The sequence below is a fragment of the Arthrobacter sp. Soil_N43 genome, assembly GCF_057655195.1.
The window spans coordinates 57,114-146,646 of sequence record NZ_JBDGML010000092.1 but is presented as its reverse complement, the minus strand read 5'-3'; the positions used below and the strand labels follow the sequence as shown (position 1 = coordinate 146,646).

General features: G+C 65.7%; 82 protein-coding genes and 1 tRNA gene (1 of these 83 running past the window's edge). 24 read left to right on the top strand and 59 right to left on the bottom strand.

From position 1 onward, the window contains the following. Positions 1-384: 384 nt before the first annotated feature. The 3 genes from AC3A3W_RS11615 to AC3A3W_RS11605 form a co-directional block, all read right to left on the bottom strand. Positions 385-705: a hypothetical protein gene (locus AC3A3W_RS11615; protein WP_487442901.1), complete on the bottom strand. Its 321-nt coding sequence runs from the start codon at positions 703-705 to the stop codon at positions 385-387. Between the two features lie 105 nt (positions 706-810). Then, positions 811-2,694 carry a gamma-glutamyltransferase family protein gene (locus AC3A3W_RS11610; protein ID WP_487442899.1) on the bottom strand — a complete coding sequence of 628 codons (1,884 nt, stop codon included), beginning with the start codon at positions 2,692-2,694 and terminating at the stop codon, positions 811-813. Between the two features lie 132 nt (positions 2,695-2,826). After that, positions 2,827-5,445: a Tex family protein gene (locus tag AC3A3W_RS11605; RefSeq protein WP_487442897.1), complete on the bottom strand. Its 2,619-nt coding sequence runs from the start codon at positions 5,443-5,445 to the stop codon at positions 2,827-2,829. Between the two features lie 171 nt (positions 5,446-5,616). Between AC3A3W_RS11605 and AC3A3W_RS11600 the strand changes: the two genes are divergently transcribed. After that, complete coding sequence (locus AC3A3W_RS11600) at positions 5,617-5,913, top strand: hypothetical protein (protein WP_487442895.1); 297 nt, start codon at positions 5,617-5,619, stop codon at positions 5,911-5,913. Here the strand turns inward: AC3A3W_RS11600 and AC3A3W_RS11595 are convergent. The 11 genes from AC3A3W_RS11595 to AC3A3W_RS11545 all read right to left on the bottom strand — a co-directional run bounded on the left by AC3A3W_RS11595 (position 5,910) and on the right by AC3A3W_RS11545 (position 17,683). Beyond that, positions 5,910-6,746, bottom strand: a complete 837-nt coding sequence (locus AC3A3W_RS11595; RefSeq protein ID WP_487442893.1) for a triose-phosphate isomerase family protein — start codon at positions 6,744-6,746, stop codon at positions 5,910-5,912. The two genes, AC3A3W_RS11600 and AC3A3W_RS11595, sit on opposite strands and share 4 nt — an antisense overlap. Positions 6,747-6,850: 104 nt before the next feature. Beyond that, positions 6,851-8,206 (bottom strand): MFS transporter, encoded by a 1,356-nt coding sequence (locus AC3A3W_RS11590; protein WP_214972689.1) that lies wholly within the window; start codon positions 8,204-8,206, stop codon positions 6,851-6,853. A gap of 261 nt (positions 8,207-8,467) precedes the next feature. Next, positions 8,468-9,235, bottom strand: coding sequence for an SDR family NAD(P)-dependent oxidoreductase (locus AC3A3W_RS11585; RefSeq protein WP_487442891.1), 768 nt, complete (start codon positions 9,233-9,235; stop codon positions 8,468-8,470). A gap of 122 nt (positions 9,236-9,357) precedes the next feature. Next, the gene (locus AC3A3W_RS11580; RefSeq protein ID WP_487442890.1) at positions 9,358-10,326 is read right to left on the bottom strand and encodes a 3-hydroxyacyl-CoA dehydrogenase family protein; all 969 of its coding nucleotides are present in this window, start codon (positions 10,324-10,326) and stop codon (positions 9,358-9,360) included. A gap of 3 nt (positions 10,327-10,329) precedes the next feature. Continuing rightward, complete coding sequence (locus AC3A3W_RS11575; RefSeq protein WP_487442888.1) at positions 10,330-10,812, bottom strand: ribose-5-phosphate isomerase; 483 nt, start codon at positions 10,810-10,812, stop codon at positions 10,330-10,332. After that, a complete protein-coding gene (dhaL, locus tag AC3A3W_RS11570) occupies positions 10,805-12,583 on the bottom strand; it encodes a dihydroxyacetone kinase subunit DhaL (protein WP_487442886.1) in 1,779 nt (592 codons plus the stop codon). Before dhaL ends, AC3A3W_RS11575 begins: the two co-directional genes overlap by 8 nt. A 153-nt stretch (positions 12,584-12,736) precedes the next feature. Next, positions 12,737-13,741, bottom strand: coding sequence for a sugar phosphate isomerase/epimerase family protein (locus tag AC3A3W_RS11565; protein WP_487442884.1), 1,005 nt, complete (start codon positions 13,739-13,741; stop codon positions 12,737-12,739). Positions 13,742-13,967: 226 nt separating this feature from the next. Then, positions 13,968-14,702: a GntR family transcriptional regulator gene (locus AC3A3W_RS11560; protein ID WP_487442883.1), complete on the bottom strand. Its 735-nt coding sequence runs from the start codon at positions 14,700-14,702 to the stop codon at positions 13,968-13,970. Between the two features lie 140 nt (positions 14,703-14,842). Next, entirely contained in the window at positions 14,843-15,916 is a 1,074-nt protein-coding gene (locus AC3A3W_RS11555) for an alkene reductase (protein ID WP_487442882.1), read from the bottom strand. A 174-nt stretch (positions 15,917-16,090) separates the two neighbouring features. After that, positions 16,091-16,840, bottom strand: coding sequence for a PKD domain-containing protein (locus AC3A3W_RS11550; protein WP_487442880.1), 750 nt, complete (start codon positions 16,838-16,840; stop codon positions 16,091-16,093). Positions 16,841-17,014: 174 nt separating this feature from the next. Continuing rightward, entirely contained in the window at positions 17,015-17,683 is a 669-nt protein-coding gene (locus AC3A3W_RS11545) for a DUF6318 family protein (RefSeq protein WP_487442878.1), read from the bottom strand. Positions 17,684-17,935: 252 nt separating this feature from the next. Between AC3A3W_RS11545 and AC3A3W_RS11540 the strand changes: the two genes are divergently transcribed. Further along, positions 17,936-18,370 carry a pyridoxamine 5'-phosphate oxidase family protein gene (locus AC3A3W_RS11540; RefSeq protein ID WP_487442877.1) on the top strand — a complete coding sequence of 145 codons (435 nt, stop codon included), beginning with the start codon at positions 17,936-17,938 and terminating at the stop codon, positions 18,368-18,370. A 43-nt stretch (positions 18,371-18,413) separates the two neighbouring features. After that, positions 18,414-18,839, top strand: coding sequence for a very short patch repair endonuclease (locus AC3A3W_RS11535; RefSeq protein ID WP_487442875.1), 426 nt, complete (start codon positions 18,414-18,416; stop codon positions 18,837-18,839). A gap of 18 nt (positions 18,840-18,857) precedes the next feature. Here the strand turns inward: AC3A3W_RS11535 and AC3A3W_RS11530 are convergent, their stop codons facing one another. Beyond that, positions 18,858-19,613, bottom strand: a complete 756-nt coding sequence (locus tag AC3A3W_RS11530) for a response regulator transcription factor (RefSeq protein ID WP_487442873.1) — start codon at positions 19,611-19,613, stop codon at positions 18,858-18,860. Positions 19,614-19,713: 100 nt separating this feature from the next. Between AC3A3W_RS11530 and AC3A3W_RS11525 the strand changes: the two genes are divergently transcribed. Further along, entirely contained in the window at positions 19,714-21,375 is a 1,662-nt protein-coding gene (locus tag AC3A3W_RS11525; protein WP_487442872.1) for a sensor histidine kinase, read from the top strand. A gap of 61 nt (positions 21,376-21,436) precedes the next feature. On the opposite strand, the gene AC3A3W_RS11520 is transcribed toward AC3A3W_RS11525, so the two are convergent. Beyond that, positions 21,437-22,030 carry a TetR/AcrR family transcriptional regulator gene (locus AC3A3W_RS11520; protein WP_487442918.1) on the bottom strand — a complete coding sequence of 198 codons (594 nt, stop codon included), beginning with the start codon at positions 22,028-22,030 and terminating at the stop codon, positions 21,437-21,439. Positions 22,031-22,411: 381 nt separating this feature from the next. Between AC3A3W_RS11520 and AC3A3W_RS11515 the strand changes: the two genes are divergently transcribed. Beyond that, positions 22,412-22,714: a hypothetical protein gene (locus AC3A3W_RS11515; RefSeq protein ID WP_487442871.1), complete on the top strand. Its 303-nt coding sequence runs from the start codon at positions 22,412-22,414 to the stop codon at positions 22,712-22,714. Positions 22,715-22,721: 7 nt separating this feature from the next. On the opposite strand, the gene AC3A3W_RS11510 is transcribed toward AC3A3W_RS11515, so the two are convergent. The 11 genes from AC3A3W_RS11510 to AC3A3W_RS11460 all read right to left on the bottom strand — a co-directional run bounded on the left by AC3A3W_RS11510 (position 22,722) and on the right by AC3A3W_RS11460 (position 37,038). Beyond that, positions 22,722-23,918 (bottom strand): 5-methylcytosine restriction system specificity protein McrC, encoded by a 1,197-nt coding sequence (locus AC3A3W_RS11510; protein WP_487442916.1) that lies wholly within the window; start codon positions 23,916-23,918, stop codon positions 22,722-22,724. A gap of 115 nt (positions 23,919-24,033) precedes the next feature. Further along, a complete protein-coding gene (locus AC3A3W_RS11505) occupies positions 24,034-26,265 on the bottom strand; it encodes an McrB family protein (RefSeq protein WP_487442869.1) in 2,232 nt (743 codons plus the stop codon). Positions 26,266-26,319: 54 nt separating this feature from the next. After that, complete coding sequence (locus AC3A3W_RS11500; RefSeq protein ID WP_487442868.1) at positions 26,320-26,562, bottom strand: hypothetical protein; 243 nt, start codon at positions 26,560-26,562, stop codon at positions 26,320-26,322. 37 nt (positions 26,563-26,599) lie between these two features. Continuing rightward, the gene (locus tag AC3A3W_RS11495; protein WP_487442866.1) at positions 26,600-27,025 is read right to left on the bottom strand and encodes an acyl-CoA thioesterase; all 426 of its coding nucleotides are present in this window, start codon (positions 27,023-27,025) and stop codon (positions 26,600-26,602) included. A 56-nt stretch (positions 27,026-27,081) separates the two neighbouring features. Beyond that, complete coding sequence (locus AC3A3W_RS11490; RefSeq protein WP_487442865.1) at positions 27,082-29,154, bottom strand: ABC transporter ATP-binding protein; 2,073 nt, start codon at positions 29,152-29,154, stop codon at positions 27,082-27,084. Next, on the bottom strand, positions 29,151-30,884 hold the full coding sequence (locus AC3A3W_RS11485; protein WP_487442864.1) for an ABC transporter ATP-binding protein: 1,734 nt from the start codon (positions 30,882-30,884) through the stop codon (positions 29,151-29,153). Before AC3A3W_RS11485 ends, AC3A3W_RS11490 begins: the two co-directional genes overlap by 4 nt. 228 nt (positions 30,885-31,112) lie before the next feature. Next, complete coding sequence (locus tag AC3A3W_RS11480) at positions 31,113-32,735, bottom strand: MDR family MFS transporter (RefSeq protein WP_487442914.1); 1,623 nt, start codon at positions 32,733-32,735, stop codon at positions 31,113-31,115. Positions 32,736-32,778: 43 nt separating this feature from the next. Continuing rightward, positions 32,779-33,258, bottom strand: coding sequence for a MarR family winged helix-turn-helix transcriptional regulator (locus AC3A3W_RS11475; protein ID WP_487442863.1), 480 nt, complete (start codon positions 33,256-33,258; stop codon positions 32,779-32,781). A 221-nt stretch (positions 33,259-33,479) separates the two neighbouring features. Beyond that, positions 33,480-35,186: a thiamine pyrophosphate-binding protein gene (locus AC3A3W_RS11470; RefSeq protein WP_487442861.1), complete on the bottom strand. Its 1,707-nt coding sequence runs from the start codon at positions 35,184-35,186 to the stop codon at positions 33,480-33,482. Continuing rightward, positions 35,183-36,298 carry an agmatinase gene (speB, locus tag AC3A3W_RS11465; protein WP_487442860.1) on the bottom strand — a complete coding sequence of 372 codons (1,116 nt, stop codon included), beginning with the start codon at positions 36,296-36,298 and terminating at the stop codon, positions 35,183-35,185. Before speB ends, AC3A3W_RS11470 begins: the two co-directional genes overlap by 4 nt. A 164-nt stretch (positions 36,299-36,462) precedes the next feature. Further along, the gene (locus AC3A3W_RS11460; protein WP_205653371.1) at positions 36,463-37,038 is read right to left on the bottom strand and encodes a helix-turn-helix domain-containing protein; all 576 of its coding nucleotides are present in this window, start codon (positions 37,036-37,038) and stop codon (positions 36,463-36,465) included. Between the two features lie 276 nt (positions 37,039-37,314). On the opposite strand from AC3A3W_RS11460, the gene AC3A3W_RS11455 reads away from it, so the two are divergent. Continuing rightward, the gene (locus AC3A3W_RS11455; RefSeq protein ID WP_487442858.1) at positions 37,315-38,838 is read left to right on the top strand and encodes a sodium:solute symporter family protein; all 1,524 of its coding nucleotides are present in this window, start codon (positions 37,315-37,317) and stop codon (positions 38,836-38,838) included. Between the two features lie 139 nt (positions 38,839-38,977). On the opposite strand, the gene AC3A3W_RS11450 is transcribed toward AC3A3W_RS11455, so the two are convergent. Beyond that, complete coding sequence (locus tag AC3A3W_RS11450; protein ID WP_487442856.1) at positions 38,978-39,208, bottom strand: hypothetical protein; 231 nt, start codon at positions 39,206-39,208, stop codon at positions 38,978-38,980. Positions 39,209-39,455: 247 nt separating this feature from the next. Here AC3A3W_RS11450 and AC3A3W_RS11445 point away from each other — a divergent pair, with 247 nt between their 5' ends. Further along, entirely contained in the window at positions 39,456-40,583 is a 1,128-nt protein-coding gene (locus AC3A3W_RS11445) for a VIT1/CCC1 transporter family protein (RefSeq protein WP_487442855.1), read from the top strand. Next, a complete protein-coding gene (locus tag AC3A3W_RS11440) occupies positions 40,583-41,554 on the top strand; it encodes a matrixin family metalloprotease (RefSeq protein WP_487442853.1) in 972 nt (323 codons plus the stop codon). Before AC3A3W_RS11445 ends, AC3A3W_RS11440 begins: the two co-directional genes overlap by 1 nt. Here the strand turns inward: AC3A3W_RS11440 and AC3A3W_RS11435 are convergent. The 4 genes from AC3A3W_RS11435 to AC3A3W_RS11420 all read right to left on the bottom strand — a co-directional run bounded on the left by AC3A3W_RS11435 (position 41,551) and on the right by AC3A3W_RS11420 (position 45,958). Then, the gene (locus AC3A3W_RS11435; protein WP_487442851.1) at positions 41,551-42,684 is read right to left on the bottom strand and encodes an LOG family protein; all 1,134 of its coding nucleotides are present in this window, start codon (positions 42,682-42,684) and stop codon (positions 41,551-41,553) included. The genes AC3A3W_RS11440 and AC3A3W_RS11435 overlap by 4 nt on opposite strands. Positions 42,685-42,867: 183 nt before the next feature. Then, positions 42,868-43,644, bottom strand: a complete 777-nt coding sequence (locus tag AC3A3W_RS11430; protein ID WP_487442849.1) for an SDR family NAD(P)-dependent oxidoreductase — start codon at positions 43,642-43,644, stop codon at positions 42,868-42,870. Between the two features lie 33 nt (positions 43,645-43,677). Then, a complete protein-coding gene (locus tag AC3A3W_RS11425; protein WP_487442847.1) occupies positions 43,678-45,045 on the bottom strand; it encodes an MFS transporter in 1,368 nt (455 codons plus the stop codon). Positions 45,046-45,250: 205 nt separating this feature from the next. Further along, positions 45,251-45,958, bottom strand: a complete 708-nt coding sequence (locus AC3A3W_RS11420; RefSeq protein WP_487442846.1) for a FadR/GntR family transcriptional regulator — start codon at positions 45,956-45,958, stop codon at positions 45,251-45,253. A 129-nt stretch (positions 45,959-46,087) separates the two neighbouring features. On the opposite strand from AC3A3W_RS11420, the gene AC3A3W_RS11415 reads away from it, so the two are divergent. Beyond that, on the top strand, positions 46,088-46,879 hold the full coding sequence (locus AC3A3W_RS11415; protein WP_487442844.1) for a gamma-glutamyl-gamma-aminobutyrate hydrolase family protein: 792 nt from the start codon (positions 46,088-46,090) through the stop codon (positions 46,877-46,879). A gap of 49 nt (positions 46,880-46,928) precedes the next feature. Here AC3A3W_RS11415 and AC3A3W_RS11410 read toward each other — a convergent pair whose 3' ends face one another. Genes AC3A3W_RS11410 through AC3A3W_RS11395 form a run of 4 tightly spaced genes read right to left on the bottom strand, consistent with a single transcriptional unit; the run spans position 46,929 to position 51,058 of the window. Then, positions 46,929-47,963: a Gfo/Idh/MocA family oxidoreductase gene (locus tag AC3A3W_RS11410; RefSeq protein ID WP_487442843.1), complete on the bottom strand. Its 1,035-nt coding sequence runs from the start codon at positions 47,961-47,963 to the stop codon at positions 46,929-46,931. Positions 47,964-48,018: 55 nt separating this feature from the next. Then, positions 48,019-48,942 (bottom strand): ATP-binding cassette domain-containing protein, encoded by a 924-nt coding sequence (locus tag AC3A3W_RS11405; RefSeq protein WP_487442841.1) that lies wholly within the window; start codon positions 48,940-48,942, stop codon positions 48,019-48,021. A gap of 12 nt (positions 48,943-48,954) precedes the next feature. Next, positions 48,955-50,007, bottom strand: coding sequence for an ABC transporter permease (locus AC3A3W_RS11400; RefSeq protein WP_205653382.1), 1,053 nt, complete (start codon positions 50,005-50,007; stop codon positions 48,955-48,957). Positions 50,008-50,062: 55 nt separating this feature from the next. After that, positions 50,063-51,058, bottom strand: a complete 996-nt coding sequence (locus tag AC3A3W_RS11395; protein WP_205653383.1) for a substrate-binding domain-containing protein — start codon at positions 51,056-51,058, stop codon at positions 50,063-50,065. 316 nt (positions 51,059-51,374) lie between these two features. Between AC3A3W_RS11395 and AC3A3W_RS11390 the strand changes: the two genes are divergently transcribed. Next, the gene (locus AC3A3W_RS11390; RefSeq protein ID WP_309991217.1) at positions 51,375-52,115 is read left to right on the top strand and encodes a GntR family transcriptional regulator; all 741 of its coding nucleotides are present in this window, start codon (positions 51,375-51,377) and stop codon (positions 52,113-52,115) included. 82 nt (positions 52,116-52,197) lie between these two features. Beyond that, positions 52,198-53,100: a 5-deoxy-glucuronate isomerase gene (gene iolB / locus AC3A3W_RS11385; RefSeq protein ID WP_487442838.1), complete on the top strand. Its 903-nt coding sequence runs from the start codon at positions 52,198-52,200 to the stop codon at positions 53,098-53,100. A 198-nt stretch (positions 53,101-53,298) separates the two neighbouring features. Here iolB and AC3A3W_RS11380 read toward each other — a convergent pair whose 3' ends face one another. After that, positions 53,299-54,513, bottom strand: a complete 1,215-nt coding sequence (locus AC3A3W_RS11380; protein ID WP_487442837.1) for an MFS transporter — start codon at positions 54,511-54,513, stop codon at positions 53,299-53,301. 150 nt (positions 54,514-54,663) lie between these two features. On the opposite strand from AC3A3W_RS11380, the gene AC3A3W_RS11375 reads away from it, so the two are divergent. Then, positions 54,664-55,113, top strand: a complete 450-nt coding sequence (locus AC3A3W_RS11375) for a MarR family winged helix-turn-helix transcriptional regulator (protein ID WP_487442835.1) — start codon at positions 54,664-54,666, stop codon at positions 55,111-55,113. A 108-nt stretch (positions 55,114-55,221) separates the two neighbouring features. Here the strand turns inward: AC3A3W_RS11375 and AC3A3W_RS11370 are convergent, their stop codons facing one another. The 16 genes from AC3A3W_RS11370 to AC3A3W_RS11295 form a co-directional block, all read right to left on the bottom strand. Then, positions 55,222-56,661 (bottom strand): sugar porter family MFS transporter, encoded by a 1,440-nt coding sequence (locus AC3A3W_RS11370; RefSeq protein ID WP_487442834.1) that lies wholly within the window; start codon positions 56,659-56,661, stop codon positions 55,222-55,224. Further along, positions 56,658-57,533 carry a sugar phosphate isomerase/epimerase family protein gene (locus AC3A3W_RS11365; RefSeq protein ID WP_487442832.1) on the bottom strand — a complete coding sequence of 292 codons (876 nt, stop codon included), beginning with the start codon at positions 57,531-57,533 and terminating at the stop codon, positions 56,658-56,660. The genes AC3A3W_RS11370 and AC3A3W_RS11365 overlap by 4 nt, the downstream gene beginning before the upstream one ends. A gap of 88 nt (positions 57,534-57,621) precedes the next feature. Beyond that, positions 57,622-58,635: a Gfo/Idh/MocA family protein gene (locus tag AC3A3W_RS11360; protein ID WP_487442830.1), complete on the bottom strand. Its 1,014-nt coding sequence runs from the start codon at positions 58,633-58,635 to the stop codon at positions 57,622-57,624. A gap of 36 nt (positions 58,636-58,671) precedes the next feature. Beyond that, positions 58,672-59,583: a sugar phosphate isomerase/epimerase family protein gene (locus AC3A3W_RS11355; RefSeq protein WP_487442828.1), complete on the bottom strand. Its 912-nt coding sequence runs from the start codon at positions 59,581-59,583 to the stop codon at positions 58,672-58,674. Between the two features lie 28 nt (positions 59,584-59,611). After that, the gene (locus tag AC3A3W_RS11350) at positions 59,612-61,123 is read right to left on the bottom strand and encodes a CoA-acylating methylmalonate-semialdehyde dehydrogenase (RefSeq protein ID WP_487442826.1); all 1,512 of its coding nucleotides are present in this window, start codon (positions 61,121-61,123) and stop codon (positions 59,612-59,614) included. Between the two features lie 44 nt (positions 61,124-61,167). Further along, on the bottom strand, positions 61,168-63,096 hold the full coding sequence (iolD, locus tag AC3A3W_RS11345; protein ID WP_487442912.1) for a 3D-(3,5/4)-trihydroxycyclohexane-1,2-dione acylhydrolase (decyclizing): 1,929 nt from the start codon (positions 63,094-63,096) through the stop codon (positions 61,168-61,170). Between the two features lie 45 nt (positions 63,097-63,141). Continuing rightward, on the bottom strand, positions 63,142-64,077 hold the full coding sequence (locus AC3A3W_RS11340; RefSeq protein ID WP_487442824.1) for a Cgl0159 family (beta/alpha)8-fold protein: 936 nt from the start codon (positions 64,075-64,077) through the stop codon (positions 63,142-63,144). Then, positions 64,074-65,099: a 5-dehydro-2-deoxygluconokinase gene (iolC, locus tag AC3A3W_RS11335; RefSeq protein ID WP_487442822.1), complete on the bottom strand. Its 1,026-nt coding sequence runs from the start codon at positions 65,097-65,099 to the stop codon at positions 64,074-64,076. Before iolC ends, AC3A3W_RS11340 begins: the two co-directional genes overlap by 4 nt. A 230-nt stretch (positions 65,100-65,329) precedes the next feature. Further along, positions 65,330-65,734 carry a tautomerase family protein gene (locus tag AC3A3W_RS11330; protein WP_487442820.1) on the bottom strand — a complete coding sequence of 135 codons (405 nt, stop codon included), beginning with the start codon at positions 65,732-65,734 and terminating at the stop codon, positions 65,330-65,332. A 167-nt stretch (positions 65,735-65,901) separates the two neighbouring features. Next, positions 65,902-66,375: an SRPBCC family protein gene (locus AC3A3W_RS11325; RefSeq protein WP_487442818.1), complete on the bottom strand. Its 474-nt coding sequence runs from the start codon at positions 66,373-66,375 to the stop codon at positions 65,902-65,904. Continuing rightward, positions 66,372-66,695 carry an ArsR/SmtB family transcription factor gene (locus AC3A3W_RS11320; RefSeq protein WP_487442911.1) on the bottom strand — a complete coding sequence of 108 codons (324 nt, stop codon included), beginning with the start codon at positions 66,693-66,695 and terminating at the stop codon, positions 66,372-66,374. Before AC3A3W_RS11320 ends, AC3A3W_RS11325 begins: the two co-directional genes overlap by 4 nt. A 286-nt stretch (positions 66,696-66,981) precedes the next feature. Further along, positions 66,982-67,884, bottom strand: coding sequence for a succinate--CoA ligase subunit alpha (sucD, locus tag AC3A3W_RS11315; protein ID WP_205653398.1), 903 nt, complete (start codon positions 67,882-67,884; stop codon positions 66,982-66,984). A gap of 30 nt (positions 67,885-67,914) precedes the next feature. Then, on the bottom strand, positions 67,915-69,084 hold the full coding sequence (gene sucC, locus AC3A3W_RS11310) for an ADP-forming succinate--CoA ligase subunit beta (RefSeq protein WP_205653399.1): 1,170 nt from the start codon (positions 69,082-69,084) through the stop codon (positions 67,915-67,917). Between the two features lie 223 nt (positions 69,085-69,307). After that, entirely contained in the window at positions 69,308-70,015 is a 708-nt protein-coding gene (locus tag AC3A3W_RS11305) for a hypothetical protein (RefSeq protein WP_487442816.1), read from the bottom strand. A 2-nt stretch (positions 70,016-70,017) separates the two neighbouring features. Further along, positions 70,018-72,570 (bottom strand): DNA helicase PcrA, encoded by a 2,553-nt coding sequence (gene pcrA, locus AC3A3W_RS11300; RefSeq protein ID WP_487442814.1) that lies wholly within the window; start codon positions 72,568-72,570, stop codon positions 70,018-70,020. 63 nt (positions 72,571-72,633) lie between these two features. Next, positions 72,634-73,482 carry an inositol monophosphatase family protein gene (locus AC3A3W_RS11295; RefSeq protein ID WP_487442812.1) on the bottom strand — a complete coding sequence of 283 codons (849 nt, stop codon included), beginning with the start codon at positions 73,480-73,482 and terminating at the stop codon, positions 72,634-72,636. Between the two features lie 67 nt (positions 73,483-73,549). On the opposite strand from AC3A3W_RS11295, the gene AC3A3W_RS11290 reads away from it, so the two are divergent. Continuing rightward, a complete protein-coding gene (locus AC3A3W_RS11290; protein ID WP_487442810.1) occupies positions 73,550-74,206 on the top strand; it encodes a hypothetical protein in 657 nt (218 codons plus the stop codon). 43 nt (positions 74,207-74,249) lie between these two features. On the opposite strand, the gene AC3A3W_RS11285 is transcribed toward AC3A3W_RS11290, so the two are convergent. After that, entirely contained in the window at positions 74,250-75,020 is a 771-nt protein-coding gene (locus tag AC3A3W_RS11285; protein WP_487442808.1) for a DUF998 domain-containing protein, read from the bottom strand. 86 nt (positions 75,021-75,106) lie between these two features. On the opposite strand from AC3A3W_RS11285, the gene AC3A3W_RS11280 reads away from it, so the two are divergent. The 4 genes from AC3A3W_RS11280 (at position 75,107) to AC3A3W_RS11265 (ending at position 79,053) form a co-directional block, all read left to right on the top strand. Further along, positions 75,107-75,179, top strand: a tRNA-Arg gene (locus AC3A3W_RS11280). A 1-nt stretch (position 75,180) separates the two neighbouring features. Next, positions 75,181-75,717, top strand: coding sequence for a DUF6314 family protein (locus AC3A3W_RS11275; RefSeq protein ID WP_487442806.1), 537 nt, complete (start codon positions 75,181-75,183; stop codon positions 75,715-75,717). Continuing rightward, the gene (locus AC3A3W_RS11270; protein ID WP_205653404.1) at positions 75,714-76,136 is read left to right on the top strand and encodes an NUDIX hydrolase; all 423 of its coding nucleotides are present in this window, start codon (positions 75,714-75,716) and stop codon (positions 76,134-76,136) included. The genes AC3A3W_RS11275 and AC3A3W_RS11270 overlap by 4 nt, the downstream gene beginning before the upstream one ends. 136 nt (positions 76,137-76,272) lie before the next feature. Continuing rightward, complete coding sequence (locus AC3A3W_RS11265; protein WP_487442804.1) at positions 76,273-79,053, top strand: discoidin domain-containing protein; 2,781 nt, start codon at positions 76,273-76,275, stop codon at positions 79,051-79,053. Positions 79,054-79,200: 147 nt separating this feature from the next. On the opposite strand, the gene AC3A3W_RS11260 is transcribed toward AC3A3W_RS11265, so the two are convergent. Further along, positions 79,201-79,449 (bottom strand): hypothetical protein, encoded by a 249-nt coding sequence (locus tag AC3A3W_RS11260; protein ID WP_487442909.1) that lies wholly within the window; start codon positions 79,447-79,449, stop codon positions 79,201-79,203. On the opposite strand from AC3A3W_RS11260, the gene AC3A3W_RS11255 reads away from it, so the two are divergent. Further along, complete coding sequence (locus tag AC3A3W_RS11255; protein WP_487442920.1) at positions 79,351-79,578, top strand: hypothetical protein; 228 nt, start codon at positions 79,351-79,353, stop codon at positions 79,576-79,578. The genes AC3A3W_RS11260 and AC3A3W_RS11255 overlap by 99 nt on opposite strands. Here AC3A3W_RS11255 and AC3A3W_RS11250 read toward each other — a convergent pair. From AC3A3W_RS11250 to AC3A3W_RS11240, 3 genes are all read right to left on the bottom strand, one after another. Next, complete coding sequence (locus AC3A3W_RS11250) at positions 79,572-79,775, bottom strand: hypothetical protein (RefSeq protein WP_487442802.1); 204 nt, start codon at positions 79,773-79,775, stop codon at positions 79,572-79,574. The genes AC3A3W_RS11255 and AC3A3W_RS11250 overlap by 7 nt on opposite strands. Positions 79,776-79,922: 147 nt before the next feature. Next, positions 79,923-81,836 carry an ABC transporter ATP-binding protein gene (locus AC3A3W_RS11245; RefSeq protein WP_487442801.1) on the bottom strand — a complete coding sequence of 638 codons (1,914 nt, stop codon included), beginning with the start codon at positions 81,834-81,836 and terminating at the stop codon, positions 79,923-79,925. Then, a complete protein-coding gene (locus AC3A3W_RS11240) occupies positions 81,833-83,497 on the bottom strand; it encodes an ABC-F family ATP-binding cassette domain-containing protein (protein ID WP_487442799.1) in 1,665 nt (554 codons plus the stop codon). The genes AC3A3W_RS11245 and AC3A3W_RS11240 overlap by 4 nt, the downstream gene beginning before the upstream one ends. Before the next feature lie 194 nt (positions 83,498-83,691). Between AC3A3W_RS11240 and AC3A3W_RS11235 the strand changes: the two genes are divergently transcribed. From AC3A3W_RS11235 to AC3A3W_RS11210, 6 genes are all read left to right on the top strand, one after another. Next, positions 83,692-84,453, top strand: coding sequence for a hypothetical protein (locus tag AC3A3W_RS11235; protein ID WP_487442797.1), 762 nt, complete (start codon positions 83,692-83,694; stop codon positions 84,451-84,453). Next, positions 84,450-85,190, top strand: coding sequence for a hypothetical protein (locus AC3A3W_RS11230; RefSeq protein WP_487442795.1), 741 nt, complete (start codon positions 84,450-84,452; stop codon positions 85,188-85,190). Before AC3A3W_RS11235 ends, AC3A3W_RS11230 begins: the two co-directional genes overlap by 4 nt. Before the next feature lie 38 nt (positions 85,191-85,228). Beyond that, positions 85,229-85,978 (top strand): hypothetical protein, encoded by a 750-nt coding sequence (locus tag AC3A3W_RS11225; RefSeq protein ID WP_487442793.1) that lies wholly within the window; start codon positions 85,229-85,231, stop codon positions 85,976-85,978. 267 nt (positions 85,979-86,245) lie between these two features. Continuing rightward, the gene (locus AC3A3W_RS11220) at positions 86,246-87,064 is read left to right on the top strand and encodes an amino acid ABC transporter substrate-binding protein (protein ID WP_487442791.1); all 819 of its coding nucleotides are present in this window, start codon (positions 86,246-86,248) and stop codon (positions 87,062-87,064) included. Next, positions 87,065-87,730 carry an amino acid ABC transporter permease gene (locus tag AC3A3W_RS11215; RefSeq protein ID WP_205653412.1) on the top strand — a complete coding sequence of 222 codons (666 nt, stop codon included), beginning with the start codon at positions 87,065-87,067 and terminating at the stop codon, positions 87,728-87,730. It abuts the gene before it with no gap. Further along, positions 87,717-88,553: an amino acid ABC transporter ATP-binding protein gene (locus AC3A3W_RS11210; RefSeq protein WP_487442789.1), complete on the top strand. Its 837-nt coding sequence runs from the start codon at positions 87,717-87,719 to the stop codon at positions 88,551-88,553. The genes AC3A3W_RS11215 and AC3A3W_RS11210 overlap by 14 nt, the downstream gene beginning before the upstream one ends. Positions 88,554-88,614: 61 nt before the next feature. Here the strand turns inward: AC3A3W_RS11210 and AC3A3W_RS11205 are convergent, their stop codons facing one another. Beyond that, positions 88,615-89,533, bottom strand: the 3' portion of a protein-coding gene (locus AC3A3W_RS11205; RefSeq protein ID WP_487442787.1) for an alpha-mannosidase. Its footprint extends 2,108 nt past the window's final position; the window shows 919 of its 3,027 coding nt (coding positions 2,109-3,027); its start codon lies beyond the right edge, outside the window — the gene reads right to left on this strand; it ends in the stop codon at positions 88,615-88,617.

The window sequence follows — 89,533 nt, the reverse complement described above, 5'->3', positions numbered from 1 at the left end:
ACAATGGACCATCCACATGCGATCCGGCATCCCCTGGTTCATCCCGCCACCCCACATCGACCCCCACCAAAAACCCCGCCGCAACCACCACCACCGCACATAAACACGCGGAAATAAGGGCGATCACCAACGTGGCGTCCTTTAGGCCTGAGCCCTGGGCCGCGGAAATGACTCACAGCAAACTGGAGGACCCAGTGGTAGTGATGGCCCGGTGCGCCCCATGCAGTACAACCCCGATGGAATCTGGATGGACCGGACAGCCGCAGATTCGGACGGCCAGACACAAGGCGTGATGGGAAGCAGGGCTGCACCGATAGAAACAACAGGGCGCCCGGACCCTCAAAGGAGTCCGGGCGCCCTGCTGTCCCGTATGGGCACTACATGCTAGGCATCCTGCCAGCCGCTGCCTTCCACGAACGTGGCAACCAGCGTACCGATCCCAGACTGGAGCGAGTTTGACGGGTCCTCATACAGTGAGGCTTGGGTGGCCCGGCTATGGATGATGAGCTGCTCAGCTTCGAGCTTGGCTTCCGGGACTGTGGCACCGACGATGCCGGTCCGCGCCTGAAGCTCGGGCGTGTGCACGATTTCAGCGTCCGTCTCCGAGAGCGGGATGGTGTTCCCCGTCCGGATTTCGTCGTGCGGGAACTCGAATTCGGCGTTGTCGGGGCCAGCGGGAACCGTGTACTCCAGGAAGTAAGTCATGGTCCCAGCCTTGCAGAAAGCCCGGATGGCCGAAAGTCCGACGTGCCTGAAGCGACGAAAGAACCGCACCCTCTGGAGGCCAGCGGGCATGCCACCCTTCAGGTGTCACCGCCCGGCTGCGTAACCCTGCGCACCACGCGGATTGGCGGCAGCCTGCAGGACGCCGGTGGCCGGGTCGCGCACGACGGCGGACAGACGTCCCAGCGTCCAGTCACCGGCGCGGGTGATGCGGTGCCCTCTTCGCTCGAGCCCATCAATGACATCGTTACCCAGCCGATCCTCGACGACGGCCCCGCCGGGTTCCCAGGTGCGGGGCCAGAACGAGCCCGGCATGGACGTCGTATGGAAGGCCGGCGCATCGATGGCCTGCTGTGGCGAGTACCCGCCGACGATGGTCCGCAGCAGATACAAGAGCTGCCACTGGTCCTGCTGGTCCCCGCCTGGCGAGCCAAGCGCCACGACTGCGGTGCCGTCGCGCAGCACGAGGGTCGGAGTCAGCGTGGTTCGGGGCCGCTTGCCGGGAGTGAGCGTGGAAGGGGTTCCCGGCTCGAGCCACGTCATCTGCAGCCGGGAACCCAGGCAAAAGCCCAGTTCCGGGATTGTTGGCGACGACTGCAGCCATCCCCCTGACGGCGTTGCAGAGACCATGTTCCCCCAGCGGTCCACGACGTCGATGTGGCAGGTGTCGCCGCGGGTCTCCCCTGTCGGTCCCACGGTCGGCTCCCCCACCCCGGCGGCGGCATAGCAGCTGGCACCGCTGGCGGTACCGCCGGAGTCACCCGAACCGCCGTCGTCACCCGTGTGTGCGGGCGCAACGTACTCCGTACGCAGGACTGGGATATACGGTTCCCGGCCCGGGACCCGGCCCGGACGGAACTCGTGGGAAGCCTGCTCGGCGATCAGCTGGCGGCGCTCAGCCGCGTAGTCTGCGGACAGCAGGTAGTCCAGCGGCACATCGGCGTCACCGTAGTACGCCTCGCGGTCGGCGAGCGCGAGCTTCAGCGCTTCGAGGATCGTGTGGGCGCCGAGTTCAGTGGACGGATCGAGGTGTTCGTCATCGAAGCCCTCCAGGATGGCGAGGGTCTGCAGCAGCGCCGGTCCCTGTCCCCAAGGTCCGGTCTTGGCAATCCTGTGTCCCCGAAATTCAAGAGTGGAGGCCTCTTCATAGCTCGCCCGGAACCCTGCCATATCGGCCATGGTCAGCACGCCGCGGTGGTCCGTCCCGGACGAGTGCCGGTGTGGCGTCTGCACGGCCTTGGCCACGGCCCGGGCAACGAAGCCCTCGCTCCATTCACGGCGGGCGGCGTCAATCCGCGACTCGCGGGTGTGGGCGGCGGCCGCACCCACAGCCTCGCCGATGCCTGCGCCGGCCTGAACCAGTCTCTGCAAGGTGCGGGCATGGGCGGGATTCCGGACCAGCTCGCCCTCCTCGGGAATCCGTCCGCCTGGCATCCACAGGTCGGCTGACGTTGGCCAATGGTCACGGAACAGCTCAGAAACCGCCGAGATGGTGGAGCCGACCCGCCCCAGAACAGGGTGCCCGTCCCGCGCATACCCGATCGCGAAGTCCAGCACCTCCGCGAGTTCCCAGGTTCCATGATCCCGGAGAAGCAAAAGCCAGGCGTCGACGGCGCCCGGCACCGCGGCGGCGAGCGCACCGGAGCCCGGCACGAGCTCCAGCCCCTCGCTCCGGTAGTGCTGCACGGTCGCTCCGGCAGGCGCCGGGCCCTGCCCCATGAGCACGACCGGCCTGCCCGGTTCCTCGGCCGTGCAGAACAAGCCGGTCATGTCGCCGCCGGGACCGTTGAGGTGGGGTTCCACCACGTGGAGCACGAACGCGGCCGCGGTCGCCGCGTCGAAGGCGTTGCCGCCCCGCTCGAGCACAGATTGTGCTGTTGCCGTGGCGAGCCAGTGTGTCGACGCAGCCATTCCGAACGTGCCTTGCAGGGTGGGGCGGGTGGTGAAGGGGTCCGGCGGCGTGAAACTCATGCCGTTACTCTAGGCACCAGGTTCGATGGTGTCCGGGACAACGCGCCTGCGACACGGACCGTACTCTAATCCCAGACAGTGCCCGCACCGGTGCAGCGGGCGGGCACGTGCTCGGTTTCCTTGCCGGTTTGCCTACTTAGCGAGGCCCGCTTTCCGCAGCGCTTCCGCCATGGCAGTGTTCGCCGGAGCGGGCGCAGGCTTCTGGGCCGCAGGCTTCTGGGGCGCGGGCTTCTCCCTGCGGCCGCCACCCGCAGTACCGCCGCCCGCGGAACGTCCGCCCGCAGAACCGCCCCCGCCCGCCGAACCGCCGCCACGCCCAGGACGGCCACCACCGGCGGCCTGGCGCCCGCCGGCCGGTGCCGGTTCGTCATCGAGCCGCAGGGTCAGCGAGATCCTCTTCCGTTCCGCATCGGCCTCGAGCACCTTCACGCGCACCACCTGCCCCGACTTCACCACTTCCCGCGGGTCGGAAACGAAGCGGTTGGCCAGCGCCGACACGTGCACCAGCCCGTCCTGATGCACTCCAACGTCAACGAACGCGCCGAACGCTGCCACGTTGGTGACCGTCCCCTCGAGCACCATCCCGGGCCTCAGGTCTGAAATCTTCTCGATCCCCTCGGAGAACGTGGCCGCCTTGAACGCTGGGCGGGGGTCGCGGCCTGGCTTCTCGAGCTCGGCGATGATGTCCCGCACCGTCGGCAGACCGAACGTGCCGTCCACAAAGTCCTGCGGGTTCAGGGCGCTGGCCCCGGAAAGTCCGCCGGATGGCAGCCCTCCCTGGGAGTCCACGCCGGCCTTGCCCCCGCCGGCCTTGCCTGCGGCGGCACCCGAGGCGGCGGCACCCGAGACGGCACCCGAAGCCGCACCCGCGGCGGCCATGATCTTCCGGGCCACGGGATACGACTCCGGGTGGACGCTGGACGCATCCAAGGGCTCCGCTCCCCCGGTGATCCGCAGGAACCCGGCGCACTGCTCGAACGCCTTCGCACCCAGCCGCGGCACCTTCTTCAACTCGCTGCGTTTGGCGAACGGACCGTGCTCGTTGCGGTAGGCCACGATGTTCTCGCTCAGCAGCGGGCCGACGCCGGCCACCCGGCTCAGCAACGCGGGCGACGCCGTGTTCACGTCCACGCCCACCGCATTCACACAGTCCTCCACCACGGCATCCAGGCTGCGGTCCAGCTTGGCGGCCGTGACGTCGTGCTGGTACTGCCCAACACCAATCGACTTCGGATCGATCTTCACCAGTTCGGCCAGCGGATCCTGCAGGCGCCGCGCAATCGACACCGCCCCGCGGAGGGACACGTCCATGCCGGGCAGTTCAGCCGCGGCCAGCGCCGACGCCGAATACACGGACGCGCCGGCCTCGGACACCACCAGCTTCTGCGGCGCTGCCGCTGCTCCAGCTGGCGCTCCCCCACCTGCCGTGGCGGACAGCTGCTTGATCAGTTCGGCAGCCAGTTTGTCCGTCTCGCGCGACGCCGTGCCGTTGCCAATCGCCACTAGTTCGACGGCGTGCCGGCGCGCCAGCCGGCCGAGCGTCGCCAACGCTTCGTCCCACTTGCGGGCCGGTGCATGCGGATACACCGTGTCCGTGGCCACCACTTTTCCGGTGCCATCCACCACGGCCACCTTCACGCCCGTCCTCAGCCCGGGATCCAGGCCAAGAGTGGCGCGGTTTCCGGCCGGCGCGGCGAGCAGCACGTCGCGCAGGTTGGCGGCGAACACGCGGACGGCCTCATCTTCGGCTGCCGCGAACATCCGCCCGCGCAGATCAGCCGTCAGTCTTGCGATCACGCGGGAGCGCCAGGCCACCTGCGCAGTCTGGAGGAGCCACGCATCCGCCGGGCGGCCGCGGTCCGCAACCCCGAGGAACCTGGCCACCGCGGACTCGTAACGGGCACGCGCGGCGGCGAGGGCGTCGTCGTCGGCCGGGTCCGCCTCGGCGAGGTCGAGCTCCAGCACGCCGTCTTTTTCGCCGCGCAGCAACGCGAGGACGCGGTGCGACGGCATTCCGCTGGGGGCCTGCGAGAACTCGAAGTAGTCCGCGAACTTCTGGCCCTCAGTCTCTTTGCCCTTCTTGACGCGCGACACCATCCGGCCCTGCGTCCAGAGGCGCTCGCGCAGCGTTTCTGCGAGATCCGGATCCTGCGCCACGCGTTCCACGAGGATGGAGCGTGCGCCGGCGAGCGCCGCGGCAGCATCATCAATGGCGTGTTCGGTGTTCAGGTACTTCGCCGCCTCGCGCTCCGGGTCCAGTTCGGGACGTTTGAGCAGCGCGTCGGCGAGCGGCTCCAGCCCGGCCTCCCGGGCGATCTGCGCTTTGGTGCGGCGCTTGGACTTGAAGGGCAGGTAGATGTCCTCAAGCCTTGATTTGGTGTCCGCCCCGACGACGGCGGCCTCGAGTTCCGGAGTCAGCTTGCCTTGCGCGGCAATCGCCTCAAGAACCGCACGACGGCGGTCCTCGAGTTCGCGGAGGTAGCGCAGGCGCTCGTCGAGATCGCGGAGCTGGGTATCGTCGAGCGTTCCCGTGGCTTCCTTGCGGTAGCGGGCGATGAAGGGAACGGTGGAACCCCCGTCGAGCAGGTCCACGGCTGCTTTCACCTGCCAGGCCTTGACGCCGAGCTCGGCAGCGATCTGCGCGGCAATGCGCTGGGCAAGATCGCCCGTGCCGTCGTTCTCAGGGGTTCGTACCGGGCTCCGATTCTGGGCTGGCGAGGGCGTGGAAGGGGCTTGCGGGATTTGGGTCACCACAACATTTTGCCCTACACAGCCTGGTCCGGCACGGAACGGACGAAAGCACCGCGCAGGCAAACACCCGAACCGGGCCGGCGCCAGCGCAGCAACCCGGTCTACCCAGGTGTGGGCTTAAGTGGTGTAGTGACTGTAGGCAGCAGAAATCCTCCAGGTAGGCGGTGCACCATGCAGGAATTGCTCATCATTCTCCAGGATGGCTTCCATGACGACGACGTCGCCATCACTGTCAACGGCAAGGAAGCCCGGTATGACCGCGAGGTCACCACGAGGGAGTTGCTCGGAATGGCTGAGGAAGTGTCTGTGGAGCTGCCCGCGAAAGGCGCAACCGTGGGCGTGGAGGTGATCAGCCGTAACCTCATGGCGGAGAAGAAGCTGCACGGGCGGCCAAAGAGCCTGTTGGTGTCCATCGAGGACGGCCAACTTGTCCTGAGCGAAGGGACTGGGCGGGAGGCGTTCCTCTAGCCCTGTTCGTTCCGTGCCACGCTGTGGGCGCCGGTCTGCGCCAGGGCTTCATCCAGCACTTTGCCGAAGTTGGCTGCCTCGTGGGCGAACCGTCCGAGGAAGAGCCCGGACACGCCGTCGAGCGTCGGCAGCAGTCCCGGCTTGGCGGAGCCGCCGTAGATGATCGGCAGGCCGGCCAGACCGTGCACGCCGAGCCGCCCGCGAAGGTGCTTCACGGCGTCAGAGACGTAGCCGGCGCCGGCAGGTTCGGCGGCGCCGATGGCCCATACCGGTTCGTACGCGATAACCAGCCGGGAGGCGAGCTCCCAGTCTCCGCCGGTCGCAGCCTTGATCTGACCGTAAACGAACGACGCCGCGGCCTCGGCGGAGGACCCGGACTCCGTCCCGGAAGCCGGCCCCGCGGTCTCCTCGCCGACACACAGCAAAGGGGTGACGCCGGCGTCGTCGGCTGCCTTGACCTTGAGCGCGATCATGGCGTCATCCTCGCCGAAGTGCCGGCGCCGTTCGGCATGGCCGATCTCCACGAGGCGTACGCCGAGCTCCGAAAGCAGTGACGGCGACACCTCGCCGGTCCACGGACCGTCCGCCCAGCCGCAGTCCTGGGCGCCGAGAAGGATCGGCGAGCCGGCCAGGATCTCGGCGGCAGCAGGCAGCATGGGGAAGGACGGAATGACGAACGGGACCACCCGGCCGGCATCGAGTGCCGGACGGGCGTCCACTTCGCGGCGCAGTTCGCCCAGCCAGCGCAGGCTGTCCCGGTAGCCCAGGTACATCTTGGTGCTGACGCCGACGAAAATGGTGCCTGCGGTGCTGGTGGGGACGGGCTGCGTCATGTGGTTTCCTGCCGTTTCGTTCGTGTACTGACATTCTCGGGTTGGCGCAGGCGCCCGATCGCTGTGACTCTCGATCGGGCACCTGCGTCAGCCGCCTGTCTTGCCTACTTTTCCAGCAGTTCGTCAGCCTTGTTCGTGAACTTCCGGGTACCAAACATCATCGCTGCTGCGAGGAACGGCAGCACGCCGAGCGCGTAGACACCCATGGTTCCAGTGTCCGATGCGGTGACCTGGTTGACCGTGGTCCGAAGAATCGGGGCCACGAAGCCGCCCAGGTTACCCAGCGAGTTGATGAGTCCGATGCCGGCAGCCGCGGCGGTTCCAGTGAGGAACGCCGTCGGGTAGGACCACGCAATGGGACCGATCGAGAGGAAGCTGCAGACCGCCAGCGAAATGAAGACGATGCCCAGCGCCGGGACGTGGTTGGCGCCGGCCCAGGCGGAGCCGAAGATGCACAGGCCGGTGGAGATGAACAGCCCGGTGCCCCAGACACGGCGGCGGACAACCGTGTTTGCCGCTTTCCCGATGAAGTAGCAGGCGAAGATGCCGAAGAACCACGGGATGGCCGCCATGAGGCCCACGGCGAGGCCCACCTTCTGGCCGGTCAGCTGGGCCACCTGCTGCGGGAGGTAGAACGTCACGCCGTAGACCGCGATCTGGAGGCAGAAGTAGATGACCGTGAAGTACCAGACCTTGCCGTTCTTCATGGCCGCGAGCACGCCACGGGGGCCCGTTTCTTCCTTGACGGTGTCCTCGAGGGCCATGACGTCCTGTAGTGCCTTCTTTTCGTCCTTGTCCAAGAACTTGGCATCCTGCGGGCTGTTGATGAGGAAGAAGTAGGCGGCAATACCGGCGAGCACGGCCAGCATGCCCTCGACGAAGAACATGACCTGCCAGCCCTGGACGCCAGGGACCTGGTCGCCGATGTTGATCAGCCAGCCGGACAGCGGCGCGCCCATCATCTGGGAGAACGGCTGTGCCAAGTAGAAGATGGCGAACATCTTGACACGGACCTTGTTCGGGAACCAGGCGGCGAGGAACATGATGACGCCCGGGAAGAGCCCGGCTTCGGTGACACCCAGCAGGAACCGCAGGATGATGAATGACGTTTCGCCCTGGACGAAGGCGAAGCAGGCCGAGACGATGCCCCAGGTAATGGCGATGCGTGCCAGCCAGACCTTGGCGCCGAACTTGGTCAGCAGGAGGTTGGACGGAATCTCGAACAGGGCGTAGCCGATGAAGAAGATGCCGGCGCCAAGGGCATACGCGCCGGCGGTGATGCCCTTGTCTACCTCGAGGGCTGCCTCGGCGAAGCCCACGTTGGTGCGGTCCAGGAAGGCCACGACGTAGAGGATGACGAGCATCGGCATGAGCCGGAAGGACGCCTTGGAGATGGCCGATTTGAGAACCGGCGAGTCGAGCAACTCCTTGGTGGTGGACGTCGTAGTTGTGACAGTCATTCAAACTCCTCGTTGAGTAAGTCAGTGAGCAAATCAGAAGGGCAAAACGATGAGGCCGATTCGGCGGGAATCAGCCAGATAAATCAGTGAAGCGTCTAAATCAGCGGAGCGCCGCCCTCAGAGGAGCGTCGCCTCAGAGCGAGAACGCAATGAGCAGTACGCCGACCAGGCTGGCGAGGACGCCGACGGCAAGGTAGATCTTCCGTTCCCTGGTCCACGAGCTGAATCCGCGATGGCTGTTCTGGGCCATGGTGGTCCTTCCTAATGCATGTAGAGTCCGCCATCCACATTCAGCGTCTGGCCGGAGATGTATCCGGCGTCCTCGCTGATGAGGAAGGCGATGGCTGCTGCGATGTCGCGGGTGGAGCCGACGCGGTTGACCACGAGGTCCTTGGTGAGTTCGTCCTTCCGTTCCTGGCTCAGGGTGCCGCCCATGATGTCGGTGTCGATGGGGCCCGGAGAGATGGCGTTGACCGTGATGTCGTACTCCCCCAATTCCCGGGCGGTGGAGCGGGTCAGGCCGATCACGCCGGCCTTTGCCACGGAGTACGGGGTCTTGGAGAACGTTCCGCCGCCGCGCTGGGCGGAGACGGAGGAGATGTTAACGATGCGTCCGATCCGGTTCTTCACCATGGACTCGGCAACGCGGCGCGTGGCGTAGTGGACGCCGTTGAGGTTGATGTTGAGCACGCGGTCCCACTCGGCGGCGTCGAGCTCCAGGTAGGGGACGGGCGAGCTGACGCCGGCCACGTTGGCGAGCGCGACGATCTGGGGAAGCTCCGCCTCGATCGAGTCGATCGCGCTGCGGACGGACGCTTCGTCGCCGACGTTGGCGCCGACGCCGTGCGCCTTCACACCGTAGTGTTCCGCGATTTCCTTGGCCGTGGCCCGGCACAGGGCGTCATCGAGGTCGATGACGCCGATGTTCCAGCCCAGCTCGGCGAGGTAGTTGGCGGTTGCCCGGCCGATCCCGCGCTCGGAAACGGCTCCGGTGACAATGACTGTGCGTTCTGACGGAAAAATGCTCATGAATGGGCTCCGAGGTTGTGGCGAAGGAAAAAGTGGGCAGGCAGCAGTCACTGCCCGGCGTAAACCGGGCAGTGACTGAGGCTTCTGACGGTCCGGGTCAGGAGGCCCGGACTGGTGGATTGTTAGTTGATCGGCGCCGGGCCGAGGTCCTCGATGAGTTTCTGCATGGCCACGTAGGCCTTGTTCCGGTAGGCGATCAGTTCCGGGGTGCGTTCGGCCGGGACGTTCAGGAAGCCCGCGCCGGTCTTGGTTCCCAGCTTCCCGGCTTCCACGAGGTCCGTGAGGATCTTCGGCGTGGCAAAGCGCTCCGGGAAGTCCGTCTGCAGGGACTTGTAGCAGAAGTTGTAGACGTCCAGGCCGGCCATGTCGGCGATGGCGAACGGTCCGAAGAACGGCAGCCGGAAGCCGAAGGTGGTGCGGACCAGGGTGTCCACGTCCTCCGCAGTCGCGATGCCCTGCTCTACCAGCTGTGCGGCTTCGTGGAAGAGAGCATACTGCAGGCGGTTCAGCACGAACCCGGTGACATCCTTGACCACGGCGGTCTGCTTGTTGGCACCGTGCACCAGGTCGCGCACTGCACCAACGGTTTCGGCCGACGTTCCGGCGTGAGGGATGATCTCCACGCCCGGGATGAACGGCGACGGGTTGGAGAAGTGCACGCCCAGGAAACGCTCCGGGTTGGCCACCGGCTGCGACAGGTCCGCAATGGAAATGGTGGAGGTGTTGGAACCGATGATGGCGTCCGGACGGGCGGCAGCGCTGATGCGGGCCAGGGTCTCGTGCTTGATGGCGATGAGTTCAGGAACCGCCTCTTCGATGAAGTCGGCGTCCGCCACGGCTTCCTCGATGTCCTTCGCAGCCCACAGGTTCTGCTTGAGGATTTCGGTGGAGCCTGCCGGGAACAGGCCGTCCGCTACAAACTGGTCGGATTCGGTCAGAAGACGCTCGTAGTTCTTCTGCGCCACCTCCGCGGAGACGTCGGCCAGGGCGACGCGTGCGCCGCCCAGCGCCAGGACCTGGGCGATGCCGCCGCCCATGTAGCCGGACCCGACGACGGCAAACTTGCGGGAGTTGGTTGGTGTCTCTGTCATGGTTCAGTCAGCCTTCGTGTAGTCGGGTTCGTAGGAGCAGATGGCGTCCACCTTGGCCGCCGAGGACGAGTTCTCGTCGAAGCGGTGGCTCAGCCATTCGCCGACGAGCTTCTTGGCGAGTTCCAGTCCGATCACGCGCTGGCCCATGGTGAGGACCTGGGCGTTGTTGCTCAGGACCGAACGTTCCACCGAGTAGCTGTCATGCGCAGTGACGGCACGAATGCCGGGAACCTTATTGGCAGCAATGGCCACACCGAGGCCCGTGCCGCAGATCAGCAGCGCACGGTCCGCATCGCCCTCTGCCACCTTGCGGGCAGCGGCGACGGCGAGGTGCGGATACGCCGTGGAGTCATTGGCGGCCACGCCGATGTCCACTACAGAGGCCACACGGTCGTCGGCCTCAAGCAGTGCCTTCAGTGCTTCCTTGTATTCAACGCCGGCCTCATCGTTGCCGATGACAATGCGCCAGCCTGTTGTCTCAGTCATTTGTTGCTCCATTTCCGGCCGCTGCGGCCGTGTGGGATGAGGCCAGATCAGACGTGGCCAGTTCGGATTGGATGTAGCGGGCGATCCGTTCGGTGATCAGCCCGAAGGAGACTGCACCGGGATCGGCATGGCCGAGGCTCTTTTCAGCCAGCGGGCGGGCCCGTCCCTTCAGGGGCCGCAGGTCCGCGGTCTGCCGGGCTGCTTCCGTGGCCGCGGCAGCTGCTGCGGCGAGGGCACCGCTGAGGGTGGCGCCGCCGTCGTGCTCTTTGCGGAACGCAGCCTGGAACGGCAGAAGCGCATCCACCATGGTCTTGTCCCCCGGTTCAGCCTTGCCGAGCGCAGTGATCGCACTGCTGAAGGCGTCCACCGCCGCGGCGGCGTCCTCGGCACGGTAGGAGTCGCGGTTACCCAGTGCGATTCCCGCCGCGATGACTGCAGATCCCCAGAGGGCCCCGGAAGTTCCGCCGGCGCGCTCGCTCCAGGCCTCACCGGCGGCGGTGAGCACCCGTTCAACCGAGGCTCCGGCGGCGGCGTTCTGCTCGCCGGCTTCGGCAGCGGCGTCCACGCCGCGGCGCATGCCGATGCCGTGGTCGCCGTCGCCGGCGATGGCATCCAGGTTGCCGAGTTCTTCTTCGTGTTCGACGACGACGTCCCGCACCTGCGCGAGGACGGCGGCCGCCAGCCTGCCCAGGTCAGCGGACGCGGCGGTGGCCATCTCAGTCTCTTCAGCCACAGCGTCCTCGGCTCCGGCGAGTTCGCGGCGGGGGCGCGGGGCGAGATTGCCCTTGCGGAACGCCGGGGTGTCGGCGGGCGCTGCCCAGTATCGCTCGATTTCGTCGTCCAGCCACAGCAGGGTCAGCGAAAGCCCCGACATGTCCAAGCTCGTGACCAGCTCGCCGCATTCGGGTTCGATGACGGTCAGCCCGGCCTTGTCGAGGAGTTTTTCGACCTTGCCGAACAGCAGGAACAGTTCGTCGTACTTCACGGTGCCGAGTCCGTTGACGATGGCCACCACGCGGTCACCGGCTTCGTCGGGCTTGTCCTCGAGGAGCCTGGAGACGAGCAGTTCGGCCAGCTCGGAAGCGGTGGGCATGGGGTGTTCGGAAATTCCGGGTTCCCCGTGGATTCCGAGACCCAGGGACATCTGGCCTTCGGGCACCTGGAAGAGCGGCTCGCTGGCACCGGGCAGTGTGCAGCCGCCGAAGGCCACGCCGAGGGAGCGCGTGCGGTGGTTGGTCTTAATGGCGAGCCGTTCCACCTCGTCCAGGTTCAGGCCTGCCTCAGCGGCGGCACCCGCGACCTTGAAGACGGTTAGGTCACCGGCGATGCCGCGGCGCTTCTCAATCTGGTCCAGCGGAGCGCTGGCAATGTCATCGGTTACCAGCACGGTACGGGTCTCGATACCTTCAGCGTTGAGGCGCAGCTGGGCCTGGCCGAAGTGCAGGACGTCGCCGGCGTAGTTGCCGTAGCTGAGGAGCACGCCGCCGCCGGCGTTGGCGGCTTTGGCCACGCGGTAGACCTGCCCGGCGGCGGGCGAAGCGAACATGTTGCCGCAGGCTGAGGCTGCTGCCAGGCCGGGTCCGACGAGTCCGGCGAAGGCCGGGTAGTGCCCGGAGCCGCCGCCGATCACGAGGGCCACCTGGCCGGGGGTCATCTCGGTGGAGCGGACAACGCCGCCGTCCACGCGGGTCACGTAGCCGCGGTTGGCAGCTACAAAGCCGTCCAGCGCCTCATCCGCGAAATCAGCGGGATTGTCGAAGATCTGGGTCATGGTTCCTCATTGAATCCGAGTTGGGTTGAGCATTTGTCGTGGGTACCGGCCGGCTTCTGTTCCGGAAGGCCCCGGGAGGGCGGCCGCCGGAACAAAGCCCGGCCGCCGCCGTCGGAAGTTCAGTTTCGCTGAGAACCCGAACCCCCGGAACGGTCACGAAGATACGGGTTCGACGGCCGCCGGTCGCTGCCGTCCCTGTGCCACGAGGCTCTTGCCGAGTGCGTAGCCGTCCTTCTTGGGCAGGACATGGCGGCGCAGGTATTCCTGGTTCCGGGCCGTGACGGACAGGCCGTCGCCGCCGTAGTGCTCCGTGCAGATGATGCCCTGGTAGCCGCTCGCGATGGCCACCTTGAATGCCTCGCGGTAGTTGATGAGGCCGCTTTCCATGGGGGCGGGCATGGCCACGTAGCTGTCGCGGGCCACATCCTCGTCACGGATGTAGTTCTTCATGTGCCAATAGTTCGAGTACGGCATGGTCTTGGCGACCATTTCACGCCAGTCCTCGATGGGACGGTGCAGGCGAATGAGGTTTCCAATGTCCGGGTTGAGGCCCACGTTGGAGAGACCGATGTCCTGGACCAGCTGCACGGAGGAGTCCGCGGTGCCAAGGTAGGTGTCCTCGTACATTTCGAGCGAGAGCAGGACGCCCACCTCTGCGGCGTGACGGCCCAGTTCACGGAGCCGGGTGACAGCTTTGTTCCAAGACTCCTTGTCACCCGCAGGATCCTTGTAGCCCTCGACGGTCCAGAACCAGAGCTGCTTCTGCTGCTCCGGCGTGATTGCCTGGTGCAGGCCGAAGGAGACAACTTCGCAGCCCAGTTCAGCGGCGGCATCGATGGTGCGGTGGCTGTACTCAAGATTGGCTTCCCAGTTGCCGTCCTCGATGACGCTGCGGCGAATGGCGGAAATGACTGGGATGCCGATGCCCACGTTCTCGGCAGTCTGCTTGAACTCTGCGAGGCGCTCCTTGCTGAGGTCGCCGGGGCGGACCCAGCTGTCCGTGAGATCGGCATCGGCGAAGCCGGCTTCCTTGACCTCGGTGAGGACCTCGGCCCAGGCGGAGGCGTCGGCGTCATTGATGTTGGTTCCCTGGACATCAACGCCGGGGAACTGCAGCAGGGCTGCGGTGATGGGCCAGTTCTCAGCTGTATATGCCATGCGTCTTGCACTCCTTTGTGAATCCTGTTTCCTATAGGATCTACTATTCGGACGGGGCTGTCAAGGTTTTCAGGCGACCCCCTTCGGCATCAAAGATCCTATAGGGGTGGCTCTTTGGCGTGAAGAGGGTCACTTTTGGAACGTGCCCACCTGGCTCGCGGAGGATGCCGTTGTGACGCGTGAACACGACATCTAGTGCTAGATTGCCGCGCCCGGGTTAGTAACGCTAGTCGGCAGGCGCGTCGGCGATTGCACGGGCCCGGACCTTTTGGACGTGGTCCTCCATTGCGGCTTCGGCCTTACCGGGGTCCCCCGTTGAGAATGCGTCCAGGACCGACTGGTGCTCGGCGATGGCGTATTCGGCGTCGGTGATTCCCACACCGCCGAAAAGCCGGAAGCGCTGGACCTGGCCGCCGAGTGCTGCGTACGCGGCAACCATGAACTGGTTCCCGGTCTGTTGCGCGATGAGCTGGTGGAAGCGCTCATCGGCTTCCAGGTAATCCTTGTATTCGGCGAACGACGGGCCTCGCGGCGCCGCTTTGAGGTCGCTGACGGCCTGTTCGAGTTCCGCGAGCCGCTCGGGGGTGAGCCGCGCACAGGCCAAACGGGCGTTCACCGGCTCGATGGCCAGCCGGGCCTCCATGAGCTCCGCAAAGTCCTCGCGAGTAAAAACAGGGGCGACGCGATATCCCTTCAACGCCACTCTCCGGACCATGCCGGTGTGCTCCAGACGGGCAAGCGCCTCGCGGACGGGAGTAGGTGAGACATCGAGCTCGCGGGCCGTTCCATCGATGCTGACGGCGGCGCCGGGTTCCAGCCGCCCGTCCATGAGAGCGGTCAGCAGTTCCTCATAAACGTGGTCGGCCAGGACCTGTCGGTTCACCGTCCGGCCTCCCCGGCGGGCGCCGGTCTGGTCGTCGTGTCGGCTGCCGACGCGGGTGCCGGTGGACGATTTCTGCATGATCAAATCCTATAGGCGGGCGCACTGTGAGGCTGCACGGGCCGTGAGGGAGGCATAGAATGCGGAAACAGAAGAGCCGCCCGGGTTGCGGGCGGCTCTTCTGAATGGCTGTGGCTGGACTGGCTTTCCGCCGGGTTTGGCTACGCGGGCTGGTAGGCCGGGTAGTCGGTGTAACCCTTTGCGCCTTCCCCGTAGAACGTGCTCGGGTCGAGCTCGTTCAGAGGCAGCCCCTCGCGCCAACGACGGACGAGGTCAGGATTGCCGATGGCCGGCCGGCCAACCACCACGGCGTCTGCGTGGCCGTCCGAGACTAAGGAAAGCGCCTCCTCGCGGGTGGTGATGTCGCCGAACCCGGTGTTGACGAGGAAGGTGCCGTTGAAGCGGCCGCGCAGGTCCTGGACCAGTTGCCCAGTGGGATCGGCATGCAGGATGCTGAGGTAGGCAAGGTTCAGCGGGGCGATCGAATTCACCAGCACTTCATAGGTGGCTCGGACGTCCTCGGCATCGTTTTCTTCGATGCCCTGAACCTGGTGCTCCGGGGAGATGCGGATACCCACTCGGTTGGCACCCAGCGCCTCGACTACAGCGTTGACGGTCTCGATGACGAAGCGTGCACGCTTTTCGGGCGAACCGCCGTAGCTGTCCGTCCGGACGTTGGTGTTCGGCGCGAGGAACTCGTGCAGCAGGTAACCGTTGGCCGAGTGGAGTTCGACGCCGTCGAAACCCGCCTCGATCGCGTTGCGCGACGCCGTGACGATTTCCTGAATCACTACGGGAACTTCGTCCGTCGTGATTTCGTGCGGAACGGGGTGAGCCTGCTTGCCGTTGTAGGTCCGGGTTTCAGCGTCGACCGCGATGGCGCTCGGAGCGACGACGCGGTGGCCGCCGTTGATGTCCTCATGGGAAACGCGTCCGCCGTGCATGATCTGCGCGAAGATCCTGCCGCCCTCGGCGTGGACCGCATCCGTGACCTTTTTCCACGCCGCAATTTGCTCGGGCGTGACCAGGCCCGGCTGCCCAGGGTAGGAGCGGCCGGCCGGGATCGGGTAGATGCCCTCACTGACGATCAACCCGAGGGATGCCCGCTGGCGGTAATGCTCCACCACGAGAGCGCCGGGCACGCCGTCCTTGCCTGAGCGCACGCGAGTTAGAGGCGCCATGACGAGACGGTTGGGGAGTTCAAGCTCGCCGAGGCTCAAAGGGGAAAACAGCATGCGTGGTTCCTTTCAGAATGCATTTGGGTTCACTGTCTCCAACTGCCACGCGTGTGCAAGTATTCCGGGTGTGCTGAGGGTCACGTGGCATGGATCCATACCAGCGGAAAGGTGACAGAAAAGTCCGCATGGCAGACGCGCGGACTACCGTCGCGAGGGCCGCAACAGCCCCTGCTAGCGGCCCTTTGTCACGGTCGCCCCCGGACAGCCCTGGCCGCGGGGGTTCGTGATGCAATCGTCGGCATAGTTCCGGGTAACCGACCGCCAGACACTGACGGTTTGAGGGGCCGTACTGAACTGACCCTGGTTGGGTATGGGGAGCGCCGGGCCTCCGTTTACTGAATAGGTGCCCTGAAAGTAGGTGGTCAGGACGACATCGAAGTCTCCGGTTTGTGCGTAGGCATGACTCGTCCCTGTCTTCTCACCCCAGCGATCCTGCGGCAGCGGCCCTCCCATGGTGGTAGTCGGGCCGAGCGAGGAGCCGTCTCCGTAGTCCCAGCGGTATTGAACTGGCTTGGCGATGATCGCGACCTTCTGTCCGAGCATGATTACATTGAAGGTCTGCTCAGATGCTTCAGCGTAGAAGTTAGTCTCTGCGCCTCTAAGAGTGTGAGGAGTGGGCTGGATTCCCGAGATCCCTGCATTCACAGGTAGTTGCTCAAACCTTCGCTGAATTTGAGCTGCAATCCGGCCCAGGACGTCGGCTGGATCCTCTGTGTAGACGCAACGGTCGGGACGGATGGGGCTCCACACATCAGGTGGGCCAGCCAAAAAACGCTCGAACCACCGCACCGGCCGCCCATCTTTACCAGCATCACAATTTGCACGTGCAATACAGGCAGGATCTACGTCGTTCTGGTTGTTGACAATGCAGAGCATCTCATACTTATAGGCCTTTTGAACGTGTGGGGCTTCGAAAGGCATGTCAACCCAATTTCCGGAGGCGTCCTCATGCCAAACGCCCACTCCAGACCCCGCCCAGTCGACAATGGGCTCTTCCGCCCCAGCCCTGCTGCCGGCCGTCGACGTCCATCCAAGAATCACAAGCGCCAAGCCAACAACAATTTCAAGTCGACTCCCCCTGGCAGCCAAGGTTATCTAACCACCAACACGATCGACGTTGGTTACAAACCAACCGTTGGCTCTGTACGTTGCAAGAAAGATGTCCGCAAGCAAGCTCGATCGCTGAAAAGACTGCTTGATAGTTCCATCCGCTTGGCGGTAATTCACAGATAGCCGATGATATTGCACGAGTACCTGTTGGTAACCATTGGCATCCGGTTTGAACGTGGTAGTTGCATCGAGAATTTCAAAGGCCCCGCCTTCTATCCATCTGCCTTTGGTGTTCCATGACTGGATAGTCGACCGGACCCTACCGCATGAGGCGCAGTTTTCGGCCGTGACTTCATCCACTGGCTGTAGATTCCCGGTCTCATACGCGTAACTCATGAGCGAGTACCAGTACTTACTGAACGCCTCCAGCCCTTCCTTGGAATTCTTGTCCGCCAATGCCGGCTTGACTGGAACGGGGACATTTTGCGCCCTGCCCTTTGCGTCAGCCGGCTTATAGACGGGCTTCGGTTTTGGACTAGGCAAGGCGCTTGGCGTAACGGATGCAGAAGGCGAGGCCGAGGAAGGTGCACCGGAGGTCGGCTCGCCAGGAGGCGCGTCGCCATTGCTGCAGCCACTAAGAGCCAGAAGGGAGAGAGTCAGGCAGGAAATAGCAGAAAGGCGCAGGCGCCCGGCAATAGATGATCGAGAAGTCATGCGCAGCTAATCCCCCCGGATAGGTGGCCCAGACATCTGTGTCCGAACAATGGTTAAAGGGTAGCCGAGACTACACTTTCGCGCTCAAAGTTATCCACAACCAAACGGGTGCTTTTCAACCCTCTGCAGCTCTTGGAAACTAGCCGCTGCGGGCGAGCTGGCCCTAGAGGGCTATGGCGGATTCGCGGGGAGTGCTGCGAAAATTGCCGCACACCCCTATCGTTTTTCTACGTCACGTAGAAGAATGGAGCCATGATGTTCAATCACGCCGACGGCGATCCCATCCTTATCCTCGACGACGAACAGTGCTGGCAACTTCTGGAGGGCACCAAGCACGGCCGGCTCGTTGTCACCGTGGCCGGCGAGCCGGACATCTTCCCCGTCAACTACGTGACCAGCCGCCGCAAGCTCTACTTCCGTACCGCCCCCGGCAATAAGCTGGCCGAGCTGACCATCAACGACCGGGTTCTCTTCGAAACCGACGGCATCCTGTCGGACCAGGCGTGGTCTGTCGTCCTCCGGGGTACTGCCCGGGTCCTGAACAAGGCTGCCGAAATCGCCGAAGCTGAGGCGCTCGGGCTCGCTTCGTGGGTTCCGACACTGAAGGATTTCTACGTCGAAATCGACCCCGGATCCGTCAGCGGGAGGCACTTCAACTTCGGCGAGCAGCCCGAACTGAACGTCTAGGCACTGGGCTTCCGGCTGCCCGCCGGCAACCTAGACTTTAATCATGGCGGACCGGCTGACCCCTGAGCAGCGCAGCTGGAACATGTCCCGGATCAGGGGAAAGAACACCAAACCCGAGTTGCTGGTGCGCAGCCTCCTGCATGCCAAGGGCTACAGGTACCGGCTGCACGGCGTCTCCCGCGGCAGCAAACTGCCGGGAAATCCCGACCTCGTGTTCGCAGGCCGCAGGAAGGTCATCTTCATCAACGGCTGCTTCTGGCACTTCCACGACTGCAGGGTGGGCCAGCACGCTCCCAAGGCCAACGCCGAGTTCTGGGAAACGAAAAGAACCAAAACCAGAAACCGCGACGCCGACCAGCGCCGGCAGCTCGAAAGCGCCGGTTGGGAAGTCCTCACGGTATGGGAGTGCGAACTGAAGGACCGGATCGCCCTGGAGGAACAGCTGGAGCGGTTCCTCGCCGCCCACTGAGCGCGGGGCCGCTGCGGCTCAGCCCTGTTCGGGCGCCAGCCTGTAACCGACGCCGCGGACCGTCTGGAGCCAGCGGGGATTTTGGGCAGAATCACCGAGTTTCTTGCGAAGATTACCCATGTGCACCTCGACGGCCCGCTCATCAGCCTCGCTGATGTAACTTCCGACGTCGTATGGTTCGTCCCGCAGGCGGCGCACCAGATCCGCCTTGGTGCGGACCATGCGGTTCGCCTCCAGCAACGCGTGCAGCAGGTCGAATTCGGTTCGGGTCAGGCTGAGTTCGTGGCCGTCCACGGCCACGGTACGGGACTCATAACTTAGATCAAGCCCATTGTGGCGGTAGCCTTTCGGATCGCCAGCCCCAGCCAAAGGTGCGCCGGAGTCGTCGGCAAGGTCCGACGTCGACCGCGGCCGCCGCATCATGGCCGCGACGCGGGCACGCAGTTCCCTGGGCCGGAAGGGCTTCGTCAGGTAGTCATCGGCCCCGGACTCCAGGCCGATGAGGGTATCCAGCTCCTCCGCCCGGGCGGTCAGCATCACGATGTACGCGTCCGAAAATTGGCGGATCTGCCGGGCCACTTCAAAGCCGTCGATGTCCGGCAGGCCAAGGTCCAGCGTGATGACTGCCGGATCAAGGTTCTTTGCTGCCAGAACGCCTTCTGCCCCGCTGGACGCAGCCGTGACGTCAAAGCCTGCCTGCGTCAGGACAACCCGCACCAGCTCTCGAATGTCGTGGTCGTCTTCAATGACCAGCCCCACGCGTGTGTCACCCATCGCAGCCCCCTCAGCCCGCTACTTCCCGTCTGAAGTATAGCCCCCGCCCGTTATCCTGCTTCTATGCCTTTACCTGCCCAGCCCTTCCGGACCGGCACGAATGAGTAAGCAAACATGGAACGACACGTCGGGCCGGATGCTGCTCTTTAGGCGCCCTTTCCACGAGTATTCCCTGCGGGGCCGCGTGGCGCTCAGCCAGATCCCGCTATCCGTCACCGCCGGATTCACTACCGTCCTCGTTCTGGCTTTCTTTCCGGAGACACTGACGAATCCACTTTTCATCAGTTTCCTGGTGTCACAGGTCGTCATCCTGATTGCCTGCTATGCCATTCCCTGGGACCGCTTGCCGTACCCGAGCTTCCTGGTCATTCCCGTGCTGGACCTGGTGTCGATCACTCTCGGCAGGGAGGGCGGCCAGGATAGCCTGACCGGAATCAGCCTGATGGCGGTCTTTCCCGTGATCTGGGTATGCGCCTCTGGGGTGTTTCCCAAGACAGCTGTGGCTTTTTCCTTTTTCGGCCCCCTCGGCATCATCTGGCTCCCGCTTCTGGTCAAGGGCGACGTGTCCGGACAGGATTTGACCCGCTCCCTCCTGCTTCCGGTCATGATGCTGGGCATCGGTGTTTCGGTGACCGTGATGACTCTGAGCATGGTCCGGCAGCAACGTGACCTGGAGGATAAAGACGCCCAATTGCAGGGTGTGCTGGACGGCAGCAAGCGGCAGGAAAGGCTGCTGAATACAGTGCTCGACACGGTGCACCTGGGCGTGCTTGCCATCGACGCCGGGGGTAACGACATCCTGATGAACCGGAAGCAACGGGCCCACCACCGGTTGGCATCTCCGCCGGACAACGCAGATCCCAATGAATCGCAGCTCCTGGTCTTCGCCCCAGACCGGACCACCCCGGTTCCCGTGGAGCAGCGTCCGGTCCGCCGTGCCGTGCTCGGCGAGGAATTCACCGACTATCTCGTCTGGCTTGGCGCCGGCGAGGGACAGCGTGCCATCACAACGAGTGCGAGGCCGATGACCGACCAAGACGGGAACTTTGCAGGGTCCGTCATTGTGTTCAGCGACGTCACCGAACTGGTCGATGCCCTGGCGGCCAAAGACGACTTCGTCTCCAACGTCTCACATGAATTCCGGACGCCCTTGACGTCGATCCTCGGTTACGTCGAGCTGATGCTCGACGACGACGAGCTGACCGAGGATCAACGCGGACCCTTGGATATCATCCAGCGCAACTCGGAACGCCTGCTTACCCTCGTTTCAGACCTCCTGTCGAGCAGAAGCGGGCAGCTCATCATCAGCCCTCATGCAGTGGACGTGGCCGACCTGGTCCGCGCGAGCATCAGCTCGGCCCAGCCCCGGGCTACGGAATCCGGCATCCGCCTGCGGGCTGATGCCCCCGAACGGTTGGAGGCGCACGTCGATTCCGCACGCATCTCACAGGTGCTCGACAACCTCGTCTCCAATGCCATCAAATACTCCCCCGACGGCGGCGAAGTCACCGTCTCCCTCCGTGCCGAAAATAGGAACGTGGTCTGCAGCGTCAGGGACAACGGCATGGGAATGAGCGAACAGGACCAGAAGGAGGCCTTCGCGAAGTTCTTCCGTTCCGAGGCCGTCCGTAATTCCGCTATCCCCGGTGTGGGGCTCGGGCTCTCCATCAGCAAGGCCATCGTGGAAGCCCACGGCGGTACCGTTTCGCTGCACAGCGAAAAAGGGCAGGGCACCACGTTTACGTTTGCGGTTCCGGCCTGACTGGTTAGCCAGCTAGCGGGCCCCGCTTCGCCGGCGCCGCGCTTCGCCGTGCCCGTGCGCGTCAGGCCCGGTGGTGCTCAATGAGCCAGCCGGCGAGCTGGCGGGCGCGCCGTGCCGCCTCCACATCGCCTTCAGCAGCGGAAATGATGGACCCCTTCATCAGGATGTGCCATGACCTGGAGAAATCTTCAGTCCGTTCCAGTCCTGCCTCGTCCGCGAGTTGCTTCACGTGACCGCGGATCTTGGCCAGATAGTCGATGCTGGCCCGGCCCAAGGGATGCGCGGAGCCCATCTCGAGAAGCACGTTGATGAAGGAGCAGGCTTCGAAATCCGTGCGGCGGAACCAATCGGCGAACACGTCGAAGATCGCCAACAGCTGCTCTTCGGGGGTGTCTGCCCGGCGTCGTGCCTCTCCGACGATCGCGTTGACGGTCCAGACGCGGTCGCGCTGTTCGAGGAAGGCGAGCACCACCTGGTCCTTGGAGGCGAAGTGGCGGTAGAAAGTGGCTTTCGCGACGCCCGAACGGCTGATGAGTTCGTTGATGCCGACGTCGCGCACGCCGCGGCGGGCGAAGAGATCGTAGGCCGCATTCACGATCCGTTCCCGGATCCCTGCCGCCCCGGCCCCGCCCGCCACTGGTTCAGCGCCCATCATCGATTCAGCGCCGACCCGCGCTTCAGCGCCGGGCAATTCGTTTGGGGTTGCGTCGGGCGCTTTGGCATCCGATTTATGGGTCACTCCAGCGGGCTGCACGTAGCGAGGGCCGCCGGGCAAGGCCTCAGTCTGCGGGCTGGACTGCAACCCGCCGGAAGGAAAAATCCCGGCGCTCGATGAAGCGGATCTGGATGAATCTTCCATTTGTTAACATCGTAACCCCATAGGGAAGACAGACCTGTCTGTCTTGAGCTACAGTTTTCACAGACTGTTCAACTGGCTGGGGTGGCGAACCCAACCCGCACGTTGGCAGACTGGCGTTATCGGGCGCGAAGCACCATACTTCACTTGCTGCCTGAACCACAGGAACCGGAGGGTGACATGTCGCAGAAGCTGATGCCGCCAGGACCGCGTGCCTCCGAACGGCTCGCCCTTTGGCCGGAATTCAACCAGCCTACGAAGGACCCGGAACTGGGACCGATGCGGCGGCAGGTCATGGCCATCATCTCCTCGATCCTCGACGATCCATGCCCGGAAGGCGCCGACATCCGGACCCGGTTGCGTGGTCTCGTTGCCCAACATGCCGGCTGCCCGGAGAAGGCCCTGCTCGAGCACCTGCGCTCCATGTACGGCGATCTGGAAGATCCCGCGGCATACGAAGACAGGGAAACGGAAGCCGTCTAGGGAAGGCCTAGCGGCCGGTCCTCGCCTGGCGCACCACTTCCCCCCAGGACTGCCCGGCCAGATCGGCGACGGCGGCCAGGATCTCCGACGGGGGCCGCGAAAGGTCCAGCGGAAACTCCACGATGTCGATATCGGTGTTGAGGATCCGTCGCAGCTTCATTTCACCGGCACCGGCGTAGATCAACCAGGCCGTGGGCACCTGCAGCGCGGTGCAGTAGGCCAGCATCTGGAAATGGTCGGCAGTCAGCGACGCCCCGCGGTCCGCGCGTGCCCGGTAGTTGGCGTCGTAGACCACCACTGGTCTTCCCCCGAGCAGGTGCACCGCGTCAGGCCGCACAGTGAGCCGGTCCGAGTCCCGGACAGCCTCGTTGAGCATGGCGTTGTACTGCAGCCTCATTTCACCGGGGAAGCCCTTCATGGCGTGGCGGAGTGCCTTGCCCACGAAGTCCTCGAAGACCCGGTCCATGTCCACGACGAAGGAAGCGGTCCGCTGCGGTCCCTCTCCTGCCTCGGCCGAGGCATTGCGCAGGATGACCTCGGAGAGCCGAAGCACGGCGTGATACCGGACATTCATCCGGCTGGCCTGCCACGGCGGCAGCGGGGCGCCGGACTGAAGCCTGGTGGCGGCGTCGAGCTTTCCTTTGAGCTGGCGCAGCCGGCTCAGTACCTCGGGACGGACGCCGGGAACGCGGGACATGCGCTCAAGTGCGGCCCGAAGGATCCGGTTCTCGGCGATGTCTTCGGTGAATTCGTCGTAGGACACTTCGAGCGGGACCAGCATCCCGGGCCGCCGCGAGATCTGGTCGGAGATGCGGATCCGTCCCTTGACCGTCCGGAGCGATTCGTCCACGGTGAGATAGCCCTGAAGCACGCCGCGCTGCAGGGCCCGTTCGGCGAGCTGCACGAGGGACGCCGCCAGCGCGCTCCACAGCTCGGTGTCCTCCGTGGCGGCAACCGGATCGTCGCGGAACCCCTGGTCTCCTGCATAGCTCAGGAGGAACAGCAGGCGGTTCAGCCCCAGCCTGCCCTTCGGCCGGACGTCGAGCTGTACCAGTGGTGTCCGCACGGAGCCCACCTTGCCCACCGGCTCGATCCGGTACAGGCCCATCCCCATGGGCGAGGCCTTCGCGAGCCCGCTGGAATTGACGAACGCGGCGCTGCCCGAATCCAGTTTCTCCACGACTCCGCCGGACAGTTCGTCCAGCACGATGTGACGAAAGCGCGGCGGGGCGCCAGTGCGTGGGGAGTCAGTACTCGGGGCGCCAGCGCGTGGACCGCCAGTGCTTGCGGGGCCTGTGCGCAGGGGGCTGCCAGCCCTGTTAGCGAGCCGCAAGGCGTCCCAGCAGTTGATCCAGCCCGAAGCGTTCCTCCAGCTGAGCCCGGGTCAGTTGCCCGTGATAGTGCTCCTCCAGCAGCGGCATGAGCTCGTACTTCCAGATCCGGCGCAGCCCGGCAGGACTCTGGGCGGCCTTCTTCATGAAGTAGGACGGGCCGATCATGAGGTCGCGGTCCCACTCGTCGATGGAGTCGTTGAGCGCGTCCAGCAGCAGCGCGGGCGTGGTGTCCAGCTGCCGCGCCTCCAGGAACCGCAGCAAGGACCCCTTCACCGGTTCGGTCTTCGGGTGCAGTTCGATGAAGGCGAAGCGGCGGCGGATTGCGGCGTCCATCATGGCGATGGAGCGGTCCGCGGTGTTCATGGTGCCGATGATGTAGAGGTTGTCCGGCAGGGTGAACGGCTCGTTGGGACTGTACTGCAGATAGATGCGGTCGTCGCGGTACTCCAGCAGGAAGTACAGCTCGCCGAACACCTTCGCGAGGTTGGCACGGTTCATCTCATCGATGATCAGGAAGTACGGCTTCGACTCGTTGCCAGGCTTCGCGGCTTCCTCGGCGAGCCGGCGCAGCGGTCCGGCCACGAGTTTGAACGACACCTGGCCTTCGTCCGTCTTGTCCGGCCGGTAGCCCTCGAAGAAGTCCTCATAGGCGTACGACGGGTGGAACTGCACGAGCTTCACCCGTTCGTCCGTGCTGTCCTGCGCGAGCTCGGCCGCGAGGTGCTTGGCGAGGTACGTCTTGCCGGTTCCGGGCGGGCCGTACAGCACCAGCTGCCGGTTCTCTTCCAGCAGCTCGGCGATCTCCTGCAGCGGTTCGAGGTCCATGTGCAGCGAGTCCGCGAACTCGCGCGTCAGCGGGCGGAACCCCTCCTGGACGGGAACGGCGACGGCGGCAGGTTCCGCACCGCCGTCGGGCTCTGCTTCCGCTTCAGCCGGCAAGAGCGCCTGCAGCGCCTGCACCACGCGTGTGACGTCGACGATGATCCCCGGAGTAGCGAGCTGGCGCTGCACGTGGCGCGGCAGCTCGGTCATGGCGTGGGCATCGTCAAACCAGCGCACCTTCCGGCGCATCCGGCGGTTGTCGCCGTTGTGGTCAGGCTCCCCCAGGACGACGCCGATCCGCACGGTCCCCGAGTTGTGGCAGAGGGCAAGGTCCCCCGGCTTCATGACGGTCAGGAAGGCGAAAACGGCTGTCTTGGTGTCCTCGCGCTCCACGTAGCCGAGGTGCTTGTAATCCTCGTCCACCGCGTGCTGCACCAGCCCGGCAGTCACGCCGGCGTCCAGCAAGCGGAGATGTTCAACGTCGAGCGTCACCTTCTCCTCCGCCTGCCAGGCGGCAAGCAGCTCGGCATTGTCCTGGTGGGTGCGCAGCAGCCAGGCGCGGCGGCCCGGGTCCCCCACCTTGCGCCACTGGCTCACGAGGTGGCGCGAGTACCAGTCGATGCGCTGGCCGGCCTGCTCATCGAGGTGCAGGCGGATGCGCCGGATGTCGGCGGTGATTTCCTCGTCCGTGTCGCCCTTGGCCCCGCCCACCAAGGAGGCGAAGGCGTCGCGGATCTCCCGGCGCTCGACGTCGGCAACGACTGGTTCAAAGAAGCTCGGCCACGCGAGGTACTCGATGCTGCGCCGGATCGCGGACTGGTCGTCCGGAGTGCCCGCGGCCAGCAGGTGGAAGGCCAGCGGGTCCTTCAGCGCCTTGTTGATGGTGGCCGTGGATTGCTGGTCGACATGCTGCACGAACCTGCAGAGCCACTTGAGATGGTCCCAGATGGTCCAGTTGAATTCGGCGGTGCGGTCGCGGATGACGCCATGGTCCGTCATGCCCTTGTACAGTGCCTCGGGCAGCTCAAGCTGCGGTTCCAGCCACGAGGCCGCCTCGGTCACGCGGGCACGCTTGACCTTGAGCGACTTCACTTCGTGGGCCAGCGGCAGCGACTGCAGGAAGAGCAGCTCCACGGCGAGCTGCTTCGCCTGGCGGGAAGCGTCCGCGAGGTTGTTCCGCAGGTTGGTCATCATCGGGGCCTTGGCGTCTGCCACCCCGCGTTCCAGACGTTCCAGCAGCTCCGCCGCTGCATCTGATGTCCAAGTCTGTGTGCGCCCGTCAAGAGCCGATGGCTTGCCCTGAAGCCCCGCGCCGAGTACGAACCACGCCGCGTCTTCGATCTCCTTGGAGACTCCGAGGGCGCGGTGCATGGCAGGCTTCGGGGTGGGGGTCATGCGTTCAAATTTACAGGCTTAACCTGAACGCCGGCACCACGGCCCCTTGGAATGCTACTTCCGGGTAAGCGGCGGCAGCTTCCTCCGGCCAAATGCAAAGTAGCTGCCCGGACCGATGAAATTGACCAGCGTGGCAAACCTCCAGAACTTCTTGGAGCCGCGGATTTGCTCTGCCGGACGGCGGGAAAGATCCCGTTGGGCGGCCACGAGGAAAGCCAGCTGCGCCGTGCCTACGATCACGGTCCCAAAGCGTGCTGCCGGGGGCATGTCCTTCCAGGATTTCTTCTTCTTGTTCACAGCGGCTCCTTAGGGGTGGCGACAGGCTGTGGGCCGGTCAGGGCTTGTGTTCAGTAAAGGGGTGCAGGCGTTCTTTCTGCTCCGGTGTCAGCCGCAGCACCCGTCCGGTGGCTTCGTCGACGAAGGCGAGATGGCTTGACGCCTTCACACAATCCTCGCCAGTAACCGGGTCCTGCACAAGGTAGTGGATGTCGAAGCTGGCGCCCTTCACGGCACCGACCCACACCTGGACCACCGCAGGGACGTTGCGGTACTCCAGGGTCTTCACGTACCGGATGCGATGGTCCACCACAAGGGCCATGGTGCCCTCGGCGACTTCGTTGAAGAGCGGAACCTGCGGTTCCACTCCGGGCAGCCCAGCGCCGCGTGGCGGACCGAATGCGGCGATGCGCGCTTCCTCCAGCATGCGGACAATCTGGACGTTGTTGATGTGGCCGTAGGCGTCCATGTCACCCCAGCGCATCGGCACGAGCACCTCGATGCGCCGGGGGTCGGGGTGGCCTCCGGGGTTCAGCGGGGTCAGCTGTGCACCGCCGTCGAATCGTCCACGGATGTTTCCTCAACGTCCGCGCCGGCGAACTGGGACATGTACAGCCGGTAGTAGGCGCCTTCGGCCGCGAGCAGAGCCTGGTGGTTGCCCTGCTCCACGATCTTGCCGTTCTCCATCACCAGGATGGTGTCGGCGTCGCGGATGGTGGAAAGCCGGTGGGCGATGACAAAGCTGGTCCGGTCGGTGCGCAGCGCGGCCATGGCCTTCTGCACGAGGAGCTCGGTGCGGGTGTCCACGGAGCTTGTCGCCTCGTCCAGAATCAGCAGTGACGGGTTGGCCACGAATGCGCGGGCGATGGTGATGAGCTGTTTCTCGCCGGCACTGACGTTGTTGCCCTCCTCGTCGATAACGGTGTCGTAGCCATCCGGAAGCGCCCGGACGAAGCGGTCCACGAACGTGGCCTTGGCCGCCGCCATGATCTGGTCCTCGGTGGCGTCCAGCTTGCCGTACCTGATGTTGTCGTAGATGGAGCCGCCGAACAGCCAGGCGTCCTGCAGCACCATGCCCACCTTGGAACGGAGCTCCGCGCGGCTGAGCTGCGTCACGTCCACCCCGTCCAGAGTGATGGACCCCGAGTTGAGCTCGTAGAAGCGCATGACGAGGTTCACCAGGGTGGTCTTGCCGGCCCCGGTGGGGCCGACGATGGCCACCGTGTGGCCGGGCTCGGCCGTGAAGGACAGGTTCTCGATGAGCGGCTTGTCCTCCGTGTAGCTGAAGGTGACGTTGCGGAACTCCACGTGGCCGTCGGTCTTGGCCGGCAGGTGCTTCGTGGCGGTTTCGGCGTCCTGCTCGTCCGCGTCCAGGAACTCGAACACACGCTCAGCCGAGGCCACGCCGGACTGCAGCATGTTGGCCATGCCCGCCATCTGGCCCAGCGGCTGCGTGAACTCGCGTGAGTACTGGATGAACGCCGTCGCGTCACCCAGGCTCATGCTGCCGGACGCCACACGCAGCCCGCCCACAACGGCGATGCCGACGTAGCTGAGGTAGGACACGAACTGCATGACCGGGAAGATGATGCCGGAGACGAACTGCGCGCCAAAGCTGGCCTTGTACAGGGCGTCATTGCGCTCCTCGAACCGTTCCAGCATGTCGGCGTCGCGGCCGAAGACGCGGACGAGGTCGTGCCCGGAGAAGGACTCCTCGATCTGGCCGTTCAGCTGGCCGGTGTTCTTCCACTGCGCGGCGAACAGCTTTTGGCTGCGGGCGCCGATCACGCCGGCCGCCACACCGGACAGCGGAAGGGCAATCAGCGCTATCAGGGCCAGCTGCCACGAGACGATGAACATCATGATCACGATGCCCAGGACGGTCAGGACAGAGCTGATCAGCTGCGCGAACGCCTGCTGCAGCGCCTGCTGGACGTTGTCGACGTCGTTCGTCACGCGGGACAGGACGTCGCCGCGCTGGCGGGTATCGAAGTAGTTCAGCGGCAGCCGGTTGAGCTTCTTTTCGGTGTCGTCGCGGAGCTGGCGGATCACCTTCATGACGATGCGGTTCAGCACGTAGCCCTGCAGCCACAGGAAGATGTTCGCCACGAAGTACATGACCAGCACGACGGAGATCAGGACCGTCAGCTTCTGGAAGTCGATGCCGGTGCCGGGAACGAGTTCCATCCGGGAGATCATGTCCGCGAAGTTGTCTTGGCCCCGCTCCCGCAGGCCGTCGACGAACTGCTCCTTGCTGACTCCGGCCGGGAGCTGCTTGCCGACGACGCCGCCGAAGATGACGTCCATGGCCTGCCCCAGCACCTTCGGGGCAATGACATTGAGGACCACGGACACAATGACCATGGCCACGACGATGTAAATCCCCACGGCCTCCGGCTTGAGCAGCCCCAGGAGCCTCTTGGCGGAGGGCCAAAAGTGCTCCGGTTTCTTGGCCGGCATCGCACCGAACATGCCGCCGTCTGCCTCCGAGGGCTTGTACTCCTCCTCGATGAAGTCGTCGTCGTCCTCAAGCTCTGTGACGTCCGCGGCCGCCTCGGGAAGGACGCTTTCCTCTTCGCTGCGCCCACGCAGGGCCTTCTTGTCAGCGCTCATGCCACTTCCTCCACGCTCAGCTGGGACTCAACGATTTCCTGGTAGGTGGGTGACGTCTCCAGCAGCTCATCGTGCGTGCCGCGGTCCACGATCCTGCCGTTATCCAGCACCAGGATCTGGTCGGCCTCCGTAATGGTGGAAATCCGCTGCGCCACGATGATCACCGTGGCGTCCGCGGTGGTGCGCTTGAGGGCAGCCCGCAGCCGCGCATCGGTGGCGACATCCAGGGCCGAGAACGAGTCGTCAAAGAGGTAGACCTTGGGCTTCGTCACCAAGGCCCGGGCAATGCAGAGGCGCTGGCGCTGGCCGCCCGAGACGTTAGTGCCGCCCTGGGCGATCCGGGACGCTAGCCCGTTTTTCTTCTCCTTCACGAAGCCGTCGCCCTGGGCCACGTGCAGCGCCTCCCACAGCTCGACATCGGTTGCCTCGGGTTTGCCAAAGCGCAGGTTGTGCTCGATGGTTCCGGAGAACAGGTACGGCCGCTGCGGGACGAGGGCCACGCGCCGGGTGATCTCGGCCCGGTCCAGCTTGCTCACGGACACGCCGTCAAGCAGCACTTCGCCGTCGGCAATGTCATACAGGCGGGGCAGCAGCGACAGGAGGGAGGTCTTTCCGGCGCCGGTGGAACCAATGATCGCCACCGTTTCCCCCGGGCGGGCCGTGAAGCTGATGTTGCTCAGGACGGGGGCTTCTGCGCCGGGGTAGGCGAACGTGACGTTGCGGTATTCCACCACGCCTTCCAGCGCCGCAGGCGTTTCCGGGTGTTCGGGGTCGTGGATGGAGGGTTCGACGTCGAGCACCTCGCCGATGCGGTCTGCGCAGACGGACGCCCGCGGAATCATCATTGCCATGAACGTACCCATCATCACGGCCATGAGGATCTGGAGGAGGTACTGCAGGAAGGCGGTCAGGGCGCCCACCTGCATGTCGCCGGAGTCCACGCGCTGGCCGCCGAACCACAGCACGGCGGCCGTGGAGAGGTGCAGGATCATGCCGATGGCCGGGAACATGAGGACGAAGAGCGCACCGATCTTCAGGGAAACGTCCGTCAGTTCTTTGTTGGCCTCACCGAAGCGCTCGGTTTCGTATGGCTCGCGGACGAAGGCCCGGACCACGCGGATGCCGATGATCTGTTCGCGCAGCACCTCATTGATCCGGTCGATCTTCTTCTGCATCGAGCGGAACAGCGGCATCAGGCGCACCACGATGTAGCCCACCACCACAATCAGGACCGGCACCGAGACCCAGACCAGCCAGGACAGGTTGATGTCCTCGCGCAGGGCCATGATGATGCCGCCAATGCACATGATGGGCGTTGAGACCATGAAGTTCAGGCCCATCAGGACAAGCATCTGCACCTGCTGGACGTCGTTGGTGCCGCGAGTGATCAGGGTGGGTGCGCCGAACGTGTTGACGTCCTTGGCGGAGAAGCTCGTGACTTTGCGGAAGACGCCGCGGCGCAGGTCGCGGCCCATCGCCATCGCCGTCTTGGACCCGAAGTACACGCCGGCGATGGCCGTGCCCACCTGGAGAAAGGCCACCAGCAGCATCACGCCGCCGGTGCGCCAGATGAAGTCGGTGTCGCCGCGGGAAACACCTTCGTCGATGATCTGCGCATTGAGGCTCGGCAGGTAAAGGGCCGCGATGGTGGACGCCAGCTGAAAGGCGATGACGGCCAAAATGTACGGCATATACGGCTTGGCGTAGCGCCGAATGAGGGTGACAAGCATGCCCACGGGTCCTTAGGAAGAGAGCGCGAATTGGTTGGGAGAATTAATAGCAGCCGGGGCTGACATCATTAGCCTTCCAACTCTACGAAATCCGTTGCCCAAGCGAAACATCACCCGCGAAGATCATCCCTGGGGAGTACGCCCACCCCCAGGAAGCGCGAACGGACACTTAAGCCCCTCCAGGAAGCGCGAACGCGCCGTGTGGCGAGGTGAGCGGCGGCCTGCCGGTCACTTCCCCGCGGCGGTGAGCTCCGCCGTCGGGCTCTCCTGCCGTGGTTCAAACCGCTGTTCTTCCCGCCGCGCTTCATGACAGGATCCGGCCGGACCCTGCGGTGCCTCAGCGTGCCGTGCTGCCGGCTGCACATCCACCGTGCGCCGGAGCGGGCGTTCCGTGATCAGGAGTACGGCGACCAGCGCCACCACGGCAATGGCGGCGGCGATCAGGAAGATTTCCGCCGTGGCGTCGCCATACGCAGCCCGCATGATGTCGCGGACGGGGGCTGGCATGTCGGCCAGGTCGAGCGTCGCCCCCGAACCTCCGGCCCCGGAAATGCCGGCCGCGGCGAACCCCTGCGCAGCGAGTTCCTGGACCCGGTTGCCCAGGATGGCGCCGAGGACCGAGACCCCGATCGCACCGCCGACCGACCGGAAGAACGCCACGGATGCACTCGCGGTGCCGATGTCCCGGGCGCTGACAGTGTTTTGAACAGCCAGGACAAGGTTCTGCATCAGCATGCCCAGCCCCAGGCCCAGGATGGCCGTGAAGACGCCCGCCTTCCAGAGATCAGTGGTGTGGTCCATGGTGCCGCCCAGGCCCAGGCCACCGATCAGCAGGACGGCGCCGGCAACGAGGTAGCGTTTCCACTTTCCGGTGCGGCTGATGAGCAGTCCCGAAACGACTGAACCGACGAGGTTGCCGGCGATCATGGGCAGGGTCAGAAGCCCTGCCTCGGTGGGCGTGGCGCCGCGGGCCACCTGGAAGTACTGGCCAAGGAAGGTCGAAGAGCCGAACATGGCCACGCCCACCGCGACGGACGCCCAGATCGCCAGGGCAGTGGTGCGTTCGGAGATGATTTTCAGCGGGATGATCGGTTCGGCCACCCTGGACTCCACGACCACCAGGAGGGCCAGCAGCAGGATTCCGCCGCCCACCATCAGAGCCGACGGCCACGACCACCAGTCGTAGTATTCAGGGTTGCCCGCAAACGATACCCAGATCAGGAGAAGGCTGACGCCGGAGGTGAGGAGGATGGAGCCCAGCCAGTCGATCTTGGCGGGGCGCCTGACGTGCTGGATTTTCAGGGTGAGCTGCAGCAAGACCAGGGCGACGACGGCGAGCGGCACGCAGACAAAGAACGTCCAGCGCCAGCCCAGTGGGCTGTCCACAATGAATCCGCCCAGCAGCGGCCCGCCGGCGGTGCCCACCGCCATGACAGCGCCCATGTAGCCCGAGTACTTTCCGCGGTCGCGCGGCGGAATCATGGACCCAATGATCGCCTGGGCAAGGGCGGTCAGGCCTCCCATGGCCACGCCCTGGATGACGCGGGCGGTGAGCAACAGCGGAATGGTTGCGGACAGGCCCGCCATGACCGAGCCGGCCACGAAGACCACGATGCTGAGCTGGACCAGCAGTTTCTTGTTATAAAGGTCCGCCAGCTTGCCCCAGATGGGCGTGGTGGCGGCGTTGGCCAGCAGCGCAGCGGTGATGACCCAGGCGAAATCTGTCTGTGTCCCCTTGAGATCGGACATGATGGTGGGCAGCGCGTTGGCCACGATGGTGCTGCTGAGGATGGCGGTGAAGAACGCGGCAAGGAGGCCGGTGAGGGCTTCCATGATCTGCCGGTGGGTCATCGCCAAGGGTGGTTGGGTGGCAGTGCTCGACACGGGCGTGCTCCTAATGGGTGGGGTTCTCGGTGATGGGGCCGGCCGCCTTTGCCCGGGCGGAATCCTTGAGGGATCCCGCAAGATTGCGGAGAATTTTCGCCGTCTCCTCGGCGTCGTGCTGGCTCCATTCCCGCAGGTATTCCTGCAGGGTGGAGGCGCGGTGCTCTTCGATATCGCGAAGCTTCACGCGCCCCGCTTCGGTGAGCGCCACCAGCTGGGCCCGGCCGTCCTCGGGGTCCGGCCTTCTGTGGACGAGCCCCAGCTCCTCAAGTTCGGCGATGTGCCGGCTGAGGACAGGGGCGCTGACGCCCAGTCGCGCAGCCAGGTGGGTGGCGCGCGACTCCTTCTCCCCCACAAACCGGAGCACCCCCTGCAACGCCACTCCGGTGTCCATTCCCCTCGAATTGGCGACTGCCACACACCGGACGGCCCGTTGCAGGTCGAAAATCCCGCGCACCAGTTCGGCTGCGGTGCTGGGCTCGACTGCCATCGCGGGCACCCTCCTACTTGTTTGCCTGAAGCAACCATATCTTAAAATGGTTGCTTGAGGAAACTAACCGCACGGCCTGCGGTTAACACCAAGCGCGAACCGGCAGCTAATGCCCTCAAATTCGTGCTGAGGGGGCGTTAGCTGCCAGTTCGCGCTGGGTTGTTGCGTTTGGCTGGGGGCTTAAGTGTTCGTTCGCGCTTTGGTGGTGGGGGTGGGCGGGGTTAGGGGGCCAGGTGGGTGGGGGCGAACATCCTGAGCAGGGTTTCGACGACGACGACGTTCGGGCCGTCCGCGGCGAACCCCGCCTTCAGCGCGTCCCCCACGTTTTCCGGGGCCACGCGGGTGGCCGGCACTCCGAAGGCCTCGGCGAGTTTCACGAAGTCCGGGCGCGCGAGCTCGGTGGCCGTGGCCTTGCCAAACGCGCCCACCATGTATTCGCGCAGGATGCCATATCCGCCGTCGTCCACGATCAGCCAGGTGACCGGCACGTTGTGCTGCTTGGCGGTGGCCAGTTCCGAGATGGAGTACATGGCAGAGCCGTCGCCCGAGACCGCCAGCACCCGCGCCGAAGAGCCGGACTTGCCCACGGTTTCGAGGCCCACCGCTCCCCCGATGGCCGCAGGGAAGCCGTAGCCCAGCCCGCCGGCACCCTGGGCGGAATGGAACTGGCCCTCGCGTGCGTCCCAGCAGCTCCAGCCCCAGTACGCGGAAATGGTCATGTCCCAGAAGGTCTGCATGTCTGCGGGAACGGCCTCGCGGATGTCGGCCATGAACTTCAGTTCCTTGCCGACGTCCTGGGACTCGAGCCGCGCGCGCACCTTGGCCAGGGTCTCCCGCACCAGGTCCTCCGGCGATATCCCGTGCCAGTTTGACCTGGTTTCGACAGGCTCAACCACCAGGGAAGCATCCAGGGCGGCGAGCGCCTGGCCGGCGTCGGCGCGGATGCCCAGCCCGGGCCGGTTCGATTCGAGCACCCGGGGTTCGGCATCGATCTGGATGATCCGGCCCCGTGGTTCGAACGTGAAGTAGTTGGATGTGACTTCACCGAGCGAGGAGCCGATGACGATCAGCACGTCGGCATCCTCGAGGACGTCGGTCATGTGGCGGTCCTCGATCCAGGACTGCAGCGACAGCTCGTGGTTCCACGGGAACGCGCCATTTCCGCCGGGGGTGCAAATCACCGGGGCGCGCAGTTTCTCAGCGATGGAAAGCAGCGACTTCTCGGCCCGCCCGCGGCGTGTGCCGCCGCCGGCGATGATGGCCGGACGTTCCGCCGCCGACAGCCATTTGACTGCTTCGCGGACCAACTCGACACGCGGCGGGTTGTCCGCAGCTTCGGCAAGCGCGTCCTCCACCGGAGGAACCATGATGGGATCGAGCAGGACATTCTGCGGAATTTCCAGCCAGACGGGCCCCTGCGGCGAGGAGATGGCTTCCGTCCAGGCGTCCTGGATGGCCGACGGAATGCCGGAGGCGTGCTGGATCAGGCGCTGGCTCTTGGTGACGTTCGCGGCCGAGGCCTTCTGGTCATCGAGCTGGTGCAGCATCCCCTTCCGGCGCGCTCCCAGTCCCTCCAGCGGGATCTGGCTGGCGATGACCACCATCGGCACGCCGGTGGCGTAGGCCTCTTGGAGCCCGGCGAGGGAAGTCAGCGCACCCGGGCCGGTGGACAGGAACAGCACGCCCACCTCGCCGGTGGCCCGCGAATATCCGTCGGCAGCGAAGGCACTGTTGTTTTCCACGCGCGACGACACGAAGTGCAGGTTTCCGCGGCCCATTGCGTCAAACAGGCCCAGCGCGTGCTGGCCCGGGATGCCGAAGACGGTCTTCGCCCCCAGCGCCTCGAGGGTTTCGACGACGAGGTCCCCGCCGTTGCGTACGTCCGTCCCCTTCGTGGGGGCTGCTGTGCCCGGATCGAAATCGATCACTGCGTCGCCCCCGCAGCCTGACGGGTGACTCCGGCCTCGACGGGCTCGGCCAGCGGCGAGGACGCCGCGAAGCCGGCCGGGCGACGGGATTCCTGTCCCAGCGCCTGCGCTGCGTAGCCGGTGTCGGCCCCGAACCGGTCCCCTTCGACGGAGTTGTCGGCCATCAGGGTGACGAGTTCGTAGGCAACGTGGCTGGCGGCGACGCCCGTGATTTCGGCGTGGTCGTAGGCGGGCGCGACTTCGACGACGTCGGCCCCCACGAGGTTCATGCCGCGGAAGCCCCGGATGATTTCGAGCAGTTCCCTGCTGGTGATGCCTCCGGCTTCCGGGGTCCCCGTTCCCGGGGCATGCGCCGGGTCAAGGACGTCGATGTCCACCGAGATGTACAGCGGGCGGTTCCCGATGCGGTCCCGCACCTTGGCCACGGTCTCGAGGACGCCCTGGTAGTAGACGTCGGCGGAGGTGACGATGCCGAACCCAAAGCGGTGGTCGTCGTCGAGGTCTTTCTTGCCGTACAGCGGGCCGCGGGTGCCGATGTGGCTGATGGCCTCGGTGTCGAGGATGCCCTCTTCGACCGCCCGGCGGAACGGCGTGCCGTGGGTGTACTCGGCGCCGAAGTAGGTGTCCCAGGTGTCCAGGTGGGCATCAAAGTGCAGCATGGCGACGGGGCCGCCGGCGCGTTCTGCGGCAGCGCGCAGCAGCGGCAGCGCGATGGTGTGGTCGCCGCCGAGGGTCATCAGCTTGCTGCCGGTGGCAGTCAGGTCCAGGGCGTTCTGCTGGACGGTCTCGATGGCCTCGTTGATGTTGAACGGGTTGACGGCCATGTCGCCGGCGTCTGCCACCTGGCAGTTCTCAAAGGGGCTGACATCCCAGGCGGGGTTGTAGGGACGGAGCAGACGGCTGGCTTCGCGGACGTGGTTGGCGCCAAACCGGGCGCCCGGGCGGTAGGAGACACCGGAGTCGAAGGGGACACCGACCACTGTGATGTCCGCCTTGGCCACCTGGTCGAGGCGGGGCAGCCGGGCATAGGTGGCGGCTCCCGCGTAGCGGGGAATTCGGGATGAATCGATGGGGCCAAGGTTGCCGTTGGCTTCGATGCGCAGCTCTTCCAAAGGAACGCCTCTCCTTCGAGGATGAAAGGTGGGTGTGACAGCCATCATACACTCGAAGTTGCCCAATGTGCATCACCTGTTTACAAATGACCCTGCAGCACAGGCGCAAAAAAACCCCGGGCCGCGTGCGAGCGGCCCGGGTTGGCTTCACGGGAAAAGGAAGGCTACCGGCTGGCGGCAGGGACCAGCACCCACAGCACCTCGACCGACTGGTCCGTCGGGTTCACCCAGGTGTGCGGCTCGCGCCCCGGAAACGTGACAGTGTCGCCGTCGGAAAGTTCGTATTCCTCATTGGTGAGGATGAGTTTGATGGTGCCCTTGATAACGTGCAGCACGTCGACGTCGCAGTCCACCGCGTAGAGCTCGGACTCGCCGCGGCCCCGCGGCTCGATCACCGCCTGGATGATCTGGACCCGCCGCTCCGAGCGGGCGGTCAGCAGTCGCTCAACGATCCCCTCACCGCCAAGCGAAATCCGGGGACCGGCGTCGCGCTTTGTCAGGTGGGTCTCTGGGGCGGCGAACAGATCACCGATGGAGATGGACAGCACCTGGCACAGGGTGACCAGCGAGGCAACGGACGGAGAGGTCAGGTCACGCTCTACGCGGCTGAGGAAGCCCTTGGTCAGCCCGGTGGCATCCGCCACCTGTTCAATTGTGAGCCGCTGCGACTGGCGGGCGGCACGGATTCTTGAACCGATGGCAACCGGAACATTGCTCGGCTCAACTGGAAGTGCCTTCATTTACGAACCTTTCACGGCCGGCCGCTCGGCCCCATCTTTGGAGCCATACTAGCGGCCCGCCACTCATCTGATGCCGCCGGAACCGCGTCACAGAGGATTGCGTCTTGACTGTTACTCGAATCACAGCCTACGCTGGAAAGCAACAACTGTTGCCTACGAAGCAACAGGAGCGAACCCTTCAGTTTCCCCCCTCAGAGCAGCGCAGTCCGTGCACCCCCAACTGCTACTCCCCCCGGACTGCCGCGAAGCTGCCAGAGCTCCAAGGAGCCCCAAATCATGGACCCAAATTTCGTCAATATCGCCATCGTGGTGGTGTACCTGGCCGCAATGCTGGCCTTCGGCTGGTGGGGCAAGTCCCGCACCCGGAACAACAGCGACTTCCTCGTTGCCGGCCGCCGCCTCGGGCCCTTCCTCTACACCGGAACCATGGCCGCCGTCGTCCTTGGCGGTGCCTCCACCGTGGGCGGCGTCGGCCTCGGCTACAAGTTCGGCATCTCGGGCATGTGGCTGGTGGTCGCCATCGGCGCCGGCGTGCTGCTGCTGAGCCTGCTCTTTGCCGGCACCATCCAGAAGCTCAAGATCTACACCGTGTCCCAGATGCTGACGCTGCGCTACGGAAGCCACGCCACCAAGACGTCCGGCATAGTCATGCTGGCCTACACGCTGATGCTTTGCGCGACCTCCACCGGAGCCTACGCCACCATCTTCGTGGTGCTGTTCGGCTGGGACCGGGCGCTGGCCATCGCCGTGGGCGGCGGCATTGTGCTGGTCTACTCAACGATCGGCGGGATGTGGTCCATCACCCTGGCCGACCAGGTCCAGTTCGTCATCAAGACCGTCGGCATCTTTTTCCTGATGCTGCCGTTCACGCTCAACGCCGCCGGCGGACTCGACGGGATCCGCAGCCGCGTTGACGCCAGCTTCTTCCAGATCGACGGCATCGGCCTGCAGACGATCATCACCTACTTCGTCGTCTACACTCTGGGCCTGCTCATTGGCCAGGACATCTGGCAGCGCGTGTTCACGGCGAAGACGCCGAAGGTTGCCCGCTGGGGCGGCGCCACGGCCGGCATCTACTGCATCCTCTATGGTGCAGCCGGCGCCATGATCGGCCTCGGCGCCCGCGTTGCCCTGCCCGACATCGACGTCGCGGCCGCAGGCAAAGACGTGGTCTACGCGGAGGTTGCGCAGAACCTGCTGCCCATCGGCATCGGCGGCCTGGTGCTCGCCGCCGCCGTCGCAGCCATGATGTCCACGGCATCCGGCGCGCTGATCGCCGCCGCCACCGTGGCCCGCGCCGACGTCCTCCCGTTTGTGGCCAGCTGGTTCGGCAAGACGATCAACACGGATGACTCGGACAACCCCGAGCACGACGTCAAGGCAAACCGCATGTGGGTCCTGGGACTCGGCATCGTGGCGATTGTCATCGCCATCATTACCAAGGACGTGGTGGCCGCTCTGACCATCGCGTACGACATCCTGGTGGGCGGGCTCCTCGTCGCAATCCTCGGCGGGCTGGTCTGGAAGCGCGGCACGGGCGTGGCCGCCGCGGCGTCCATGGCCGTCGGTTCCGTGGTCACGCTGGGCACCATGATTTACCTGGAGATCAACGCCGCGGCGCCGCTGGACGGCATTTACGCCAACGAGCCGATCTACTACGGCCTCCTGGCGTCGGCCGTGGTCTACGTGGCGGTGTCACTGTCGACCAAGCCCACCGATCCGGCCGTCATGCAGAACTGGTACCGGCGCGTGGCCGGCCAGGTGTCCGAGGAACCAGCGGTTCACGTCCCGGCCGGCTAACCTGCGGCTACCGGCCACCGACTGAGCCACCCGGCGAGCCCCGGGCGCTTGCGAAACCGAAAACGCCCGACGGCGGTGCCTTCCCCCAATAGGGAACGCACCGCCGTCGACGTTTAAGGTCGAGGTCAAAACAGACCGGTTACGACTCGTATTCTTCGTCCGCACGGAACTCGTCGGCGTCCAGCGAGACGACGCGCTCATCGTCGTCGACCGCTTCCGGCGCGGCGGGAACGACCCTTTCCTCGGAATCGAGGAACTCGTCTTCGGTATCCCAGTCTTCATCCACCGGGGCGTCGTCGGCGAAGTCGTAGGCGGGATCCGATTCAATGGTGCGGCGGGCAGGCTCCGGGTTTGTTCCGGTGGTGTTCATAATGCAGACCTCCGTGTGATTGGACTTCCATGCCCTCCGTCAACGAGGCACGTTTTCATCAGATCACCACCCATGCAGGGGGTCAAGGGCCGCGCCCGGGGCAGGGCGGACAACCCTTCCGGAACGGAAAAATTAAGGGTTCCCTAAAACTTGACCTGAGGAATACCGGCCGAAAATCCGCGGATTTGCGGGGTAAGCTGGGCATGCAATGGGGCCGAACCATGCCCCATCCAGCCCAGGAGTCCCCGTGTCTCAGCCCGCAAAATCTGACCATCACAGTGCAGCCGCCGCCGCTACCCCGGACGCGGCGGACATCAAGCGATGGCGACAGTACCTGGCGGACGAACGCGCCGAGGCTGCCGTTTACCGGGATCTCGCCCAGAGCCGCACCGGCGAAGAACGCGCCATCCTCCTCGCCCTGGCCGAGGCCGAAGGCCGCCATGAGGCGCACTGGCTCAAGCTGCTCGGAGAGCATGCGGGCAAGCCCCGCCGGGCCTCCGCCCGCAGCCGGATGCTGGGTTTCCTGGCCCGGCACTTCGGGTCCGTCTTCGTGCTCGCCCTGGCACAGCGCGCCGAGGGGCGCTCCCCCTACACCAGGGAGCCCTCGGCCACCCGTGCGATGGCTGCGGACGAACAAATCCATGAGGAAGTGGTGCGCGGACTTGCCACACGCGGGCGCAACCGGCTGGCCGGGACCTTCCGGGCTGCGGTTTTCGGCGCCAACGACGGGCTGGTCAGCAATCTGGCCCTCGTAATGGGCATGGCCGCAACCGGCGTGGCCAGCTCGGTTGTCCTGCTCAGCGGCATCGCCGGCCTGTTGGCGGGTGCCTTCTCCATGGGCGCCGGCGAATTTGTCTCCGTCCGCTCCCAGCGTGAACTCCTTGCCGCCACCCGTCCCACCCAGGTGACGCTGGCCGCCGCGCCCCAACTCGACATCGAACACAACGAACTTTTGCTGGTGTACCTGGCCCGCGGCATGTCCCGCGAGGCCGCCGAACACCGCGTGGCGGAGCGGATGGGGCTCTTCAGCTGCGACTGCGACCCGAGCCTCTCGCTGCGGCCCGAGCTCCCGCAGTCCCAGGATGAGCACGAGGCAGTGGGCACGGCCTGGGGCGCAGCACTGTCCAGCTTCTGTTTCTTTGCCTCCGGCGCGATCGTCCCCATCCTTCCTTTCCTTTTCGGCATGACTGGCATCGGCGCGCTCGTGACGGCCACGGTGCTGGTTGGCATGGCACTGCTGGCAACCGGCGGCGTCGTCGGCCTGCTTTCCGGAACGTCTCCCCTGACCCGGGGCCTGCGACAGCTGGCCATCGGTCTGGGCGCCGCCGGCGTCACCTACCTGCTGGGAATGGTCTTCGGCGCGGTGATCGCCTAGTGCCGGAGAGCGGGCGCCGGAAGCACGCCCGCCATGCGGGATCGGGTCGGCCCGCCCGCAGCTTCATCCGGAACCTTGTCCTGATAACCACGCTCGGGTGTGGCGCCTTCCTGGCCGCGGGCCTCGCCTACGGCGATCCGCGCCTGGCGGGCCTGCTCGAGTTCCGGCTCGGGTCCGGGGATAACAACCCCGCCGTGTCCGGTCCTGCAGAGGGCACGGACGCCGGAGAGACCGGCCGGGCGCCCGAAGCCGGCCAGGCCGGGGAACCCGGCCGGGACCCGGGAACGGCCGACCGCTCGGCGGACGCCCCGCCGCCCGGTTTCGAGGAGGCGGACGCGCCGCTCGGCACGCCTGAGGCTCCGCCCGCACCGAGCGGATCGTACGCGTTTTTGGCCACGAACGACGACGGCACTCCGGTGGGATTTTCACCGTGCCGGCCGCTGCACTACGTGGTGAACGACGACCTTGCCCCGCAGGGCGCTGCCGGACTGGTCCACGGGGCAATCAAGACAATCTCGCGCGCCACGGGCATCCGCTTCGTCAATGACGGCGCCACGGACGAACTGCCGTCCGCGCAACGGGACCCTTACCAGCCGGAGGCTTACGGGGAACGGTGGGCACCGCTGTTGATCAGCTGGACCACGCCGGAGGCTGCGCCCAAGCTCAAGGGCCAGATCATCGGCACCGGCGGCAGCACGCATTACAGCTACGGCGACGGTCCCAAGAGCTTCGTCACCGGGAGCCTCGAGCTGGACGCCCCACAGATCGGCGTGGAACTGAACGGCCCTGACGGGGCCGGTTATGCTACCGCCGTCATCCTCCATGAACTCGCCCATGTCATGGGACTGGAACACGTGGACGACCCCCTCCAGTTGATGTACCCGGAAATCGGCACGCCCGACGGTCTGGCTGCCGGGGACCTCAATGGCCTGCAGGTCCTGGGCACGGTGCCATGCCGGAAGGACCTCTAGGAGTCGAGGACCGCGAGCGCCTCGTCCACGCTGTCCACCAGGAAGATCCGCTCCTCCATCGCCCGGCCTGCGGCGAGGCTCTGCAGCATAGGCCACGTGGGATACCGGCGCTCCCAGTGATCCCGGCCCACAAGCACCATCGGGGTCAGGGTTTCGGGCGCACCGTAGTAGTTCTCGCACGCGTCCTGGAAGATCTCCTGCACGGTCCCCGCCGCGCCGGGCAGGAACACGATCCCGCCATTGCACAGCGCCAGCAGGATCGCCTCGCGGACCGCGTTGGCAAAGTATTTGGCGATGCGGGTGGCGAAGTAGTTGGGCGGTTCGTGGCCGTAGAACCAGGTGGGGATGCCCACCGAAGCCGTTCCGCCCGGATAACGCTCGACGACGGCCGCCGCCGCGCGTGCCCACGCGGACACCGAGGGCCGAAAGCCCGGGACGGCTGCCAGCTCAAGAAGCACGGCCCGGAACTCATCCTCGGGCGCTTCGCTCAGGTAGGCGCCCAGGTTGGCGGCCTCCATGGCCCCCGGCCCTCCGCCCGTGGCCACCATCCGCCCGCTGCGGGCCAGCAGCCTGCCCAACACGGCCGCGTCCGCGAAACCCTTGCTTCCCCGCTGCGCCGCGTGGCCGCCCATGACTCCGACGATGGTGCGTCCCCCGTCCCGGGCTGAGCGGGACAGCTCGTCGAGGGCATCGCCGATGGCGTGGTCGTGCAGGGCAGCAGCGAGCGTGGCGTCGAGGCGGTGACGCTGGCCGGACCGGATGCTCCACTGGTACACCAGGGCATCGGGCGTCTCCTCATAGGGGGTGTCCCGGATCCCGGCGTAAAGCTCCTGCGGCGTGTAGAGCTCCGCCCGGTAGGCATCAAATGGCACTCCGGCGAGCTTCGGAAAAATCAGGGCGCCGCGCCGGCGCAGCGCGTCCTCCACCCCGGGATCGAACGTGCAGCCCAGGAAGACGGCGCCTTCGGCATCCATGGCAGCGAGCGCAGGAGCCCTGCCGCGGAGGTCGAGGGACTGGGCGTGCCAGCCATGCATTGATTTGGCCCCCGCGCCGACCAGCCGGTCGAATCCGGACAGACTCTCAACCTCAAGGGTCCGCGGGCTCGGGTTCAGACTGCCGGAGGGGTTCATGATGCCAGCCTAGCGAGCCGCACCGGCCAAGAGTGGTTCCAGGGCCCCGGCGTCCCTGCGATGCCCCCGGGATGGACTGCCCGCAGAACGCGGAAGTGCCCCGCAGCTGGACTGCGGGGCACTTCGGCTGTGCTTCTTTTGTCGCTGATCAGACCCGACCAACGTCAGTAGACATGCTCCGGGTCAGGAGACCTGGAGGCCACCGTTGATGTCATAGGTGGCGGCAGTGATGTAGCCGGAGTCCGCACCCAGCAGGAAGGAGATGAGTGCAGCCACTTCCTCCCGGGTACCGACGCGGCCCATCATGATGCCTTCGGACATCTGGGCCTTGCGCTCCTCGGAAAGCGTGCCTCCCATGATGTCGGTGTCGATCGGGCCGGGAGCGATGGCGTTGACCGTCACGCCGAACTCGCCCACCTCGCGGGCCAGGGCACGGGTGAAGCCGATGATGCCGGCCTTGGAGGCACTGTAGGCGACCTTGGAGTAGGTGCCGCCGCCACGCTGGGCCGAGATCGAGGAGATGCTCACGATGCGGCCAAGCTTGCGCTCGATCATGCCCTTCAGGACACGCTGGGAAACAACGAAGGTGCCCCGCATGTTGATCGCGAAGACCTTGTCCCACTCCTCCACGGTGGTTTCCATGAAGGTCGTCGGCGAGCTGATGCCTGCAAGGTTGGCCAGGGCCACGATCGGCGGCAGCGTCTCTTCGATCTCGGTGATCGCACGGTCCACGGACGCGGAGTCCGAGACGTCTGCGCCCACGCCGATTGCCTTCACCGCGCGGTTGGAGCCGATCTCGGCCGCTGCCGCCCTCGCATCCTCGGCATTGATGTCCAGAATCGCGATGGACCAGCCCTCGCTGGCCATGCGGTCAGCCGCTGCGCGGCCGATGCCGCGGGCGGAGGCCGCACCGGTCAGGACGACCGTGCGTTCTGCGGGGAAGGAAGTGGTTGAGCTCATTGCAGGTATTCCTTAGGGGTTTCTCGTGGGTGTTTAGCGGGTGACGGTGGCTTTGGCGGCTGCCTCGACGGCAGGATCCAGCGCGGCGTCGCCTTCAGGACGCTTCCGGGCGTAGAGGTACGTGGCCACGGCTGTGACGCACAGGCAGAAGGAGAGGAACAGCAGGCCGCTCTGGTTGCTGCCGGTGGCGTCGTTGAACAGGCCCACCGCATAGGGGGCAACGAAGCCGCCGAGGTTGCCCAGCGAGTTCACCATGGCCAGGCCGGAAGCTGCTGCTGCGCCGGTGAGCGCCGCGGACGGCATGGACAGGAACGGGGCGATGGCTCCGTAGATACCCATGGCCGCGGCGGTGAGGGCAATCAGGGCAAGGATGGGGTTGACCTGCAGGAGATAGCCTGCGGACAGCAGACCCACGCCTGCCAGCACCATGCTGACGGAGCTGTGCCAGGCGCGCTTGCCCGTCTTGTCCGCACGCTTGCTCCAGAAGTACACGAAGACTGCTGCGATGGAGTACGGAATGAGGACGATGAATCCGACCTGGGCGGTGGAGAACTTGCCGAGGGCGGCCACGATGGTGGGCATCCAGAGTCCGAGGCCGTAGATGCCGCAGACCAGGCCGAAGTAGAGGGCCGAGTAGACGAGGGTGCGCTTGTCCTTGAGGCCAGCCAGGAAGTTGTGGCTTGCGCCCTTGGACTTGGCTGCGAGTTCGGCATCCATGGTGGTGGCGAGCCATTCACGTTCGTCGGCGTTGAGCCACTTGGCATCCCGCGGGCGGTCGGTCATGAGAATGGGGGTGAGCACACCGAGGAGGATGGCGGGGATGCCTTCGATAATGTACAGCCACTGCCAGCCCTGCAGGCCCATGATGCCGTCCATCTGGAGGAGCAGGCCGGAGACCGGGGCGCCGAGGGCGTTGGAGATCGGCTGCGCCAGGATGAAGATGCCCAGCACGGTGACGCGCTGCGCGGCGGGGAACCAAAGGGTCAGGTAGAAGAGGATTGCCGGGAAGAAGCCTGCTTCAGCGGCGCCCAGGAGGAACCGGATGATGTAGTAGGTGGTTTCGCCGTTGACCAGGGCCATCGCGGTGGCGAAGATGCCCCAGGTGATGAGGATGCGGGCCAGCCATTTGCGCGCGCCGAACTTGTACATGCCGGCGTTGCTGGGAACTTCCAGGAGCGCGTAGCCGAGGAAGAAGATGCCCGCGCCGAGCCCGTAGGCCGCCGCGGTCAGGCCGATGTCCTCGCTCATGGTCAGCTTGGCGAAGCCGACGTTGTTCCGGTCCAGGTAGGCAATGAAGTAGAGCAGGACGATCAGCGGCATGACGCGGCGGCGGACTTTGCGCAGCGTGCGGTCGCCAAGCTCGCCGAGTCCGGAGGGCTTTGTGGTTAATGAAGTCATCATCGACCTTCTATCTGTCGGTTCCGGACCGGCGGCTTCGCGCGGGGGAATCCGAGGCGTTTATGTGCGGGTTGTGTTCGCTCCAGAGCGGAGCAGCTTGGGTTGTGTGGTTCTTTTTAGCTGAATCTGATGTCAGACATCTGACGGAAGAACATGTGAAAGATCTTAGGAGGGTGATGCGCATTACGTCAAGGCAGCCGGAGTCGGCTTAGGATTTTCCGCCGTAAATGTAGCGTTCGTAGTCTTCGAACGTTTGGTCCATGTGTTCGTCCATGGCGCGGCGGGCCAGCTCGGCGTCACCCGTGAGAATGCTGTCCAACACGCGCTGATGGAAGGCGATGGCGTGCCGCTGGATCTCCTTGATGGCGGACGTTTCGCGGCGCGCGCGGTAGAGCGACTGGCCTAGTTGGGCGAGCAGGGCGCGCACGAACGGGTTGCCCGAAGCCTTCAGCACGACGTCGTGGAAGGCGATGTCGGCGGTCACGAACCCGTCCAGGTCGCCGGACTCGTGGAACCGCTTCATGTCGGCGATCGCGTGCCGCATCTCCTCGGCGTGTTCCGGCGTATGGCGCCTGGCGGCGAGGGCGGCAGCCCCTGTTTCCACCATGCGGCGCACCTCGATCAGGCCGATGGACACCTGGTCCGCCGCATTGCCGTACGAGGCGGCTTTGATGATCGCATCCAGCCCGGTCCAGTTCTCCGCGGGATTAACGAACGTCCCGCGGCCCGCCTTGACGTACAGGATGTTCTGCGCCCGCAGCGCCTTGAGCGCCTCCCGCACCGTCAGGCGGCTGACGTCGTAGGCCTTGGCGATGTCGGCCTCCGGTGGCAGGGCCTCGTGGGGCTTGAGCCTGCCGTCGAGGATGTCGTCCAGCAGGCCGTCGACGAGACCGTCAACCAGTGTCCTGCGACCCATGGGAACGACCTGCTTTCGCCTTGCATACTGCCCTCGATGCGCCTAACACTACAGAAACGCGGCGCGCTGCGGTAAACCTGCAGCTGTGAGACAGCGGCCGGGCCGGTCAAAGTGGTGCAGAATTTGAGCATGCAGAATTCAACTCCTGCCCCCCGCCCGCGCATCGGCATTCCTGTCCGGCTCAGCAGTTCCGCCGATCCCGATCCTCGCGTGGCCAAGGCCAACGGCCTCTTCGACGACATCGTGGACCTGGTGCGCGACGGCGGCGGCGAACCGGTGCTGCTGACCCCCGAACTCGTTGACGACGGCCTGTTCGACGGCGGCCGGCGGGCCGGCGCGCCCGGCGCGATTGACGGCGTCGTGCTTCCCGGCGGCGGCGACCTCGATCCGCGGCTCTACGGCGAGGAGCCGGGCGACACCCTCTACGACGTCAATCCGGAGCAGGACCGCCTGGATATTGCGGTGGCGCGCGGGACGATCGACGCCGGACTCCCCCTGCTGGGAATCTGCCGCGGCCACCAGCTGCTCAACGTCGTTTATGGCGGGACGCTGACCCAGGACATGGCGCCGGGAACCGTGGCCCACCGCAACAAACCCCCGGGCGGCGGCCGGTGGGCCTGGCACGAGGTGGCGATCACGCCGGGCTCCCGGGTGGCGCGGCTGTACGGTGCCGCCACGGATCAGGCGCACGGGTCCGCGGAGGCCCTCGGGGTGAAGATCGCATCCGGCCACCACCAGGCCGTGGCGCAGGTGGCGCCCGGCCTGGTGGTGACCGCCGTGGCAGAGGACGGCACCGTCGAGGCGCTGGAAGACCCCAAGCGGTGGGTGGTCTCGGTCCAGTGGCACCCCGAGGTCCTCGAGTTGTCGGAGGCCCAGCGGCAGGCACCTTTCCGGGCATTCGTGGAGGCCTGCCGCAGCTGAGGCCAATGGCCCCAGCCCCCGGCAGTCAGGGCGGCCGCAAGGGCTGTTGCTAGATGGTGACGGCGGCCGCCACGCGCACCGGCAGCCCGGTTTCGAGCGACTCCTGGGCGGCGTCAGCCACCCGGGACGCCGCCACGGCGTCTTCGGGCGTGCACGGGTTGTCCCGCTGCCCAAGCACAAGCTCCACGAAGGCGGCCATCTCTGACCGGTAGGCCTGGTCGAAACGCTCCGCGAATGTCCTGTGGGAGTCGCCCGACGGAAACGCGACGCCCGCTTCTGCCGAGGCCAGCGCGGCCTTCTCGTCCAGGCCCACCATGAGGGAGCCGGCCGAGCCCTGGATTTCCAGCCGGACGTCGTGCCCGGCCCCGTTGTAGCGCGAGGCGCCCACGGAACCCAGCGTGCCGTCGTCGAACGTGACCACCGCGAGCGCGGTGTCCACGTCCCCCACTCCGCCGATGGCGGGGTCGCCCTTGTTGGAGCCCTTGGCGTAGACCTCCACGATTTCACGGCCGGTGAGCCAGCGCAGGATGTCGAAGTCATGCACAGAGCAGTCGCGGAACAACCCTCCGGACGTCGCCAGGAACTCAACCGGCGGCGGCATCATGTCGCAGGTGACGGCCCTCAGCGTGTGGATCCAGCCGAGCTCACCGCCCTCGTAGGCCCGCTTGGCCTCAAGGTAGCCGGCGTCGAACCTCCGCTGGTGGCCGATCTGGACCGTTCCCTTGTTGGCCCGGATATAGTCCAGGACCGGAAGGGATTCAGCCACGTTCAGTGCCACCGGCTTCTCGCAGAACACCGGAATGCCCGCATCCACCCCCGCCCTGATCAGTTCCGGGTGGGTGCCGGTTCCGGTGGCAATGACCAGTCCGTCGATTGCCGAGCCCAGCAGCGCCTCGACGGAGGGCAGGAACTCGGCGCCCAGACCTGCGGCGACGGCACGGGCGTGCTCGGCGGCAACGTCGGTGAGCCTGAGCCGGCCGTTGATCCCCTGCGGGTGGAGAACGCCGTTCAGTGCAGCGATATTGTTCGCATGCATCACGCCGATGCGGCCGACGCCGATAAGGCCGAGCGTTATGTCCTTCATTCGGTTCCTTTGCGGTTAGAGGAATGCGGTCAGATAGGCGGCTGGGGGTACAGGCTTAGGTTCCCGCGTGCTTTGGCGCTCCGGCACTGGCCGTCCCGGCGACTTCGGCCTGGACTTCCTTGACGATGTCGCCGTGGCCGCCGAGTTGTTCGAGTTCGTGGGCGAGTTCGGCGAGTTCGGCGCCACCGGCCATTTGGGCGGTCAGCTCGTCGAGGGTGATGTCCTTCTTGTCGTAGTAGCCGATCGACTTGCCGCGCTTGAGCAGCAGGAACCGGTCGCCGACGGGGAAGGCGTGGTGCGGGTTGTGGGTGATGAAGATGACGCCCAGTCCGCGGTCGCGGGCCTGCAGGATGTAGCGCAGCACGACGCCGGACTGCTTGACGCCGAGGGCTGCGGTGGGTTCGTCCAGGATCAAGACCTTCGCGCCGAAGTAGACGGCGCGGGCGATCGCCACACACTGGCGTTCACCGCCGGAGAGCTGGCCGATGGGCTGCTCGACGTCGCGCAGGTCGATGCCCATGTCGGCAAGTTCCTTCTTGGTGATGTCCTTCATCTTCTGGACGTCCATGCTCTTGAACGGGCCAAAGCCAGAGGTCAGTTCCGAGCCGAGGAAGAAGTTGCGCCAGATGGGCATCAGCGGGACGACGGCGAGGTCCTGGTACACCGTGGCGATGCCGGCGTCGAGGGCGTCGCGGGGTGAACCGAATTTCCGTTCCTCGCCCATGATGTGCAGGACGCCTTCGTCGTGCTGGTGCAGCCCGGCGATGATCTTGATCAGGGTGGATTTGCCGGCGCCGTTGTCGCCCAGGACGCACGTGACACGGCCGTTGTCCACGGCCATGGTGACGTCGGTGAGGGCGACGATGTTGCCATAGTGCTTGCCGACGTTCTCCAGCGAGAGGAGGTGCACAGGGGTGTGGGTCAGCGGGTCCTTCTCGTCCTTGAGGAGCTGCTGCTGGTCGATCTGTTTGGCGTTCATGGTTTTCAGCCCTTACTTGCTTGCGTCTGCGCGGCGCTTGACGATCAGGTTCACGATGGTGGCCAGGAGGAGCATCAGACCCAGGAAGAACTTGAACCAGTCCGGGTTCCACTGGGCGTAGACGATGCCCTTGTTGGCCATGCCGAAGATGAACGCGCCGATAGCGCCGCCCACGGCGGAGCCGTAGCCGCCGGTGAGGAGGCAGCCCCCGATGACCGCGGCAATGATGTAGAGGAATTCGTTGCCTACGCCCTCGCCGGACTGCACGGCGTCGAACGCGAACAGGTTGTGCATGCCCAGGATCCAGCCGCAGAAACCGACGGCCATGAACAGTCCGATCTTGGTCGCCTTGACGGGGACACCCACGGCGCGGGCGGCGTTGGCGTCGCCGCCGACGGCAAAGATCCAGTTGCCCACCTTGGTGCGCAGCAGCACCCAGGACGCCACCGCAACCAGCACGATCCAGATGAAGACGGTGTTCTTCACATCCACGCCGCCGATGTTCACCGAGGAGGAGAAGACGGCCTGCGCGGACGCGTAGCCATCCATGGTGGAGATGGACGGGGAGGACACACCGCCGCCGATCATGCGCGTCAGGCCCAGGTTAAGGCCGGTCAGCATCAGGAACGTCGCGAGCGTGACGATGAAGCTGGGCAGCTTGGTCTTCATCAGGATCCACCCGTTGATGTAGCCGATGCCCACCGACACCACCAGGGCGAGTGCGACGCCGACCCAGACGTTCATGCTGAAGTACCAGCTGAACATCGATGCCGTGAGGGCGGAGCTGATCACGGCCACGCCGGTGGACAGGTCGAACTCACCGCCGATCATCAGCAGCGATACCCCTACCGCCATGATCCCGATGGTGGAGCTGCCGTACAGGACGGTGGCGAGGGCGTTTGGCTGGATGAAGGTCTGGGACACGGAGGCGAAGAAGACGAAGAGGACGATCGCGCCGACGAGGGCGCCCACTTCCGGGCGGCCGAGCAGTTTCTGCAGGGGGTTGCGCTTGACGACGCGCTCATCGGGCGCTGCCGGTTTTTTTAGGGTCTGGGTCATAGTCATGATGATTCTCCTTGCTGCCGGGCCCGGTGGTGGCCGGGCCCGGCTGGCGGGCTGTTTAGCGAATTCCCTGATCGGCGAACTTCACGACGTCCGCCGCGTTGGACTCATCGACGATGGTGGGACCCGTGAGGACCGGCTGGCCGCCGCCGATCTTGAAACCGCCCCGCTTGACCTGCCACAGCGCGTCAATGGAGCCGTAGCCCTGCAGCCATGGCTGCTGGTCGACGGTGAACATCACGCCGCCGTCGACGATCTTCTGCGCGAGTTCACGGTTCAGGTCGAAGCTGGCAACCTTGGCCGAACTTCCGGCGGTGGACACGGACTTCAGGAGCGTCAGCGTGATGGGCGCGCCGAGGCCGATGATGACATCGGCATCCTTGGATGCCTGGAGCTTCGCGGTCGCTGTGGACTCGACGGAGGTCATGTCAGCGCCGTTGACGTACAGGATTTCGGTGCCGGGCACCTTTGCCTTCACGCCGGCACACCGGGCTTCGAGACCCACGTGGCCCTGGGCCTGGATCACGCAGATGGGGTGTTTGGCGCCCTGCGACGCCAGCTTTTCTCCGACAGCCTGGCCCGCGAGCTGCTCGTTGGAACCGAAGTGGGTGAAGGCACCGAGCTGCTTGGACACGGACTCGCCGGCGTTGAGGCTGACAATGGGAATCCCTGCAGCGGTGGCCTTCTTCAGAGACTCCTTCAGCGCATCCGGCGTGGCCAGCGTGACCGCGATTCCGTCCACCTTCTGGTCAATTGCCTGCTGGATGAGCTGCGACTGCCGGCCGGCTTCCGGGTCGCCGGTGTACAGCAGTTCAACATTGTCTTTCGCCGCCGCCTCCTCGGCACCCTTGCGGACGGTGTCCCAGAAGGTATCGCCGGCAGGGGCATGCGTGATCAAGGCGATCTTCATCCGGGGGGTCGAAGCAACCTGGCCCGCGCCGCCGGCGTTGCCTGCCTCGGCGGGCCGGCCGCCCTGGCTGGAGCACGCGGTCATCGCCAGCATCGGGATTGCAACTGCTGCGACCGCCGCACGGCGCCAAAAGAACTTTGTCACAATAAATCTCCTTTGATTTGGGGGCCCGGATCTCCGCCACAGTGCAGGATCAGCGGGCCTGTTACACCGATCATGGTGACTTACGCCACAGATGTCAATAGTTTGTCCTGACATTAGGATGTTTTAACGAAATTGCCTCCGGATCGCCTTGAGCCAGCGGCCCCACCTCCCTCTGCAGGGACAAAATGGGCCGGGCCTTGACGCCGGCGCGCCCGCTGCTAGTATCAAAAAGGCAGTATGTCCTATCAAGCGAACATGCAGCGGACATACGGGCACCTGGACGCAGGACCGCCCGCAGTACAAAAGGGAGCACTCAATGGCGAACCAACTTCACCTCAGCATCGACAGGTCCTCGCCGGTGCCGCTCTACCACCAGGTGGTGCAGGGCATCGAGGCCGCGATTCATACGGGGCTGCTGGAGCCGGGCAGCCGGCTGGAGAACGAAATCGACCTCGCCGCCCAACTGAACCTTTCCCGGCCCACCATGCGCAAGGCCATGGACGAGCTGGTCCGCTCAGGACTGCTGGTCCGCAAGCGCGGCGTGGGCACCCAGGTGGTTTCAAGCCAGGTACGCCGCCCCCTGGAGCTCTCCAGCCTCTATGACGACCTCGCCAACAACGGCAGCAAGCCCACCACCGACGTCCTGACGTTCGCGCATGTCGAAGCCGACGACGCCACCCGGAAAGCGCTGCACCTCCCTGCCGGCGCGAAGGTCTACCACTTCACCAGGCTCCGCAAGGTCGGCGGGAAGCCGCTGGCCCTGATGGAAAACTGGGTCCGCGATGACATCACGCACATCGACGAGGAGTTGCTGGGCTCGCAGGGGCTCTACGGCATCCTTCGCGGCGGCGGGGTCAACTTCCGCCTGGCCACACAGCGGATTGGCGCCATGGTGGCTAACGAATACCAGGCCCCGCTCCTGGAAACGGAGCCCGGCTCGGCGCTGGTGACCATGGAGCGCACCGCCGTTGACGACACCGGCCGGAACGTCGAGACGGGACACCATGTGTACCGCGGCGATTCCTACAGCTTTGAAATGACCCTCGTACAGAGGTAGCCGTCTCCGGTGCCGCGGACTCCGCCACGGAGCCGCTTCGGCACTGGACCCTGACCAAATACGATCCGAAAGAGAATACTTAATGGCCGACTGGGTTTATCCGCTGGGCAGCGCAGCCGAAGGCTGCTGGGATGTTTCGCTGGGAACAGCGGACTCCGCCATCACCGTTGAGGGGTGGGCACACACGGGACTGAAGGTGGCCACGCTGGCCCCGGGCGCCGTCGTCGACCTCCCCGCCGCGGGCGAGGAACGCATCGTGATTCCGCTGAGCGGGACCTTCACGGCGACCGTGGACGGTGAGAAGTATCAGCTGGCCGGCCGCGCAAACGTCTTCCATGGCCCCACCGATGTGCTGTACTCCGGGACGGAGAAGGCGGTCACGGTCAGTTCGTCCGACGGCGGCCGGGTCGCGGTCGCCACGGCGCCCGCCAATGTCCAGTACCCCACGCGCCTGATCACGGCGGCGGAAACCCCGGTTGAGCTGCGCGGCGCCGGGAACTGCTCGCGCCAGGTCCACAACTTCGGCACCCCCGCGGCGCTGGAGGCAGACCGTTTCATCGTGTGCGAAGTCATCACGCCCGCAGGCAACTGGTCCTCCTATCCTCCCCACAAGCACGATGAGGAGAAGGAGGGCGAGACGCGCCTTGAAGAGATCTACTACTTCGAGACCCGGGTTGCGGATATTCCCGGCACCGCGGGACCGGGCGCTGACGCAGACGCCATCGGCTATCAGCGGGTCTACGCCTCCGACGAGCGGCCCATCGACGTCGCGGCGGAGGTGCGCACCGGCGACGTGGTCCTGGTCCCCTATGGCTGGCACGGTCCCGCCATGGCCGCACCCGGCTACGACATGTACTACCTCAATGTCATGGCCGGGCCCGGACGGGTCCGCGACTGGCTCATCAGCGACGACCCCCACCATGGCTGGGTCCGCCAGATCTGGGAAGGCCAGGACGTGGACCCGCGCCTGCCGTTCGGCGCCTAGCTGCCGTTGAATTTGGCGGGATGGGGCCCCGTGCGCCCGTCCCGCTCCAGGGCATCGATGGCCGCAAGTTCCGCGTCTGCCAGGTCAAAGCCCAGGACGTCCAGGTTCTCCCGGATCCTCGACGGCGTAACCGACTTGGGAATGATGATGCGGCCCTGCTGCAGGTGCTCGTTCTGTCGCCTGTGGTCCTGAGCAGGTTCAACGGACGACGGAATCTGCGGGAGCGTTGGTGGCAGACCCGGCGGAATCTGCGGGAGCGTTGGTGGGGGCGTGCGCCTTGGCTGCGGCAAAGGCCATCACGGCGAGGCCCAACAGGGTGATGCCTGCCCCGGCCCAGATGGGCGAGGTGTAGCCGAGGCCTGCGGTGATGGTGACGCCTCCCAGCCAGGCACCCAGGGCGTTGCCCACGTTGAACGCGCCGATGTTGGCGCCGGATGCGAGGGTGGGGGCGCCGTCAGCGTATTTCATGACCCGCATCTGCAGACCCGGAACCGTGGCGAAGCCGAAGCCTCCCATGAGCACCATGGATGCAATGGTCAGGAGCTGGTTGCCCGCCGTCAGGGCGAACGCCACGAGCACTGCCACCAGGACCGCGAGGACCACCAGCAGCGTGCGGTCCACGTTGCGGTCGGCAGCCTTGCCGCCCAGCGCGTTGCCGATGAAGAGGCCCACCCCGAAGACGATCAGGAGCAACGGGACGGCGGAGGCGGCGAACCCGGAGACCTCGGTGAGCGTGAAGGCGATGTACGTAAAGGCGCCGAACATGCCGCCGTAGCCCAGGACGGTCACCAGGATGGAGAGCCAGACCTGGCTTGAACGGAAGGCGCGCAGTTCGCTGCGAAGACCGCCAGGGGAAGTGCCGCCATGTCCCGTTTTCGGCACGAGGGCCAGAATGCCTGCGAGCGCGAGCACACCGATTCCGGTGATGGCCCAGAAGGTGGAGCGCCAGCCGGCCGCCTGGCCAAGCATGGTGCCGAAGGGAACGCCCAGCACGTTGGCGGCCGTGAGTCCGGTGAACATGATGGCGATGGCGCCGGCCTTCTTGGTGGGTGCCACCATGTCGGCCGCCACCACGGCGCCGATGCCGAAGAAGGCGCCGTGCGCAAGGGCGGCCACGACGCGGCCTGCCATCATGATCCAGTAGTCGGGGGCCGCGGCGGAGATGAGATTGCCGGCGATGAACAGGACGAGCAGGACGGCCAGTACGGGCTTGCGCTCGAACCGGGTCACGGCGGCGGTCAGGCCCAGCGCGCCGAGGACGACGGCGAGCGCGTAGCCGGAGATGAGCCACCCGGCCGAGGCCTCGCTGACGCGGAAGTCTGCAGCCACTTCGGGCAGCAGGCCCATGATGACGAACTCGGTGAGTCCGATGCCGAACCCGCCGAGGGCGAGGGCAATCAGGCCAATAGGCATGGAGGTGCTCCTTGGGAACTGTACGGAAAGGGTTGGGGCGCGTAGGCTAATAGTTGCAGACGCGGTATTTATTGTTGCACAAGCAAATATCCCGCGCAAGCAACTATTTATTTGCGGTTCCCACCCTGGGCACCTGAACGAGGAGGAACGATGGGCATCAAGGACGACGCCGTGGAAGTGCGCGCGCAGGGCTGGCGGACCCTCGCAGCGCTGCACGGCCTGATCGAAGCGGAGCTTGAACGTTCGCTGCAGTCCCACGCACAGCTCTCCGTCGTCGAATACACAGTGCTGGAGGCCCTCAGCCGCCAGGACGGCTGGCACATGCGCATGCAGCAGCTGGCGCGCGCCACCGCCCTCAGCGCCAGCGCCACCACCCGGCTGGTGAACAGGCTCGAGGACCGCGCACTGTTGACGCGGATCCTGTGCGCCGACGACCGCCGCGGCATCTACACGGAGCTGACAGCCAACGGCGTCAAGCTCCTGGAGGATGCCCGGCCGGTCCACGACGCGGCGTTGGAGCGCACCCTGGCGGAAGCCCAGGAGATCCCAGAACTGGCACCGCTCGTGGACGCCCTCCCCCGGCTGCACGCACACGCCTAAACCACGCGGACCACACCCGCGATGGAACCCTGGAGGGTGGCGCAAAAAAGCCCCTTTGACCGGTCAAAGGGGCTTTTTCCTGCACAGATGGTGCGGGGCAACGGGTGCTTAGACGGCGCGGCTCCCTACCGGTTCGGCTTTCGCGCCGGCCACATTCTTGAAGTAGTGCTCCACGTCTTCCAGGGTCTTGTCCTTCGTTTCCGGGACATACCTGGCGGCAAACGCGATCGCGCCCACTCCCAGCACGGCAAACACGAAGAAGGTGCTGGACAGGCCCATCGCGGCCAGCAGCAGCGGGAAGCCAAAACCCACCAGGAAGTTCACGATCCACAGGATGAAGGCCGAGGCCCCCATTCCGAGTCCACGGATCCTCAACGGGAAGATTTCGGACAGCATGAGCCAGGTGACGGGTGAGATGGCACCCTGCTGGAACGCCAGGAAGGTGACCGTCAGGGCCAGGATCACGAAGCCGCGGGTGGTTCCTTCCGGCAGGATCAGCGAGAAGAAGCCGATCAGCAGCAGGGCAGTCGTAGTGCCGATCTGTCCAGTGATGAGCATCTTGCGGCGGCCCACCTTGCCCAGCAGCCAGATGCCCACGAAGGTTGCCAGCACCGAAATGATGCCGTTGGCGATGTTGGCCGTCAGCGCGGCCTCCCGGCCGAAGCCGGACTGGGCCAGGATCTGGGTGCCGTAGTACATGATCGAGTTCACGCCGGTGATCTGCTGGATGACGGCAAGGCCGATTCCCACCACAAAGATGCGCCGGAGCCAGGGAACGCCAAGGTCCCTCCAAGATCCCATCTTGGACTTGTAGTCCTCCACGGCCATTGCCTTGACCTCTTCGAATTCGTCCCGGGCTTCGGCCTGGGAGCGGATCCGCTGCAGGACGCTGAGCGATTCACCGAAGCTGCCCATGGAGGCCAGCCAGCGCGGGCTCTCGGGCATGAAGTTCATCCCGATCCACAGGGCGATTGCGGGGAGGGTGGCGATCACCAGCATCCACCGCCAGATTCCGCTGGCTTCGCCGAACGTGTTTCCGAGGTAGGCATTGAAAATGAACGCCAGCAGCTGCCCGGTCACGATCATGAGCTCGTTCTGGGTGACAATCCTGCCGCGGCGTGCGCTGGGTGAAACCTCGGCGAGGTACACGGGGACGGTCACGGATGCCCCGCCCACAGCCAGGCCGAGCAGGAAGCGTGCCGCAATCATCACTTCGGTACTCGGCGCGAGAGTGCAGGCGAGCGTGCCGGCAAGGAAGACGACGGCCAGGACCATGATCATCTTGCGGCGGCCGTTGCGGTCGGCGAGGCGTCCGCCGAACAGGGCACCGAACGCGGCGCCGAAGAGGAGCGAGGACGTCACCAGGCCCTCGGTCAAGGGCGTGAGGCCGAGGTCCTCCTGCATATAGGGCAGGGCACCGTTGATGACGCCGGTGTCGTAGCCAAAGAGCAGGCCACCGAACGTGGAGATGATGGTGACGGTCCGCAGCGCCCGTTTATGGTTGACCGGTTTCTGTGTTGCCTTCTCCGAGTGGAGGGACGACGTCATGCGTTGACCTTCTGGACATACTGCTTCATGGTGTCCAGCTGGTACCGCGACACGTCCTCCGCGTTGTCGTCTTCGGCGAAGACGCTGGAGACCATCACGGTATCCTCGCGGTCCAGGAAGCCGATTTCCTTCAGGCCGCCGAAGAATTCGTCCCAGTTGACGTCGCCGTCGCCGATTTTCAGGTGCTGGTGGACACGGACCGGGTTGCCGGGCGGGTTGGTGATGTAGCGCAGGCCGTGCGAGGCGTGGTGGTCCATGGTGTCGGCGACATGGACCAGACGCAGCTTGTCGCCCGCCGCGCGCATGATATCCAGCGGTGCGTTCTTCATGTGGAAGCTGTGCGAGGCCACGTAGACCAGGCCGACGTTCTTGGAGTTGAGGCCGCGGATGACCCGGATGGCGGCCAGGCCTTCCTCCACGAAGTCGTCCGGGTGCGGATCGATCAGCAGGTCGATGCCTTCGCGTTCGATGATGGGCAGCAGCTCTTCCATGGAGCGGTAGAAGGCACGCTCGGATTCTTCGGCTTTCTCGGGCCTGCCGCTGAATTCGGTGTTCATGGTGCTGACGCCCAGGTCCACGGTGATCTGGATGGCGCGCTTCCAGTAGCGGACGGCGGCCCCGCGGGCGTCTTCGTCCGGCCCGGACCAGCGGAGCACCGGGAGGACCGAGGCGATCTCGATCCCGGCGTCCTTGCTGGCCTTCTTCAGCTGCCCCACGAGCTCGTCGTCGGCCTTGGGGTGGTTGTAGAAGGGGATGAAGTCGGCGTGCGGCGTCATCTGCATGTACTTGTAGCCGAGGTCCGCCACCACCCGCGGGAATTCGAGCAGGCTGTGCGAGTGGTGGAACGGCGTGGGGTCAAGTGCGATTTTCACGTGGAACACTCCATGGTGGATGAGTCAGGTTGTGCGTCGGACCGGGAACGAACGGAAAGGGCCGGTCTGGCCGGCCCCTTCCGTTTTCCTAGCTGTAGAGGGCAGGCTTGGCGTTCAGCTTCACGGCGACCTTTTCGCCGTTCTTCTGCGCTTCAACGCCGGCTTCGCAGCATGCTGCGGTGGCGTAGCCGTCCCAGGCGGTGGGGCCGCCGATTTCACCACGGAGGGCCGCGTCCACCCAGGACTGGATTTCGACGTCGTACGCGGCGCCGAAGCGCTCTTCGAAGCCCGGGGTGACCTTGCCGCCCCAGCGTCCGGCACTGCGCGTGTAGGGGCCCCTGTCTCCGCCGATGCTGACGATGCCGTCTTCGAAGGAGGCCTGCGTGGCCACCTCGTAGCCGAACTTGGCGTTGACATAGATTTCGACGTCGGCCAGGACGCCGGATTCGGTCTCGATCAGGACGTGCTGGGGATCATGCTGACCGGCCGGGGCATTCTTGGTCGCCTTGCCCAGGCGGACCTGGACACTGGTGATTTCCTCGCCGGTGAAGAAGCGGATGGCATCAAACTCGTGCACTACCGAATCGTTGATCAGCATCTCGTTGGTAAAGCCCGCGGGGGTGCTGGGGTTGCGGTGCTGGTGGTGCAGCATGAGCAGTTCGCCGAGCTCGCCGTCGCGGATCACGGAGCCCAGGGCGGCGTATTCGGCGTCGAAGCGGCGCATAAAGCCCACCTGGATGCGCTTGCGGCCCAGCTTTTCCTCGGCCTGGACGATCTTCCAGGAGGACTCGGCATCCGGGGTCAGCGGCTTCTCGCAGAGGATCGGGATGTCCTTGGCGATGGCCTTGAGCAGGATGTCCTCGTGCAGGAAACCGGGCGTGGCGATCAGGACGGCGTTGACGTCTCCGTTGTTGAGAGCCTCCTCGGCATCGGCCAGGGCGACAGCGCCGGGGATGCCTTCGATGGCGGCCTGCGCGCGGGCGAGATCGACGTCGACGACGGCGGCGACTTCCGCGCCGTGGATGCGCTTGTTGAGTCGCTGGATATGGTCCGCGCCCATGCGGCCGGCGCCGATGACAGCGACGCGAAGGGTTTCAGTCATTGTGGTTTCCTTACGTTTCGGGTGCCTGGGTGGCCGTCAGCTGACGGCGGTGCGGGAGCCGCACGACAGCAGGTAGTTGCGGGTGCGCTTGGCGATCGGCATGGGAACGTCGAACGCCACCGGATACATGTCTTGTTCCACGATGCCAAAGATCGGCCGGTTCAGGGCCTCCACGGCTTCGATGACGGCGCGCAGGTCCGGCAGCCCGTTCGGCGGCTCGGTCATGACGCCGGCCAGGTTGGCGGCGGCCCAGGTCATGTTCTCCTCGTTGACCTTCTTGAGGATGTCCGGGTTGATCTGCTTCAGGTGCAGGTAGCCGATGCGGTCCGGGTAGTTCTTGATCAGCTCCAGGCTGGAGGCTCCGCAGTATTCGGCGTGGCCGGTGTCCAGGCACAGGTTCAGGTATTTCGGATCCGTGGCAGCCAGGAGGGTCTCGATGTCCTCCTGCGCGCCGACGTGGGAGTCGGCGTGCGAGTGGAACTGCTGCTTCAGCCCGAAGTCCTCGAGCAGCGTCTTGCCCAGGCGGTTGTGCCCGGCGAAGAGGTCGCTCCAGGCCTTGTCGCTGAGTTGGCCGCTCTCAACGGCCTCGCCGGTGACGTCGTCGCGCCACATCGCCGGAATGACGACGATGTGCTCGCCGCCCATGGCCGCCGTGAGCTCGGCTACCTTGCGTGCCGGTTCCCACGCAGTCTCCCACTGCTCCAGCCCGCGGTGGAAGGCGGTGAACACCGTTCCAGCGGTGACCTTCAGATCGCGCTGCTTGAGTTCCTCCGCCAGCCGCGCGGGGTCGTTCGGCAGGTAGCCGTACGGGCCAAGTTCGATCCACTTGTAGCCGGACTCGGCCACTTCGTCGAGGAACCGCTCCCACGGTGTCTGCTTGGGGTCATCCGGGAACCAGACTCCCCAGGAATCCGGTGCCGTGCCGATGATCAGCTTGTTCTCAGTCATGACAGCGTTGTCTCTCTCGGGTGCCGGGTCAGTTGGACGGGAAGTTGTACGAGGCGCCGGAGGCGTGGGTGGGCTCTGGCCAGCGTGACGTCACTACCTTGCCACGGGTGTAGAAGGAGACGCCTTCGGGGCCGTAGATGTGCTTGTCGCCGAAGAGTGAAGCCTTCCAGCCGCCGAAAGAGTGGTAGGCCACGGGGACGGGCAGCGGCACGTTGATGCCGATCATGCCCACGGTGACGGAGCGCTGGAACTTGCGGGCGTGGGCGCCGGAGGAGGTGAAGATGGCGGTGCCGTTGCCGTAGGGGTTGGAGTTGATGAGCTTGATGCCGGCGTCCAGGTCATCGACGCGGACCACCACGAGGACCGGTCCGAAGATCTCCTCGGTGTAGGCGGTCATCTCGGTCTTGACGTGGTCCAGGACGGTGGGGCCCACCCAAAAGCCGTCCTCGTGGCCGGGGACGACGAGGTCGCGGCCGTCAACGACCATCGCGGCGCCGGCCTGTTCGGCCTCGGTGACGATGCGGACGATGCGCTCCTTGGAGGCCGGGGTGATGACCGGGCCCATTTCGGCGCCGGCTGCCGTGCCGTTGTCGACCTTCACGGCCAGGGCGCGTTCTTCGACTTTCTTGACCAGCAACTCGGCGGCGTCGCCGACGGCGACGGCCACGGAGATGGCCATGCAGCGTTCGCCGGCGGAGCCGAAGGCGGCGGCGGCGAGGTGGTCGGCGGCGTTGTCGAGGTCGGCGTCGGGCAGCACGATGGCGTGATTCTTCGCCCCGCCCAGGGCCTGGACGCGCTTGCCGTGCTTGGTGGCGGTCTCGTGGACGTACTGGGCGATCGGGGTGGAGCCGACGAAGGAGATGCCGTCCACGTCCGGGTGGGTCAGCAGCCCGTCGACGGTTTCCTTGTCCCCGTGCAGCACCTGGAACACGCCGTCGGGCAGTCCGGCCTGCTTCCACAGCTTGGCCAGCAGCATCGAGGCGGAGGGGTCGCGCTCGGAGGGCTTGAGGATGAAGGCGTTGCCAGTGGCGATCGCCATCGGGGCCATCCACAGCGGCACCATGACAGGGAAGTTGAACGGCGTGATGCCCGCGACGACGCCGAGCGGTTCGCGGAAGGAAAAGACGTCGATGCCGGTGGAGACCTGGTCCGAGTAGTCGCCCTTGAGCAGCTGCGGGATGCCGCAGGCGAACTCGATGACCTCCAGGCCGCGGCCGATCTCGCCCTTCGCGTCGGAAAGCACCTTGCCGTGCTCGGCCGTGATCAGCTCGGCGAGTTCGTCAATGTGGGAGGCAACGAGCTCGCGGAACTTGAACAGCACCGCAGTGCGCTTGGCCAGGGAGATGTCGCCCCAGCTGTCGGCGGCGGCACGGGCCGCGGCGACGGTCTTATCCAGGTCGGCGCGGTTTGCCAGACGCAGCTCGCCGCTCACGGCGCCGGTGGCCGGGTTGTACACGGGCTGGATCCGGTCGCCTTCACCGGCGGTCTCGGCGCCATTGATGAAGTGGTTGATGGTGGTGGTGACGGTCGTCGTTGACATAGAGATGACTTCCTTGTCTATGGCTTGAGGGAGAGGCTTGAGGTCTAGCCGAGCAGCTTGCGCTGGCGGCTCTTGTGGTCTGTGTAGGTCTGGTAGGCCTGCTGGGTGGAGTCGAGGTCCGAGACCTGCGAGACGGGGACGTCCCACCAGGATTCGGAGCTCGGGGCATCCAGCATCGGATCCGACTCGACGTGGATCAGGATGGGGCCGCTGCGTTCCGGGGCGGCTTTGGCGTCGCGGATGGCCTGCTCGAGCTCGGCGATGACCTTCTCCCCCGGTTCGATCCGGATCACCTTCACGCCGAGACTTTCGGCGTTCAGGGCCAGGTCCACGGGGAGGGTGTCGCCTTCGTCGAAGCTGTGCTGCTCCTCGTTCAGCGCCCGGTACTGGGTGCCGAAACGCTGCGAACCCAGCATCTCGGAGAGGGAGCCGATGGAGGCGTAGCCGTGGTTCTGGATCAGGACCACGATTAGCTTGATCCGTTCGGCGACGGCGGTGACCAGCTCGGTGTGCATCATCAGGTAGGAGCCGTCCCCCACCATCACGACGACGTCGCGCTGGGTTCCTCCCGTAGCGGCCTCGGCCAGCACTGCGCGCTTGACGCCCAGGCCGCCGGGGATTTCGTAGCCCATGCAGGAGTAGGCATATTCCACGTGGTAGCCGAACGGGTCACGGACGCGCCACATCTTGTGCAGGTCGCCCGGCAGCGAGCCCGCGGCGCAGATGACGACGTCCTGGGAGTCCATGGCACGGCTCGTGGCGCCGATGATCTCGTTCTGCGCCGGCAGCGGCGTGTGCCGGGTGCCGAAGGCCTCGTCAACCGTGGCGTCCCAGCGCTGCTTCTCGGCCGCGACCTGCTGTTCCAGGTCCGCGCCGACGCGGTAGCCGCCGAGGGCCTGGTTCAGCTTGACCAGGGCCTTCCGGGCGTCCGCGACGATCGGCAGCGTGGTGCCGTGCTTGTACGCGTCGATGGCTGCGACGTTGATGTTGATGAACTTCACGTCCGGGTTCTGGAACGCGGTCCGCGACGCGGTGGTGAAGTCCTCGTAGCGGGTGCCGATGCCGATGATCAGGTCCGCCTCGGCGGCGATGGCGTTGGCCGCCGTCGTGCCGGTGGAGCCGATCGCGCCGAGGGAGAATTTGGAGTCCCACGGCAGGACGCCGACGCCGGCCTGGGTGTTGCCCACCGGGATGCCGGTCAGCTCGACGAACTTGGCGAGTTCATCGTTGGCGTAGGCGTACAGGACGCCGCCGCCGGCGATGATCAGCGGGCGCTTGGCGGCGCGGATCGCCTCGGCGGTGCGGCGGATGTCCTCGTCTTCCGCGTCCGGGCGGCGGATCCGCCACTCACGTTCGGCGAGGAACTCCTCGGGCACGTCGAAAGCCTCGGCCTGGACGTCCTGTGGCAGCGAGATGGTCACCGCGCCGGTCTCGGCCGGGTCGGTCAGGACCCGCAGGCCGTGGTGGAAGGCGGAGAACAGCTGCTCGGGACGGGTGACGCGGTCGAAGAACTTGGACAGCGGCCGGAAGGCGTCGTTGACGGTGATGTCGTAGGCGTAGGGCTGTTCGAGCTGCTGCAGCACGGGATCCGCGGCGCGGGTGGCGAACGTGTCGCTGGGGAGCAGCAGCACCGGGAGGCGGTTGGTGGTGGCCAGCGCCGCGCCGGTGAGCAGGTTTGAGGAACCGGGGCCGATCGAGGTGCTGATGGCGAAGGTCTGGCGGCGGCGGGTGTGGCGTGCGTAGCCCACGGCCTGGTGCGCCTGGGCCTGTTCGTTGCGGCCCTGGTAGTACGGCATGATCGTGGGGTCGGCGGCCTGGTACTGCTTTAGGGCCTGCCCGACGCCGGCAACGTTGCCGTGCCCGAAGATGCCGAACGTGCCCGCGATCAGGCGTTCCCGGTAGTCCTCGGTGCCGATCCGGTCGACGGTGTACTGCTTGGAAAGATATTCGACGACGGCCTGGGCCACGGTCATTCGCCGTGTTCCGGTTCCCGTTCCAGTTCTGATCCCCATGGGAAATTACTCCGATGCTTCTGTGGTGTGGTTGAGGAGGGAGGCAGCCGCGGCGACAGCGCCGGCGACATCGCCGTCCTGCGGGTAGAGCAGGGTCCGTCCGACGGTGAGTCCCTGCACGCCGGGGAGCGCCAGGGCGGCTTCCCAGCTGGCGAAGACTTCGTCCTGCGTTCCCTCGGGATCCCCGCCAAGCAGAACCGTGGGCATGGTGGTCGCGGCCATGACGCGCTCCATCTCGGCCACCACCGGCAACTTCATCCAGGTGTAGGCGCTTGTGGAGCCCAGGCCTTCGGCGATGGCGATCGACTTGATCACGGCATCCGTGGAGAGGTCGTTGCGGACCCTGCCGTTTTCGCGGACCGACAGGAACGGCTCCACCATGGCGATCAGCTTGCGCTCGGCGAGGGAATCGATGGCCTTGGCCGTCGCCTCGAGCAGCGAGACCGTGTCCGGGTCGCCGAGGCAGATCCGGGTGAGCATTTTGCCGCCGTCGGCGCCGAGGGCTTCCAGGGCAGCAGCGGTGTGGCCGGTGAAGCGGTCATCGAATTCGTTGACCAGGCCGGTGAGGCCGCCGCGGTTCATCGACCCAAAGAGCAGCTTGCCTTCCAGCGCACCGAGCAGCAGCAGGTCATCCATGATGTCCGGGGAGGCGAGCACGCCGTCCACGGCCGGGTTGGCCAGCGCGATCCGCAGCCGGTCCAGCAGCTGGCGGCGGTCCGCCATGGCCACCGGATCACTGCCCACCGCGAGGGCCCCGCGGGCCGGGTGGTCGGCAGCCACGATGAAGTTCTGCCTGCCTGACTTGGGGCCGGGATGGCGGCGGCGTGCCTTGGCGGCGCGGGCAACGGCCTCCGGGTCCTCAAGGCGGATGGTGCTCAGATGCGCGTAGCGGCGGGGGTCGTCATCCACCGCGAGGGCGGCGGTGCCAGGGGTGAGGCTCACAGGGCCGCTCCTTCGGGGGTGAGTTGGTTAGAACCCGGTCCAGGAACAGCATCCGGGACCAGGCGTCCGCGCTCCGCCAGCAGCGAGATGACCTCGTCCGGCGTCGGCATGGCATCGGCACAGGACACGCGGGAGGCGACGATCGCGCCGGCGGCGTTGGCGTAGTCAAGGATCTGGGCCAGCGGCCAGCCCGACAACAACCCGTGGCAGAAAGCACCGCCGAAGGAGTCGCCGGCGCCGAGGCCGTTGACTGTCTCCACGGGAACGGGGGCGGAGACCACGCGTTCGGTGCGGGTCTTCGCCATCACGCCTTCGGGGCCAAGCTTGACGACGGCGATCTCGACGCCGGCCGCCAGGAGGCGGTCCGCCTGCTCGTCCGGGGTGCCCTCGCCGACAGCCACGGCGCATTCCTTGTCGTTGCCGATCGCCACGGTGACGTGCGGCAGAACCTTCGCCACCTCGGCGCGGGCCTCTTCCTCCGAGTCCCAGAACATGGGCCGGTAGTCCAGGTCCAGGATGGTGTACTGGCCGTCCTTCAGCTCGGCGCGGGGCCGGGCCTCATGGGCTTTGATGTGGGCTTCGCGGCTGGGTTCCTGGCACAGGCCCGTCACGGTGGACCAGAAGATTCGCGCGTTCTTGACGGCGTCCAGATCCAGTTCGCCGGCCTTGATCTGCAGGTCCGGTGCCGTGGGAACGCGCCCGTAAAAGTAGAGCGGAAAGTCCTCCGGCGGCTTGATAGCGCAGAAGGTCACCGCCGTGGGCCATTCCTTCACCGGGCTGACGAAGGAGTCGTCCACGTTGAACTTCCGCAGCTCGCGGTGCAGGTATCTTCCGAAGGCGTCGTCGCCGGTCCGGGTGATCACTGCGGTGCGGCGGCCATGGCGGGCCGCGGCAACAGCCACATTGGACGGGGAGCCGCCGAGGTACTTGCCGAAGGACGTCACGTCCTCCAGGTCCACCCCAATGTCGTTCGGGTAGATATCAACGCTGATGCGCCCGATCGTGAGCAGTTCGTGGGTCACGGTAATCGCGGACCTTTCTGTTTGAACTCTGTACCTAAGCAGCTGGACAGCCTGGGCTCCGGCGTTTGCCGGGCCCCGTGAGCGGGGCCACACCCCTACTTTGCCCTAGAATGAATGTCCTGTCAAAGGTTTGTACTGACATATTTACAACTGGCATCTAGTGGCCCGCCCAACTGGCGGAAGCACTCCAAAACACCCCGCCGCCACCCCCAAGACCAGGGCTCCTGCGGCTACTTCCTGGGGACCGCCAGCTCCCCGGTGACGTACTGGGCGCGGCCGAAACCAAAGGACCAGTCCCCCGCGGTGTTTTCCACGTATCCGATGAAGACATTCTCGCCAGCGACCCCGAGTTCCCCCAGCTTGTCGGCAACGGCAGCGAAGAGGGACTGCTTGGCCTCCTGGCTGCGCCCGCCCTGGGTGAAGATCTGGATCATCACCACCTCCGCGGTGCGCTCGAAGCCAAGACCGGCGTCCTGCGCGAAAATCTGTCCCGCCGGGTGCTCGGTGACGATGTGGAAGTAGTCGCGCTCCGGTATGCCGTATTCAGCCAGGATGGCGTCGTGGATTCCCCTGCTCAGCTGCTGCAGCTCCTGGGTGTTCCGGCCTTCATTGACGTCGATTCGTACGAGTGGCAACGATGCTCCCTTGTTAGTTTGTCCTGTCATACTATCAAAGTTGCTTGATTCGGCACAAGCAAAAACGCACGACGCAGGGCGGTGACCTATTACGAAAAGGTGACCGCCCGGCGTCGTGCGTCTTATGCCTGCCGGGATCCGATACTGCCTGAGGCCGTGAGCCCCGCCTACCTGGCGAGCAGCTCCTCCAGCCGCTCGTAGCCGTCGCTCATGCCGCCTTCCATTCCGGATTGAGCCATGCCGTCCCGGGCCTCCTGCGTCGGATAGACGGAGTGCCCCCGCAGCCGGCAACGGCCGTCGCCGAGATCCTCGAAATTCATGAACTCGATGCTGACAACGTCCGGATAGCCGCTGAATTCGAAGGTCTGGATGGCGAATTCGTTCTCTCGCACCGTGTGGAAGATACCGCTGAAGGCATACTTTGCACCATCCGGGCCGGTGTGGTTGTAGAGGTAGCTGCCGCCGGAGCGGAAGTCGTAATGGTCGATCTCCACGTTGGTGCCGCGCGGTCCAAGCCATTGCGTGATGAGTTCAGGCTCCTTGTGCGCCCGGAAGACATCAGCGACGGGGTAATCGAACTCCCGCTCCCAATCGATGAAAGGGACGCCGTCAGGAACGGTGAGTTTCAGCGCGTTGCTCATTTTCTGTCCTTTTGACTGCTGCCGCCGTGGGCGGCGTTGGAATGGAGCACGGCATCAAGGCCCCGGAACTGCGCCTCGCGGACCAGCCGGTACTGGTCGATCCACACAGTGAGCGCTTCGAGCCGTGCGGGGTTCAGGTGGACGGGCCGGCGCTGGGCATCGCGGCTGCGGGTGACCAGTTGCGCCTGCTCGAGGACCTGGATGTGCTTCGAAACCGCCTGTTTGGAGATCTCGAAGGGTTCGGCCAGTTCGTTGACGGTGGCAGGACCCCGGCTCAGCCGGGAAATGAGGCGACGCCGGACCGGATCGGACAGGGCCATGAAGGCCAAGTCGAGAAGCTCGTCGTCGTCCGTCGTGTCCACTGCCACTGCCTTCTAGCTGGTGCGCGTGCCTGTTAATCAACCGAGCTAATCAACCGAGCTAATCAACCTTGCTAATCAACTATGTGGTTTATCAACTCATCGGTTGTTAACCAGCGTAGACCTTGCCTCTCTCCCAGACAAGGGGCTTAAACGAAGAAACGCGGGGCCACCGTGAGCCAATCCAACGGATGGATCGGCTCGGGGTGACCCCGCGTCGCTTCAGGGAGCTGATGTCCCTGTGGAACTACAGAGCTGCGTAAACCTCGCGCAGCAGCGTGGCGGTCTCGGACGGCGTCTTGCCAACCTTGACGCCGGCGGCCTCGAGGGCTTCCTTCTTGGCCTGTGCGGTACCGGCGGAGCCGGAGACGATGGCGCCTGCGTGGCCCATGGTCTTGCCTTCCGGCGCGGTGAAGCCTGCCACGTAGCCGACAACCGGCTTGGTGACATTGGCCTTGATGAAGTCCGCAGCGCGCTCTTCGGCGTCGCCGCCGATTTCGCCGATCATGACGATCGCCTTGGTCTCCGGGTCAGCCTCGAAAGCAGCCAGCGCGTCGATGTGCGTGGTGCCGATGATGGGGTCGCCGCCGATGCCGATGGCGGTGGAGAAGCCAAGGTCGCGCAGTTCGTACATCATCTGGTAGGTCAGCGTGCCGGACTTGGATACCAGGCCGATGGGGCCCTTGCCGGTGATGTTCGCCGGGGTGATGCCGACCAGGGCTTCACCCGGGGTGATGATGCCGGGGCAGTTCGGTCCGATGATGCGGGTGACCTGGTTGCCGTCGGCGTCCAGCTTGGACTGGGCCAGTGCCCAGAACTCGGCGGAGTCCTGGACAGGAACGCCTTCGGTGATGACAACGACCAGGCCGATGCCTGCCTCGATGGCTTCAACGACGGCGTTCTTGGTGAAGGCCGGCGGAACGAAAACGATGGAGACGTCGGCGCCGGTCTCAGCGATGGCTTCCTTGACGGTGCCGAAGACGGTGATTTCGTTGTCGCCGTGCAGGACGGTGGTGCCGGCCTTGCGGGCGTTGACGCCGCCCACGATGTTGGTGCCGGCCTTGAGCATGAGGGCGGTGTGCTTGGTGCCTTCGCCGCCCGTGATGCCCTGGACGATGACCTTGGAGTCCTTGTTCAGATAAATAGACATGTTTTCTTTCCTAGATCTCGACAGGCTCGATCAGCGGGCTGCGTTGGCGAGCTCGGCGGCCTTGTCGGCGCCCTCGTCCATGGTGGCGGCCAGGGTAACCAGCGGGTGGTTGGCCTCGGCCAGGATGCGGCGGCCTTCTTCCACGTTGTTGCCGTCGAGACGGACAACCAGGGGCTTGTTGGCGGAGTGGCCAAGCTCGGCCAGTGCGCCCACGATGCCCTTGGCAACAGCGTCACAGGCGGTGATGCCGCCGAAGACGTTCACGAACACAGACTTGACCTGCTCGTCGCCCAGGATGACGTCGAGGCCTGCAGCCATGACCTCGGCGGAAGCTCCACCGCCGATGTCCAGGAAGTTGGCGGGCTTGACGTTGCCGTGGTTCTCGCCGGCGTAGGCGACGACGTCCAGGGTGGACATCACGAGGCCTGCACCGTTGCCGATGATGCCTACCTCACCGTCAAGCTTGACGTAGTTCAGGTCCTGCGCCTTGGCCTTGGCCTCGAGCGGATCGGCAGCGTCCTTGTCCTCCAGGAGCGCGTGCTTGGCGTGGCGGAAGTCAGCGTTCTCGTCCAGGGTCACCTTGCCGTCGAGGGCAACGATGTCACCCGCGCCGGTCTTGACCAGGGGGTTGACCTCCACGAGGGTGGCGTCTTCCTTCTTGAAGACATCCCAGAGCTTGAGGATGACGGCGGCGACTTTGCCGCGCAGTTCCTCAGCGAAACCGGCTTCGGCGACGATTTCGTCTGCCTTGGCCTGGTCGATGCCCACGGCGGGGTCGATGGCAACCTTGGCCAGCGCCTCGGGGCGTTCGACGGCGAGCTGCTCGATTTCCATGCCGCCCTCAACCGAGCACATGGCCAGGTAGTTGCGGTTGGCCCGGTCCAGCAGGACGGAGAAGTAGTATTCCTCGGCGATGTCCGCACCCTGGGCGATCATCACTTTGTTAACAGTGTGGCCCTTGATGTCCATGCCCAGGATGTTGGTGGAGTGCTCAAGCGCCTCGTCGGCGGACTTGGCAACCTTGACGCCGCCGGCCTTGCCGCGGCCACCGACCTTAACCTGCGCCTTGACGACAGTTACGCCGCCGATCTTCTCGGCAGCTGCCTTTGCTTCTTCAGGGGTATGCGCCACGATGCCAGCAAGCACGGGTACACCGTGCGCCTCGAACATATCGCGCGCCTGATATTCAAACAGGTCCACGGTTTAGTGTCCTTCTACGTCGAAGTAGTTTCTGTACAGCCGGAAAACACCACAGATGTGGACCGGACTGCGGAATAAACGCGCCCTGCGGCAGGTCCGGAGACGAGCCACGCAGCGCAATGCTCCTCTGGGAACTCTAGTCCTTAATGGGGACAAGGCCTTTCCAGACTACCTGTTATGTGAGTAAGGACACTATTCTATAGAGCGTAGAAAAACCGCATGATTACGGGGTTTTTGGGGCCTCAGGCGGTGACGTGGAGGGCTTTCTGCCCCCGCCGGAGATGACTTCGTAATGATCGCGGCTGACGACGAACGCAACGCCGCCCGTGACGTTGCCGCAGGCCACGCCGGAGTCGTACGCCGAACACCTCAGGCCGTTGCGTTCGAGGTTTCCACCCTCGGGGAGGACGGGAAGCGCGGCGATCACGCCGTCCCTGGTTCCTTGGGGCCCAAACGCGGATTCCATCGCGGTGACACCGGACCGGCATTCCCCGTAGGTGGCCCGGCCCGGCGTGAGCAGGGCGGCTCCCCCGAGATAGCCCAGGTCAGTTCCGCCGCAGTTGTCCCGAATGTCTTCAGCCTGTGGCTCGGGGTACACCGCCAACTCGCAGTGCGCCACGGGAACTGTGTCCAGTTTCCTGTTGGCTGAATCACCGAAGTTGTTCAATTCGTAGGGCAGGTTCAGGTGCGGGCCGCGCGCGGACGTCAGGGCGCACACGATGTTCCGGTCAGCCGTGACAAAGGCAAGCACGTCGTCGGCGGTCCGGTACGCGGCGGCGTCGGTCAGCGGCGCCTGCCGGAGCTGTTCGAGGGCCGGCAACGGCGGCGGCGGGGTGTACCCGGGATCCGGCACGGTGACGGAACAGCCAGTGCCGGACAGCACGGCGAGGACCGCAACCGCGGCAGTCGCGAGCGGACTGCGCACCGCCACGGTCAGGCGTCGAGTTTGGTCAGCGGCGCGTAGCGCAGCAGCAGCCGCTTCTCGCCGACGTCGAACTTCACCTTCGCCACCGTCTTATCCCCCGCACCTTCCACTGCCAGCACCGTGCCGTTGCCGAAGCTGGTGTGATTGACCTTGTCCCCCACACTGACCGCGATCACTTCCTTTTGCGGCTGCACCCGGTTTTTCGCGACGGCGGCGGGAACGTCCGCATTGAAGCCAGCCGAGGCGTCAGCTTTCCCGCCCCGGGCAGTCCCTGCGCCCCAGAAGGATCCGCCGTAGCGGCTGGAGCCGATCGATGCGCCGCTCCCCCAGCCGCCCGTCTGCCGGCTGGTGCCCTCGCGCTTCCATTCGACGAGTTCGGCGGGGATCTCCTCCAGGAACTGGCTGGCGGGGTTGTACTGGCTCTGGCCCCACATGCTCCGGACTTCGGAGCGGGTGACGTACAGCCGCTTCCGGGCCCGGGTCAGGCCCACATAGGCGAGCCGGCGTTCCTCGGCGAGCTCCTTCGGATCCGTAGCGGAGCGCTGATGCGGGAAGAGCCCGTGCTCCATCCCGGTGAGGAACACCACGGGGAATTCGAGGCCCTTGGCCGTGTGCAGCGTCATGAGGGTGACGACGCCCAGGCGCTTGGCCTCGGCCACCGCGGCGGCCATGTCTTCGGCGGTACCCGCCGGGGCGTCCGGGATCTGGTCGGCATCGGCCACGAGGGAGACCTGCTCCAGGAAGGCGCCGAGTGACCCCTCCGGGTTCTCCTGCTCGTATTCACGGACGACGGCGACGAGTTCCGCCAGGTTCTCCACGCGGGATTCGTCCTGCGGGTCCGTGCTGGAGCGCAGCCCGGCGAGGTAGCCGGTCTGTTCCAGCACCGCTTCGAGCGCGGCGGCTGCTCCGGAGCCTGCGGCGACCTCGGCGAGGTCGTCGAGGAGCTTCACGAAGCCCAGCACGGCGTTGACCGAGCGGGTGGCCATGCCGGGGGCCTGGTCGGCGCGGCGTGCGGCGTCCATGAAAGAGGTACGTTCACGTTCGGCCAGTGCGGCCACGGCCCCCTCGGCGCGGTCGCCGATGCCGCGTTTGGGTTCGTTCAGGACGCGGCGGAGGTTGACGTCGTCGTCGGGGTTGACCAGCACGCGGAGGTACGCGAGCGCGTCCTTGATTTCCTTGCGCTCGTAGAAGCGCGTGCCGCCCACCACCTTGTACGGCAGGCCAACGCGGACCAGGACATCTTCGATGGAGCGGGACTGCGCGTTGGTGCGGTAGAAGATGGCGACGTCGCCGGGCCGGAGGTTGTCCTCGTCCTGCAGCCGGTCGATTTCCTTGGCGATGAACTGTGCTTCGTCATGTTCGTTTTCGCCCACGTAGCCGATGATCTTGTGGCCTTCGCCCTCCGCGGTCCACAGCCGCTTCTCGGGCCGGTTCGGGTTGCGCGAAATGACGGAGTTGGCCGCACTCAGGATGTTCTGGGTGGAGCGGTAGTTCTGTTCGAGCTTGATGGTGCGGGCGTCCGGGTAGTCCTTTTCGAACTCCACGATGTTGCGGATGTCGGCGCCGCGGAAGGCGTAGATGGATTGATCGGAATCGCCCACGACAGTGAGTTCCGCGGCACCGGGTCCCTCGCCCACGATTTCCCGGACCAGCGCGTACTGGGCGTGGTTGGTGTCCTGGTATTCGTCCACCAGCACGTGCCGGAAACGCCGCCGGTAGGACTCGGCGAGCGCCGGGAAGGCACGGAACATGTAGACCGTCTCGGCGATGAGGTCATCGAAGTCCATGGCGTTCGCCTGGCGCAGGCGCTGGGTGTAGCCCTTGAAGACATCGGCCACGGCCTGCTCGAAGGGATCGTTGTGGTTGGCTGAGGACAAATACGCGTCCGCGTCAATCAGTTCGTTCTTGAGCGCCGAGATCTTGTGCTGGATGGCCTTGGGCGCGAACTTCTTGGGGTCCAGGTCCAGGCTCTTGGACACCTGTGTGACAAGCCGCAGGGAGTCCGCGGAGTCATAGATGGAGAAGTTGGACTTGAGCCCCACGTTGGCGGCTTCGCGGCGCAGGATCCGCACGCAGGACGAGTGGAACGTGGAAATCCACATGGTCTTGGCCCGGCCGCCCACGAGGGCCTCGATGCGTTCCCGCATTTCCGCCGCGGCCTTGTTGGTGAACGTGATGGCCAGGATCTCGCCGTGGTGGGCCCGCCGGGTGGCGATCAGGTACGCGATCCGGTTGCTGAGCACGCGGGTCTTGCCCGAGCCCGCACCGGCCACGATCAGCAGTGCGCTGCCGGCATGTTTGACGGCCTCTTCCTGCTGCGGGTTCAGCCCCTGCAGCAGGGCGCCGGCGTCAGGCAGCGCGGGCCGGGCCCAGTTGCCGCCCGCACCGCCGTCGGGTCCCGGCGTGACGGGTTCCGGCTGGCCGGGTTCCCCCGAGGCATGGCCTCCGCCGCCGAATGCGGCCGGTGCCAGGCCGGGTTCCGGGCGCGACTTGGTAAGAGCGGCCGTGTGGGTGCCGGCTTTGAAAGGTCCGTCAGCGTACGGGTCAAACAACATATCCATGGTGACTACAAGTCTAGGCGGTGGGGCTGACACTGGATTCCGCCCCTGTGGATAACTGCGGAGCTAGTCCACGGAGCCTGACTCGAGGGCGGCCCGCAACTGATGCACCGCCGTCGCGCCCCCGGCCATGAACCATTCCAGGCCGTTCACGGAGACGCTTCCCACGGCGCCGCCGGCGGCGAGCACGATCGCTTTCCCGGGCAGCCAGTCCCATTCGGGGCAGCTGTGCTGGAACCAGCAGCCGAGCTCGCCGTCGGCCACACGGCCCAGGTCACATGAACCGGAGCCCAGCATCCGCAGCGTGGCGGCCGACGTTGCCGCAGCATGCCAAGGCATGGCGCACATAGGGTCCGCGAGCCAGCGGGGATGGATGTAGGTGGCGGCACCGATGTCGGCGAGCGGCGCCGCGCTGCGGCCGGCCCCGTCCGTCTGGAACGTGGTGAGGGGATCGCCGTTCAGGGTGGCCGCGCGTCCCGTGCCGCCCAGCCAGAGCTTGTCCTCCTCCGGCTGGAAGATGGCGCCGAGCAGCACGTCCGAGTCGTCTTTGAGGGCAATGGCGGAGCACCAGTAGGTGGACCCGCTCATGAAGTTGTAGGTGCCGTCGACGGGATCGATGACCCACGTGCGGCCGCTGCTTCCGCGGACGGATGCGCCTTCCTCGCCGAGGACGCCGTCCTCGGGCCGGCAGCGCTGCAGCTGCTCCAGAACATAGGCCTCGGCGGCGTGGTCTGCCGCCGTGACGATGTCGGACACTGAGGTTTTGCGCTGGGAGTCAAGGCCCCCCTGCCGCATCATCAGGGCCAGCATGCCGGCCTCGCGAACCAGCGCGGACGCCAGCTCAAAGTCGTCGAGGGCGGGATTCAGGTTCGCCGCGCTGTGTTTTCCCAGTTTGTGTCTGCCAAGTTCCGTCACGTCCCCCAGCCTATCGGCGGCCACAGGCAGTGAACAGGCGGCAGAGCCGGCGGGCGATAATGGACGCATGGCCAAGACTCCTGCACAGCGGATCAAGAAGCACGGCACAAAGGCTGCGGTCCCCCAGCACCATCTGCCACCGGTGATCAATCCCACCACGGACCGCACTCCGCAGAAGGCCCAGAACAACGGCAGCCTCATCGTCATCGCGGGAGTGGTGGCCAGCCTTTTCCTCTTCTGGTACCTCCACCTGCTGACGCTGAACCAGCTCACGCAGCTCTCCGGCGGCCTGCCGATGCCCGATTCGCTCATCGGAGGCTTTGATCCGGGCTTCGTGGAGCAACTGCGCCGCGTCCTGAGCGGCGACGCCATCGGCCAGCTCAACTACCTCCATAAAACCGCAGGCACGCTGTTCCCGGTGATCTTCGGCTTCACGTGGCTCCTCCTCATCGGCACGAACGTGGCGAGGAAACCGCTCCGCTGGGCGATGTGGTCCCTGCCACTGCTGTTCGTGGTGACCCGGCTCTGGGGGAACGTGGCCATCGACGCCATGGTGTCCGCTCCGACGCTCGATGCCGGACAGGTCGCCTTGGCGTCCTTCCTGACCGTGGCGGGCTGGGTGCTGCTGGTGCTGAGCCTGCTTGCCGGCGGAGCCGCCGTCTTCCTGGGACGCCGTCCCAGGAAGCGTGCTGCGCAGGCCATTCCCCCCAGGACGGCAGACTGACGCGGGCCCGGGAAGATAGGCCCGGGAACATAAGCGCGGGTGACTAGTCCGCGCCAGCCCTGAGTGCCTTGTGGACCGCTCGTTCGTGATGGACGCGCTGGGCCACGACCAGGCCGGCAGCGCTCAGGCCGATCGTGATCGGATACCCCATCAGCCGCTCCAACGTGCCGGGCTCGGGCACTTTCATGTCGGTCACACCACCAGTGACCAGAGCGCCGAGGGACACGACGCCGCACGCGAGGATGAACCTGCCCAGCGGTGTCTGCCCCAGCCACAGGCCGCCCAGCAGCAGCAGCGCGAAGGATCCGGCGGCGAAGTACATGACAGCACCCGTATAGTGCCACATGGTGTTTATGTCCTCCGGCACCAGCCCCACAATGATGGTTCCGGCGCCGGCCGTTCCGGTGAGGACGCGCGTGCCAACCGCCGCGTACCACGGCACCTCGCCGCTGTGGCTGGCCGCCACCCGCACTCCGGGGCGGGCGGCAATCCGCAGCAGCGCCGAACTCAGCAGCAGGGCACCCAGCAGCATTCCCAGCCCCTGCACCACAAACGAGGCGTTCATCAGCGGGTGCAGCGGCGAGCAGACATCCCGTTCATGAAAAACGCCGCAATAGACGGCGCCGAGGTCGCTGATGAAGCCGGTCCGGCGGTCGTAGGGTTCAGGGCCGGCCCAGGCACCGATCACGGCCGCCTCGGCCACGAAATACTGGACCACGCTCAGCACGGCCCAGGCGCCGATGTACTGCCTCGTGGAGGCGGTGTCGGGCAGGAATGTTCCCCGGGCGGACGGTGCTTGTGCTGCGGCGGCCATGCCAAGAGCGTAGTACGTGCCGGTACCTTGTATGCTTGTAAGCGTGTCCGAACGGGCCGGCCCTCAGCCGGCAGCGGCGGACGCCCGCCCTCGTAGCTCAGTGGATAGAGCACGGCTCTCCTAAAGCCGGTGTCGTTGGTTCGATTCCAATCGAGGGCACTTGAATCTGCAGCCGTACTCCGGGCTCCGCGCCTACCTGTTGGGCACGTCCCAGGCAGGCGCATCCCAGGCAAACGCGTCCGGGGGACGCTGGTCCGTGGAACGGACCCTTTTTGACCGCGCAGCGGGCACCCGCGGAACCTTTACCGGCGTCGTGGTTTTTTCCGAAACGGACGACGGCGGCCAGCTGCGCTTTCACGAGGAAGGCACCGTGCGCTGGCCGAATTCGGGCGGCGGGACCTTCACCGGCCCTGCCATGCGGGACTACCTCCTCAAGCCCACGGACTCCCCCGACGCCCTCGACATGACATTTCCCGACGGCCGCCCGTTCCACCGGATGAGCTTTTCCGCGGACGCAAGCCAGGACCGGCACTGGTGCGATCCCGATACCTACCGCGTCAGGTACTCGCTGCTCGGCCCGGACGCGTTCAGCTATGCCTGGGACGTGGCGGGGCCCCGCAAGGACCTGTTGCTGGAATCCGTGCTCCGCCGGCAGCCTGCGGCACACGAAGGCGAACAGATAGGCTCGTACGCGTGAATCCGCGCATCATCGTCTCCGCCGTCTGCGTCTACGACGCCGCCGGACGGCTCCTGACCGTCCGCAAGCGCGGCACGGATAAGTTCATGCATCCGGGAGGGAAGCCCGAGCCCGGCGAGACCGCGGTGCAGGCCGCAGCGCGGGAGCTCGAGGAAGAAGTGGGGATCGTTGTTGACCCGCGCGAGCTGGAGCTCATGGGCGTGTGGCTCGCGGACGCGGCCAATGAGGCGGCAACGGAAATCGAGGCAACTGTTTTCCGCGCGCCGGGCACCTGGATTGCCCACCCCTCTGCCGAGATCGCAGAAATCCGCTGGCTGGACCTGGCGGCAGAGCTGCCCGCCGACCTCGCGCCCCTGCTCACGGACCACATCCTGCCGGCGCTGGCCGCACCGGACGCGCGGGGTACCGCACACACCTGACGCCCTTCGTCGCAGGCCTGCACATCACCCGTGCCTTCGACCCTTCAATGCCTTCATCTGCCGTCCAAGGTTTTCCCAACCTGCCCGGCCTAGCCTTCGTCTTGTCGTGGGGGGCTGAAGCCAGACGGAGGCGCTGATGTTTCGAATTGTATCCGCAGTTACGGCCGCATTCCTGCTGATCACGGGGTACGTTGCCGTGGTTCCGCACGACGACGCCTCCAGCGCGCCGCCCGGACCGCACGAGCACATCCCGGTGCTCCCAGCCAGCGCGGCGGAGCCTGCTCCGCCTCCGTTGCCACGGGACGGGTGGACGGTTTCGGCCAGCGACGAAGAGATTTCGATCGAGAGCGCCGGTGCCACCAATGTGCTTGATGGGGACACCGGCACGTTCTGGCACAGCAAGAAGACTTCACCTGCCGCCCCAATGCCGCATACGCTCACAATCGACACCAAGGTTACCCAATCCATTTCAGGTTTCCGCTACCTCCCATCGACCGAACCCAACGGGCGGATCGGCAGCTTCGAGATCACGGTGAGCACCAACGGCACCACTTGGGGAAACCCGGTGGCCAGCGGCACATGGGCAGACACCAGCGACGAGAAAAGTGTGACCTTCGCTCCGGTCACGGGGCGCTACGTCCAGCTGCGCGCCACTGCCGAAGCCGGCAATCGCGGACCGTGGAGCCACGCCGCTGAGATCAACCTCATCGGCCAGACCAGCGGCACCCTTACGACTCAGGCAGTGGCGAGCGGATCGCCGGGTGCCTGGGGTCCCACCATCAACTTCCCGATTGTCCCGGCCTCGGCGGCGCTGCTGCCCGGCAACAAGCTGCTTACCTGGGCCGCCTACTCCCCCACAACCTACGGCGGCGCCAGGGGTACCACTGCAACGTCCATCCTGAATCTTTCAACCAATGCCGTGACGCAGACCCAGGTGGCCAATACCGGCCACGACATGTTCTGCCCGGGGACTTCAATGCTGGCGGACGGGCGGATCATGATCGGCGGCGGCGGCAACAGCTCGAAAACCACCCTGTACAACCCAGGAACGAACACTTGGAGCGCGGGTCCGACCATGAATATCCCACGCGGATACCAGTCCAACGTGACCACGTCCACTGGTGAGGTCTTCACTATCGGCGGCTCATGGTCGGGCGGCGTCGGCAACAAGCACGGCGAGGTCTGGTCCTCGGTTGGAGGCTGGCGGACTCTGCCAAATGTACTGTCTGACAGCATCCTGACTAAGGATCCGGCCGGCGAATTCCGTTCAGATAATCATGCATGGTTATTCGCCGCCTCTGGCGGCCGTGTGTTCCAGGCTGGGCCGAGCAGCCAGATGAACTGGATCTCCACCACAGGAGCTGGCAGCACCACCCCGGCTGGCCTGCGCTCCGACAGCGCGGACGCTATGAACGGTAACGCCGTGATGTACGACATCGGCAAGATCCTCACCGTGGGCGGGGCCCCCGCCTACTCAGGTGTGGCTTCGACGTCACGGGCGTACACCATCAACATCAACAACGGAGTCACCGTGGCTAAGACGGCCAACATGGCCGTCAGCCGGGCATTCGCCAACGGAGTCGCCTTGCCCGATGGCCAGGTGCTTGTGATCGGCGGTCAGGCCACTCCTCGTCCGTTCACCGACACGGAGGCCAGGATGTCTCCGGAAATCTGGAACCCGGAGACCGGGCTATGGACCACGCTGGCCCCGATGGCCATTCCCCGGACGTACCACAGCGTCGCCACGTTGCTGGCAGACGGTCGGGTATTCGTGGGCGGCGGCGGGCTGTGCGAAGGCGCCTGCAACACCAACCACTTGGACGGACAGATCTTCACGCCGCCGTACCTGCTGAACGCAGACGGCACCCCGCGCGTCCGGCCGAGGATCGTGACTGCACCTGCCGCCGCCCTGCCCGGCAGCACCATTCCGGTCACCACCGCAGCCCCGAACACCAAGTTCTCCCTCATGCGGATGAGCACGGTGACGCACACCGTTAACACCGACCAGCGGCGGATTCCGCTGACCGCCACCGCCGTGTCGGGCAACACCGCATCGCTGAAGCTGCCGGCGGACACCGGCGTGCTGGTACCGGGCAACTACCTGCTCTTTGCGATGGACAACACCGGAGTGCCCAGCGTTGCCACCACCATCAAAATTGGTTCGGCAACGGCCCCCCCTCCGTCCCGCCCCACTATTGGCAGTGACGCTGACACCTTGGCGGTCGCTTCTGACGGTGTGCTGTGGAACTACCGGGCGAACGGCCAAGGCGGCATGCTGCCCCGGGAAAGGATCGGCGGAGGCTGGTCTGGGCTGTCGAAGGGGTTCGTGATCGACTGGAATGCGGACGGCGTCTACGACATCATGGCGCAGTGGAAAGACGGGCGGATGATCTACTACCAAGGAAAGCATGGCGGAGGACTCGCCCCCGGCCAAACTATCAGCAAAGGATGGGGCACTTACCACGTGATGGTTGGCCGCTGGCGGACGACCGACAAGTACCCGGGCATCCTGGCCTATGACTCCGGCGGATCGCTGTGGTACTACGGCAACAGTGCCGGAACAACCTTGAGTCCCCGAGTCCGGACCGGAACCGGATGGAGCGGCCTGTACCTCACCATGGCGGACTTCGACCAGGACGGGAAACAGGACGTCCTCGCTAAACGCAGTGACGGTAACCTCATGCTGTACCGCTCGAATGGGGCCGGCAGCTTCATCTCAGAGCCAAGAAAGCGGGTCGGCACCGGCTGGAACATCATCAATAGCATCACCAAAGTGACGGGCTTCCGCCCCGGAGTCCATGCCCTCATCAGCCGGCTGACAGACGGCAGGCTCGCGCACTACCCGTTCAGCCAAGGGACCTGGGGTGCGCGCACCATCATCGGCTCGGGCTGGGGCAGCTACAACATCTTCCGGTAGCGCCTCAGCAAACCGGCCGGACGGCCTGGCATAGGGGCAGGGCCCTGGAGACATTCCTCCAGGGCCCTGCCCATGTCTCTGTCATCGATCTGATGGCTGGGTACAGGGCGGTGATCTTCGCGTCCAGACGGTTCCTGCGATCCAATGTCAGTTCTGCCGCTTCCAGGCTGGCCTCGTAGGCGGCCTGCAGGGCAGGATCATCGAACCCCTGCCGGTGCAGCCACGTGTAGTGGCATCGGTCCAGGCATGTCCGCCCGAGTAGACCAGACCGTGGCGCAGCAGGAGTTTCGAGATCCGATGTCTGGCCCTCATCAGATCCGCGCGGACGTCCTCGCTGGCGCGCACCAGATCACGGGCAGCCTCGTCCGCCGGGCTTGGGACCCGCACCGGGGCTATTTGTCCCAGCAGGGCCAACCGGGCAAGATGCTCAGCATCGCGCGCATCGGTCTTCACCCGGTCCCCGGGCGGTCACTGAAGCTTCGAGGGTGCCGCGACCAGGCACTCGATCCCCGCACCGGTCAGTAGCCGGGCCAACCCGAATCCCGTCGGACCTGCCTCATGACAACGAGGACCGGACCCGGCAATCCGGAAACCCACTCGGCGATCCCGGCATCGTTAGCGGCCAAGCTCTGCCGCAGGATCTCGCCGGTTTCGAGGTCGATCGCGCAGCCCTTCACGCTGCGTACATGGACATCCAAACCGACGTAAGTACGCCTATTCATGGCTGGAACCTCCAGACGTTCAAATGTGGCTCTGCCAATCCACACCCCGCACCTTCGGGCGGAAAGACCAGACCGGCAACCCACGAACCTCTTTGAACCCGAGGTTCCAGTCCTACGTCAGCACCGGCCCACCACACTTCATATCGTCTAGAGTTCCGGGACGGCTTCCTCAGCCACTGCGGTGGCCTCGGCAAACTGCGTCCGGTACAGCTCGGCGTAGCGGCCGTCGGCGGCGAGCAGCTCCGTATGGGTGCCGCGCTCCACGATCGAGCCGTCCTCCACCACGAGGATGACATCCGCGGCGCGGATCGTGGACAGCCGGTGGGCAATCACGACGGCGGTGCGCCCCTCGAGTGCCGCGCCCAGCGCCGCCTGAACGGCAGCTTCGTTGGTGGAGTCCAGTGCCGCTGTGGCCTCGTCCAAGATGACCACGCGTGGCTGGGCGATCAGCAACCGGGCGATGGTGAGGCGCTGGCGCTCCCCGCCGGAGAGCCGGTACCCGCGCTCCCCCACCACGGTGTCCAGCCCGTCCGGAAGCGACCGGATCATGTACTCAAGCCGTGCCTGGCGCAGCACATCCCACATGTCCTCCTCGGTGGCATCGGGACGGGCCAGCCGCAGGTTAGAGGCGATGGATTCGTGGAAAAGGTGCCCGTCCTGGGTCACCATGCCGAGGGTGGCGCGCATCGAGTCGAAGGTCAGGTCGCGGACGTCCAGCCCTGCTGCGGCACCGCGGCCGCCGAGGCGCACGGCCCCGGAATCGACGTCGTAAAGCCGCGAGAGAAGCTGCGCGATGGTTGACTTCCCCGCACCGGAGGAGCCCACCAGCGCCACAGTCTGCCCCGGTTCCACCCGGAAGCTGATGCCGTGCAGCACCTCTTCGCCGCCGCGCGTGTCCAAGGTGGAGACTTCCTCCAGCGACGCCAGGGAGACCTTGTCCGCCGAAGGGTAGGCAAACCGCACATCGTCGAATTCAACGGCGACAGGCCCCGGCGGGACCTCCACCGCGTCCGGCTTTTCCTGGATGAGCGGCTTGAGGTCAAGGATTTCGAAGACGCGTTCAAAGCTGACGAGGGCGCTCATGATCTCCACGCGGGCGTTGGACAGCGCGGTGAGCGGCGCGTAGAGGCGGGTGAGCAGCAATGCCAGCACCACGACGTCGCCCGGGGCGAGCTGGCCTTCAATGGCGAGCCAGCCTCCCAGGCCGTACACCAGGGCGAGCGCGAGGGCCGACACCAGCGTCAGCGCGGTCACGAACGTGAACTGCAGCATCGCGGTCCGCACGCCGATGTCACGGACGCGGCCGGCACGCAGGGCGAACTCGCGGGATTCGTCGGCGGGGCGGCCGAAGAGCTTGACGAGGGTGGCCCCGGGAGCCGAAAAGCGTTCCGTCATCTGGGTGCCCATGGCCGCGTTGTGCTCCGCGGCTTCGCGGCGCAGGTCCGCCAGCTTGGAGCCCATCCGCCGGGCAGGGATGAGGAAGATGGGCAGCAGGACCATGGCCAGCACGGTGACCAGCCAGGAGGTGTTGAGCATGACCGCGAGGGTGAGTATGAGGGCGACGACGTTGCTCACCACCCCGGACAGCGTCCCGGCGAAGGCCGACTGGGCACCGATGACGTCGTTGTTCAGCCGGCTGACGAGGGCGCCGGTGCGAGTCCGGGTGAAGAAGGCGATGGGCATTTTCTGCACGTGGTCGAACACCCGGGTGCGCAGGTCGACAATGACACCTTCCCCAATGGTGGAGGACAGCCAGCGGCTCACCATGCCTAGCGCGGCTTCGGCGACGGCCACGCCGGCGATCAATGCCGCCAGGCGGATCACTTCGCCCGTTCCGGCCGCGGCGACGATGGCATCGACCACCTGGCCGGCAAGGACCGGTGTTGCCACGGCGAGGAAGGCCATGGCCACCGATACGGCCACGAAGGCGATGAGCTTGCCCCGGTGCGGCCGGGCGAAGCCCATGACGCGTTTCAGCGTCTCCTTGGAGAACGGCTTGGAGCCGCTCTTGGCCCGGGTGATGTTGTACAGCGAGCGCCAGGCGACGCCATCCATGCTCATTTTTTCTGCTCCATTTTTCCGGTCATGGCTTCAGTGACCGCGCCGTTGCCCACGTTCCAGCGCGCATCAAGCCGGACATTCTCCAGGAGGCGGCGGTCGTGGGTGACCAGCAGGAGCGCGCCCTCGTAGCTCTCCAAGGCTTCCTCCAGCTGTTCGATGGCCGGCAGGTCCAGGTGGTTGGTTGGCTCGTCCAGGACCAGCAGGTTGACACCGCGGGCCTGCAACAGGGCCAGGGCGGCGCGCGTGCGTTCGCCCGGCGAGAGCGAGTCCACGGCGCGGGACGTGTGGTCTGCCTTGAGGCCGAATTTGGCCAGCAGGGTGCGGACCTCTGCCGGTGTCTGGTCGGCCAGCACAGCTTCGACAGCGTCGCCCAGCTTCAGGTGGCCAGCCAGCAGCCCGCGGGCCTGGTCAATCTCGCCGACAGCCACCGAGGCCCCTCTGGAGACGTTCCCGGAATCCGGTTCCTGAAGGCCTAGCAGCAGGCGGAGCAGTGTTGACTTGCCTGCACCGTTCGGGCCGGTGATCCCGATCCGCTCACCGGCGTTGAGCTGCAGGTTGACCGGTCCGAGCGTGAAGTCCCCCTGTCGGACCACGGCGTCCCGGAGCGTCGCCACCACGGAGCTTGAGCGCGGCGCCTGGCCGATGCTGAACTGCAGCTGCCATTCCTTCCGGGGCTCTTCCACCACGTCGAGGCGGGCGATGCGCGATTCCATCTGCCGGACCTTTTGCGCCTGCTTCTCGGACGACTCGGTGCTGGCCGCGCGCCGGATCTTGTCGTTATCCGGGTTTTTCTTCATCGCGTTCCGGACGCCCTGGGAGCTCCACTCGCGCTGGGTGCGTGCCCGGGACACCAGATCCGCCTTCGTGGAGGCGAACTCCTCGTACCGTTCGCGGGCGTGCCGGCGGGCGACGGCGCGCTCCTCGAGGAACGCCTCGTAGCCGCCGTCGTAGACGGCCACCGTGTTCTGGGCGAGGTCCAGCTCAACGATCGTGGTCACGCATCGGGCCAGGAACTCGCGGTCATGCGAGACCAGCACGGCGCCTCCGCGCAGCCCTTGGACGAAGGCCTCCAGCTTGGCAAGGCCGTCCAGGTCGAGGTCGTTCGTCGGCTCATCCAGCAGCACGATGTCGAAGCGGCTCAGCAGCAGGGCCGCGAGCGCCACCCTTGCGGCCTGCCCGCCGGAAAGCCCCGTCATGTCCGCGTCCGCCCCGACGTCCAGGCCGAGGTCGGCGAGGACAGGGGGGATCCGCTCGTCCAGGTCGGCTGCGCCGGAGGCCATCCAGCGGTCGAAGGCCAACGAGTACGCATCGTCCGCGCCGGGTGCTCCCCCGCCGAGCGCCTCGGCGGTGGCCTCCATGTCGGCGGTGGCGCTGGCGCAGCCGGTGCGGCGGGCTATGTAGGCGGCCACCGTCTCGCCCGCGACCCGCTCGTGTTCCTGCGGGAGCCAGCCCACGAAGGCATCCGCGGGAGCCAGGCTGACCGTTCCGTCCTGCGGCTCATCCACTCCGGCAAGGAGCCGGAGCAGGGTGGACTTACCGGCTCCGTTCGCCCCGACCACGCCGACGACGTCCCCGGGCGCCACGGTCAGGGACAGTCTTGAGAAGAGGGTGCGGTGGTCATGACCGCCCACCAGGTCCTTCGCAACTAGGGTTGCCGTCATCTGTCCATCCTCTCACCGCTGCCCGGATCGGCCCGGAATTCCGGCGGGCATGAAAGAACCCGCTGGTCCGGACTTGGGGGGTGTACGGACCAGCGGGTTCGAGAAACTAGCATAGTGGAAGCAGCGGCCCGCGTAAAATCGATAGTGCCGGCAGCTACCGTCGTGCCAATTATTCGTTCAGCAGAGAGCGTTCCATGCCACTCCCCGCCAAAGCGTTCCAGCGCTGGCTGCACGGCATTGCACCCGACACCAGCATGGCCGACGTCTGCAGGCTGTCAAACGTCAAGCGAACCACCTTGGCCCAGCAGCTCGTCCGGGGCAAGGTGGCCGAGGCAACTGTGGTCAGCATCAGCCGGGCGTTCAATGTGAATCCTGTAACTTCCCTTGCCTACTTCGAGGTTTACCGCGACCTCGCCGGCCCCCTCGTCCCGCCCACCCGGCAGGAGCTGGTCAGCCAAATCGCCACCGTGGACCTGTTGCGCGCGGTCATCGCCCGCACAGCGCCGGAAGAGGGCGGCGCCGGGACCGAGGAGTCAACGGGCCGCCCGCCCGCCGAATCATGGGAACTCAGCCCCGTACCCCACTCGACCTCCGTGAAGAACTGGGTGGACGCAATCGACGACGGCGAACTCCGGCACCGCGTCTCCGCCGCCACGGGAATCGCCCCGCAAAATTATTCCGCGCAGCTGACCGCCAACCGGCTTGCCCCCGAAGTGGCGATCGCCACCTCCCGGGCCGCCGGCGTCGGACTGACCGGCGGGCTCGTGGCCACCGGACTGATCACGGAGGCCGAAGCAGGCTGGGCGCCGGGCGCCCGCAGGGCCGCCCTGGATGGGCTGTCCGACGGGGAAGTCACCGCACTCGCGGGAGATCGCCTCCAGACTCTCGGGAAGGCGCTGCGCCGTCAGGAACATGACCACGAACAAACCGAAAAAATCTGGGAGAATTTGGGATGATCGAGATCCTGCAATGGACCACCTTGGTGGCCTGCGCTGCCGCAGCCCTGTCCCGGATCCCGAACCTGGTCCGCAAGAAAAACAGGTCCCTCTTCTACATCTTTGCGTTGATGACCGTGGCCACGCTCCTGAGCATCAAGGCCCCGTATCTGGCAATCGACGGCCTCCTGGGCAACACGAACGTGGCCAACCTGCTGCTGCGCTTCATCATCTTTGGCGCCATCTACTTCCTCGGCATGCGGATCGCCAGAGGATTCGGAGACAACCGCGGCCTGCAGCTCATCCGGGGACGCGCCGGAACCGTGGTCCTGGGGCTGATATCGGCCGCCATCATCGTTCTTTTTACTTTGATAGACACGGCCGGATCCTCAGCCGGAATGTTAGAAGTCCTCACCAAGGACGAACGGAACAGGCTCCTGGTGGAGTACTACGGTGCCGCCGGCCGCGCCTACCCCGCCTATGTGTGCCTCGCCGTCCTGCCTGCCATGCTGCGCGCGGCGGGCAGCACCTTGCCGGCCATGCTCCGGATCAGCGCCCTGCTGCTGGCGGTCGGCGGGATAGCCATCACGCTGAGTCTCCTCTTTCCGGTGATTCCGCCGGCGGTGGGATACCTGACCTTCATCATCAACTACACCGCCATCCTGTGCTTCGTCTTCGGCCTGATGCTGATCTGGCTGGCCAAAGCAATGGCGCGCAGGAAGGTCCCGGAGCATACCCGGAAGTCCGCCGGCACCTAGCAGTCCACGAGCAAACCACAAGATCCGGGGTACCCCGCATGGTCGAGATCCTGCAATGGACCACTTTGATCGTTTGCGCCGCGGCCGCCCTCTTCCGTATTCCGAGCGCCCTGCACGGCAGGAACCGGTCGCTCTTCCTGATTTTCCTGCTGGCCACCGCGGCGGCCGTGCTCAGCCTGGAGCCGTTCTACCTGGCCATCGATGGCGCCGTGGGCGGCATTAATGTTGCCCACCTCCTGTTGCGGCTCATCGTTTTCGCCACGGTTTACCTGGTGGCGCTGCTCGTGTGCAAGGCTTTTGGGGCTGCCGGCGCCCAGCGTCTCATCTCGGGTCCGGCCGGACTCGCTGTGCTGGGCATTTTCACGGCTGCCCTGGTGACCATCTTTGTACTGATGGAGCCAGCATCTTCCTCGGCAGGCCTGGCAGGAACCGCTGACACGAGCGCCCGGAACGCCGCTCTCCTGCCGTTCTACTGGGCGATTGCCCGGGGCTACCCTGTGTACGTCGTGGTGGCCCTGCTGCCCGCCCTGATCCGCTCGGTCAACAGCCGCCTGCCTGCCCTCGTCCGCGTCGGCGCGGGCTTCATGGCGGGCGGCGCAGCGGCCACTGCTGCGGGGTTCCTGCTTGAATTCACGGGCCCTGTGCCCGGCGTCCTCCGGGCAGCTGTCAACAACGCGGCCGTGGTCTTCTTCGTGCTCGGACTGGGACTGGTCTGGCTGGCCAGGGTCAGGGCAATCGGCTCCCGCAGTCTAGGGAAAAGACCCGGGACGTCATTTACTGAAAGGTAGCTTGTTGGGATTCACAAAATCATTAGACCGTGAGAGAATCATGAATGTGTGAAAGCAGCTGCTGCCTGGGCCTCCGTTAATCCGGAGGGCCGTGGCGCCTGCCGGAGCATACATTGGGGGGATGAGTGGTGGCGGCCGTTGGGGACCGCCCCCACTCAGCCTGTTTAAGGCCTGGTTCCGGCCCCCGTATGATGGCGAAATAAAAGGACGTCACCCGGGCGTTGCCGGTACGAAGCCCCTACGCAGCCAGCAGAAGAAGGAACCGCCATGAACCGCCTCCACACCCGCCGCAGTGCAATCGCCGCCACTCTCGCCGGCCTGGCACTGGCACTGTCCGCCTGCGGCGGCTCCCAGGCTCCATCGGCAACCACCGGCTCGGACACCTCGCTGAGTGATGTGAAGTCCAAGGGCGAAATCGTGATCGCTACGGAAGGCACGTACAAGCCGTTCAGCTTCCACGCCGAAGGAGCGGGCGACCTCACCGGGTTCGACGTCGAAATCTCCAAGGCCGTGGCGGACAAGCTGGGCGTGAAGGCCAAGTTCGAGGAGACCCAGTTCGACGGGATCTTCGCCGGCCTTGACGCGAAACGCTTCGACACCATCGCCAACCAGATCTCCGTCAATGCCGAACGCAAGGCAAAGTACGACTTCTCCACTCCGTACACGGTCTCCACCGGCGTCATCGTGACCAAGGCGGACAACAGCAGCATCACGGGCTTCGAGAGCCTCAAGGGCAAGACCACCGCCCAGTCGCTGACGAGCAACTTCTACAAAATGGCCGTGGACGCCGGCGCAAACGTCCAGTCCGTTGAAGGCTGGGCGCAGGGCGTGACGCTGGTCCGCCAGGGCCGCGTGGATGCGATCGTCAATGACAAGCTCACCTATCTTGATTACGCCAAGACCAATCCGGACTCGGGCCTTAAGATCGCCGCGGAAACCACGGAAAAGTCGGAGAGCGCGTTCGTCTTCCGGAAGGGTTCCACGGAACTCACCGCGGCCGTGGACAAGGCCTTGGCCGATCTCCGGGCGGACGGCACTCTGGCCAAAATCTCGGAGAAGTACTTCGGCGCGGACGTCACGAAGTAGATGCCGTTCAACTGGGACCTCGTCTGGAGCTCCTTCGGCCCGATCATTGCCGGTGCCGTCACCGGCACCATCCCGCTGACCCTGGCCTCGTTCGCGTTCGGCCTGGCCCTTGCCCTGCTGGTGGCGCTCATGCGGCTCAGCCGAAACGCCGTGATCTCCGGAGCGGCGCGGTTCTACGTCTCCGTGATCCGCGGAACGCCGCTGCTGGTACAGCTCTTCGTGATCTTTTATGGCCTGCCAAGCCTGGGCGTGAAACTGGATCCCTGGCCCAGCGCCATCATCGCGTTTTCGCTCAACGTGGGAGGCTATGCGGCGGAAGTGATCCGGGCGGCCATCCTCTCCGTCCCCAAGGGCCAGTGGGAGGCCGGACACACAATCGGCATGTCGCGGGGCCAGTCACTGCGCCGCCTCATCCTCCCGCAGGCGGCCAGGGTATCCGTGCCGCCGCTGTCCAACACGTTCATCTCCTTGGTCAAGGACACCTCGTTGGCCTCGCTGATCCTGGTCACCGAACTCTTCCGGAACGCCCAGCAGATCGCCGCCTTCAGCCAAGAGTTCATGGTGCTGTACCTTGAAGCCGCGCTGGTCTACTGGGTGATCTGCCTCGCGCTGTCCTCAGGACAATCCGCCCTCGAAAAGAGATTGGACCGCTATGTCGCCCACTAGCCCGCCCGCCGGCGCTCCCTCAGGCGAGCCCGGCCACGACGGCAGGCCCCAGCCAAAACCCGTGCTGTCCGTCCGCAGCCTGGCCAAGGCCTTCGGCAGCAACGTGGTGCTCCGGGACATCGACCTGGACGTGCGCCGCGGGAACGTGGTTGCCCTCATCGGGCCTTCGGGCTCCGGCAAGACCACGGTGCTCCGTTCGCTGAACGGACTGGAAACGCCCGACGCCGGCACCGTCACCTTCGCGGACACCGCCACCGGCAAAGACCTGGCGCTCGACTTTTCCGCCAAGGTGGCCAAGAAGGACATCTCGGACCTGCGCGACCGCAGTGCCATGGTCTTCCAGCACTACAACCTCTTTCCGCACATGACGGTGCTGCAGAACGTCATCGAAGGCCCGGTCCAGGTGCAGAAGCGCAAGCGCGCAGAAGCGGTGGCCGAGGCGGAGAAACTGCTGGCCCGGGTTGGCATGGCGGAAAAGCGCGACGCCTACCCGTTTGAGCTTTCCGGCGGGCAACAGCAGCGGGTAGGCATTGTGCGTGCCCTCGCCCTGAAGCCCCAGCTTCTGCTGTTCGACGAACCCACTTCAGCCCTGGACCCGGAACTCGTTGGAGATGTCCTGGGCGTCATCCAGGAACTGGCCGAAGAGGGCTGGACCATGGTGATCGTCACGCACGAGCTCGCCTTCGCCCGGCAGGTGGCCGACGAGGTCATCTTCATGGACGGCGGCGTGGTGGTTGAGCGCGGACCGGCGGCAGAGGTGCTGCGGGCACCGCGCCAGGAACGCACCCGTCAGTTCGTCCGGCGGCTGCTTCACGAGTTCTAGCGGCACGTTTTTCCGGGGCGGCAGGCCGCAGGCCGGCCGCCCCGCAAGCGTCCAAACCTTCTCAGCGTTCGAACCTCAGGGTGACCAGCTGGAAGGGACGCAGCGTGAGGTCCGCCGAGTTCTTTCCCGCCACGACCCCCGGCGCCTCGACATTCCGCTCCAGCAGATCCACGGTGTGGATGTCACGGACTGGGAAGTTGGCCGTGAGCCGGCCCGCGGACCGTTCGCCCAGCGACTCGTACAGCCGCACGATGACGTCCCCGGACCCGTCCTCCGCCAGCTTCACGGCTTCCACCACAAGCGCCGCGTTATCCACGGAAACCAGCGGCTCCACGGGATGCCCGCCCTGCACGATCCGCGGCGCGAGGTTGGCGCGGTAGCCCTCCTCGACGGCATCCGCGATGCCGGCGCCGGGCCGGATCCAAATATCCAGCACGTGGCGGCCGCGGTCTGCCTGCGGGTCGGGGAACTTCGCCGCGCGCAGCAGTGAGAGCCGGACGGTGGTGGTGGTTCCGCCGTCGTGCCTGATGCTCCGGGCAACGTCATGCCCGTAGGTGGAAGCGTTGGCGATGGCCACGCCGTACCCTGGTTCGGCCACATGGATCCAGCGGTGCGCGCAGATCTCGAACTTCGCAGCCTCCCAGGACGTGTTGACGTGGGTGGGCCGGAAAACGTGGCCGAACTGGGTCTCAGCCGCCGAGCGGTCAGCCCGGAGGTCGAGCGGGAACCCCAGCTTGAGCAGCTTCTCGCGCTCCTGCCAGTCAACGTCGGTGGAGATGCCCAGCGAACTGCCGCCGGGCGCCAGGGTGATGCGCTGGATAATCCGGGAGGCGCCGAAAATCCGTTCAACCACGACGACGGCGTCACCGCCGTGCCGCTCCACCGCCACCGACGCTGCGTCGGTCAGTGACGTGACGTTCCGCCGGTAGAACTGGTCGATGTCCCAGGCGTCCCATTCGTTGGGGGTGTCGCGGTGCAGT

Excerpts from the sequence above, each read along its gene's own strand:
- AC3A3W_RS11615 (WP_487442901.1), bottom strand. The coding sequence starts at position 705 with ATGACTTACTTCCTGGAGTACACGGTTCCCGCTGGCCCCGACAACGCC.
- AC3A3W_RS11610 (WP_487442899.1), bottom strand. The coding sequence starts at position 2,694 with ATGAGTTTCACGCCGCCGGACCCCTTCACCACCCGCCCCACCCTGCAA.
- AC3A3W_RS11600 (WP_487442895.1), top strand. The coding sequence starts at position 5,617 with ATGCAGGAATTGCTCATCATTCTCCAGGATGGCTTCCATGACGACGAC.
- AC3A3W_RS11595 (WP_487442893.1), bottom strand. The coding sequence starts at position 6,746 with ATGACGCAGCCCGTCCCCACCAGCACCGCAGGCACCATTTTCGTCGGC.
- AC3A3W_RS11590 (WP_214972689.1), bottom strand. The coding sequence starts at position 8,206 with ATGACTGTCACAACTACGACGTCCACCACCAAGGAGTTGCTCGACTCG.
- AC3A3W_RS11585 (WP_487442891.1), bottom strand. The coding sequence starts at position 9,235 with ATGAGCATTTTTCCGTCAGAACGCACAGTCATTGTCACCGGAGCCGTT.
- AC3A3W_RS11580 (WP_487442890.1), bottom strand. The coding sequence starts at position 10,326 with ATGACAGAGACACCAACCAACTCCCGCAAGTTTGCCGTCGTCGGGTCC.
- AC3A3W_RS11575 (WP_487442888.1), bottom strand. The coding sequence starts at position 10,812 with ATGACTGAGACAACAGGCTGGCGCATTGTCATCGGCAACGATGAGGCC.
- dhaL (WP_487442886.1), bottom strand. The coding sequence starts at position 12,583 with ATGACCCAGATCTTCGACAATCCCGCTGATTTCGCGGATGAGGCGCTG.
- AC3A3W_RS11565 (WP_487442884.1), bottom strand. The coding sequence starts at position 13,741 with ATGGCATATACAGCTGAGAACTGGCCCATCACCGCAGCCCTGCTGCAG.
- AC3A3W_RS11560 (WP_487442883.1), bottom strand. The coding sequence starts at position 14,702 with ATGCAGAAATCGTCCACCGGCACCCGCGTCGGCAGCCGACACGACGAC.
- AC3A3W_RS11555 (WP_487442882.1), bottom strand. The coding sequence starts at position 15,916 with ATGCTGTTTTCCCCTTTGAGCCTCGGCGAGCTTGAACTCCCCAACCGT.
- AC3A3W_RS11550 (WP_487442880.1), bottom strand. The coding sequence starts at position 16,840 with ATGCCTTTCGAAGCCCCACACGTTCAAAAGGCCTATAAGTATGAGATG.
- AC3A3W_RS11545 (WP_487442878.1), bottom strand. The coding sequence starts at position 17,683 with ATGACTTCTCGATCATCTATTGCCGGGCGCCTGCGCCTTTCTGCTATT.
- AC3A3W_RS11540 (WP_487442877.1), top strand. The coding sequence starts at position 17,936 with ATGATGTTCAATCACGCCGACGGCGATCCCATCCTTATCCTCGACGAC.
- AC3A3W_RS11535 (WP_487442875.1), top strand. The coding sequence starts at position 18,414 with ATGGCGGACCGGCTGACCCCTGAGCAGCGCAGCTGGAACATGTCCCGG.
- AC3A3W_RS11530 (WP_487442873.1), bottom strand. The coding sequence starts at position 19,613 with ATGGGTGACACACGCGTGGGGCTGGTCATTGAAGACGACCACGACATT.
- AC3A3W_RS11525 (WP_487442872.1), top strand. The coding sequence starts at position 19,714 with ATGAGTAAGCAAACATGGAACGACACGTCGGGCCGGATGCTGCTCTTT.
- AC3A3W_RS11520 (WP_487442918.1), bottom strand. The coding sequence starts at position 22,030 with ATGATGGGCGCTGAACCAGTGGCGGGCGGGGCCGGGGCGGCAGGGATC.
- AC3A3W_RS11515 (WP_487442871.1), top strand. The coding sequence starts at position 22,412 with ATGTCGCAGAAGCTGATGCCGCCAGGACCGCGTGCCTCCGAACGGCTC.
- AC3A3W_RS11505 (WP_487442869.1), bottom strand. The coding sequence starts at position 26,265 with ATGACCCCCACCCCGAAGCCTGCCATGCACCGCGCCCTCGGAGTCTCC.
- AC3A3W_RS11495 (WP_487442866.1), bottom strand. The coding sequence starts at position 27,025 with ATGCGCTGGGGTGACATGGACGCCTACGGCCACATCAACAACGTCCAG.
- AC3A3W_RS11490 (WP_487442865.1), bottom strand. The coding sequence starts at position 29,154 with ATGAGCGCTGACAAGAAGGCCCTGCGTGGGCGCAGCGAAGAGGAAAGC.
- AC3A3W_RS11485 (WP_487442864.1), bottom strand. The coding sequence starts at position 30,884 with ATGCTTGTCACCCTCATTCGGCGCTACGCCAAGCCGTATATGCCGTAC.
- AC3A3W_RS11480 (WP_487442914.1), bottom strand. The coding sequence starts at position 32,735 with ATGACCCACCGGCAGATCATGGAAGCCCTCACCGGCCTCCTTGCCGCG.
- AC3A3W_RS11475 (WP_487442863.1), bottom strand. The coding sequence starts at position 33,258 with ATGGCAGTCGAGCCCAGCACCGCAGCCGAACTGGTGCGCGGGATTTTC.
- AC3A3W_RS11460 (WP_205653371.1), bottom strand. The coding sequence starts at position 37,038 with ATGAAGGCACTTCCAGTTGAGCCGAGCAATGTTCCGGTTGCCATCGGT.
- AC3A3W_RS11455 (WP_487442858.1), top strand. The coding sequence starts at position 37,315 with ATGGACCCAAATTTCGTCAATATCGCCATCGTGGTGGTGTACCTGGCC.
- AC3A3W_RS11450 (WP_487442856.1), bottom strand. The coding sequence starts at position 39,208 with ATGAACACCACCGGAACAAACCCGGAGCCTGCCCGCCGCACCATTGAA.
- AC3A3W_RS11435 (WP_487442851.1), bottom strand. The coding sequence starts at position 42,684 with ATGAACCCCTCCGGCAGTCTGAACCCGAGCCCGCGGACCCTTGAGGTT.
- AC3A3W_RS11430 (WP_487442849.1), bottom strand. The coding sequence starts at position 43,644 with ATGAGCTCAACCACTTCCTTCCCCGCAGAACGCACGGTCGTCCTGACC.
- AC3A3W_RS11425 (WP_487442847.1), bottom strand. The coding sequence starts at position 45,045 with ATGATGACTTCATTAACCACAAAGCCCTCCGGACTCGGCGAGCTTGGC.
- AC3A3W_RS11420 (WP_487442846.1), bottom strand. The coding sequence starts at position 45,958 with ATGGGTCGCAGGACACTGGTTGACGGTCTCGTCGACGGCCTGCTGGAC.
- AC3A3W_RS11415 (WP_487442844.1), top strand. The coding sequence starts at position 46,088 with ATGCAGAATTCAACTCCTGCCCCCCGCCCGCGCATCGGCATTCCTGTC.
- AC3A3W_RS11410 (WP_487442843.1), bottom strand. The coding sequence starts at position 47,963 with ATGAAGGACATAACGCTCGGCCTTATCGGCGTCGGCCGCATCGGCGTG.
- AC3A3W_RS11405 (WP_487442841.1), bottom strand. The coding sequence starts at position 48,942 with ATGAACGCCAAACAGATCGACCAGCAGCAGCTCCTCAAGGACGAGAAG.
- AC3A3W_RS11400 (WP_205653382.1), bottom strand. The coding sequence starts at position 50,007 with ATGACTATGACCCAGACCCTAAAAAAACCGGCAGCGCCCGATGAGCGC.
- AC3A3W_RS11390 (WP_309991217.1), top strand. The coding sequence starts at position 51,375 with ATGGCGAACCAACTTCACCTCAGCATCGACAGGTCCTCGCCGGTGCCG.
- iolB (WP_487442838.1), top strand. The coding sequence starts at position 52,198 with ATGGCCGACTGGGTTTATCCGCTGGGCAGCGCAGCCGAAGGCTGCTGG.
- AC3A3W_RS11380 (WP_487442837.1), bottom strand. The coding sequence starts at position 54,513 with ATGCCTATTGGCCTGATTGCCCTCGCCCTCGGCGGGTTCGGCATCGGA.
- AC3A3W_RS11375 (WP_487442835.1), top strand. The coding sequence starts at position 54,664 with ATGGGCATCAAGGACGACGCCGTGGAAGTGCGCGCGCAGGGCTGGCGG.
- AC3A3W_RS11370 (WP_487442834.1), bottom strand. The coding sequence starts at position 56,661 with ATGACGTCGTCCCTCCACTCGGAGAAGGCAACACAGAAACCGGTCAAC.
- AC3A3W_RS11360 (WP_487442830.1), bottom strand. The coding sequence starts at position 58,635 with ATGACTGAAACCCTTCGCGTCGCTGTCATCGGCGCCGGCCGCATGGGC.
- AC3A3W_RS11355 (WP_487442828.1), bottom strand. The coding sequence starts at position 59,583 with ATGACTGAGAACAAGCTGATCATCGGCACGGCACCGGATTCCTGGGGA.
- AC3A3W_RS11350 (WP_487442826.1), bottom strand. The coding sequence starts at position 61,123 with ATGTCAACGACGACCGTCACCACCACCATCAACCACTTCATCAATGGC.
- iolD (WP_487442912.1), bottom strand. The coding sequence starts at position 63,096 with ATGACCGTGGCCCAGGCCGTCGTCGAATATCTTTCCAAGCAGTACACC.
- AC3A3W_RS11325 (WP_487442818.1), bottom strand. The coding sequence starts at position 66,375 with ATGAGCAACGCGCTGAAACTCACCGTTCCTGACGGCGTCCCTTTCATC.
- AC3A3W_RS11320 (WP_487442911.1), bottom strand. The coding sequence starts at position 66,695 with ATGGCCCTGTCCGATCCGGTCCGGCGTCGCCTCATTTCCCGGCTGAGC.
- sucD (WP_205653398.1), bottom strand. The coding sequence starts at position 67,884 with ATGTCTATTTATCTGAACAAGGACTCCAAGGTCATCGTCCAGGGCATC.
- pcrA (WP_487442814.1), bottom strand. The coding sequence starts at position 72,570 with ATGGATATGTTGTTTGACCCGTACGCTGACGGACCTTTCAAAGCCGGC.
- AC3A3W_RS11290 (WP_487442810.1), top strand. The coding sequence starts at position 73,550 with ATGGCCAAGACTCCTGCACAGCGGATCAAGAAGCACGGCACAAAGGCT.
- AC3A3W_RS11285 (WP_487442808.1), bottom strand. The coding sequence starts at position 75,020 with ATGGCCGCCGCAGCACAAGCACCGTCCGCCCGGGGAACATTCCTGCCC.
- AC3A3W_RS11265 (WP_487442804.1), top strand. The coding sequence starts at position 76,273 with ATGTTTCGAATTGTATCCGCAGTTACGGCCGCATTCCTGCTGATCACG.
- AC3A3W_RS11255 (WP_487442920.1), top strand. The coding sequence starts at position 79,351 with ATGTCTGGCCCTCATCAGATCCGCGCGGACGTCCTCGCTGGCGCGCAC.
- AC3A3W_RS11250 (WP_487442802.1), bottom strand. The coding sequence starts at position 79,775 with ATGAATAGGCGTACTTACGTCGGTTTGGATGTCCATGTACGCAGCGTG.
- AC3A3W_RS11245 (WP_487442801.1), bottom strand. The coding sequence starts at position 81,836 with ATGAGCATGGATGGCGTCGCCTGGCGCTCGCTGTACAACATCACCCGG.
- AC3A3W_RS11240 (WP_487442799.1), bottom strand. The coding sequence starts at position 83,497 with ATGACGGCAACCCTAGTTGCGAAGGACCTGGTGGGCGGTCATGACCAC.
- AC3A3W_RS11235 (WP_487442797.1), top strand. The coding sequence starts at position 83,692 with ATGCCACTCCCCGCCAAAGCGTTCCAGCGCTGGCTGCACGGCATTGCA.
- AC3A3W_RS11230 (WP_487442795.1), top strand. The coding sequence starts at position 84,450 with ATGATCGAGATCCTGCAATGGACCACCTTGGTGGCCTGCGCTGCCGCA.
- AC3A3W_RS11225 (WP_487442793.1), top strand. The coding sequence starts at position 85,229 with ATGGTCGAGATCCTGCAATGGACCACTTTGATCGTTTGCGCCGCGGCC.
- AC3A3W_RS11220 (WP_487442791.1), top strand. The coding sequence starts at position 86,246 with ATGAACCGCCTCCACACCCGCCGCAGTGCAATCGCCGCCACTCTCGCC.
- AC3A3W_RS11215 (WP_205653412.1), top strand. The coding sequence starts at position 87,065 with ATGCCGTTCAACTGGGACCTCGTCTGGAGCTCCTTCGGCCCGATCATT.
- AC3A3W_RS11210 (WP_487442789.1), top strand. The coding sequence starts at position 87,717 with ATGTCGCCCACTAGCCCGCCCGCCGGCGCTCCCTCAGGCGAGCCCGGC.